Below are 113,338 nucleotides of genomic sequence, written 5' to 3' on the forward strand. Positions count from 1 at the left end.
TTGCTGAAATAAATCACTCATACGTACACATTCCTTTCGACAAACGTTTGTTCGATTAGTATAGCAGAAGGAGACATGAAGATGAAAATATCTACAAAAGGTCGTTATGGATTGACGATTATGATCGCATTGGCCCGGGAGACGGACAACAAACCGCTCAGCTTGAAAAAGATTGCGGCCCGGCATGACTTGCCGGAACATTACTTAGAGCAGTTGATCGGTCCACTCCGCAACGGTGGGCTCGTCAAGAGCGTCCGCGGGGCGTATGGCGGCTATCAGCTCGTCAAACCGGCGACGGACATCACGGCGGGCGAAATCATCCGCTTGCTCGAAGGGCCGCTCACGATCGTCGAGGACTCGGAAGCGGACGATGCCGTGAAACGGAAGCTATGGGATAAAATCAAAGCCGCGATCGAGAAAGTGCTCGAAGAGACGACACTCGCCGATCTCGCTGAAGAAGATTCCGATGGCTATATGTTCTATATTTAAAGGTGAGGTGAACGAACATGAACTACTTTGATCATGCCGCAACGACGCCGATGCGTCCGGAGGTACTCGAGGCGATGACGCCCTATATGCTCGAGCAATATGGCAACCCGTCGAGCATCCACGGCATCGGACGGACGGCCCGTGCCGCACTCGACGCTTCGCGCCGGACACTCGCCACGTGGATCGGGGCGACCCCGAACGAGATCGTCTTCACGTCGGGCGGGACCGAGTCGGACAACTATGCGTTGTTCGGCACGGCGTATGCGAATCAACATAAAGGCAAACATTTGATTACGACGAAAGTCGAGCACCACGCCGTCCTGCACGCGATGGAGCAACTCGAACGGGAAGGCTTCGACGTGACGTATCTCGATGTCGACGCGACGGGTGCGGTGACGCTTGATTCCGTTCGTGCCGCACTCCGGGACGACACGATTCTCGTATCGGTCATGTACGGCAACAACGAGGTCGGCACACTGCAACCGATTGCGGAAATCGGGGCGCTTCTCGCCGACCATCAGACCTATTTCCATACGGACGCGGTCCAAGCGCTCGGCACGGAAACGATTGACGTCAAGGCGCTCGGTGTCGATTTATTATCGGCCTCGGCCCATAAAATCAATGGCCCGAAAGGTATCGGTTTTCTTTTTATGAAAACAGGTGTAAAATTAGCGACGCGTTCTTTTGGAGGACAACAAGAACGGAAACGTCGAGCCGGCACGGAAAACGTTCCGGGTGCCGTCGGGTTCCAACAAGCAGCCGAACTGGCTAACATCGAACAAGCCGAGCGGGTGAACACGTACCGGCAAATGGCTGAGGCGCTCTTCGGGCGACTCGATGAACTCGGAGTCGAGTATGACGTGAACGGGGCGAATCGCTTGCCGCACATCGTCAACTTGTATCTCCCGGGCATCGAGCTCGAACCGTTCCTCATCATGATGGACATGCGCGGCTTCGCCATCTCGAGCGGCAGTGCCTGCACGGCCGGATCGATTGAACCGTCACACGTATTGACGGCGATGTTCGGGACGTCGGAGCGGACGAAACAGTCCGTCCGCATCAGCTTTGGACACGGTAACTCGGTCGAAGACGTGGAACGGCTCGCCGAACGACTCTCTGAGGTCGTCTCGACATTCACGAACGGAGTGAGATAACGAATGAACTTACGCACAAAAGCCCCTGCCGAGACGACGGTCGTCGTCGGGATGTCAGGCGGCGTCGATTCATCGGTGACGGCCCATCTGCTCAAAAAGCAAGGGTATAACGTCATCGGAATCTTTATGAAAAACTGGGATGATACGGACGAGAACGGTGTCTGTACGGCGACCGAAGACTATGAAGACGTCATCGCGGTCGCGAACCAAATCGGGATCCCGTATTACGCGGTCAACTTCGAGAAAGAATATTGGGACCGTGTGTTCGAATACTTCTTGGCCGAGTACCGTCTCGGACGGACGCCGAACCCGGACGTCATGTGTAACAAGGAAATCAAGTTCAAGGCGTTCCTTGACCACGCGCTTCGCCTCGGAGCCGACTTCGTCGCGACCGGGCACTACGCACGGGTCGAGTATGTCGACGGTGAGCATCGCCTCCTTCGTGGGAAAGATGACAACAAAGACCAAACGTACTTCTTGAACCAGTTGTCACAAGACCAACTCGCGCGGACGATGTTCCCGATCGGTCATATGGACAAGAAAGACGTCCGTGTCATCGCCGAAGAAGCGGGACTCGCGACAGCGAAGAAGAAAGACTCGACGGGCATCTGCTTCATCGGAGAGCGCAACTTCAAAGAGTTCCTCTCGGAGTACTTGCCGTCACAACCAGGCATCATGCAGACGCTTGATGGGGAGCAAAAAGGAAACCATGACGGGCTCATGTATTACACGCTCGGCCAACGCCACGGCCTCGGCATCGGCGGCGACGGGGACCCATGGTTCGTCGTCGGCAAGAACGTCGAAGAAAATATTTTGTACGTCGGCCAAGGGTTCCATCATGACGCGCTCTATTCGGACGCGTTGCTCGCCTCGAAGCTGTCATGGACAGGTGCCGTACCAACAGGTGAGTTCCGGGCGACAGCGAAATTCCGCTATCGTCAACAAGACGTACCGGTGACGATTGCGCCACTTGAGAACGGCGAAGTGCTCGTCAAATTTGATGAGCCGCAACGCGCCATCACGCCAGGCCAGGCGGTCGTCTTCTATGACGGCGACATCTGCCTCGGCGGTGCGACGATTGACGAAGCGTATCGAAACGGAAAACGACTCGACTATATCGGATGAGGTGATGAGGATGAACGCAAACGAATTAGGCATCCAAGCGATGCAACAAGGTGAGTTCGAACAGGCGGCGAAGCAGTTCAATGCCGCCATCGAGGCGAACCCGACGGACCCGACCGGATTCGTCAACATGGGCACGCTGTTGCAAGCGATCGGTGACCATGAACGGGCCGTCGTCTTTTACGATAAGGCGCTCGAGCTCGACAACGCGTTCGGCGCGGCGCACTATGCGAAGGGAGCGCTCGCCTATGAGCTCGAACAGCTCGACTTGGCCGAGGCCTCGCTTCGTCAGGCGCTCCTTGCCGGGATGGACGACGCCGACCTTCATTTCATGCTCGGCTTGACGTACAAGGCGATGGGCGATTTCGTCCGGGCGTTGCCACGTCTTCGCGAGGCGATGAAGCAGGCGCCGGAAGACGTCGAGATCTCGTTCCAGTACGGGCTCGCGCTCGCACAGAACGAACAGCTCGATATGGCCGTCGAAGCGCTCGAGCATACGCTCGACCTCGACGCGAGCCATACCGACGCCCGTTATAACTTGGCGATCGCCTATGCGTTCCTCGGTGAACAAGATAAGACATATGCTGAACTTGAGCGTGTGCTCGAGTTGCAACCGGACCATGCGCTCGCCTTTGACGCGAAAGCGAAGATGGATGAGCTGCTCGGCAACTGAATCAAAAAAGCGCTTCTCGCAAATTTTGCGAGAAGCGCTTTTCGTTAGTCCCAATAATGGAAGATGACGTTGCCGATTGTCTTTGGCTGCCAATAGTTGATTTCTCCACGTTCTGCCTTGTTCAGAAACGGCTGTAGCGTCACATCAAATCGTTCATTCAGCTCCGCCGCTGATGGGATTTGATAGGAATCCGGAAACATGTCGGTCAGTTCGGGTACATCGATGTACTCGTACTGAAACGGTTCAACTTTTGAGATGCCAATGATGGGATACACTCTGCTGAGCAGCACATAGATGCTGCGTCCACGGATGGTGATCGTCGCTTGGTCATAGTTCGGAGTGACCGAGTCCCCAAGGATGATGTTGCACGTGCCGCCTTTCCGACGAGCGTAATCGAAACAAACCGTTTGGAATGATTGATTATCGAACTCGGGGGCGGGGCAGTCGCCGTATGAAAAGCCAGTGATACATTCTGGTAAGATGAGCGTCATGAAACCACCTCCCCGATCATCCAAACCGCAAGATTATAAATCGTCAATAATAATGCGAAGGCGAGCGTGATATAGTTCCAACCGACGCGTCGGCCTGATTTAGCCCGGCGTATACCATCCGTTAAGATGAGCAAGGCTGCACCGAATGAAACGAACGATAGGGTGGCAAAAGAAGTTAGACGATCGAGCGTGGGGAATGTATCCACCATGAAAGACAGTCCATACGTGAGCAACCCTAAACCAATCACGATGAGAAGCGGAAAGAAACGCATAACACACAACCTTTTCCATTTTCTCTCATCTTATCATGTGCGTTGTCGAGCGTATATGTGAATCAAAGTTGCTTCGTCGTGATTTTCACGGGCTCGCCGCCGAACTTTTCGTACGCCTCGTCCATGTTTTTCGTATACAGCTCGATGACGTTCTTGCTCGGGTCTTTAAAGTAGGCCGAGCGCTCTTTGCCGTTGACCGTCTCATCCTCGTCCCACGTCCGGAGTTTTGTCGAGATATTTGAAGCCTCTAACACCTCGAGCGCTTGATTGAATGAGTCCATCGGCACATAGAACGCGCAATGGACGTGGGCGCCGCCCTCGTCGTAGAGCGTATCCCACTCGGTCACGTCCTCTTGTCGGTTTGATTCTTCTTCTGAAGTGAAATCACGTTTCAACCAAAGGCCGAGGCGGGTGTTCCCGCCGACATAGAGCCACGTCGCCCACGGTTCGTTCGCCTGTTCCTGCGCCTCGCTCGGCTCGGCATCGTCACCGACCCATTGCTCGACGACGGGCAGTCCAAGCTTGCCGTGCCAAAAGTCGACAGCTTCCGCCATATCGGTCACTTCTAACACGAGTTCACACAGGCCACTGATTGGAATACGTTTCTTCATACATAGTCCCTCCTTCATAGGTTCACTCGAACAGTTCCCGCTTTGATTCGACGAAAAACGTGCATAGCCGTCCGATTGTTCGGGAAATGGGATAACAATTGAGAGGGGAGAAGTGTATGCGTGTAATCAGTCTGGTCAGTGTCCTTGTCTTTTTTATCATCGAATGGTTCATGCTCGGGCGTCTGTTCGCGGCCGTCGACGAACGTCTCGCGACGGGCGAGTGGACGAACAATCTGTTGTTCCGTGTCGTCGTCGAGTCGGAACGGGCGACGACGGTCCTTTTACTTTTGTTCGCGACGTTCTTCGTGCTCGGCATAATCATGCATTGGATCCTGTCGGCCCATCGTTCTTGGTCCGCGACGCTCGGCACTGTCGGGGTGGCCTGGGTCGTACCGGCCGTACTCGCGCTCATCGCCTGGTTCATCCCGAATCCATACATCCAGCTTGTCATCATCGTGTTGCAGCTGTCGTTTATCCCGCTCATCCCGTTCGTCGGACAGACGGTGCGACTCGGTCATGTCGTGCTCAATTGGGGCGTCCATGTCGTTGCCGCAGTTCTCGTGCTGTTGATTCAGCGGCCGTCGCTCGAGCAACTGTTCCGCATCGAACGGACCGAGATGTTCGAGCGGCTCGAAGGTTACGTTAATTCGGGGGAGCTGGAACGGTTCGAACGGTTGCTCGAGAATGTGGACTTGGAACAGCTGGAACGGATTTTGAACCGAATCGACGTCGATCAACTGATTCGCATCCTCGAACGGGTCGACCTCGATCAACTTGAGCGCATCTTGAACCTGTTCAGTTAGGCGATTTGTCCTATCGTTTCAACTCGGGCTATAATGGGGGATGGAAAACTAGCTGGAGGTGGCTCGAATGATGGCAGCACCTTACGAGTTGACAGGAAAAGTCATCCGCGTCCTGTTTCAATCGGAAGAAGAAGCGCACACGATCGCGCTCGTACGTATAAAAGAAAAGAATTTTGAGACAGACGAGACCGAGATGGTCATCGCCGGTGTCGGCGTCGGCATTGAAAAAGGTGAGACATACAAAGCGCACGGGCGTCTCGTCGACCATCCCCGGTTCGGGAAACAGATGAAGGCCGAGTGGATTCGTCGTGTCGTCCCGATGAAGAAGCGCGCGGCCGTCCGCTTTTTGACGAACGGTTCGTTCCCCGGGATCGGCCAAAAGACGGCCCAGAAGATTGCTGACGCACTCGGAGACGACTGTATCGATCAAATCGTCAAGCATCCGAGCCTTTTGTCAAACGTCGACGGCTTGAAAGAGAAACAAGCCCGCGTCATCACCGAACGGTTGAACATCTTGTATGGGGTCGACCAGTTGCTATTGTTTTTGGCGCCGTTCGACGTGACACCGCGCCTCGCCTCAAAGATTCACAAAGAGTATGAAGGACGGGCGATGGAGACGATTGAAAAAAATCCATACGCCCTCATGTATGATGTCCCTGGTATCGGCTTCAAGACGGCCGATGCCATCGCCGCTCACTTCGGAATTCAAGGGATTCATCCGGAACGGATTGCTGCGGCCGTGTTATACGTGCTCGAGCTCGAGCAAGGAAACGGGCATCTGTTCGTCACGGCCGACCAACTCGCGAACGAGATGCCGCGCATCATCGGCGGCGACCCGGGTGAGGCACTCGTCTCGGCGCTCGAGACGCTCGCGAACGATGAGCGAGTCATCGTCGAAGACGGGGTCGTCTATCATCCGCGCGTGTACCGGGCCGAACAAAAAGCGGCCGAAGAACTCGCGCGCATCATGTCGACCTCGACGACAGAAGACGTCGATATGACGACGATTTTCGATGCGGTCGGACGCGTCGAAGAGATGTTCTCAATCGAATATGCGACGCAACAACGGGAAGCGATTGAGCTCGCCTTGAAGTCGCCGCTCATGGTGCTCACCGGTGGACCGGGGACCGGGAAGACGACCGTCGTCCGTGGCATCATTCACGCGCTCAGCGACGTGTTCGATTGGAAGCTCGAACCCGTACAGAATCAACCGTTCCCGTTCGTGCTCGCCGCACCGACCGGCCGGGCCGCGAAACGGCTCAGTGAGTCGACGGGGCTGCCGGCCTCGACGATTCACCGGTTGCTCAAGTTTGACGGCAGTTCATTCCAAGTCGATGACACGAATCCGCTCGTCGGAAAAGTGCTCATCGTCGATGAGGCGTCGATGATTGATATCTTCTTGTTCCGGAGTCTGCTCCGGGCCGTGCCGAACGGGATGAAGATTCTCTTCGTCGGGGACCGGGATCAATTGCCTTCGGTCGGACCGGGCCAAGTGCTCGCCGATTTGATGGCGACCGACGGCATCCCGGTCGTCCGCCTTGATGTCGTCCATCGGCAGGCGTCCGAGTCGAGCATCCTGCGCCTGGCGCACGCGCTCAACGCGAAACAGATGCCGGACGATTTGCTCGCGGCGCTGCCGGACCGCCGTTTCTATACGGCCAACCAAGAGACGGCACTTCAAGCCATCTGCCAAATGGCAGGGGCCGCGCTACGAAAAGGCTATTCACCGTTCGATATCCAAGTGCTCGCGCCGACGTACCGCGGGGTATGCGGCATCGACGGCTTGAACGAGGCACTTCAAAACGTGTTCAATCCGAAATCGGCGGCCCGGGAAGTGAAGCACGGCAACCGGACGTATCGAAACGGGGACAAAGTGCTCCAACTCGTCAATAACGCCGAGGAGAACGTCTACAACGGTGACATCGGCGAAATCACGAATATCTTTTACGCCAAAGAGAACGTCGACAAGGTCGATAAAATCTATATCCGTTTCGATCAAACCGAGGTCGAGTATAACCGGAGCGAATGGGACCAGTTCACCCACGCCTATGCCATCACCATCCATAAGTCGCAAGGGTCCGAGTTCCCGATCGTGCTCATGCCCGTCTTCTTCAACGGCGGCTTCCGCTCGTCGCGCAACTTGATTTATACGGCCGTCACGCGGGCGAAGAAGAGCCTGCTCTTGTTCGGGGACGTGCGTGCGCTCGAGGCGGCGACACGGGAAGAGGAACCGGTGCGGCGGACGAAACTCGTCGAGCGGCTAGGCGGCAAGTCTTGACGTCTCCTGATTGACGTGTGATAATGACCAATAGAAAACTGAAACGATTAAAGACGATGAAGGAAATGAGTACGTCGTAACCGCCTCACCAGAGACATCTTCCTAGGCTGAGAGAAGATGGGGGTCCGGTCGACCGAAGCTAGTCTGGAGTCCCCACTCACCCTGGGCGCCTCATCCGCGTTATCGGATGTTCGAGGCACGGCTTTGCCGTGCGAACGAGGGTGGTACCACGAAGCGATGCTTTCGTCCCTTTCCACAGGGATGAGCATCGCTTTTTTTCGTTTCGTTTAAACTGAAGGAGGAATTGTTGATGAAACCGCTCAAACCATTAACTGGCGCACAGATTCGCCAAATGTATTTAGATTTCTTCAAATCAAAAGGACACAGTGTCGAGCCGAGTGCCTCGCTCGTACCGGTTGAGGATCCGACGCTTCTTTGGATCAACTCAGGTGTCGCGACGCTTAAAAAATACTTCGATGGCCGCGTCATTCCTGCCAACCCCCGCATCGTCAATGCGCAGAAGTCGATTCGGACGAACGACATCGAGAACGTCGGGAAGACGGCTCGTCACCATACGTTCTTCGAGATGCTCGGGAACTTCTCGGTCGGCGACTACTTCCGTGAAGATGCGATCAAATGGGGCTGGGAGCTGCTCACGAGTGACGAGTGGTACGGACTCGATCCGGACCGTCTCTCCGTGACGATTCACCCGGAAGATGAAGAAGCGAAACAAATCTGGCTCGGATTAGGCGTTCCGGCTGACCGCATCATCCCGCTCGAGGAGAACTTCTGGGAAATCGGGGAAGGCCCGTCTGGCCCGAACACAGAAATCTTCTTCGACCGCGGACCGGCGTTCGGCGACGACCCGACTGACCCGGAACTGTACCCAGGCGGCGAGAACGAACGCTACTTGGAGATTTGGAACATCGTCTTCAGTCAGTTCAATCATGACGGGCACGGGAACTATACCGAGCTCCCACGGAAAAACATTGATACAGGGATGGGTCTCGAGCGGATGGCGAGCGTCATGCAAGACGTGCCGACGAACTTCGACACGGACCTGTTCATGCCGATTATCCGTGAGACAGAGAAAATCAGCGGCGAGACGTATCGCGCCGACAGCAGCAAAGACGTGGCGTTCAAAGTCATCGCCGACCATATCCGGACCGTGTCGTTCGCAATCGGGGATGGGGCGCTCCCATCGAATGAAGGCCGTGGCTACGTCCTTCGTCGTCTGCTCCGTCGTGCCGTCCGCTATGCGAAGATGCTAGGCATCGAGCGTCCGTTCATGTACGAGCTCGTCGACGTCGTCGGCGACATCATGGTCGACTTCTACCCGGAAGTCCGTGAGAAGAAAGACTTCATCAAGAAAGTCGTCAAAAATGAAGAAGAACGTTTCCACGAGACGCTTCATGACGGTCTTGCCATCTTGAACGAAGTCGCGAAAGCACAAAAAGCAGCCGGTTCGAACGTCATCAGTGGGGAAGACGCGTTCCGTCTATACGATACGTACGGTTTCCCACTCGAATTGACGATCGAATACGCGGAAGACCATAACCTCTCAGTCGACGAGGACGGCTTCAAACAAGCGATGAACGCACAGCGCGAACGTGCCCGGACAGCCCGCGCCGACGTCGAGTCGATGCAAATCCAGTCAGGCGTACTCGCAGACATCACGCTCGCGTCATCGTTCGTCGGTTACACGAACCTCGGCACAGAAGCTAAAATCATCAGCTTGATTCACGATGGTGAGCTCGTCGACGTCGTCGCTGCAGGGGAAGAAGCGCAAGTCATTCTCGACCAGACGCCATTCTATGCCGAGAGCGGCGGACAAATCGGTGACAAAGGTCAAATCGTCGGGTCGGACTTCGTCCTTCACGTCAAAGACGTCTCGAAAGCACCGAACGGCCAAAATTTGCATACGGTCACGGTTACATCGGGTGTCGCCAAGGCAGAGGTCGCGGTGACGGCCACGGTCGACTTCGACTCACGTCAAGCGATCATTAAAAACCATACGGCGACGCACTTGTTGCATCGCGCGTTGAAAGACACGCTCGGTGAGCACGTCAACCAAGCCGGTTCACTCGTGACACCAGACCGTCTCCGTTTCGACTTCTCGCACTTCGGTCAAGTGACGTCTGAAGAGCTTCAGGCAATCGAGCGTCAAGTGAACGAACGCATTTGGGCGTCAATCGGCGTCGATATCGAAGAGATGAACATTGCCGACGCGAAAGCGAAAGGTGCGATGGCACTCTTCGGGGAGAAGTACGGGGACGTCGTCCGCGTCGTCGCGGCTGGTGACTCGGTCGAGCTTTGCGGTGGTTGCCACGTCGGGAACACGGCTGAAATCGGACTCTTCAAAATCTTGTCGGAGTCAGGGATTGGAGCCGGTACACGTCGCATCGAGGCGGTCACAGGCGCTGGGGCTTACGAAGTGATGAACCAGCATATCGAAACGCTCGAGAATGCAGCGAAACTGCTCAAGACGAAACCGCTCGAAGTGCCAACACGTGTCCAAGCGCTTCAAGCTGAAATGAAAGAACTCGAACGCGCGAGCGAATCGCTCAAAGCGAAGCTTGCGAACATCGAAGCGTCGTCACTCACTGACGCCATCGAGACGTTCGGCGATGTCCAATTGATCGCCAAGCGCGTCGACGGACAAGACATGGACGCCCTTCGTGGCATGGTCGACGAATTGAAAGGCAAGCTCGGCTCAGCCGTCATCTTGCTCGGTTCGGCGAACGGCGACAAGGTTAACCTCGTCGCAGGGGTGACGAAAGACTTGAACGACCGTGGCTTCCATGCCGGGAAATTGATTAAAGAAGTGGCAACACGTTGCGGCGGTGGCGGTGGAGGCCGTCCTGACATGGCACAAGCCGGAGGCCGTGACGCGACAAAACTGGACGAAGCATTGAAGTTTGCTTCACATTACGTTCAATCACTGGCATAATAGAATGTGAAGTGCAAACGGAAAGAGGTGGATTCTTGTGAGCCAAATGGATCGCACGATGCAATTCAATTTTCCAGAAGATGATAATCGAGCCAACACTCGGGAAACGCTGATCACGGTGTATCAAGCACTCGAGGAGAAAGGCTACCAACCGATCAATCAAATCGTCGGATACTTGTTGTCAGGTGACCCTGCCTACATCCCGCGTCATAACGATGCGCGAAACTTAATTCGCAAAATCGAACGAGATGAACTGCTCGAAGAGCTGGTCAAATCGTATTTGAACGATCGTAGAGAGGATTAATATGAAGCGAGTCATGGGGCTCGATGTCGGTTCGAAGACGATTGGGGTCGCTGTGAGCGATCTCATGGGATGGACGGCGCAAGGTGTGGAGACGGTCTACTGGACCGAGCCGGATTTTGAAGAAGCTGTCCGTCTGCTTCAACCGATTATTGAGCAGTACGATGTGAAAGAAGTCGTCGTTGGTCTACCGAAGAACATGAACGCGACGATCGGACCTCGGGGCGAGGCGTCACAGGCGTTTGCCGCAGCCCTCACCGAGGCGACCGGTTTGCCGACGATTCTCGTCGACGAGCGTTTGACGACGATGCAAGCGGAGCGGATGCTGATTTCAGCAGACGTCAGCCGAAAAAAGAGAAAGGCCGTCATCGATAAGATGGCAGCCGTCATGATTTTACAAAACTACCTGGATCGCGCAGGCAAATAAGGAGGAATTACGTATGGCAGAACTTAGCCGTAACGAAGAAGAAATGTACCGTATTCCAGATGAAAATGGAGACGAGCATTTATTCGCAGAAATTTTCCGTATGACGAGTGACCGCACGAACAAGACGTTTGTCGTTCTTGAGCCGGTCGGTAACCCGGAAACGGAAGATGAAGACACAATCGAAGTATACGCGTTCGAAATCGAAGAACTTGAAGACGAAGAGTTCGTCTTGAAGATCGTCGAAGACGACGCTGACTTCGAGGAAGTCATGGAAGCGTTCGATATCGTCAATGACGAAGTAGGATTAGACTAATACGTGGGCGGGCGGCTAGGGGAAACCCTCGTCGCCCATCTTCATAACAGAAGAACAGGGGAGAAATGCGCATGAACCATCCATCGATGTTTGATGAGAAGCGTGCACGTAACCGGATCGTTCGGCGAATTACGGTCATCATCCTTGCTGTCTTTCTTCTAGTTATCGCCACAGGTGCCGCGGTGTCGTATGCGTTCGTGAAACGATCGCTCGAACCCGTCGACCCGTCTTCGACCGAATCGGTCGAGGTCGAGGTCCCGCTCGGTGCAGGTTCAGGGTACATTGGCGAACTACTCGAAGAGAATGGGCTCGTGAGGAATAGCACGATTTTCCGTTTTTATACACGATTTAAAAATGAATCATCGTTCCAAGCGGGGACGTATACATTGTCTCCGTCACAGTCGCTTGACGAGTTGATTGCTACGCTGAAGACCGGGAAAGTCATCGTCGTCCCGGACATCAAATTGGTGATTCCGGAAGGCTTTACGATTGACCAGGTCATCTCACGTCTCGCTAAAGAAGCGGAGATTCCGAAAGAAGAGATTTCGGCCCAGCTGAGCGACGAGGAGTATATCCGCTCGCTCGTCAATGAGCATGAGATGTTGACCGACGAAGTACTCGCCGATGGGATTTATCATCCACTCGAGGGGTACTTGTTCCCGGCCACGTATGAGTTCGACAAAGGTGTCACACTCACACAAATCATCGATGAGATGTTGAAGCCGACCGAACAGCTCTATGCCGAGTATCAAAGTGAAGTCGAAGCTTCAGGGCGCACGTTCCATGAGACGCTCGCGCTCGCCTCGGTCGTCGAGAAAGAGGCCGTGTCGACGGAAGACCGACAAGAGATTGCCGGCGTGTTTGAAAATCGTTTGGCCGATGGCATGAAATTGCAGTCTGACCCGACCGTCTGGTACGGCACCGGGGAGACGTCAATCTTCACGTCGTTTAACGACCTTCAAAACGATTCGCTCTACAACACGTACCGCTATGAAGGCATCCCGATTGGGCCGATCGCTTCGGTCAGTCGTGACGCGTTCGTCGCCACACTCAACCCGAACGATACGGATAACGTTTATTTCTACGCCCGACCACCACGTGAAGGATTCCCGAACGGGGAAGTCTTGTTCGAAGTGGAATATGAGGCGCACCAACAAAACGTCAACAAGTACCGTCCGGAGTGGGAAGCGTTCGAAGAAGCAAACAACAATTGACGGATATGCGACCGGAAGCCTAGGCTTCCGGTCGTTTGAATGAATAGAGAGTAAGAGGTGTACGACGTGGAACATTCATCCTATGAAGGTTACGTGGAAAACTTGGTCACGCCGCGGTCCCCGCTCTTGGCGGAGATGGAGGCGTTCGCGAAAGAACACCACGTGCCAATCATGGACTTGACCGGTTCAGAAGTGTTGCTGTCGCTTCTGGCGTTGCAGCGCCCGGCCCGCATCCTCGAGGTCGGGACAGCCATCGGCTATAGCGCGATTCGGATGGCCGAGCTGTTACCGGACGCTGAAATCGTCACAATCGAGCGGAATGCGCGACGTCACGAAGAGGCGCTCGGCTTTATCGGACGCTCGGACGTGTCGGACCGAATCACCGTCATCCATGGAGATGCGGTCGAATTGATTGGGACGATTGAAGGAGAATTCGATGCGGTCTTTATCGATGCGGCCAAAGGCCAGTATCAAAAATTCTTTGATGGGTATGGCGCTTTAGTACCAATTGGTGGTACGATTTACAGCGATAATTTATTTTTACGAGGGGACGTCCTGCTCGAAGACGTGTCAGTGCTTGACCGCCGTCGCCGCCGGCTCGTCCGTCTCGTAAAAGAGTTTACTGAGCAATTGATGGCACGGACCGATTATCATACTGCAATTTTGCCCCTTGGTGATGGCCTAGCAATCAGTCGTAAATTACGATGAGGAGGATTTAACTTTGATGCAACATAAACCCGTCATTATCGGCGTGGCCGGGGGCACCGGATCAGGCAAGACGACCGTGGCCCGCGCGCTCGTGGATGCGTTCAAAGGACAATCGGTCGTCATGATCGAGCAAGACGCGTATTATAAAGACCAGTCAGAGATGACGATGGAAGAACGGTATAAGACGAACTATGATCATCCGTTCGCATTCGATAACGATTTATTGATTGAACATATCAAACAGTTACAAGAACATAAGGCGGTTGAGAAGCCGGTATATGATTATGCCGCACACACACGTTCGGATCAGACGATTTTGATTGAACCGGTCGATGTCGTCATCGTCGAAGGTATTTTGGCGCTCGAGGACGACCGTCTCCGTGATTTGATGGATATTAAAGTATTCGTCGACACGGACGCGGACGTGCGGATTTTACGCCGGATGCAACGTGATTTGAATGAGCGGGGCCGGTCAATCGACTCGGTTGTCGCCCAGTATACGAACGTCGTCCGGCCGATGCATCTTCAATTTTGTGAGCCGACGAAACGCTACGCGGATATCATCGTCCCTGAAGGCGGAGAGAACTTTGTCGCCATCGATTTGCTCGTGACGAAGATTCGCTGGGTGCTGACAGAACGTAACCGCGCGTAAGGGAAATAAATCGTTTTCAATGTGAACTACTCACCACTTGCTTGTTTCGCAACTTGAAGTGGGAGTTTCTTGGGAAGACCGTGCTTTTACTAGCCGCGGTTATGGACCAAGCTCGTCGGGCAGTCCCTGCCCTGGGATGTTTCGGTCAGCGAGGCGCAACAGGTTGAGGCTCGCGTTGACGTCGCGGTCGTGGTGCGCGCCGCACGTGCCGCATGTCCACTCCCGGATGTCTAGTCCCTTCCTGCCGTCGTTCTCGCCACAGTTCGAACAGACTTGGGTCGAGGCGAACCATGGGTCGGCCTTGATCAGCGTCCGGCCGTAGAACCTGCATTTATATTCGAGTTGGCGGACGAACTCGCCCCACCCGGCGTCCCCGATCGATTTCGCCAGGCGGCGGTTTTGCATCATCTCCCTCGGTTTCAGCGTCTCGACCACGACGACTTGGTTCTCGTCGACGATGCGTCGCGACAGCTTGTGGAGGAAGTCGTTGCGCCGGTTCCTGACCTGCTCATGCTTCCTCGCGAGGAGGAGCCGGGCCTTCTCGCGGTTCTTGCTGCCCGGCTTCTTGTGGGAGAGCGCGCGTTGCGCCCGTTTCAGCCGCGCCTCGGCCTTTCGCAGGTTGCGCGGGTTCGCAATCTTCTCCGTGACGAGCGCGTCGTTCGTCGTGACGGCGAAGTGCCCGAGGCCGAGGTCGATCCCGACCTTGTGCTCGGCGGGGACCCACGGCTCGTCGTCCTGTTCGACGAGGAGCGACACGAAGAACGTGCCCGTCTTCGTCATCGACACGGTCGCCGATCGGATCTTCCCGTTGAAACTGCGGTGCTGTGTGAACCGGATGAACCCGATCTTCGGGAGCCGTACCCGGTCTCCCTCGATGCGGATTGTTCCGTGCTGGTTGTTCGTCGTGTAGGACGCGTGCGCCTTCCGTCTCGACTTGAACACCGGGAAGCCGGCCGTCCCGGCGAAGAACTTCGCGAACGCCGCATCGAGGTGCAGCTTCGCGTTCGCGAGCGCGAGGCTGTCCGCCTCGCACAGGAACGGGAACAGTGGCTTGTAGGAGGCGGGTGTCGGCGGTTTCCGTCTCGGCCCACCGCCCGCCTTCGCCTCCTCGTGGATGGTGATACGGTCCTCGAGCAGCTTGTTGTAGATGAACCGGGCGCAGCCGATCGTCCGGATCAGGAACTCGGCCTGTGCCGCCGTCGGGTGGAGCCGGTATTTGTAGCCCTTCAGCATGTCCGTCCCTCCTTTGGGCGGTGTCAGGATGAGTCTCGTCCCATTCCGATACCCGCGGTGGGGGCGAGAGAATCTGACAGAATCACGAACCTTCGTTCGTTATATCTGTCACAGGGATATCCAAAGGATTTGCAAGCAGGCGGTTCATCTTCCACCTACGCTGGGCCTTCCCTATTCGACGTTTAGAGGTGGGAGAATTCTCGCCAAATTTAGTTAAAAGAGCTTTGACACTCTCACCATTGAAACCGTGGGATTCTGAAGTGCTTGTGCGAACGCAGTTCATTTTTGTTTTGTTCAAGCCTTCAAATGAGAGTGTGCCATCACCTCTACCGAGATAGACTCTATAGGTCCCCAGGTTGGTGGACTGTGACCATCTACCACAGGTCGTTACAGGTGTGCCTACTTGATGTTTTAGCGTCTTTAGCATGACGACAAGCATCGTATCATCGGTCTGCTGCCGGACTCGATTTTCAAAGGTCGGTGGACAAAGGTGTTTTAGAGACTTGTATGTGTCTATGCGATAGATTTAACCGAATGTCGGATATGGAGAACGTCCGAACTCACGTTTATCCCATGTTTAAAAACGGGATGTGTCGGATATGGGCTTTCCCGTTCGTAAATTCTGTAATATACTAGGAGACAATGAAGGAGTGACAGAAATGGCTGAAAAACAACATTACATGACGTTAGACGGAAAAGCGAAAATCGAAAATGAATTGAACGAACTGAAGACGGTGCGCCGTAAAGAAGTCGTTGAGAATATTAAGATTGCCCGCGATTTCGGAGACTTGTCTGAGAACGCTGAATACGATGCAGCGAAAGAAGAGCAGGCAATGGTCGAAGGACGGATCGCTCAACTCGAAGAGATGCTTCGTAACGCAGTCATCATCCAAGACGATGTGGCTGATAACTCGATGGTCGCAATCGGAAAGACCGTGACGTTCTTCATTCAAGAAGATAACGAGAACGAGACGTACACAATCGTCGGTGGCGCTGAGGCTGACCCGTTCACAGGGAAAATCTCGAACGAATCACCGATTGCAAAAGCACTTCTCGGCCGTACGGTCGGAGATGTCGTCAACGTGCAAACGCCAGGCGGCGACATGGTCGTCGAAATCAAGGAAATCAAGTAACACAAATGAGCGACTTCCACATGGATGTCGCTCTCTTTCTGAGGAGGCACTTATAATGAAAATTGGAATCATTGGAGCAATGGAAGAAGAAGTGAACTTGCTCCGCAACGAATTGACAGAACGGACGGACACGGAAATCGCTAACTATCACTTCTACGAAGGGTACCTCGGCAACGTCGAAGTCGTCATTTTGAAGTCAGGGATCGGAAAAGTGAACGCGGCCATCGGCACGACGCTTCTTATTGATAAGTTCAAACCAGATGTCGTCATCAATACCGGTTCGGCGGGTGGCTTCAAAAAAGGAATGAAAGTCGGAGATGTCGTCGTCTCGACCGAAGTCCGTCATCACGATGTTGACGTGACCGCGTTCGGCTACGAGTATGGCCAAGTGCCAGGCATGCCGGCAGCGTACAAAGCTGATGCTCATCTGATGGATGTCTGTAAAGAAGTGATTGAGAGCCTCCATGATGTGAACGTGCATACGGGTCTCATCGTGACTGGTGACTCGTTCATCAACGACTCGAAACGTGTCGCCGACATCCTCGGGCATTTCGAAGGCGTCGCGGCCGTCGAGATGGAAGCCGCACCGATTGCGCAGACGTGCTATCAGTTCGGGATTCCGTTCGTCGTGACCCGTTCAATCTCGGACAGTGCCGACGAAGAAGCAAACTTGTCGTTCGACGAATTTTTAGAGACGGCATCAATCAACTCGGCAAAAATGGTCATGGCCGTCACGAAACGACTCGGTCAAAGTGAATAATCGAGAGGGATGCGTTGACATCCCTTTTTTATTCCCTTATATTAGTACCAGATACTAAGAATAGGGGTCATCAATATGAACATTGGAATCATTGGAATCGGTTCGTTCCTTCCGGAGCATCGGGTCACGAACATCGATTTGGAAAAACGAATGGATACGAGCGATGAATGGATTCGGACCCGCACCGGGATCGAGGCGCGACATTTGGCCGACGCTGATCTCTCGGTCGCCGATATGGCCACACATGCTGCCGAGCGGGCGCTCCAAAGCGCAGGCGTCTCAATTGAAGATATCGACGCGATTATTTGTGCGACGGCGACGGCGCCCTCGTTCCCGGCGACAGCGTGTCTCGTTCAGGCCAACCTCGGAGCCAAGCGAGCGGTCGCTTTCGACGTCAGTGCCGCCTGTAGCGGCTTCATCTTCGCAATGGATACGGCGAAGAGCATGATGCAGGCGAAAGGCTTGAAACGGACGCTCGTCATCGGGGCCGAGAAGATGGGGAACCTCATCGACTGGGACGATCGCTCGACGGCCGTCTTGTTCGGTGATGGGGCAGGTGCCGTCGTCCTCGGTGAAGACGACGTCGCCGCCATCGATTCCATCGTACTCGGCAGCGACGGGACCGGCGGAAAGTTCTTATATGAGAACGAAGAAGGTAAAATCGTCATGAACGGACGCGAAGTCTTCAAGTTCGCTGTTCGTAAAATGCCGGATATCGTGCTCGAGGCATTAGAAGGAGCCGGGAAATCGATTGATGACCTGGACGTCCTTGTGCCGCACCAAGCCAACCGTCGCATCATCGACGCTGCGATTGAACGGTTAGGGCTTCAAGAAGAAAAAGTTGTCGTCACGATTCAAGACCATGCGAACACGTCAGCCGCTTCGATTCCGCTCGCTTTGGCTGAAGCGGTCAAGCACGGGAAGATTTCAAACGGTCAGACGGTCGTCGTCGCCGGATTCGGCGCCGGGCTCACATGGGGAGCGAGTTGTCTAACATGGAATAACGCTAACATCACGGAGGAGATTAACGCATGAAACGAGTAGTCATCACAGGATTAGGAGTCGTATCCCCGCTCGGGAACGATGTTACGGTAATGTGGGAGCGACTGTTGAACGGGGACAATGCAGTCGATACGTTAACGAAGATTGATATTAGCCAATATCCGGCCAAAGTCGGGGCAGAAGTCAAGGAATGGAACATCGATCACTTGGTCGAGCCGAAAGAGGCGCGCAAGATGGATTCGTTCATCCAATACTCGATTTTAGCCGCTGACGCCGCGCATCGAGATAGCGGTCTAGATGTGAAAGCAATCGCGGACGAAGTCGGGATTTGGATCGGAAGTGGAATCGGTGGGGTCGAGACGATCGACAAACAAGCGAGCATCTTGCATGAGCGGGGACCACGCCGCATCAGCCCGTTCTTCATCCCGATGATGATTCCGAACATGGCGAGCGGTCAAGTCTCGATTTATCTCGGGGCGAAAGGGCCAAGCAACTGTTCGGTCACAGCTTGTGCCTCTGGGACGAACTCAATCGGGGAAGCGTTCAAAGTCATTCAACGCGGCGATGCGCTCGCCATGTTCGCGGGTGGGGCCGAGGCGCCAATCACACCGCTCTCGTTCTCAGGATTCTGTGCCAACAAGGCGCTATCGACGAATCCGGATCCGAACACGGCATGCCGACCGTTCGATGCGAACCGTGACGGCTTCATCATGGGTGAAGGTGCGGGCGTGCTCGTTCTCGAGGAATACGAGCATGCGAAAGCGCGCGGTGCCAAAATGTATGCGGAAGTTGTCGGTTACGGCATGAGCTCAGACGCCTATCACATCACGGCACCGTCACCTGAGGCAGAAGGTGGATCGAAAGCGATGAACGAGGCGCTTCGGGACGCGGGGATTCGTCCAGAAGACGTTCAATATATCAACGCTCACGGGACGAGCACACCGCTCAACGATATGTTGGAGACGAAAGCCATCCACAACGTCTTCGGGGAGCACGCGCACAACTTGGCAGTCAACTCATCGAAATCGATGATCGGGCACTTGCTCGGTGCCGCCGGCGGAGTCGAGGCCGTCATCACGGCGCTATCGATTCATGAGGGACGGATTCATCCGACCATCAACTGTGAGACACCGGCAGACGATTGCGATTTAGATTATGTCCGTGACGGAAATCGGGAACTTGATATCCAGTACGCACTCAGCAACTCACTTGGCTTCGGAGGCCATAACGCGACGCTCGCGTTCGCAAAAGTAAACGACTAATAGTAGAAAAAAGTGGCAAAAACGGGTAGGGTATAAGGGTTGAGCTAACAGAGAGGAGAATGCCAGATGAAACGATTTTTCATCGGTGCCGCCTTGTTGAGTTCAGTCCTTATCCTTTTTTTCGTTATATGGTACGGACAACGAGAGCAGGCACGAGAATTAGTACCACCTGAAGAACAAATCGTGACGATTCATGGGGAGATATTACCGGAGCAACCGAATACGCTGCTCGCCATCGACCCGAGCTCACAGACCGTGTTATCGCATATTTATGAAGGATTGTATCGCTTCGGTGCGGACGGGGAAATCGAAACGGGACTCGTCGAGACGATGACCCGATCGGAAGACGGCGCGACATACACGTTCAAGTTGAAAGAAAGTCGTACCGTGAACGGGAATACGGTCACGGCCGAGACGTTCGTCGATCATTTCCGGATGCTCGCTGATGACGACACGAACTCTCCGTTCAGTTTCCTTTTGGAAGACGTTCTGAACGGGAAAGCGATCAGTCTCGGGACGAAAGAACCAGAGACGCTCGGCGTGAAGGCGGTCGATGCGCGGACACTCGAGTTGACACTCGAACGTCCGATGGAAGGGTTCGAGCAGATTTTGGCGATGCCGGCCTTTCTGCCGCAGACGATGGTCGGCGAATGGCAAGAGCTTGATGCGAACGGACCGTTTCAAATCGAATCGTTGGATGCGGCCCAAATCACACTGACGAAAAACGTGGCGTATTATGATGCCGACCGTGTCACGCTTGAAAAGATTATGCTGTTGGCGGATGAAGGATTGGATTCAGAACCGGATGGCATCCATCCGATTCCGTACGGCACGGACGAAGCGACCATCGATTCGCTTGAAGGAAAGCTCGTCGACGTCCCGCGGAGCGGCGTCTTCTATTTGAAACCGAATGTGGATGAGTATCCGTTCGATGATGCCGATTTCCGGCGCTCGCTCGCGCTCGCTTTAAATCGGGAAACCTTGGACGATTCGCTCGCCCGGGCCGAAGTGACGACCGAACGATTGCTCGTCACCGATGAAGCGGAACTCAATCCTTCACTCGATGGGGAAGCGGCCGCGCTGTTCGAGGAAGTGCTCGAGCGGCTCGAGGAAGACGAGATTGAAATCGAGTTGCTCAGTTTTGTCGATGATGAAGCGCGACAAATCGCCCAGACGATTGAAACGGAACTTGAACAACTTCCGGGTCTGCAAGTGAACGTCGTCGAACTCCCTCTCGGGGACAAGGTTAGGAAAGAAGTCGCAGGCGAATATGCGTTGTCCCTTTCTGGATGGCAACCGGACTATCCGGCATTCAGTGCCTATTTGACCCAATACGAGACAGATAATTATTTGAATTCGAGCGGATTTGCCGACCGAACGTTTGATCGATTGATGAATCAGGCCCGTTCGACCGAAGAGCTTGAAGCCCGCAACGACGTGTATCGCGAGGCGGAAAAACGACTGTTGGAAGAAGCTGTCGTTATTCCAATCTACCAAGCTGGAAGATCTTACACGGTCGATTCCAAATATGCGGAAATCGGCTTTCCGGTCATCGGTCCTTCGTACGTCCTAACATTTTCTAAAGTTTATGAAAAATGAGCTAAAAGCTCGTCTCTGTAGGCGGGCTTTTAGCCTATAGTAAAAATTTTTTAGAAAAATCAAAATAAACACTTTGCAAAATTATCAGAATATTGTATTATTGCTTCAACGGGATTGTGGTAACAAATTTTGTAAAGTGAACTATCAGAATTTTCTACCATCGTTCATTTCGTTAAAACGAAAAAAATCAGGGGGTCATCGCAATGAATAAGAAAAAAGGTTTTGCTTTAGCAACGTCGGTAACACTTCTATCTAGCGCATTCCTAGCGGCATGTTCGACAGGTGAGGAAGAGGGAGCAACAACTGATAATAATGCATCAGAAAATACTGATGAAGCGCAAGTCCTCAACTTGCTCGATAGCTCAGACATCCCTTCACTTAACCCAACGCTTGCAACAGACGCAGTTTCATTCAACGTCTTGAACAACGTTAACGAAGGTCTCTATCGTATGGACGACGAAGATAACCCGACACCAGGGATCGCGGAGTCACACGAAGTTTCTGAAGACGGGAAAACGTACACGTTCAAAATCCGTGAAGGCGCAACTTGGTCTAACGGCGAGCCTGTAACGGCTAACGACTTCGAATACGCTTGGAAAGAAGTCCTTAACCCGGACAACGCATCACAATACGCTTACGTTATGTCAATCATCGAAGGTGCTGAAGCCTATAACACAGGTGAAGGTGAGCGGGACGCTGTCGGCGTCAAAGCTACTGATGAGCAGACACTTGAAGTTAAATTGACTGCACCAGCTAAGTACTTCCTCGGTCTCACAAGCTTCGGCGTATTCATGCCTAAACTTGAGTCGTTCGACAAAGAGCAAGGCGAGAACTTCGGTACATCTGCAGAGACAACTCTCTACAACGGACCGTTCAAACTCGAAAGCTGGGAGCGCGAGCAAGGCTGGAAAATGGTCAAAAACGACGACTACTGGGATGCTGAAGCCGTCAAACTTGACGAAATCAACGTTAAAGTCGTTAAAGAAGTTTCAACAGGTGTTAACTTGTACGAAAACGGCGACGTTGACCGCACTGGTTTGACTTCTGAACTCGTTGCTCAATACCAAGACCACGAAGACTTCTCGACTGTCCTTGAGCCAACACTCTTCTACCTCCAGTTCAACACTGCGGTTGAAGCACTCGACAACCAAAACATCCGTAACGCGATCGACGCGGCATACGATAAAGCAGCGATCTCTGAAACGCTCCTTGCGAACGGTTCAATCCCTGCCAACTTCCTCGTACCAAAAGACTTCGTAACTGGACCAGACGGCGCAGACTTCCGTGAAGCGAACGGCGACATCGGCGGCTACGATGTGGACAAAGCGAAAGAACTTTGGGAAAAAGGACTTGAAGAAATCGGTCAAGACTCTGTCGAAATCGAGCTCCTCAACTATGACTCAGAATCTGCGAAGCAAATCGGTGAGTTCATCAAAGGTGAACTTGAGAAGAACCTTCCAGGCATTACGCTTACAATCAAGCAACAACCGTTCAACAACAAACTTGACCTTGAGAACAAAGGTGAGTTCGAGTTGACATTCGCTGGATGGGGCCCTGACTACCAGGATCCAATGACATTCGTTGACCTCTTCGTCACTGACGGACCATACAACCGTGGTAAGTGGTCGAACGAAGAATTCGACAAACTCATCGAATCTGCGAAATCAAGCACAGATGCTGAACAGCGTTGGGCTGACCTTCAAGCTGCAGAGAAAATCGTTCTTGAAGAGAACGCGATCTCACCAGTTTACCAACGTGGATCGGCTCGCCTCACGAAGCCATACGTTAAAGGAATCGTTGAGCACGCGTTCGGCGCTGACTACTCGTACAAGTGGGCTTACATCGAAGGCAAAGAGCAATAAGAAACAACAAGCATACAAAAAAAGAGACGGGGACGCCTGTCTCTTTTTTTGTGCCTTCAATTTGAGCCACTTTGCACAAAAAAGCCGCCCTTTGATTATAAAAGGCGGCTTCATGTTATTTCTTCACTTTGGCCCGTTTCCGGGTGAGCCCCATCGCTTTCTCGATTTTGGCGAGGTTTTTGTTGGCGACGGCTTCTGCTTTCTCACGTCCCGCATCGAGGATGGCGTCGAGCTCAGCTGAGTCAACGAGTTCGTGATAGCGATTCTGAATCGGCTCGAGCATGGCGACGACCGCTTCGGCGACGTCTTGCTTGAACGTTCCATAATTCGAATCTTTGTAACGCTCGACGAGTTCATCAATTGGGGTATCAGTCGAAAGCGAGTAAATCTCAAGCAAGTTCGAGATGCCCGGTTTATTCTCGCGGTCGAAGCTGATGACACCGCTCGAGTCCGTGACCGCGCTCTTGATTTTCTTACGGATGACGTTCGGCTCATCGAGCATCGAGATGAATCCTTTCACATTCGCATCTGACTTCGACATCTTTTTGACGGGGTTCGTCAAACTCATGATGCGTGCGCCTTCTTTTTGAATGAGCGGCTCAGGAATCGTGAACGTCTCATAGTATCGCTTGTTGAAGCGTTCGGCTAAATCACGCGTCAATTCGACGTGTTGTTTTTGGTCATCGCCGACCGGGACGAGTTCCGTGCCGTACAAGAGAATGTCGGCCGCCATCAATGTTGGGTAGACGAACAGGCCAGCGCCGATGTTTTCACTGTTCTGTGATTTGTCTTTATACTGTGTCATCCGGCTCAGTTCACCCATGCCGGCGATACATGTCAACATCCATCCGAGTTGGGCGTGGGCCTTCACTTCCGATTGGACGAAAATCGTCGACTTCTCCGGGTCGAGTCCGCAAGCAAGATAGAGTGCCGCAAGCTTGCGCGTGTTATCCATTAACTCGACGCGGTCGAGTTGAACCGTGATGGAATGGAGATCGACGACACAGTAAAACGCTTCATGTTCTTCTTGTAACTCGACGAACTGTTTCATCGCGCCTAAGTAGTTACCAAGCGTCACGACGCCGGTCGGTTTAATGCCAGAAAAGATTTTTGCCATGATTGCACCTCCAGAGAATATAAAAAACCACGGTTCCCCGCCCGATAAATCGGGACGAATAACCGCGGTGCCACCCAAATTTGCATGAAACTCATGCCACTTGATCGCGTTAACGGGCGTGACCGTCTCGCCGTACTCTCTTTCAGGCGAGCCACTCCGAAGTCCATTCGCTCGACGCTTTCCATCTACTCGCAGCAACGTAGACTCTCTGGGGGAAAGGGGATTCGAGGTACTTGTCTTCTTCCTTGTGTTTCCTATTGTTCTAGCCATAGTGTAGCATATCGACCGCGAAATCGGAAGGTCAAACGAGCGTGATCACGTAGGAAAGAATGACGCTCGCGACACCGACGTACACCCAACGCCACGCCGATCGTCTTTGGTCGGCTCGTTCTTCCGGTGACGCTTCTTCGTCTTCCTCGTAGTCCGGATCGATTTCTTTCAGCTTGGCCCGGCGATTGCGTTTGAACCCGTACATGAATCCGTCGAATAACCCGGTGGCACCCATATGAGAAAACATACCGACGGCGAAGACGAGGATGCCGGCCACGAACAAGCCGCCGCTCAAATGGAACCAGAACGTCTCGTCTTGATAGTAGGAGACAGTGGACCAAATCGTATAGGCAATTGTGACAATTCCCCAAACGATTAATATACTTCTAAAATTTTTCAATGTGACAAACTCCTTTCAATGTGGATGCGCTTCTTCGAGTCATCCGCCCTTTGGCTCTATGATACCCGTTGTTCGGTATATATGGCGAGAAGTTCGTGTCAAAAATGACAGCGGTTTATTGGGGAGTTGACAGTTTGATTAAAAATTTTTTACAATAGCCCTAACGTTCTTGTGTCGGATACAAAATGAAATATTCAGAAAATTAAAGAAAAAGTAAGATGTTACGGTCCGACAAAACGCCATGCTTCACGATACAGAAAGGGGACATCGCAATGAAGAAAAAATCGATTTTGCTCATGATGACACTCATCTTGGCACTCGGTTCAGTGCTCGCCGCTTGCTCGACTGGCGGAGACTCTGACGGCGGTTCGTCTTCGAACGGAGAAAAGATTCTCCGCTTGACGGACACGTCTGACATTACAACAGCTGACCCGGCGCTCGCGACGGACGCTGTGGCGTTCAACTTGATCGCCAACACGATGGAAGGTCTCTATCGTCTTGACCAAGACGGAAATGCCGTTCCAGCTATCGCCGCAGGAGAACCAGAAGTGAGTGCAGACGAAACGGTCTACACGTTCACACTTCGTGACGCGGAATGGTCAAACGGCGAACCTGTCACAGCGAACGACTTCGTCTACGCTTGGCAACGCGCTGTGGATCCTGAAACAGGTTCACAATATGCGTACATCATGAACACGGTTAAAAATGCCGAAGCCATCAACACGGGAGAGCTTCCAAAAGAAGAGCTCGGTGTGAAGGCAATCGATGAGAAGACACTTGAAGTCACACTCGAGCGTCCAGACCCATCGTTCATCTCGCTCACATCGTTCGGTACGTTCACACCAATCAACGAAGCGTTCGCCACTGAAAAAGGTGCGGACTTCTCAACGTCACCAGAAAACCACATCTACAACGGCCCATTCACATGGTCGGAGTGGGATCGCGAGCAAGGATACGTGTTGGCGAAAAACGAATCATACTGGGATGCAGAGAATGTAGCTTTAGAGAAAGTCGACGTTCGTGTCGTCAAAGACACATCGACAGTCGTCAACTTGTATGAAGCAGGAGAAGTCGACTACGCCGGCCTCTCGTCTGAACAAGTTGCCGCGTTCCAAGAGAACGATGACTACAGCACAGGTCTTCGTTCAACAGTCGGGTACTTCAAGTTCAACCACGAAGATGAACTCTTTGCTGACGTCAACGCCCGTAAAGCAGTTGCTCGTGCGGTCGATCCAACCGGGATTATCGATCAACTCTTGAACAACGGCTCAATCGCAACGACTTCGTTTGTCCCTAAAGAATTCATCAAGTATGAAGACGGAACGGATTATGCAGAAGGCGTGACACACTTTGAGACGAACGCTGACGAAGCAGCATCACTTTGGGAAGAGGCGACTGGCGGCGAAGCTGTCACAATCGAACTTCTCTCATTCGATAGCGAAGTAGCGAAACAAATCTCAGAGTACATGAAAGGCCAACTCGAATCGAACTTGCCGAACGTGACCGTGAACATTTCACAACAACCGTTCAACAACAAGCTCGAACTCGAAGCGAACGGAGAGTATCAGATGTCATTCGCCCTTTGGGGACCTGACTATCAAGATCCGCTCACAAACCTTGGCATCTTCACATCTGACAACGGTCAGAACGACATCAACTACAAGTCGGCAGCATACGACAAATTGATTGATGAAGCATCAGCTGAAACAGCGATCGATGCGCGTTATGACAAGTTTAAAGAAGCAGAAACGCTCTTGATTGAACAAGACCAAGCCATCATGCCGCTTTACCAAGCGGGTGTCGCTTACTTGCTCCGTCCGAACGTCGAAAACTTCAACCGTCAACTATTCGGTGCTGACTACCAGTACAAATACGTCGATATCAACTAAATGAGAAGGGGGCATGCACCATGCATGTCCCCCCTTTTCTAAAAAAAAATTAGAAATCAGAGAAAAAACTATTCAAAAGTTTTGTTGGTAAAGTATAATGTAGTAACAGTGAAAATTCAGAATACTTTACAAACTAAGGATTCTTCGATTTTCATGTGCTGTGCTAAGAGCCTTGAGATGACGTTTGACCTATTCTTTCAGAAAATTCCTTTCATTTTGTGAATTCAAGAAAAGAGCAATATGTCATAGTGACGCTGTTGGTGCAAGCATAGACACATTAGAAAAACAGGGGGTATTTATTTATGGGACGTTATATTCTTCAGCGGCTGACTTACGGCCTCATCACGTTCTTCTTGATTGCGACGTTCACGTTTTTCCTGATGGACCTGCTTCCAGGTTCGCCGTACCAAAACCAGGAGAAACTGACGGAGACACAAATTCAACTCTTGAACGACCGTTACGGACTCAATGATCCGCTTCCAGTTCGTTATGCGACTTACTTAGGAAACCTTGTGCAAGGGGACCTCGGTGTATCGTTCCGTACGGCCAACCGGCCAGTGACGGAATTGATTATGGAACGAATCGGACCGTCAGCCCAATTAGGGATTCAAGCACTTGTGCTTGGGACGTTTGTTGGATTGTTGCTCGGAATCGTGGCAGCCATTCGTCATAACACGGCCATCGACTATGGTTCGATGTTCATCTCGGTAATCGGGATTTCTGTCCCATCGTTCGTCTTTGCAGCCCTTCTTCAGTACTATGTTGGGGTTAAATTGCAAATACTCCCTGTTGCGTTCTGGGATTCCCCGGCGCATACGATTTTACCGACGATTTCGCTCTCGCTCGGGGTTACGGCGTCCATCGCCCGTTTCGTCCGGACTGAGATGCTAGAAGTAACCGGACAAGATTATGTCACGCTCGCGAAAGCGAAAGGGTTGACCGGGAATGCCATCGTCTGGAAACACATGGTGCGTAATGCGATGATTCCTGCCATCACCATTCTCGGACCGATGACGGCTGGCCTGTTGACAGGTACGTTCGTTATCGAAAAAATCTTTGCGGTACCTGGGCTTGGTGAATTGTTCGTTACGTCCATCACGTTGAATGACTATTCGGTCATCATGGGCACGACACTGTTCTTCTCAGCTTTGTTCATTATTATCATTTTGCTTGTCGACTTGCTCTACGGAGTCGTTGACCCACGTATTCGTTTGGGGGGGGAATAACTGATGATTGAAAATAAAAAGAATTTCGAGCAGTTCGACCAAGACATGTTCCAACGTGTCGAGATGAACGAACAGCTCGCTGAACGAATTGGTGGTAAAAGTTTAAGCTTCTGGCAAGACGCTTGGATGCGGCTGAAAAAGAATAAAGCTGCTATAATTTCACTTACTGTTATTTTAATTGTGATTTTTCTTGCGTTGTTTGGTCCGATGCTGTCTGGACGCGACGCCTATACTCAAAACATCTCACAAGCAAAACTCCCGCCTAAAGTCACTGGACTCGAATGGGCAGGATTTGATGGCATGGCCAACCTCGGTGGCCGTGATATTGATTTCTACGAACAGAAAAATGTCGAAGAGAACTTCTGGTTCGGTACAGACTATCTCGGCCGTGATCTTTGGTCACGTGTTTGGGAAGGGACACGCATCTCGCTCTTCATCGGTTTTGTGGCTGCGTTGATTGATACGGTCATCGGTGTCGCCTACGGTGGAATCTCGGCTTACTTCGGCGGACGTGTTGATAACTTTATGCAACGGATTGTTGAGATTTTGACAGGTGTTCCGAACTTGATTTTGATTATCTTATTAATTTTAATTTTCGACCCTGGCGTATTTTCCATTATCCTCGCGATGACAATCACCGGCTGGATTGGGATGAGTCGACTTGTCCGCGGTCAAATTTTGAAATTGAAAAACCAAGAGTTTGTGTTGGCTGCCCGTACACTCGGTGCTTCAAGCAATCGATTAGTGTTTAAACACTTAATTCCGAATACGCTTGGCGCCATTATCATCACGCTCATGTTCACGATCCCGTCGGCTATCTTTTTCGAAGCGTTTCTCAGCTTTATAGGTCTAGGTTTGCAAGCACCTCAAGCATCGCTTGGAACGTTGATTAACGATGGATATAAAGAGCTACGGACGTTCCCGTACTTGCTCGTCATCCCGTCAGTCATCATCGTCTTGCTCATGGTAAGCTTCAACTTGCTCGCCGATGGCTTGCGTGATGCGTTCGACCCGAAAATGCGTAAATAATTATAGAAACAGGGGGACTCGTGCATGGAAACGATTTTATCTGTCCGAGACTTAGCGGTCTCGTTCCATACGTATGCTGGAACGGTACAAGCCGTTCGCAACGTATCGTTTGATTTGAAAAAAGGCGAGACGCTCGCCATCGTTGGGGAATCGGGTTCTGGTAAATCCGTCACATCGAAAGCGATTATGCGTCTCATTCCAAACCCGCCAGGTGAAATCACGAACGGAGAAATCTTGTTCGAAGGAAAAGACTTGGCGAAGTTGTCGGAAAAAGAAATGCTTAAAATTCGTGGGCGCGATATCGCGATGATCTTCCAAGATCCGATGACATCGCTCAACCCGACGATGACGATTTACAAACAGATTGCCGAAGGTTTGAAGCAACACCAAGGACTCACGGGTGAGGATGCGAAGAAGCGTACGCTTGAATTGCTCACACTCGTTGGGATTCCAAACCCAGAGGCACGTCTGAAGCAATATCCGCACCAATTGTCAGGTGGGATGCGTCAGCGGATCGTTATCGCGATCGCGCTCGCATGTAACCCGAAAGTATTAATCGCCGATGAGCCGACGACGGCACTCGACGTAACGATTCAAGCTCAGATTTTAGAGCTGTTGAAAGATATCCAGCAAAAGACGGGCACAGCGATCATCTTCATCACGCACGACCTCGGTGTCGTTGCGAACATGGCAGACCGCGTTGCCGTCATGTACGCTGGTAAAATCGTTGAGAAAGGGACGGTCGACGAAATCTTCTACGAGCCACGTCACCCATACGCATGGGGCTTGCTCGGATCGATGCCGCGTCCGACCGATGACCCGAACGAGGCGCTCCCGGCCATCCCGGGTACACCGCCAAACTTGCTCAACCCACCTAAAGGCGATGCCTTCGCACCACGTAACCCGTATGCGATGAAAATCGACTTTGAAAAAGAACCACCGATGTTCCAAATTAGCGACACACACTATGCGGCGAGCTGGTTATTGCACCCACAAGCCCCGCAAGTGAGCCCGCCGAAAGCGATCCGTGACCTTGCGCTCAAGTATCGTCCGGACAGCGCGTTCGCGAAATCGATTTTGAAAGGTGGTGCTGAATAATGGAACGCGAGAAATTACTCGAAGTAAAAGACCTGAAGCAGCACTTTAAAATTGGCCGAGGCCGCGTCGTCAAAGCTGTCGACGGCATCTCGTTCGATATTTATAAAGGTGAAGTGCTCGGACTCGTAGGTGAGTCTGGATGTGGGAAATCGACGACAGGTCGTACCATCATCGGACTTTACGATGCAACAGACGGGGACGTCATCTTCAAAGGTGAGAACGTCCACGGCAAGAAGAGCAGCGCCGATAAGTTGAAGTTTAACCGGGCGATGCAAATGATTTTCCAAGACCCATATGCATCCCTCAACCCGCGTATGACCGTCGCTGATATCATCGCCGAAGGCATCGATATCCACGGTCTTGCCAAGACGAAAGAAGACCGGATGAACCGCGTCTATGACCTTCTCGAGACAGTTGGTCTTACGAAAGAGCACGCGAGCCGTTACCCGCACGAATTCTCGGGCGGTCAGCGTCAGCGAATCGGGATTGCCCGCGCTCTCGCGGTCGAACCGGACTTCATCATCGCCGATGAGCCGATTTCAGCTCTCGACGTATCGATTCAAGCCCAGGTCGTCAACTTGATGAAAGAATTGCAACGCGACCGTGATCTCACGTACTTGTTCATCGCCCACGACTTGTCGATGGTCAAGTATATCTCGGACCGAATCGGAGTAATGTATCAAGGTCACCTCGTCGAGCTCGCTCCTGCAGCGCGTTTGTACGAGAACCCGCTCCACGCCTATACGAAGTCACTCCTCTCGGCGATCCCACTTCCGGATCCAGAGCATGAGCGGACACGTAAACGGATCGTGTATGAGTCGAAGTCACTCGGTGCCGTCGGACGTTCGGATGAGGATTCAAGCATCCCGCCACTCCGTGAAGTCGAGCCAGGCCATTACGTCTCATTGACAGACGAAGAGTACGAAGCGTACAAAGCACAACTCGTGTAATTCAAAAGTCCCGCATCCAACCGGATGCGGGACTTTTTTGGGCAAATAAAAACACCGTCTAGGATGACGGTGTCAGGCGTTTGAGATACGTGGCAAATTCGAAAGCCGGTCGACGACTGCATCGATCAAGCGGACGCGGGCCAGGGCGTCTTCGATGTCCATCGTCTCATAATGGTGAAGTCCGCCAGGTTGTTCGACGTACGTGTCCGCATCATGCACGAGTTGTTGGAGCGGCGTCCGTTGAATCCGGTTGGGCGGCAAGTAGGAGTCGGTGTGAAGTAAAATCATGACCGAGATTTCTTTCGCGCGGGCTGGATCTTCGCCAAGGCGAATCAACAGCTTGTGGGCGCGTTCGGCGCCTTTAATGGCATGGATATCGTTTTGACGATACAAATCATAATTCCATTTCCCTTCGGTGTACCATTCATAATGACCGATGTCATGGAGCAGGGCGGCTTTCGTCGCCAAATCCGTATCGAGGCCTCGTCGCGTCGCCAATTCGAGAGCGCGTTCACACACATCGACGGCGTGTTTCAAGCCAGAACGGGTCAAGTATTTTTGGGTGACCGGGTGCTGCATAATCGTCTCTAACGTAATTCTCATCATCGCTCTCCTCCTTGGTGATTTCAAAGGTTATTTCTATTAACTATACGGGAATCAAATAGGAAAAGCAAATCTGGAACGTGTGAAATGATGAAAAACTTGGAAATTGTTCAACCATTTTCATAAGAATGTGCTATAATTTAATTGTAGATTAGTGCAAGTTCAAGATTTTCAGATTCAGTAACGGTCGGTCCGGTCCTTTTAGCGTTGGGGGTGAGAGACCATGAAAGAACGTAACAAAGTATTGGAACAGAAAAAGAAACTTCTGAAAGAAGTCCTCAAGAAGAAATTGAAAGACTTGCAAGTGAAGCCAGGCAAAGAGACGGTATCACAACCGGTTTCTCGAATGCCGGCGTCCTAGAACGGTCGATCAAGGGTCGCATTCTCGAGAATGCGTCCTCTTTTCTTACCCGAGTGAGAAAAGTTATCATTGAAGTTTCAATTGATAAGAATTATTATAATTAAGTGAACGATTTTTTGGGTATACAAATAGAGTCACTTGAAAAAGATGAACGAACATTTGATCAGGGAGGAACGAAAATGGTCACACTTTACACGTCTCCGAGCTGCACATCGTGCCGAAAAGCACGGGCTTGGCTTGAAGAGCATGATATCCCATTTACGGAACGAAATATATTTTCAGAACCACTCTCACTTAATGAGATCAAACAAATCCTACGTATGACAGAGGACGGGACGGATGAAATCATCTCGACCCGGTCTAAAGTTTTCTCTAAAATCGACGTATCGGTCGATGCGCTCTCGCTTCAACAACTATACGATTTGATTCAAGAGTATCCTGGATTGCTTCGCCGTCCAATCTTGATTGATGAAAAACGTCTTCAAGTCGGGTATAACGAAGATGAGATTCGTCGATTCTTGCCGCGCAAGGTCCGGACGTTCCAACTTCAAGAAGCGCAACGACTCGTCAACGAGTGAGGAAGCATACTGTCTAAGCAGTGTGCTTTTTATTATTCCGTTTTTCCGATAAAATAATAGTAACAACCCCATCATCAATAGATTGACACGTTAAAAAAAGGGTACTATGATAACAAGACAATTTCCCCTCTCCTCCTTAATTGTTGAAGTAGGAGTGAGGTGAGAAGGGAGTGGACAATCGTGAAAATTGAGCGCATCAATGACAATACCGTCAAATTTTTCATTACGTATGTCGATATCGAAAAACGCGGTTTCGCTCGTGATGAAATCTGGTATAACCGAGAACGTGGTGAGCAGCTGTTCTGGCAGATGATGGACGAAGCGCACGAACGAGAAGATATCTCGTTTGATGGTCCACTATGGATACAAGTACAAGCTTTTGAAAAAGGACTCGAAGTGACCGTGACGATCGCGAAAAACGTGATTGGCGCCGAAGACGATTCTGAGCTCGGATCACTCCTACGCTCGGCAATTGATGAGGCACGCGATCAACAATCGGTGCTCGACCAGTTGAGTGAACTCGATGAAGAAACCGAGCAGGAGGCGTGGGCTCCGCTCGCTATGGAAACGGATGACTTTGAGGCGATCATCTCGCTCAGCAAACGGGCGGGAGAGACGTTAAGCAACGTCGACCTCAAACTGTTCCACTACGATCAGAAGTATTACTTGTGGATCGATTTCCCGGAAGAGATGGAACCAGAGGAAGAAGAGAACGTATTGAGTCTCTTGGCCGAGTATTTGACGTTCAGCACGCAGACGTTAGCGATGCTCGAAGAATACGGTAAGCTTATCCTCGATGGGGATGTCTTCGCTAAAGTCCGTCACTATTTCTAAACCCCAATCGCCTGTTCATATGGACAGGCGATTTTTTTCTAACTAATACATAAACGAGGTGTCGTGATGTTCAAGCGTTTGCAGTTGATGTTGGCCGATAGTGCCTGGTTTGTCCCGTTTTTATATGGGGTCGGGGGGATTGCCTTGACGTTCCTGACCCAATACTTCGGAAACTTCTTTCGGGAACTGTTGCCCGAAATCGTCTATTTAGATAAGGATTCGGCAGCAACCGTGCTGTCCTCGTCCTTTACGAGTCTGATGACGATGATGACGTTTAGTTTCTCAACGATTCTCGTCGTCTTGACGACGTACTCGTCACAGTTCTCACCACGAACAATCAATAACTTTTTGACGAACTCGGCATCGAAACATACGCTCGGCTTGTTCATCATGACGACGGTGTACGGGATCACGAACTTATTTTTAATTCGGACGTCGGATGAGGATGTCGTACTCGCCTCGGGCGTCAGCGTGTTGCTCGTCGTCAGTTCCATCTGGGCGTTCGTCAAGTTCATACAAACGATAAGCGTCTCAATTCAAGCCGAACGTCTCTTGTCAGCCCTGCATCGCGAGGCGTTGTCCGTCATCGAGACGCAACAGCAAGCGGTGGAGGACGGAAAGATGCACATCGTTCCCGAACGTTCGGTCCACACGTTCGAGGGCCAGGCCATCTATGCGCCGCGCACCGGCTATATCCAATTGTTCGCAAGCGAGAAACAAGAAAGCCATGATGTCGATTTCGAGTCGGTCGTGGCCGTCGGGGATTTCGTGGCGAAAGGAGACTTGCTCGGCTATTGGCTCGGAGAAGAAGCGCTCGATGTCGACGTGTTCCAAATTGGGGAGATTCGCTCCTCGATTCAAGACCCGGCCTTCGTCATCGAGAAATTGAGTGAAATCGCGTTGAAAGGCATCTCGCCCGGGATTAACGATCCGAATACTGCGATTCACGCCATTCATTACATCGGCGACATTTTGCGAGAACTGAGCCGATTACCTGAAGGGGATTTCTTATTTTCCAATGACAAGAGCAACTGGCACGCCAAACGTAAACCGATGGAGGCGACGTTGTTCGAGGCGCTCACCCCAATCAAGACGTATGCGAGCCATGACATCTTTGTGATGGCATCCGTGTTCGAGGCGATCCGAATCGCCCGACTGGAAGCACATGCCTCACACGAAGAGACGTTCGAGGGGTTCATCGACTATTTCGAGGAGTCGCTCGATTTTGAAGAGTTGCATCCGAGAGAACGCGCGTTTCTGACGAATCAGATGATGCGTGCCCGAAAAGTACAGACGTAAAAGGGAGGGGTCACTCGAGACCCCTCCCTTTTGGTACTTATGAGAGTGTATATCCACCGTCCACCGTGATGGCTTGACCGTTAATATAGCTTGACGCTTCGCTCAATAGGAATGTGACGACCGGTGCGACTTCCTCCGGTTTGGCGGCATGTCCCCGGAAATGATGGGTCATCGCCTCTTGGAATTCGGCCTCACCGCCATACAGTTTATGACTGAGTGGCGTATCGACCGGACCGAAACAGACCGCATTGAAACGTATTTTGCCTTTCATCCGATGGGCGAACGTCTTCGTCAAGGCGATGACGGCCGCTTTCGAGGCGGCGTATGGACCGAGCATCGGCGGAAATTTGACGTGGCCGACGATTGCAGCGTTATTGACGACGCTCCCTCCCGTCGCCAACAGCGGGATGGCGCGTTGGATAAGCCGGTTCACAGCCAACACGTTCAGTTCGAATACGTCGTCAAACGCGGTCGCTGGCAACCGCTCCGGTGTCCCGGGACGACCGAACGTCGCGGCGTTGTTGAATAATCCGTTGAGGACGACCTTGTCCTCGCTCAAGCGGTCCATCAATGCTTCAACTTGCTCGGATTCGGCTAAATCACATGTAAGGAAAGTGATGCGTGGTGAGGCGTCTTCGAGTGCGGCACCTCGTGTCTCGTCGCGGCCGATGCCGATGACGTCATGTCCGTCCTCAGCCAAACGAAGGGCGACGGCCCGTCCAATCCCGCTCGTCGCTCCTGTAACCAAAAATGTGCCCATATTTTGTTCGCTCCCCTCAAAAGATGGTGTTAAGTTGTATAATTATGATAATACAAGACAGAAACGAGGTCAGTTTATAATATGTTGCGACGCATACAAGTACTTTTATCCCTGATTTTGCTCGCAGGTCTCATTGCCGTATTATCGTATTACTGGAGCTCGCAAGTGATCGGGTTGTTCTCGGTGCTCGTCTTTTTGACGACGTTCAGCATCCTGCTCGTCATCCTGCTCGAGAATCGAAATCCGCAGCGGACGCTCATTTGGGCCATCGTCATGCTCGGCTTCCCGGTCGTCGGGCTGTTCGCATATTTTGTGTTCGGACAGAACTATCGCCGGAAGCGCATGTTCAAAGAGAAGGCCATGTTGGACGAAGAGACGTACCTCGCTTATCGACAGAAGGCGATGACGTTGTCGCCGTCGCTCATGTTCTCTCATGACGATTATGAGAAGTTGCTCCATTTGACGTCGTCTCTGAATCAATTACCCGTTTCGTCGAACACGTATACGCAAGTGCTGACGAATGGACAACAGAAGTTCTCGAAGTTGTTGCCCGCTTTGAAAGGGGCGACCCGCCACATCCATCTCGAATATTATATTTTCCGGGAAGATCGTATTTCTCGGGAAATTCAACGGATTTTGATTCAGAAGGCGAAGGCAGGGGTCGAGGTGCGCTTTCTATATGACGCGGTCGGCTCGATTCATACGAGCGGGACGTTCTTTGACGAGATGCGCCAAGCAGGTGTCCATGTCAAAGCGTTCTTCCCGGTCGTCCTGCCGCTCGTTTCGAGTAAGACGAACTATCGGAACCATCGGAAAATCGTCGTCATCGATGGAACAGAGGCGTTCACAGGCGGGTTGAATGTCGGAGATGAATATTTGGGCGAGCATTCGAAGTTCGGTTTTTGGCGTGACACGCATCTATACGTCAGAGGGGAAGGGGTGTCGGAACTCCAGCTCATCTTCTTGCAGGACTGGTACTACATGACGGGTGAGCGTCTATTCACGCCGTTCTATCTAGAGCCGCTCGAGACGGTGCGAAGTGCGAGTGGCGGCGTACAGATTGTGGCGAGCGGACCGGATGAGCCGTACGAGACGATGAAATCGATTTATTTCGCGCTGATCAATGCGGCCAAGAAGTCGGTATACATCTCGTCCCCGTACTTGATTCCAGACGAGGACATCATGAGCGCGCTCAAGACCGCTTCGTTATCAGGTATCGATGTCCGTATCGTGCTTCCGAGCTATCCGGACCATAAAATTGTCTTTTATGCGAGTCGCTCATATTTTGAGGAACTACTCAGCGCCGGGGTCAAGATTTACTTGTATGAGGAAGGGTTCATGCATTCGAAAGTCATCGTCGTCGACGATGGGTTGGCGACAATCGGAACGGCGAATATGGACTTCAGAAGTTTCCACCTCAATTTCGAGGTGAACGCGCTCTTGTATAACACGAACTCCGTCCATCAGCTCAAACAAGATTTGTATAAAGACTTTGAAGGGTCACACGAGTTGGAGATTCGGGCGTTCTCGGAACGATCCTACTTCATCAAACTCGTCGAATCATTGGCCCGAATGTTTTCACCACTATTATGAGGGGGAAGCGGGATGCGATTTGCCATCGGTCGAACTGGAGGGTATGTGGATGCCCTTACGCTCAGTCGGGGGCGGATTGAACCGTTTGCCCCTTTTTCGTGCCCAGAATGCGGGGAACGGGTCATCGTCAGGCAAGGTGTGAAACGGCGTCTCCATTTCGCCCACGTCAATCCTTGCGGATGCGGCGAGTCGACCGGACACCATGAAGACAAATGGGGAGTGCGGCAATGGCTTCAAGGGCAAGGGTATGAAGTCGAGCAAGAAGTCGTCATCGGCGCACGTCGTGCCGATTTGGTGGCAGTACGCGACGATACACGGCTCGTCGTCGAAATCCAGGCGTCCACGCTCTCAATCGAGTCTTACGTCGACCGGACGAAACATTATCGCGACAATGGACTTGACGTCGTCTGGCTGGCGAGCGGGCTGCAGCCCGGGGGTGTGACAACGTTCAAACCGTGGATGCGGGCCGAACTGGCCCGACGACATAGCCTGGTCGTCCCGACCGGACAGGCGTTATACCGCTTCGTCGGCTTTCCGGTCTCCATCCGAGCGGGCGTCGGGCAATGGCAGGTCGCGACCTCGTTCGATGTCTCGCCGTTCGCGGCATATTATGGCTTCGATGCCCATCGTTGGACCCAAGTCATTCGGCGGAGGCGGATGACGCCACCTTATCCGACGCCACAGTATCGCCGCCTCATCTTGAACCGACTGTATCCGCTCGGGATGTTGCCCTCGTTGTTACCGAGCTACTGTTATTTGCCGTTGCCGTCACTGTGGGGGGTCCATGTCCATCCGTTCATGTTCCAGACGGTGCTCTACTTGAATCGACGGGATTGCCCCGGAGACTCCGTCAATTGGAGCATCGAGAAGACGTGCCGCCAGTTCGACGTGACCCCGACAAGCGACTTTCTGCAAGCGTTTGAAGTACAATGGAGACAGCTGTTGAACGTATTCGACGTGACGGAGGCGGTGCGCGATTGGCACGTGCCTAAGACGTTAGACACGGCGTTGCTTCACGATTTTCGATACTTTCAAGGGTTTCAGCGATTCATGGCGAAATCGTATACAAACTAAGAAAAGGAAGTGGACATATGTCAGAAGTACTTACACGACAACAAGTACCCGTCGAGGAGACGTGGAACTTAGAGACGATTTATGCAGACGATCAAGCTTGGGAACAAGATTTTGAGGCGCTAAAAGCAAGCGTACCGGCCTTGGTCGAGTTCAAAGGGAAACTCGGAGAATCAGCGGCTTCTTTATTCGCAGGTCTGCAACTGCGCGACGACATTTCGCGTCAATTGCATAAACTGTATACATACGCCCATATGCGCTACGACGAGGATACGTCGAACAGCCATTATCAGGCACTGAACGACCGTGCCGGTTCGCTCGCTGCCCAAATCTCGGCTCAGCTCGCGTTCATGACGCCAGAGCTGCTCGCCATCGACGAAAGCCAAATCGAGGCGTTCATGAGTGAGCACGAGTCACTCAACGTCTATCGCCACGCGTTCGACGAGTTGGCACAAGAACGTCCGCACGTGTTGACGGAAGCGGAAGAGGCGATTCTCGCCCAAGCCGGTGACGTCCTCGGGCAGTCGAGCTCGACGTTCGGCATGCTCAACAACGCCGACTTGAAGTTCCCGAAAGTGAAGAACGAGAAAGGCGAAGACGTCGAATTGACGCATGGCCGCTATATCACGTTCCTCGAATCAAGTGACCGCAGCGTCCGCGAAGGCGCATTCAAGGCGATGTACGGGACGTACGAGCAATATTTGAACACGTTCGCCTCGACGTTGTCAGGTAGCGTGAAAAAAGACAACTTCTATGCGACGGTCCGCAAGTTCGAGAGCGCCCGCCAAGCGGCGCTTCATCATAATGCCATCCCAGAATCCGTATACGACGGGCTCGTGGAGGCGGTGAACGAACGTCTCGACTTGTTGCACCGTTATGTCGCGCTCCGGAAACGGGCACTTGGTGTGGACGAGTTGCATATGTACGACTTGTATACGCCGCTCGTCAAAGACGTGGACATGAAAATTCCTTATGACGAAGCGAAAGACTTGATGGTCGAGGGGCTCGCGCCGCTCGGAGACGAGTACGTCCAAATCGTCAAAGACGGACTTGCTTCACGTTGGGTCGACGTTCGTGAGACACGTGGCAAGCGTAGTGGCGCCTATTCATCAGGCGCGTACGACACGCAACCGTTCATCTTGATGAACTGGCAGGACAACGTCAACAACTTGTTCACGCTCGCCCATGAGTTCGGCCATTCGGTCCATAGCCATTATACGCGGGCGACGCAGCCGTATCCGTACGGGGACTACTCGATTTTCGTGGCCGAAGTGGCTTCGACGACGAACGAGGCGCTCTTGAACGATTATTTGTTGAAGACGCGCACGGACCGCCAGGAGCGGCTCTATCTGTTGAACAATCAGCTCGAAACGTTCCGGGGCACACTGTTCCGTCAGACGATGTTCGCCGAGTTCGAGCACATGATTCATAAAGCGGCCCAAGAAGGCGTCTCGCTCACACCTGAGTATTTGAATGAGACGTATCTCGAGCTCAACAAGCGATACTTCGGAGACGAACTCGTTATCGATGGTGAGATTGCGTTTGAATGGGCCCGTATCCCGCACTTCTATTACAATTACTACGTCTATCAGTACGCGACAGGGATCTCAGCATCGGCCGCGTTGTCGCAACAGATCATGGAAGAAGGCGAACCAGCTGTCCGTCGTTACATCGACAAGTTCTTGAAGGCCGGTTCGAGCGACTATCCGATTGAAGTATTGAAGGCGGCCGGCGTCGATATGACGACGAAAGCGCCGGTGCTCGCAGCACTCGATCAGTTCGAGGCCGTCCTCGACGAGATGGAGACGCTATTGTTCCAATGAGTGGATGCGTGAACATTATGTGACAATATGAACAAAGTGCTTGTCACGGCGCGCCTGTCTCGGTATATTATAAGTGTGAAATCAATCACAAACCCCTTTATTGACCGTAAACTTTCTCCCAACCTGTGATCTGTATAGATACTCGGGTCGTGATGTTTTCCGTCCCCGCGGAGAACATCGCAAAAAACCCACGGCTCCCCGGCCGTGGGTTTTGTTGTGTCATTTATTCGTCGCCCAAGCTTGTCCGCTGCAACCTGGGACAGGTCGGCACCGTTGCTGGAGTGACAGTTTTTTCAGTTCTCTCTCGATGACCGGCTTCTCGAGCTCCAAGATGAAGGCGAGCTCGGTGATGGTCGAGGCATCGTAGCGCCCCAATACTTTCTCGACGTTCCACTCGGACTCCCGGGTTGGGACGTAACCGAGCAGTTCGGCCATGACGGCCTGGTAGACGTCGTACGGGTACAATCCTTCGATTTTGAGTGCTTCGTCACGCGTGACGAACGTCAAAGCAGGAAGTGACTCAATTTCCCAATCTTTTAAGATCTCATGGTCAACAGCTAGAGCGCTGAGCAGTTGATTGGATTGGATATCGGCCGCCAACTCCTCGATGTCGAGCCCGTAATCGACGAACGAGCGGGCAATTTCCCACAAATCGCTGTCGCTAGAGCCATCCTTCAAAAAGATATCGTTTATATGCAGATGGCGTAAGAAGCGCATCGCATGACGTTTCCCTTGTAACTCCATAGCCTTAATCATCGTGAGAAGGCGAACCTCTTCTTGACATCCGCCAACACAACTAGGAACCGTCGAAACCATACGGAAACGAATCAAATGCCCGTATTCAAGTTCGAGCTTTTTAATGAGCGTCATCACATGAAGTCCATCTGGATCAGAAATGTCCATGAAATAGAATAACTCTAATGGTTTATAGGTTGCTTGGATAGGAGATTCTTCCAGTGAACAGGATGACTCATTACATTGTTCTAGTTCCATTGTGTCGCCTCCTCTCGTAAACAAAAATCAAATATATCGTATGCTCATTGTAGCAACGAAAAAAAAAGGTTGGCAACGTATCTGCTCAACCTTGATTTCGACGCACCTTTTCTTCCATGAATCGAACGATTTTATTTTTAGCGGGACGAAGGGGAATGCCATGCTCGCGAAGGAGCTGTTCGAAAGCGATTTTCCCTCTCGCCTCGTCGGTCACTTCAAATTCTATTTCGTAGTCGTGAATTTCCAAATAATGACTTTCATCAAGGACGATTAGGCCGTCCGGTGTCGCGATTTCGGCCCGTTTCGTCTCGAGACGGCCGAGGTGTTCGAGCGGTCCAGACAAGTTGAATGGAGCGAGCGCGGCCGTCATTTGATCATCGTGGATGATGCCGTATTTGAACAAGTTCTCGGCTTCCTCTTCGTTGATGGCGGCGTGCGTCTCGAGCAAGCCGACTTCATGCGGCTGCTTCAGTGTCAGCACTTGGCCGTTCTTTTTCTCACGGATGCGAAGGGCGGCACCATGGTTCTTCAGTTCGAACGTCGGCGTGTCAAAGTAGTCGTTGGCTTGCCATTTCACTTCGTCTGTCAAATCGTAGGCGGCGAGCAACATTTCGTACTCGTCTTTTGTCAACATCGATTTAAATTCAATTTCCACTTCTTGGGTCATAAATCATCGCTCCATTCTATGAACAATTGTTGGTTTATGATACCATACAATCGGATACATACGGAAAAAGCAGGGCTTTCCGATACGAACGAAAGTGGTGACAGCATATGCAATCCATGGATTGGGATCAATATTTAGTGCCGTATCAAATCGCGGTCGATGAACTGAAAGTGAAATTCAAGGCGATTCGAAAGCAATATAAATCTCAAAATGACCATTCTCCCATCGAGTTTGTCACCGGAAGAGTGAAGCCGGTCGGCAGCATCCTCGAGAAGGCGAAGCGAAAGCAAATTCCTTATGACAAATTGTCGACGGAGATGCAAGATATCGCCGGACTCCGCATCATGTGCCAATTCGTGGACGATATCGTCCACGTCCTCGAACTGCTCCATCATCGGACCGACTTTAAAATCGTCGAGGAACGCAACTATATCACGAACCAAAAGGAATCGGGCTATCGCTCGTACCATTTGATTCTCGAGTACCCGGTGCAAACGATTCATGGCGAGTTCCCGACACTCGTCGAGGTCCAAGTACGGACGCTCGCGATGAACTTCTGGGCAACAATCGAGCATTCGCTTAACTATAAATACGACGGGGATATGCCGCTCGAAGTTCAAGAGCGTCTGCGGCGAGCGGCCGAGGCGGCGTTCTTGCTGGATGCCGAGATGAGCCAGCTTCGCGTCGAGATTCAAGATGCACAGCAAGTGTTCCGGGATAAAGAAATGAACGTCCAGACGGACCAAGACTAGGGGGCCACGGCATGCAGTTTGCGATTGTAGCACGGGGAGACGCGCGGTCGGCTGACATCGCGCAAGAGTTGACGAATAAATTGACCGAAGCGGGGCATTCGGTTTCGAAAGAGCCACGCATCGTCGTCTCAGTCGGAGGCGACGGGACGATGCTGCAGGCGTTCCACGAGTATATCGACCGGCTCGATCAGACGTTGCTCGTCGGCATCCACACAGGCCATCTCGGATTTTACGCCGACTGGCAACCGGATGAACTCGATGAGTTGACGGAGATGATTACAAGCGAGTCGTTCGAACCGGTGTCATACCCGCTCGTCGAGGTACTCATCGATTACGAGGATGGGACGACCGATCGACAGCTCGCCATGAACGAATGTACGATTAAAAACTATAAGCGCACACTCGTCTGTGACTTGTCGATTCGCGATGATTACTTCGAGACGTTCCGGGGCGACGGGTTGTGCATCTCGACGCCGTCCGGGTCGACGGCCTATAACAAAGCGCTCGGCGGGGCCATCGTCCATCCGTCCATCGAGGCAATTCAAGTGACGGAGATGGCGTCGATTAACAACTTGGTGTACCGCACGATTGGGTCACCGCTCTTATTGCCGAAACATCATCAAGTGAAGATTGCTCCGCACACGAAAACCGAGTTTGAACTCGCGTTCGATCATCAAGAAGCGTTGTCGTGGTCGAACGTGCGCTCCATCCGCTGTGCGGTCGCGAAAGAAAAAGTGACGTTTGCCCGGTTCCGGCCGTTCCCATTTTGGCGACGGGTCCGCGAATCGTTCATTGAAGAAGGGAAGTAACCGATGTACGGATTTACATTGCGTCGCGTCGCGGAGACAACCGTCCCGTTGCGCGACTTTTTAATGACAGACTGTGGCATCTCACGAAAGATGTTGACCCAAATCAAACAAGGTGGCCTCATCCTCGTCGATGGCAAGCCTCGCACCGTCCGCTATGACATCCGAGCAGAGGAGGCAGTGACCGTCCACTTCCCGGTCGAACAGCCCGCAGAGACGATGGTCCGTTCCAAGCGGCCGCTCACGATCCTATTTGAGGATGACTATTTGCTCGCGATCGACAAACCGGCAGGCATTGCGACAATCCCGTCCCGGCTCCATCCGGATGATACACTCGCCAACGCCGTGCTCGGCTATTATGAACAGATTGGATTGCAGTCGGCGATTCACGTCATCAACCGGCTCGACCGTGACACAAGCGGGGTCGTCCTGTTCGCAAAATATGCATACGTGCATCATCGCTTTAGCGAGTTGCAACAGACTGGCGGCTTGTCGCGGACGTATCTCGCGTTAGTCGAAGGGCAGCTTGAACCACAGACGATCGATGCCCCAATCGGCCGCGCCCCCGATTCGATTATGGAGCGAATCGTGACAGCGGACGGACAGCATGCTGTCACACATATTCTCGAAGCGGAGGCGCATGGCGCATATACGGCACTATCGATTGCCCTTGAGACCGGTCGGACGCATCAAATCCGGGTCCATCTGCGCCATATCGGCCATCCGTTGCTCGGGGATACGATGTACGGTGGCAAGACTGTTCTCGACCGTCATGCGCTCCATAGCGCTTCGGCGGCGTTTAATCATCCATTGACCGGCGAGAAGCTGTTCATCCAAGCCCCTGACCCGGCTGATTTCCAATTCATCCTGTAACAACAATAGTCCCGCACTCGGATGAGTGCGGGACTATTGTTTAGTCGTCGTCGAACATATACGTTTTTGATTTAGAGGCGACGTTCATGACGAGCCCGATGGCGATCATGTTCATGATGATCCCGGTCCCACCATAACTGATGAACGGTAACGTCAGACCGGTGATCGGGAGGACGCCGATCGTCATCCCGATGTTTTGGAAAATTTGGAACGTGAACATGGCGATGACGGCCGTGACGATGTAGCTTCCGAACGGACTGCTCGCTTCGAGGGCGATATGAATCATTCGGTACAAGAACAAGAAGAAAACGATAATCACGATCGCTGCCCCGATAAAGCCATAATGCTCGGCGATGACGGCGAAGATGAAGTCGGTTTGCGACTCAGGAAGATAGACGAGCCCTTGTCCATAGCCGGCCCCGAACATTTGGCCAGATCCAATCGCTTGAAGCGATTTGATTAACTGGAACGCCAGGTCATCGGAATACTCATACGGGTAAATCCAAGCTTGGAATCGATTCAAGGCGTGGCCTGGCACGAAACTTTGTAACAACTCGAAATGCGAGAAGAACAAATACATGAAGCCACCGATCGTTAAGGCAGCGGCGCTGAACAATCCGAGCAACCACTTCCACCCGATACCAGACACGATGATAATCGCTCCGAGCATCGTAATCAACACGAGCCCTGTGCCTAAGTCTGGTTGCGTCACAATCAGCGCGAGAGGCGGAATGGCGAGAAGCACCAATTTCATTAATAGCCATGTGTCCTGTTGGGACGAACCGTAGCGTTTATTATGGTCATAGACGATCGTCGCCATGGAAATAAGTAAGAACAACTTCATGAATTCGGCTGGCTGGAAACTGAAGCCCGGTACGTTATACCAGCCGTACGCCCCGTTGATGTTCGGAACGAGAGTCGTATCGCGGAGCGGAATCAAACCGGCTAGTAGCAATAACCCGAAGCCATACAAATACCAGTGTATTTTTCGCAACTGTTCATATTCGATGGTCATGATGGCGAACATGGCGAAGAACCCAATGATGTAGCGGATTCCTTGGTCAAATGCGAAATTAATATGTTGCAATCGCGTCGGCAACATCGGTTGGGCCGTATAGATGGCACCTAAACTGATGATCATCAAGAAAAAGACGATTGTCAAAAGTGTTGTGTCTAAACTTTTAAAATAAGATTGAATGCGGTTCATGATGAAGTCGTCTCACCCTTTCTCTACGTATTTTATCTTACCGTAAGTTAAAAAAATCGCAATACGTTACGCGCTAGTTGACAAAACAGACACCATTCTGTAATCTGATAACAGATATTATCACCAGGTACTAAAAAAGGGGAGTTTACGATGTCAATCTATCCAACGTTAACGAATAAGACGTATGTCGTCATGGGAATCGCCAATAAACGCTCGATCGCTTGGGGAATCGCGAAGACGCTCGACGCAGCAGGCGCGAAGCTCGTGCTCACATATGCGGGCGAACGCTTCAAGTCAGGACTCGAGTCGCTTGCAGCCGACTTGAACGGAGAAGCCTTGCTGTTAGAGTGTGACGTCACGAACGACGAAGCCATCGACACGACGTTCCGGGCGATTCATGAACTAGCAGGCCCGATTCAAGGGATTGCGCACTCGATCGCATTCGCAGACAAAGAAGCACTCCGCGGTGAATTCTCAGAGATGACACGCGGCCAGTTCGCGCAAGCGCTCGATATTTCGGCATACAGCTTGACGGCTGTCGTCAAAGCGGCCAAACCGTACTTCGCAGAAGATGCATCGGTCATCACGCTCACATATCTCGGCGGCGAACGCGTCGTCCCGAACTATAACTTGATGGGTGTCGCCAAGGCGGCGCTCGACTCGAGCGTCAAATATTTGGCAAACGAGTACGGCCCACACGGCGTCCGCGTCAATGCGATCTCGGCTGGCCCGATTCGGACGTTGTCGGCTAAAGGAGTCGGCGACTTTAACAGCATCTTGTCTGAACTCGAGCAAAAAGCGCCATTGCGCCGCAACGTCTCGGTAGAAGAAGTGGCCTCGACCGGCCTGTTCCTCTTGTCGAGCATGGGCAGTGGCGTAACAGGTGAAGTCATCCACGTCGATAGCGGTTATCACATTTTATAAAGATGGGGAAGGGCGTAGCGATACGCTCTTTTTTTGTATTATCGTTGAAGAATTTCGGGTAAGGACTTGTGAAGGAGGTTGGATCATGGGTCCTTATCAGATTGATTTCACAGTCGTCCAATATGGAAATCGCCAAGTTCAACCAACAGAACGGGCGAATATCGAGCCGGTCACACGCATTCAACGTGTCCAACGAATCCGGCCCCGTCAAGAAGAATGGTTAGAAGCCGAACAACAAAACAGCCCCGGTCGTTTCGTCGACCGGAGCGTGTAATCTTATCCGCGGAACCGGAACGTCTCATAGACGTTCCATGTTTCGTTTTCGAGCTCATACATGACGGCCATGCGATTGATCGTCTCCTCGAAATGCACTTGTTCCATTCGCATCCGTTCGAGCACGTCGAACAGTTCGGCATCGGTCAAATCTTGACCGATGGTGATATGCGGCAGAAACTCGTATTTCGGAGGCTGCTTGAGCAGACCGTCGTGCAGTTTGTCGTGAAGCGCTGACAGTTCGCGCGTCGGCAATACTTTTAAGTAGAGGACGTTGTTCGTCGGTGCGAACGAGCGGACCCCGTCGATTTTCAATTGAACCGGTTTGGTCGAGTCTGCGACTTGCTGGAGATACTCGAGCACTTTCGGCAAATCGGCCTCGTCGATTTCAGTGCGTTCCTTGATCGTCACGTGAGGTGAGATCAACGCATACTTCGTGTCGTATCGCTTCCGATACGAGTTGGCGAAGTCTTGAACTTGTTTTGATGGAAATAAGACTACCCCAATCTTCATTCCAGTTCCCCCTTTATAAAGTGGTCTACTTTTTTATGATGACCGATTTAATGAATGAAGTCAAAGCGGGCTTAGTCTTTTTTTCGAGTTTTCAGTATAATAGACATTGAGTACTTCGAGAAGCTCTTCTCGAGATGAAAGGATGTGTAGCGGGAATGTTCCCGCATCTATGATGAAACATGTACCACACTCACGCGATGTACGCGACGCGGCACGGGCTCGCTTGATTGAACGGGGCGTATCGATCGAATCGATCGCCGAAATCGTCTATCAAATGCAAGCACCGTATTCGCCACACTTATCATTGAAAGACTGCATGGACTCGGTCGAGGCCGTGTTAGATAAACGCGAGCTCCAACACGCGATTCTCGTCGGGTCGGAACTCGACATGCTCGCCGAGCGCGGGCAATTGTCGGAGCCGCTCTTGTCAATCGTGGCGTCGGATGAAGGGTTGTTCGGTGTCGATGAGACGATTGCGATCGGGGCCGTCAACACATATGGTTCGATTGCCGTGACGACGTTCGGATACTTAGACAAAGCGAAAATCGGGATCATCAAACAGCTCGACACGAAAATGGACGACGGCCAAGTCCATACGTTCATGGATGACCTCGTCGGTGCCATCGCGGCGAACGCCTCAGGTCGGTTGGCGCACCGTCTGCGTGACATGACCGACTTCGGCGAAGACGAGATGCGGGAACGGAAAGGGTTGTATTGATGACTTCTCGCTTACAAGAGCTGGCGATCACCGGGACGATTGGATTCGTTCTCTTCTCGGTGGTCGTCGTTTTAGGTTGGGTCGTACCGGTCGACCGCTTCGTCACGGCTTCGCTTGAACCGCTCGCTGGACCATTGTTCGTTTATGTGACCGAGCTCGGCAGTGTGAAAGTGTTGATTGGTCTATCCATTATTGGCATGCTCTATTTCTTATGGCGAGGGAACCGCTTTGAGGCGTTCCGTTTGCCGATTGTCGTCATTGCCACGCTTCTCGTGACACAAGTGTTGAAGCTCGTGTTCGGGGTTGACCGACCGTCAATCGATGCCGCGCTCGACGCGACGACTTATAGCTTCCCGAGCGGTCACGCCTCTGGATCACTCGCCTTGTACGGTATGCTGGCGATCTTGATGTACCGCCGCAATGAAAACTTGATCGGGTTCGGCTTGCTTGTCGCGATGGTGTTGGCCGTCTCGTTCAGCCGGGTCATCTTGAACGTCCACTATTTCAGTGACGTCATCGGCGGGTGGCTCGTCGCGCTCGTCATCGTGGCAGGGTCAGAAGTAATAAGGAGGAAACGAAATTGATTTTAGTCTCACAAGTCGAAACATGGTTGTTCATGGACCAAACTCGAGCGGACGCCGCCGACGCCCCGACGATTTTGGTCGAAAAAGATGCGTCCGGGGCCAAGTCATTCACGGCGATGCGAACGTTGTTCCAACTCAAGAAGTGGACGGGACAACGACGCTTCGTGCCGCTCTTATCGTGCGATGAGACGGCGTATCGAGCCTATGAAGTGTTTCATGTCGACGCGGTTCCGCCGTTCGCCATCCTCGATTCGGGCCGAGTCTTATTAAAGGACAACGAAGTGGATGTGGCCTATGCGGTCGCCCTCGACGACGCTGCGCCAAAAACGTACGGTGAACGGATCGCGTTTGTAGTCGATTATGTGGAGCGGGCACTCGGTGAAACGGTCGTGCTCGCCATCGATGAGCCGGTCGCGTCGCATCCTCAGGTGCCGGAAGATGTGTTCGTACCGGAAAATGTGATGCAGACGAGTGAACGATTGTTCGCCTGGGCAAACCGACAACAAACGGAGAGGGATGAAGTGAAATGAACGAGTGGGAACCAAAAATTCAAGAACTTCTCTACGGGACGGTCGACGAACTCATCGTCCCGAAAGACGACTTTTTGACGGTCCGTTCGCTCTTGGTCGACAAGGGCTGGCTGTTTGAAGTCGTCGGTGAAGCGAAACACGGCGGCGTGACGATTTATCGGAAAAACGAACAAAGCGCGTCCTCATAAGAGGAACGCGCTTTGTTCGTTTAGGCGTTAGAAGCCAATTTGATTTTTTGTCGTTTTAACTTGTGTAATAACCAGGCATGTAACACTTCACAAGAATGGTGAGGAAGGGTCAGTTCGACAAGTGGGTGTGACTGACCGAATATAGTGAAGCGCGAATGGTCCTCGTCGAGCATTGAGACTTGAATATCGGTCGCTTCTTGAAGCGAAATCCGTTGCTCGCCGGCTACTGCATCTTTTAGTTTCAGCATTTTTCCATTCGTCGCAAACTTGGTGAACGAAGACATTCCCTGTACTTTCAGTTGTTCCATCTCGTGTATCTATTCATCCGCGTGATGAATAGATTTTCACCTCGCTTTCTCTATATTGCCTTCCATTCCTCCAGAAGGTTATTCCTAGTATACCCTCCTCGCGATAAAAGAAAAGAGTTAATTTAACGAAAAATTAAGACAATTTGTTATCAATTTATAAAAATAGTGTCTCAGGCGCTTGGTGATGGGATTTGAAACGTAATCCGTATGAGCGGGATAACAAAAAAGAACCTGATTGGCTCAGGTTCGATAAAGATTATTGCACGGGTGAACTCAAAATCGTTCAATCTCCCACGTACGACGGCGATACGTCAATTGTCCTTTCAACGCGATCGATTCTTTTTTCGCATCAAAGTCTTCTTCGAGCACCGACATGTCCTCGTAACGCCCGGCGACATAGAAGGCAATCGAGACTTGCCGATTGAACAGGCTCCGCTTCGTATGATCGAAATCGATAATCAACCCTTGCGGTGATAACGCCAAAATCTCATCGATGACCGGGAGCGGGATTGGGACGAAACTGATGTTGCGAATGTCGCGGTCGAGCTTGCTTTGCAGCACGCTCTGCAAGAAGTGCGAGATCGTCGACCAGTCTTTTATGTACAGGCTGCTATGACGATCATTCGATTCGTTGAAGAAGGCAATCTCGTTTTGAATCGAGTTCAGGAAAGGTCCTTTTAAGCCACGTTCCATATGACTGAGGAACAAGATTTCAGCGATCTCGTGATCCGATAACGATTCAAGCAGATGATAGTCAGGAAAGTCGATGGCGGTGAAACTCGTTTGGTTATTTAAATACTTGGTCGAGAACGTCGACAGTTCGTGCGCCTCGATATAGCGGAACCGGGTCCGGGACGACTGTCTCATCCCTTTCATGTCCGTCCGACAAATAATCATCGGGCGGGCGAGTGATAACGCCTCGGTGACATCGTTTAAAGTGACGCCATGCAGTGTAAAACGTTGCAGTTCTCGGTCTTGTTTAATATAGAACAACTGTTTTGACATAATTATCCCCTCAGTTCGAAGTCACTATAGTTTGATTTTAGCAAATCCCTTCGTGGCGCGCCATGTTTGAGCGGTTCTAGAGGATTGAGATGATGGTTTTTTTGGGAAAATGGTTATAATTGAGGAAAAGAAGCAGAAAGGCGGATTCCATATGTGGGGGTTGAAAAAAAGCTTTCCCGAGCTCGTGACGAGCCGGTTCATTTTGAGGGAACTCGAACCCCGTGACGCGAGGGCGCTCTATGTTATTCTTTCGACCGAGGAAGTGATGCGTTATTACGGGTCCGATCCTTTACTGGCCGTCTATGAGGCGAAGAACGTCATCGCTTATTTCAAAGATCAATTTCAGCAAGGAAAAGCGATTCGCTGGGCGATCTGTGACCGCGACACGAACGAACTGATTGGGACGATCGGCTTTCACAACTGGACCCCGCAGTATTTTCGGGCCGAAATTGGCTTCGAGGTCGCGCCGAGCCATTGGCGCCGGGGTGTCGCGTTCGAGGCGGCGTCTGCCGTCATTCGATACGGGTTTGACGAGTTCAAGTTTCATCGGATCTCGGCGCTCGTCGCTCCAGGGAACGAAGGGTCGAACCGGTTGGTGCAAAAGCTCGGCTTTACGGAGGAAGGATTGCTCCATGACTATGCCTATAGTCACGGACGTTTCATGGATTTGACGATGTATCGTCTCTTGAAAGACGAATGGAACGAAAGGGAGGAATGACGTTGAGACAAGTTGTGCTGTTACATGGATTGTGTGGATCACCTGATTATTTTGAGGAACTCATCCCATTGATGGACGCGGACGTATACGCGCTGACATTACCGGGACATGCCGGGACGGAGGCCGGACCAGAGACGATGGATCAGTTTGCGGATTGGGTACTTTCTGAGATGAAACTGCGCAATCTCAAGCGTCCAATCGTGCTCGGTCATTCGTTCGGGGGCTACATCACGACCAACCTCGTCCGCCGTCATCCGGACGCGCTATCCGGTTTCGGATTGATTCATTCGACGGCGGCGGCTGATCCAGAGACGGCCAAAGTGAAGCGGAATGAAGCCATCGAACGAGTGATGGAAGAAGGGGTACATCCGTTCATCGACACGATGATTCCGGGTGTGTTTGCCGCTGATTCCGACACCGCGTTGATTGAACGCGCCAAGCAAATCGGCTACGAGATGTCAAAAGAAGGAATCATTTCCGCGCAGATGGCCATTCGCGACCGTGCCGATGAAACGGAGACGGTCCGGTCGACGAACTTGCCCGGTCTCTTCCTCTATGGATCTAGTGATCCGAACATGGATGCGGAACGCGCTTTCCTAGGGGCGGACCGTCATACGAAACAGACGGTACCGGCTAGCCATATGGGGATGATGGAACAGCCAGAACGAGAAGCGCAACTCATCAATGATTGGCTCAAGGAGGTACAGGATGTCTAAATTCAAACTCGTTGCCGTATCAGGAAGTCTTCGTAAGGCGTCATACAACACGGCGCTGCTCCATTCCATCATCGAGCTTGGCCAAGATCGGTTCGACGTCGAGATTGCTTCGATTGAGATGCCGCTCTATAACGACGACTTGATCGACCCGGATGAACCCGAAGTCGTGCGCGACTTCAAACGAGCCGTGCGTGAGGCGGACGGTCTGCTCGTCGTCACCCCGGAATATAACCACAGCATCCCGGGTGTGTTGAAGAACGCAATCGATTGGCTGTCGCTCGAACCAGGCACGCCGCTCCGTGAGAAACCGGTCATGATTGCCGGGGCGTCTCCGGGTATGCTTGGGACGGCGCGATGTCAAATTCATCTCCGTCAAGTATTTGCCACAAATCGTGCTAACGTTTTACCAGGAAATGAAATCTTTATCACGCATTGTAAAGAAAAGATTGATGATACTGGATTACATGATGAAAAGTCTCGGCAACAAATCGACCGAGTGTTATCCGAGTATTATAACTGGATTGATTTTTGGAAGCGTCACGCAAAAAATTAACTTGAAGTCGCCCTGATTGTTTGATAGAAATGAATTGTGAAAACAAACACAAAGGGAGCGACGACAAACATGCAAACGTATATTGAACTGTATAATGGCGGCGAGTTGGAGGACCGGGCAATCATCAATGACGGGATGACGTTCGGCCGGGTGACGATTGTGGAATTGTTCTATCAAACGAGCCATATCTTCGGATACGTCAAAGTCAATGGGGAGAAGCGCTTCTTCCTTGAGCCTGTGTCAGCAGATGATACGTTCATCGTCGAAGGAGAAGAGTATTCGCTCCAACAGTTCATCGCCCTATTTTGATTGTTCACGACGCAAGCGACTCGCTTGCGTTTTTTTGTCGTTTTCGTCACGATTGAGAGTGAGGTGATGAGAATGAAATTAGTAGCAATCGAACCAACTCCAAGTCCAAATAACTTGAAGATTATCGTCGAACCGGCGTTCACGGGCCGTGGTGTCACGTATGACAAGGCGAGCCGTGATATGCCGCCGATCATTGAAGACATCGTCGGCTTACGCGGGGTCAAGTCGGTCTACGCTGTCTCCGACTTCCTCGCCGTCGAACGCCATCCGAAACATGACTGGCACGACGTCATGAACGAGATTCGCCGCGCGTTCGGGGAAGACGTGCCGGAAGTCGAGGCAAGCCAAATGGCGGCGGACTACGAACCGGTGCACGTCTCGGTCCAGTTCGTCCTCGATGTGCCGATGCAATTGAAACTCGTCAAAGGCGATTCGGAAAAACGGGTCGGTCTGTCAAAACGGTTCGTCGACGCCGCACTTGACGTGCAGGCCCAAGTGAAAAACGTCATCCAAGACCGACGCTGGGTCGAACAAGCCCCGCGTTACGGCGAGCTCGAGGATGTGAGTGTCGTCGCGCAAGAAGAGCTCGAGGCGGCGTATCCTGAAGAACGGGTCGCTCGCATCGTCGCCCGGGCGTTTGGCCGGGAAGCCGACTATGAAGCCAATGCGAACCAATTGCAATCAGACGATTGGAAAGCACGTTTGGCGTTCTTGGACGAGCTCGAGATTACCCCGGACAACATGGTGTACTTCCGCCGCGCCCTCGAGGACAAGGTGATGGCCATCCGTCGACAAGCGGTCGTCATGATTGGCATGTTCGAAGAGAATCGGGAAGAGTATGTCACGTATATCGAACAGGCGCTCGTCGACTCGTCACCGATTGTACGGCGTACGGCCGGCGACACGGTGTCCGATTGGGCGTTGCCGCAGTCGCAACCGTCGATGATTGAGGCGCTCAAGGATAAGAGCAAGCTCGTCCGGTGGCGGGCCGCTCGATTCTTGTTCGACTGCGGAGATGAACAGGCCGTACCCGCCCTCAAAATCGCCGAAGACGATCGTGAGTTCGAGGTGTCGTTGCAGGCACGCCTTGCCAAAGAACGGATCACGAGCGGGGAAACGGCACTCGGGACAGTGTGGCAACAAATTTCAAACCGAACGAAGTAACAAATCATTCGACAATCATGAATTTAATTTATTTACAGTTACAGGAAGAGAGACGAATCGGATTGCGATTCGTCTCTCTTTTTGCACGAATAATTTGATAATTCATCCAAATGACTAACAATCGATACCAGCAATTCGACAGTTGGGTAAACGGGTCTTTTGGCCTGTCGAACGATGGGACGTTATTCTCAATATAATCGTTGATACACTATACATATCTTATAACCGAAAAGGAGCCACACTCATGATGCTTTTTGCAGAAACACCAGAACTCGTAGCCTATAAGGAAGTCGTCGATGGTATGATCACGGTCATCTTTGAGTCGATTCACAGCGAGACGTTCTCGATCTCTGCACAAGTTCGGTCCGATATCGACGTCGCTGACGCGTTGTTCATGACAGGATGGCAGCAATACGTGGAAAACGTCCAAGTTTCATAATAAAGGTGAATAATATCCGTAAACCCATTACAAACGTCTGCACGAACGTTTACACTAGTGCTATAGACGTTTTTTTATTTTTCGGAGGAGAGTGGGATACGTGAAGAAAACTTGGTTATTGGCAATCGTTACGGCGATGATGTTGGTCGTCGCGGCTTGCAGCAAAGAAGAAGCGAACCCGAGCGATGTGGACGGTAACGCGTCGACACCGCCTGCCTTATTGACACTCGAGACGGACGTGAGCTACGATGCCGAGTCCAAACAGTTGTCGGCGACGGTATCGATGACGAATCCGAACGAGGAGCCCGTCAACGTGACGTTCAATTCGTCGCAACGCTTTCAGATGACGGTGATGAACGGGGATACGACCATCTTCGACTATGGCAGTGAATATATGTTCACAGAATCGATTATCGAAGAGACGTGGGCACCAGGTGAGAAGAAAGTGTTCGATGAAGTATTCCCACTCACGCTCGAAGCGGGTGAGTACACGGTGGACTTCGTCGGTCTGGCCCAAGTCGAAGGTGCACCTGAGATGGCGGTCACCGATCAACAGTCGCTGACCGTTGAAGCTTCCGAGGTGCCGACTGAAGAAACACCGGAAGAGCCGGCCGAAGAAACGACGGAAGAAACGACAGAAGAACCCGTTGAAGAGCCGAGCGACCAACCCGCGCAAACGGAAGGTTCGTTCCGCGATGTGGCCATCAAATTGAACGGTAACGCGATTGATGTTTCTGGATACACGGACGTCGAAGAGTTCGAATGGAGCGTGTCGGACGGTCATAATCTATATGCCCAAGGTGCGGCCGAAGTGACAAGTGGCAGCTTCACATTTGGTGTCTTAATGGATGAAGAACCACCGGCAGGAAAAGCATTATTCTTGGAGATGACACCGATCGGCGGCGACGTCGCATCGTTCCGCATTCAATAACCGGACGACGGAAACTTAGGTTTCCGTCGTTTTGTTTCGGGAATGAAACAAGTTGACGGCATTCATAGATTGTCAGACAATTAGGCAAACCGATATCAGATAGGGAGGAAGTTGAGAATGCAGCAACATATTATTGAGACGACACACGTCAAACCATCCATCAACCCAGCCGAAGAGATTCGTCGCCGAATCGATTTTTTAAAGGCTTATGTCAAACGAGCAGGCGCGAAAGGGCTCGTCCTCGGCATCTCGGGAGGACAGGACTCAACGCTCGCCGGCAAGCTCTGCCAGCTGGCGATGGAAGAATTGCGTGAGGAAACAAGTGCGGACTTTACATTCTACGCCGTCCGTCTGCCATATGGCGAGCAACATGACGAGGCCGACGCCAAACGTGCCCTCGACTTCATTCAACCGGACAAAACGTTCACGGTCAACGTGAAACCGGCCGTCGATGCCTCAGCCAACTCGTTCCATGAAGCGACGGGACTCGAACTTGGCGACTTCCATAAAGGGAACACGAAAGCGCGTGAGCGGATGAAAGTGCAATACGACATCGCAGCCACGTACGGTGCCCTCGTCGTCGGTACGGACCATGCGGCCGAATACGTCACTGGTTTTTACACGAAGCACGGGGACGGGGCGGCCGACTTGACGCCGCTCACAGGATTGAACAAGCGCCAAGGGAAAGCGTTGCTCCATGAACTTGAAGCGCATGAGAGCTTGATTTATAAAGTGCCGACGGCTGATTTGGAAGATGACAAACCGGGACTCCCGGACGAGGTCGCTCTCGGGATGACGTATGATCAACTCGATGATTATCTCGAAGGGAAATCAGTCGATCCAGCCATCGCTGAACGGATTGAGACAATCTTCAAACGGTCGCGCCATAAACACCATATGCCGGCCTCGCTCTATGACGAGTGGTGGCAGTGATCTTAAGAACCAGCCCCCGGCTGGTTCTTTTTTATATGGTAACTTTCGAACCGTCCCGTTAGGCGCCCATGCTTTCAGCAGGCAATCCCGTAGCCTCCTCGCGCCGAATCCGGCACTGCGGGGTCTTCGTCGGATTGCTTTCCTGCATGAGTCAGGGCGCCACGGGCCGGATCGAAGGGACTTCCCTATGCTACAAATCAATCGATGCCAAAAGCCGGCAACCGAACTCCTAGGGGAGAGCGATGCAAGGACGACCCCGTAAAGCGCGATTCGCGCTGCGGAGGCATCCGCATCGCCCCAGAAACGAAGGATGCCGGCCAAAGCAATCGTAAATCAAACAAAAAAAACGGTCGGTAGACCGGTTCTTTTGTGTATCACAGATTAGCGCTTCGAGCGTGTCGGCACGAATTGGATGAGCAAGATAAGTGTGAACGCGATCAAGCTGAGCAGCGGGATCGTGATGAATCCGAAGTAGTTCACCCAACGAATCAAACAGTCATTACTGCAGAACGCGTCGCCGTTCGGGATGCGTTCGAGAATGACGTGATAGAGGGCGATTGCCCAACCCGCCCCGGCCATGAGACCGACGAACAATTTGTTCACAGCACGGTTCGAGAGAAGCACCGTCAAGTAATAGATGGCGAGCGGATACATAAATATGCGTTGGAACCAGCATAACTTGCATGGCACGTACAGCATGATTTCCGAGAAATAAAGACTGCCGAGCGTCGCGATGGTGGCGACAATAAAGGCAAAATGATGACGTTGCATCTGATTTCCTCCTGACGATTCAAAACTAATCGACAAACATGATATGATACAGTGAAGCAATAACGTATCCAGTATACAATCTTTGAAACGATAGAGAAATAGGTGACGTCATGCAAGTATCAGAAGTGGAAGTGTTAATCGTCCTCGCCGAAGAGTTGAATATGCGGAAAGCGGCGGAGCGCTTGTTCGTCTCCCAGCCCGCACTCAGTCAGCGCCTCGTCACAATCGAGCATCAGTGGGGCAAGAAAATTTTTGTCCGTTCGACACGGGGCCTCGCGCTCACGCCGGACGGTGAAAAAATCATCGACTTCGCGAAGAAGATGTATAGCGAGGAGCAGGAGCTGCGTGGGGAGTTGACAGCGCAACAAGGTGAGGTGTACGGTACATTAAAAATCGCTGTCGCATCCATCATGGGTCAGTATTGGCTACCGCGCGTCTTGAAGCGATTCGTCGAGCGGTATCCATCGGTTCGAGTCAAACTCGTCACGGGCTGGTCAAGCGAGATGATGCGCTATATGCTAGAGGAAAATTTCCATATCGGCATCATTCGCGGGAATCCGGATTGGCGCGGTGAGAAGATGAAATTGTTCTCAGATTCGCTTCATCTGGTCGACTTGCGGATGACCGATTTGAAACAATTAAAGAATAACGAGCGTTCGTTCATTCAATTCAAGAGCGACTCGACGTATTATCAAGAAATTTTGGAGTGGTGGCAAGAGCGCTTCTCGAGCCCGCCGCTCACGACGCTCGTCGTCGACCAAATCGAGACGTGCAAACAGATGGCGTTACACGGAATCGGATTCGCGATTTTACCTGAGTCGACGATTCGCGACGTCGAGGCAATCAATAAGATTCCGCTCACGTCGTCGGATGGGATTCCGCTCGTCCGGGATACGTGGATGTTATCGACCGAGTCGATGCTCGAGTTGGCGCAAGTGAAGGCGTTTTGGGAGATTGTTGATGAAGTGACGAAGGAGAGTGTGGAATGAGTTGGGCAATTGAGGCAAGACGGCAATTACATTTGATTCCAGAACGAGGTTATGAAGAGTTCAAGACACAGGCGACGCTTGAGGAACTGATTCGATCCTTGAACTCGCCGCGCGTGCACATCTCGCATTGGCGTACCGGTTTGTTCGTCCGCATCGACGGGCTTGCCGGTGAAAAGACGATCGGTTACCGGGCCGACATGGACGGCTTACCGATCACCGAAGAGACGGGCCTCGAGTTTGCCTCGGTCCATGAAGGGATGATGCACGCCTGTGGCCATGACGTTCATATGGCAATCGCTCTCGGGTTGATTAAGCGAGCCGTCGAAGAGCCGCTCGACCATCACCTCGTCATCTTCTTCCAACCAGCCGAAGAAGGTCCGGGCGGAGCTGAGCCGATGGCCATGTCGGAATTGTTCTATCATTTCCGTCCCGATGCGATGTTCGGACTTCACGTCGCACCAGAATATCCTGTCGGCACAATCGCGTCGCGTCCAGGTGTATTATTCGCGAGTGCGCGCGAGTTGCATCTGACGATTCATGGGAAAGGCGGGCATGGTGCCTTCCCACACGCCGGAATTGATGCCGTCATCGTCCAGGCCGCGTTGATTATGCAGCTGCAAACAATCGTCTCGCGGAACATCGACCCGATGGGCAGCGCGGTCATCTCGATCGGGAAAGTGATGGCTGGGACGAAAGAGAACATCATCGCGGACACGGCGAAGCTCGACGGTACGATTCGGGCCTTGTCGGACAAGGAGATGGTCGTGCTCGAACGACGCATCCGTCAAATCATCGCCGGGGTGGAGATGACGTATAACGTCCACATCGACCTCGAGTTCGGCAACCGGTACCACGAGGTCGTCAACGACGAACGTTATTTGTTCCAATTCGAAGAAGCGGTCGAGGAAGTCGGATACTCATACAAGACGTGCGTACCGGCCATGACCGGTGAAGATTTCGGATACATGCTGAAACAAGTTCCAGGCTTTATGGTCTGGCTCGGCGTGAACGATATGGGGTCGGGACTTCACCAATCGACGCTCAACCCGGATGAGCGGGCCATCGATGTCGCCATCGAGCTGTTCGATCATTTCTTTAGAACGGCCATCATTAAGTGAAGCAAGCGGACACGACGGTGTCCGCTTTTTTGTATGAAATGTGTAGAATTGTGCGTGAACCGTTAAAGATTTGGGAAAAAAGTAAGAGTTGTAAAGCGTCGATATTGTTAAGCATGCTCAAATGTGAACATTTTGCGAACTCAAGCATTGAAACATTACAGCGCTATATAAAATCATTATGATAAGGGTATCCAAGGGAAATCATCTGTGATGTTGCGCGATAGACATTGGTTTAAAGCGCTAGAGAGAGATAGGAGGTAATCAATAGATGTTTCAAGATCCTGTCCTGATGAGCCGGGCGTTAACGGCACTCACGTTGGGTTTCCACGTGATATTTGCCACAATCGGCGTCGGGGTTCCATTACTCATTTTATTGGCAGAGTTTCTAGGTATTAAAAAGAAAGATCCGAAATACACCTTGATGGCCCGTCGGTGGTCACGGGGATATGTCGTCACAGTAGCGGTCGGTGTCGTGACAGGTACGGCAATCGGGCTCCAGCTGTCTTTACTTTGGCCGAACCTCATGCGGGTCGCCGGTCAAACGATCGCACTTCCACTGTTCATGGAAACGTTCGCCTTCTTCTTTGAAGCGATCTTCCTCGGGATTTATTTGTACACGTGGGATCGATTTAAAAACCCGTGGCACCATATGCTAGTCGGGATTCCAGTCGCGGTCGGTGCCTTGTTCTCAGGGTTCTTCATTACGACCGTCAACAGCTTCATGAACCAGCCGGTCGGATTTGATATTGTCGACGGTCGACTCGCCAACGTGAGTCCAATCGAGGCGATGTTCAGCCCGGCGATGCCGACCAAAATGGCGCACGTCTTGACGTCGGCCATTCTGACATCGGCGTTCATTTTAGCTGCTATCGCCGCTGTCCAGTTGCTCCGTCAGCGACGGAACCAACTCGACAAGTTATCAATCGAGTATCATAAAAAAGGTCTTCGCTTGACGATGACCGTCGCGCTCATCTTCGCGATTGCGACTGCACTCGTCGGAGACTTCTCAGGTAAATACTTGGCGAAGTACCAGCCGGAAAAATTGGCGGCTGCGGAGTGGCATTTTGAAACCTCCTCGGAGGCCGAGCTGATTCTAGGCGGATGGCTCGAGGAAGACGGAGAGGGCGGTTACGAAGTACGTGGCGCCTTGAAGATTCCGTACGCCTTGTCAATCCTAGCGGGCGGTGTGCCGAACTACGAGGTGACCGGTCTTGATGAATTTGCGAAAGAAGATCAACCTCCACTATTCATCCACTACCTGTTTGATGCGATGGTCGGGATTGGGATGTTGCTGGCATTGATTTCGTTCTTGTTCGTGCTCGGACGGTATATCAAGCGACTGCCTCAATTCAGTAAACCGATGCTCATCGCCATCGCCGCAGGCGGTCCGCTCGCGATGATGGCCATCGAGTTCGGTTGGTTCTTCGCAGAGTTCGGTCGCCAGCCTTGGGCGCTCTATGATTTGATGCGCACGAGTGAAGCGGCGACGACATCGGCAAACGTAGGATGGATGCTTATCGCCTTTGCGATCCTGTATGCAGTTCTTGGCGTGGTCACGGTACTCGTCTTGACTCGTCTGTTCAAAGACAACCCAGTAGGGAAAGAACTAAAACAATCGGAGCTTCGCGGTGAAGCGATGTTCGCGGATGAAGTGTGATCGGAGGGTATGACATGCAGATTCAAGAATTAGGGATTGCCGTACTATGGACGTTTTTGTACGGCTACCTCATCGTCGCATCGATTGATTTCGGTGCCGGCTTCTTCGCTTTCTATAGTAAGTACACGAAGCGGGACCAAAAGATCAACCGTCTGATTGCACGGTATTTATCGCCGACGTGGGAAGTGACGAACGTGTTCTTCGTCTTCTTCTTCGTCGGGATCGTCGGGTTTTTCCCAGATACGGCTTACTATTACGGGACGGCGCTTCTCGTACCGGCCTCGGTCGTGTTGATTCTGTTGGCGATTCGCGGTAGTTTCTACGCGTTTGCCAACTATGGATCAAAAGAGAGCACGTTCTATATGTTCTTATATGGGGCGACTGGGCTGTTAATCCCGGCCTCGATGTCTACCGTTCTTACCGTCAGCCAAGGTGGATTTATCAATGAGACCGAGTCGGGCGTCTTTTTTGACGGCATGAAGTTGTTCACCAACTTCTACTCTTGGACCGTCGTCACCTTGGCAATCGTGTCGGTGCTCTATATCAGTGCCATGTTCCTCTTGTTCTATGCCGATAAGGCGCGTGACGCTCAGGCGGTCCCACTCGTTCGAAAATGGGCCTTGTTCTGGAGCGTTCCGACGATTGTCGCGTCGGGCCTCGTCTTCTTCGGGTTGAAGTCGCAGGCAGCTTGGCATTATGAGAGCATCTTAGCGGGCAACTGGTGGTGGTTCGCTGCAAGTTTCATCTTCTTCGCTGTAGCCGTTGCACTCGTCTACATGAAGCGAAACTACGGCATCGCGTTCTTGATGGTCATGGGTCAGTTCTTTATGGCCTGGTTCGGATACGGATATACGCACTTGCCGTACATTCTTTATCCGTACATCGACATCAACGGAAGCGTCGTCAACGAGTCGATGGCCATCGCCCTCGTCGTCGTCTTCATCCTCGGATTGCTCTTGCTCGTACCGGCGCTGTATCTCTTGCTACGCCTGTTCTTGTTCGACAATGACTATGTACGCGGAAAGCGTTCGAGTGGTAAAGCGTAAAGACCGGATATTCCGGTCTTTTTTTATATAGTTTTTTTGAGGGGAATCGGTTACACTGTACGAAGAATCGGGAACAGAAACAGCGTAGGAAAGGGATGTATGAAATTATGACAGGTGAATTTGCAGTCATCGGATTAGGACGGTTTGGCGGCTCGATCGTTCGGGAACTATCGGCGAACGGTTATGACGTGTTGGCGATTGATGCGGATGAAGAACGCGTCAACGAGTTTATGGGATTGGCGACACATGCGGTCATCGCGGACACGACCGACGAGAACGTATTGAAAAGTCTCGGCATTCGCAACTTTGAACACGTGATCGTGGCCATCGGTGAAAACATTCAAGCCTCGATTTTGACGACACTCATTTTAAAAGAGCTCGGTGTTCAAATCATCACGGTCAAGGCGACGAATGATTATCACGAGAAAGTGCTGCGCCGCATCGGGGCCGATAACATCGTCCACCCAGAGCGCGACATGGGCATCCGGATTGCGAACGGATTGATGAGCCAAAGCATCCTTGACTACCTCGAGCTCTCGAACGAGCACTCGATCGTTGAAATCAAGGCGTCGGACAAACTGTCGAACAAGTCGCTCATCGATTTGGACCTTCGCGCCAAATACGGCGTCAACATCGTCGCGGTCCGCCGCAATGATGACGTCATCATCTCACCGCAAGCCGACGAGATGATTTTGCCAGAGGACATCTTGATCATCATCGGGAAAGATACGGACTTGGATCGACTCGAACGCACACTTCGGTCCAGATAAAAAAACGAGAGGCGCGCGCCTCTCGTTTTTCATTAAATGAGCTTCATTGATTTTAAGCCGTACTCGATTCCATCTTCGAGAATCGATTTCGTCACGAAGTCGGCGACTTCTTTCGCTTCGACCCGGGCATTGCCCATTGCGATGCCCGTTCCAACGTATTGAAGCATCGCCAAATCGTTCAAGGCGTCGCCGAACGCGTACGTGTTCTCGAGCCGATAGCCGTTCGTCTCGATGAAGTGACGGATACCGTCGGCTTTACTGGCGCCACGATTGATGACGTCCATGGCGTGCGGATGCCAGCGGATGAAATCAAACTCGCCGTACGCATCCAAATAGTGATGTTCTTCTTCAGGCGCGCAATATAGGAGCGTCTGATAGACGGCCTGTTCGATATGGAAATTCGGATCATATGTCGGAATCGGCATATCAAGTTCTCCGAGTGACTGTTCGACGACATGGTCGTTCGCTTTCGTGGCACCGCCACGGTGTTGTCCGAGATAGACGAGCGTATGGTCGTTTGAGCCGGCATGTTCGGTCAAGCGACGGAGCGCGTCGGTCGGCAACGTGTTCCGATAGACGACCTCGCCTTGGTGGACGACGATTTGTCCGTTGTAGCAGACAAAGCTGTCGATGCCGAGCTGTTCTGGGATATCAGACAGCATCGCCGGGCCACGCCCTGTCGCGATGAACGTCTCGACGCCGTTGTGGCGTAGCTGCTGAATGGCCGCGATCGTCGAAGGGGGAATGTACGACCCTTCATGGAGCAACGTGCCATCGATGTCAAAAAAGACTACTTTCTTATCTTCCATTTTTCTTCACCATGCTTTCTCTGTCTTGATTAAGTCAGTTGTATACTAAAAAGCATAACACGAAATCGAGAAACCTCCCTCAATCTTACGTCAATAGTGAAATATTGTCACAATATGAGCTATAATGAAGAAAGAATCTTACGGAACGTAATTATATTGCGAGAATCACTTATGTTTCACATAGATGAACATCAACTACTTGTAGTAAGGAGAGATTAAATGAAGTTTGTAAAGAACCACCAAACAGCTGTGTTCGCACTAGGCGGACTCGGAGAAATCGGGAAGAACACGTACGTTGTTCAATTCCAAGATGAAATCATCGTCATCGATGCGGGCGTCATGTTCCCGGAGGATGACTTGCTTGGAATCGACTACGTGATCCCTGATTACTCATACTTGATTAAAAACAAAGACAAAGTCAAAGGGGTGTTCATCACCCACGGTCACGAAGACCATATCGGCGGCATCCCGTTTCTCTTGAAACAAGTGAAGCTTCCGATTTACGCGACGAAACTCGCGCTCGGCTTGATTAAAGTGAAACTCGAAGAGCACGGGTTGCTCCGGGAAGCGGAACTGCATGAGATTGATGAGGACGCCATCGTCAAGTTCAGAAAGACGAGCATCTCATTCTTCCGCACGACTCACTCGATTCCGAACTCGCTCGGTGTCGTCGTGAAGACGCCACAAGGGAATATCGTCCATACCGGTGACTTTAAGTTCGACTTCACACCGGTCGGCGAACCGGCTGACATTGCCAAGATGGCAGACATCGGGAAAGAAGGCGTGCTTTGCCTCTTGTCCGATTCGACGAACGCAGAAGTCGAAGGCTTCACGATGAGTGAAAAAGTTGTCGGCGGCACGATCAGTGAGACGTTCCGGAAAGCCGAAGGGCGCGTCATCTTCGCGACGTTCGCCTCGAACATCTACCGCTTGCAACAAGTCGTCGATGCGTGTGCCGAAACAGGCCGTCATTTGGCCATCTTCGGCCGCTCGATGGACAAGGTCATGACGATCGGGCAAGAACTCGGCTTCATCAACGTCCCGAAAGGCATGATCGTCGAAGCGAATCAGTTACGGAACTACGAGCCGCATGAAGTGGCGATTCTTTGTACCGGTTCGCAAGGTGAGCCGATGGCTGCGCTCAGCCGCATCGCCAACGGAACACACCGTCAAGTATCGATCATTCCTGGCGACACGGTCATCTTCTCGTCATCTCCGATTCCGGGTAACGCCATTTCGGTCGGGAAAACGATCGACCAATTGTATAAAGCCGGCGCGGACGTCGTTTACGGAAAATTGACGAACATCCACACGTCGGGTCACGGGTCGCAACAAGAGCAATTGCTCATGATCCGCTTGCTCAACCCGAAATTCTTTATGCCGATTCACGGGGAGTATCGCATGTTGGTGAAACACGCCGAACTCGCCGAATCGGTCGGCATCCCGAAAGAGAACAGCTTCATCATGGATAACGGTGAAGTGCTCGCCGTCGACGCCGACTCGGCCGCCATCACCGGGAAAATCTCGGCCAACGCCGTGTACGTCGACGGAAACGGCATCGGGGACATCGGCAATATCGTCTTGCGCGATCGCCGCATCCTTTCAGAGGACGGACTCGTCGTCGTCGTCATCAGCATCGACGGCAAGACACGTAAACTCGTCTCAGGTCCGGATATCATTTCACGCGGCTTCGTCTATATGCGCGAATCGGGCAGCTTGATTCGTGACGGCGAGCGCTTGCTCAAGAAGACGGTCGAGCAAGGGTTGTCGAACAAACAGATGAAGTGGTCGGAGTTGAAACAACTCGTCTCGGATACACTCACGCCATACTTGGCACAAAAAACACGAAGACACCCAATGGTTCTTCCGATCATCATGGAAGTATGAACGAGCGGGCTGTAGGGGACTACAGCCCGTTTTTTAGAGGACAAAGATAAAGGAGATGGTGTCTGATGGAACGCAAGAAACGGAAGAAAGGTTGGTTGAAATGGGGCCTGGCCGCATTCGCCTTACTCTTCCTCATCACGATGGTATACCATCAAGTCAAACCGTTGCCGGACGGCGTGTCGCGTGCGTCGGAACCGGTCGCGATTTCGGATGACCAAATCGATTTTTTATTTGATTTGACGTATCAAGGGGAAGACACGGAAGTGAACGAGCAAGAGATTTTTCAAGACGTCGAGCGGTCAATCCGCGAGGCGCGGGAATATATCGTCATGGACTTTTTCTTATTCAACCCATATTCGAATGAAGACCGGCAATATCCGGACATCACGGCCAAACTGTCATCGGCTTTGCTCGAACAGATGGAAGCCTATCCGGACATGAACGTCGTCTTAATCACGGATGAAATCAATACGACCTATAACGGACACGCGTCCGATCATCTCGACGTCTTGAAGGAAGCGGGCGCGGAAATCGTCTACACGAACCTCGATGCGCTCCGCGACCCGAACATCTTATACTCGACGCTGTATCGGATCGGGTTCCAATGGTTCGGGGACAGCCAGAACGGCTGGTTGCCGAACCCGATGGCCAAATCGGCACCGGACATCACGATCCGGTCGTATTTACGGCTGTTGAACGTGAAAGCGAACCACCGCAAAGTGATGGTGACCGAGAATGACGGCTTCGTCTTATCGGCCAACCCGCATGATGCGAGCGGGTATCATTCAAACGTCGGGGTGCGGCTCGATGGCCCGATTTTAGCGGACATCCTCGAAGGGGAGGAAGCGATCGCGACGTTCTCGAAAGGGGATGCCGAACGTTTCCCGAGCGAGGAGAAACTCGCGAATCTGCGCGACGAGCCGTCGGAAGGCCCGATGCAAATCCGCTACGTCACGGAATCCAAGATTCAGGACGCCGTCATCAAGGCGATGGAAGAAGCGGAATCAGGTGAGACGATTTGGATCGGCATGTTCTACTTGGCCGACCGAAACATCATTCAAGCCATTCATGAGGCCGCCGAGCGCGGCGTCTTCGTCAAACTGATTCTTGACCCGAATACGAACGCGTTCGGGCGCGACAAGTCAGGATTGCCGAACTTGCCGGTCGCCGCGGAATTGAACACGGTGAACCCGGAGCAAATCGAGATTCGGTGGTACGAAGTCGGCGAAGAGCAGTACCACCCGAAGATGCTGTACGTGGAAGGGGACCGTCGAGTCGTCGTCATCGGGTCGGGCAACTATACGACCCGCAACATGAACGATTACAACTTGGAGGCGGATGTCGAAGTCGTCACGACCGAGGAGACAGCGTTCATCCGCGAGGTCGACGGGTACTTCAAGCGTCTCTGGAACAACGAGCAAGGAACGTATACGCTCGCCTATGATGAGATTCAGACCGATTTGCCAATCGGAAAGTATGTGATTTATTGGATCCAGAAACTCACTTGGACGATGACCTACTGACACAAGCCCGCCTTCCTGTGAAGGTGGGCTTTGTTGTGGACGGGCTACCATCGACATGACGACGAACAAAACCCGCCCTCATAATATGTGAAGGCGGGTTTTCATCATTTCGTTTCGACTGGATTGAATTCGTTCGTGAACTCGTAAAGGAACCGGCCCGTGTCGCGGAGGACGTCTGTCTTCCGGTGGAGCGAGAAGTGATCGTATGGGACGGTTTCCGTCTCGATGTTGTTCGTATATTCTTCGAGCAAGAGCGAACTCGCTGGCTCAATCAAGTTGAACTCGCCACCGCGTCCCGAGAAGGAGAACACTTGGACGGAGCGTGGCCACGTCTCAAGTTTTTCTTGGAACGCCTGCAACCCGTCAGAACTCGGGGACAAATCCCGGATGGCAGGACTGCCGGTATTGATCCCGAAATTACTGGCGGACAGACCGAAGTTGGCAAGTCGTGTTCCGGCGAACGGACTATCATACGTCACGAACTTATCGACGATGTATTCGTCTTGATTCAAGATATAGTTCGCTGCCGCCACACCGCCCATGCTGTGACCGATCAAATACATCCGGTCGAACGAACGGTTTCGTTCCTGTTTATAGCGTTCGATCGCCGCATTCAACCACTTCGTCTGGTTGTTGAGCGATGCCTCGGCATCCTCATATTCAATCCGGACAATCGGTCGGTTCGAGCTGTAGTCATTGATGACGCAATCGGCCGCGCCTTTCACCGTCACGGTACAGAGCGCACCATCTTTCGCCAGCCCACGCTGTTCCATATACTGCGAGAAGCGGAGGAATGTGCGGTCGGTCCCGAGCAAGCCGTGAACGGCGAACGTCGGGATGAACTCGTCCGTCTGCGCCGCCTGGCGAATCGCCTCAGATTTCCGTTCCGTCGTCAACTCGTCTCGAATCGTCACGATCATCAACGCGAGGGTCAAGACGAGGATGAAGCCGCCGAAGATGCGAGAACGAATCGACGTCTTGTCCGGATCGCCGACGTTTTGACGATATTTCCGCCAAACAAAGAAAGCGACCAGGCCAAGGACGACGATGATGACGCCTGTGATAATCCACGCCTTGACGTTCGGCACGTGGGCGACGAGCGTCATATTATTTTGACGGCCACCGTAAACTTGCCACTCGACATGTTTCATCGACCGTACATCGAGTCCAGTACCGTCTTCGACGAACACCCCGGTCGGCACGGTCAGATTGAACCGGATATCGGCTTGACGAACGTAACGTTCGGCCAGTTGTTTCGGGGAGCCGCTTAAATTCAGACCTGGCAAATCGACGCGGTCGAGCCGCAGGTCGAGGTTCGTGTTCATGACGTATGAGTCAAACCAAATCCCATCTTCTTTGTCGACATCAAACTTCATATCAGGTGGGACGAGGATACCGGCCGGGCCGGTCTTCCACTCCTCTTTAATGTTTTGGAGGTCATCGACGTTGTCGAACGTCTTCTTGAGCACCATGCCTTCATAGTCGTCTTGACTCGAGTAGTCACGTGTCGCATACCCGTTCTCATTCGCCTGTTGTTTCCATGTATCCCAATCGAGCCGCAAATTGAGCAGCTTCATGACCGGATGGTCGCGGAAAGCATACGTCGTCTCTAACGTGACCGATTGGTCGTAGTGGACGGTCGCATCATATTCGATTCGGACACATCCCCCGATTAAAAGAAACAGAAATGGGAATACTAACAACAGTGCCTTTTTCTTCAAGCTCGTCACCTCAAATCGGCTCACCGTAGGTCTCTAACGGGTTAGTCGTGTTGATGCGGTCGTAGAAGAGCACCCCATCTAAATGGTCGAGCTCATGTTGACAGACGATGGCGCGCATACCGCGGAGCCGCAATTTAATCGGGGCGCCGTCACGGTCGAACCCTTCGATTGTGATGCGACGATAGCGGGGGACGTTGCCTTTGACGACACGGTCGACAGAGAGACAGCCTTCACCGCCATTCAAATACGTCTGTTCGACCGAGTGACTCGTAATCTTCGGATTGAAGATGGATAGTTTGAACGTCTCTTCTTCTTCATGGAGCAAGACCGTGAAGAAACGGCGATTGACGCCGAGTTGTGGTGCGGCGATGCCGACACCGCCCCGAAGTTCATACTTCGCGCTCATCTCTGGATCTTGGCTGTTGACGAGGAACGTCTCCATCTCGTCGAGTAGCGCGAGGTCTTCTGCCGTCGGTGGGACCGGCACTTCGATTGAGCGGGCGCGGAGCCGCTCGTCTCCTTCACGAATCACATCTTTCATCGTTAACATGCAAAACTTCCTTTCCCATTGCGATATGACCAATTATATCATATTTATTAGTCATTTCGCTTAGATGGTACAGAAGGTGAAATGAAAATGATACAGAGGCGAAATAAGGGAAAAGATGTGTTGATGTAAGCGTTTTTATAGAGTGAGCATATTTTTTGCGTTATTATAACAACCCGTTTTATACTGACTAGGAAACGGCAGGATAAGTGTAACTTTCCTGAATCACGTTAATACAGATTGCTTTTTTGGACAGATACACTTAAGATTTGAGGTAGTGTTTGATCACAAAAAAGACAATTGTCTCATAGTTGAAAGGATGAGGTGAAACGAATGAACAACGTTCAGGTACTTCAAAACGTGGAAGAAAACTTCCAAACGTTCCGTATTCTCGACGAGAAGGGCGAGGTCGTCAACCAAGACGCAATGCCAGATGTAACGGACGAGCAACTTCAGGAGCTTATGCGCCGCATGGTCTATACACGAATCTGGGACCAACGTGCCATCTCGCTCAACCGTCAAGGACGCCTAGGTTTCTACGCGCCAGTGGCTGGTCAAGAAGCAACGATGATCGGGACGCAATATGCGCTCGACAAACAAGACTGGATTCTTCCAGGCTACCGTGATATCCCGCAACTCGTATTCCACGGACTTCCGCTTTATCAAGCGTTCTTGTTCTCACGTGGTCACGTCGCAGGTAACCGAATTCCTGAAGACGTTAACGTCTTGATGCCGCAAATCATCATCGGGGCACAAATCATTCAAACTGCGGGTGTGGCAATGGGCCTCAAACGCAACGGCAACACAAACGTCGCCATTACTTACACGGGTGACGGTGGTTCATCACAAGGTGACTTCTACGAAGGATTGAACTTCGCGGGTGCATTCAAATCACCAGCCATCTTCGTCGTTCAAAACAACCGCTTTGCCATCTCGACACCTGTTGAGAAGCAAACTGCAGCTAAAACGATCGCGCAAAAAGCTGTCGCAGCGGGAATCAACGGAATCCAAGTTGACGGAATGGACGTTCTTGCTGTCCTCGCCGCAACACAACAAGCGCGTAAAGACGCACTTGACGGAACTCCGACGCTCATCGAAGCACTCACATACCGTTACGGACCACATACGCTCGCAGGGGATGACCCAACGCGTTACCGTACAAAAGAACTCGATACAGAGTACCAAGAGAAAGATCCACTCGTTCGTTTCCGCCTCTTCCTCGAAGGCAAGAAGCTTTGGAGCGAAGACATGGAGAATGAAGTCATCGAACAAGCGAAAGCAGACGTGAAAGAAGCGATCAGCCTCGCTGACAAAGAACCAAAACAAAAAGTTTCGGACTTCATCAACAACATGTTCGAAACACTTCCTTCAAACTTGAAAGAGCAGCTTGAAGAATATACAGCAAAGGAGTCGAAGTAAGTTATGGCTCAAATGACAATGATCCAAGCGATTACTGATGCGATGCGCGTTGAAATGAAGCGCGACGAGAAAGTACTTCTTTTCGGAGAAGACGTTGGTAAAAACGGTGGGGTTTTCCGTGCAACGGAAGGTCTCCAAGACGAGCTCGGCGAAGACCGTGTCTTCGACACGCCGCTTGCTGAGTCTGGTATCGGTGGTCTTGCCATCGGTCTCGGTCTTACAGGCTTCCGTCCGATCATGGAAGTTCAATTCTTCGGATTCGTATTCGAAGTGTTCGACTCGATCGCAGCTCAAATGGCGCGTATGCGTTACCGTTCAGGCGGCGCTTACAGCCAGCCAATCACAATCCGTTCACCATTCGGTGGCGGTGTTAAAACACCAGAACTTCACGCGGATAGCCTTGAAGGCTTGATGGCTCAGACACCTGGTCTTAAAGTCGTCATCCCGTCAACGCCATACGATGCAAAAGGTCTTTTGATCTCAGCAATCCGTGACAACGACCCAGTCGTATTCCTAGAGCACATGAAACTTTACCGTTCATTCCGTGGCGAAGTTCCAGAAGGCGAATACACGATCGAGCTTGGAAAAGCAGACGTGAAACGCGAAGGAACTGACGTTTCGATCATCACTTACGGTGCAATGGTCCACACGTCACTCAAAGCGGCAGAAGAGCTCGAAAAAGAAAACATCAACGTCGAAGTCATCGACCTCATGACAGTGAGCCCACTTGATATCGATACAATCGTCGAGTCTGTTAAAAAGACTGGCCGTGCGATCGTCGTTCAAGAAGCACAACGTCAAGCAGGGATTGCGGCTAACGTCGTAACTGAAATTCAAGAACGCGCAATTCTTCACCTCGAGGCACCAGTGCTTCGTGTAACTGCACCAGACACAGTCTTCGCTTTCGCACAAGGTGAAGACGCATGGTTACCTGACCATAAAGATGTCGTTGCAAAAGTTAAGGAAGTTATCAACTTCTGATCGTGTTCATTTAACGATGAGGGAGAATTGTCTCCCTCATTGTGTTTACATGATTAATTGATGGGAGGAAAAACCAGTGGCAGTATTTGAATTTAAATTACCAGACATCGGTGAAGGAATTCACGAAGGTGAAATCGTCAAGTGGTTCGTAAAAGCAGGGGATACAGTAAAAGAAGATGACATTCTTCTTGAAGTACAAAACGACAAAGCCGTCGTTGAGATTCCAGCTCCAGTTGATGGAACAGTTAAAGAAGTCAAAGTCTCTGAAGGTACAGTTGCGGTCGTCGGCGACGTCCTCATCACGTTCGATATCGAAGGTGACGCACCAGCCGGTGAAGAAGAAGCAGCTCCTGAACAGCCTAAAGCTGAAGAGAAGACTGAAGATGTGAAAGAAGACGTGAAAGAAGACGGCCCGCGTGAAGTTCAACTTCACAAATCGGAGCGCGTCATCGCAATGCCTTCAATCCGCAAATACGCTCGTGAAAAAGGCGTCGACATCCGTGAAGTCCAAGGTTCTGGCGACAACGGCCGCGTCTTGAAAGAAGACATCGATGCATTCGCAAACGGTGAAGCACCAACAGCAGAAGCTACAACAGAGAAAACAGAATCTGTAGCTCCAGCAGCGGCTGCGAAAACGGAAATCAAACCTTACGAGTCAGCAACGCCTGAACTCGAAACGCGTGAGAAAATCCGTGGTATCCGTAAAGCGATCTCGAAAGCAATGGTTAACTCGAAGCACACAGCTCCACACGTTACACTCATGGACGAAGTCGACGTCACGAAACTCGTCGCACTCCGTAAAGAGTTCAAACAAGTGGCTGCTGACCAAGGCGTGAAACTCACGTACTTGCCGTTCGTCGTTAAAGCATTGACTGCTGCAGCGAAAGCTTACCCAGCGATCAACGCGTCAATCGACGATGTGAACGAAGAAATCGTCTACAAAAACTACTACAACATCGGTATCGCTGCTGATACGGACAACGGTCTCGTTGTTCCTGTCGTCAAAGAAGCGGACCGTAAATCAATCTATGCACTCGCTACAAACATCAATGAGCTTGCCGGTAAAGCACGTGAAGGCAAACTTGCTGGGGACGACATGAAAGGCGGATCGATCACAATCACGAACATCGGTTCAGCTGGTGGACAATGGTTCACACCTGTCATCAACCACCCAGAAGTTGCAATTCTCGGTATCGGCCGCATCGCTGAAAAAGCTGTCGTCAAAGACGGTGAAATCGTAGCGGCTCCAGTCCTCGCGCTTTCATTCAGCTTTGACCACCGCCTCATCGACGGTGCAACAGCTCAAAACGCACTCAACATGGTGAAACGCTTGCTTCAAGATCCAGCACTTCTAATGATGGAGGGATAAGAACATGGTAGTAGGAGAATTCGCACAAGAAACTGATTTGCTTGTCATCGGCGCCGGTCCTGGTGGATACGTCGCAGCCATCCGTGGCGCACAACTCGGCCTTAAAGTCACAATCGTCGAAAAAGGAAACTTTGGTGGCGTCTGCTTGAACGTCGGTTGTATCCCATCGAAAGCATTGATCACTGCTGGTCACAACTTCCAGCACGCTAAAGGTCACTCTTCAATGGGGATCACGTCTGATAACGTGTCAGTCGACTTCACAAAAGTCCAAGACTGGAAACAGTCGGTCGTCAACAAATTGACTGGCGGCGTCAAAGGCCTTTTGAAAGGTAACAAGATTGAAATCGTTCAAGGTGAAGCTTTCTTCGCATCTGAAGACACAGTACGTGTCATCACAGAAGATAGCTCGACTCCTTACAAGTTCAAAAAAGCGATCATCGCGACTGGTTCAACACCTATCGAGATTCCATCGTTCAAATGGTCAAAACGCGTCCTTTCTTCAACTGGCGCATTGGCTCTTCCTGAAGTACCGAAGAAACTCGTCGTCATCGGCGGCGGATACATCGGTATGGAGCTCGGCACAGCGTACGCGAACTTCGATACAGAAGTCGTCGTCGTTGAAGGCGCAAGCGACATCTTGTCTGGCTTCGAGCCACAAATGACGCAAATCGTCAAAAAGAAACTCAAACAAAAAGGCAACGTCACGATTCACACGAACGCTCTTGCAAAAGGCGTCGAGGAAACAGAAGACGGCGTAACAGTTAAGTTTGAAGTGAACGGCGAAGAGCAGTCTGTTGAAGCGGACTACGTCCTCGTCACAGTCGGCCGTCGTCCAAACACTGGCGACATCGGTCTCGAAAACGCGGAAGTTAAAATCAGCGACCGCGGCATCATCGAAATCGACGACCAGTGCAAAACGTCGAACGAAAACATCTACGCAATCGGCGACATCGTACCAGGACCACCGCTCGCGCACAAAGCTTCTTACGAAGCGAAAGTCGCAGCGGAGGCAGCTGCCGGTAAGCCAGCTTACCTCGACTACTCAGCAATCCCAGCGGTCGTCTTCACTGACCCTGAACTTGCAACAGTCGGTTACACAGAGCCACTCGCAAAAGAAGAAGGACTTGAGATCACTGTATCGAAATTCCCATTCGCAGCGAACGGCCGCGCCCTCGCTCTTGACGAGCCAGACGGCTTTATGAAGCTCATCACGCGTAAAGAGGACGGTCTCTTGATCGGTGCTCAAATCGCGGGAACTGGCGCTTCAGACATGATTGCCGAGCTTGGTCTCGCCATCGAAGCAGGCATGACTGCAGAAGATATCGCGCTTACAATCCATGCTCACCCATCACTCGGTGAGATGGCAATGGAAGCGGCAGAAATCGCAATGGGTATGCCAATCCACGTCGTTAAATAAGTCAAAAGCTCTCTCGCTTACTCGCGAGAGAGCTTTTTTTTTACGTAATGGACGGTCCGTTCGACTTCTCGGAAGCCGATGCGTTCATGGAACCGTTGGCTGCCGTCGTTCTCGACTTCCGTATCGGAGGCGAGCTCGTCGCATCCTTTCGACCGGGCGTAGGCGGAGGCGGCTTCGACGAGCCGTGTCGCCACGTCTTGCTGCCGCGCGGTTTCGACGACATAAATCCTTTCTAAAAAGGCGGTCGGGGAAGAGGTCGTTCCGGGGACGTAGTCATGACGGAAGCTGAGCTGGCAAAAGCCGACCGCTTCATCCGTTTCCGCGATAAAATAGTGCATCTTGCCGGAACGAATCCCGAGCCGCACCTCAGGGATCAGTTCGGCTTCAGACGCGTCTGGCCATAATTGCCGCATGAGTCGCACCAGTTCGTCGCAATCTTGTTCGTTCGCTTTTCGAATCTTCATAAGTCGTCCTCCTTATGTTTCGTACGTTCAGTATAAAGGAAAATAAGGAATGAAGTGAGAAAGGAGGGAACGATGATGGCGTTCGATGAAGAATTGTTATATACCGTCTCTGAGACGAGCCGTGTCCGCTTCACGGGAATCGAGACCGAGACGTCACGTTATGATTTCGGCTTTGTGTATACGCATCAATTCATGGGAAAAGTGCTCGTCGTCTGTATGCAGACCGGGCAGTCTGCCCTTCTTGACATCCATGCGCTCGAAGAACCGAGACAACTGTATCCGATGCTCGGGATCGCGTTGCGTGATACAGATCACGTCGCCGAGTTTTTACGACTCTGTCTGGACGAAAGTGGGCAAGAACAAGAACAATCGCCAAATTCTACCCTTGAAAAAATGTAAGCGTTTTCTTATAATGGTACGTAGGGGAAGCAATTCGATCATCATAAGCTACCTTTTCTTTTGATGACACAAAGCGAGCCGGTCCATATGGACCGGCTCGCTTTCGTCTTAACGGATGGCTTTTGTCTGTTGGATGACTTTAATCATTTGAAGCGATTCATCTTCAAGTCCTTGGACGGGAAGACCGGCCTCGATGTTCGCCATGATATAGTCGAGCGTCGAAGTCGTGATGAGTTCTCCCGGGATGATGATCGGGATTCCTGGTGGATACACCATGATGAACTCGGCCGAGATGCGTCCGACGGCGTTCTCGAGCGGAATCGTCTCCGTCTCCTCGTAGAACGCGTCACGCGGGCTGAGTGCAAGCGGTGGAATCTCAGGGAGCATGATCGATAGTGAATCGTTTCCTGACTGATCGTAAACCGATACGACGTCACGCATGCCGTCAATCAACGCTTGAATCGTCGATTCGTCGTCGGCGCTCGTCACGATGAACAGTACGTTCAACAAATCTGACATCTCGACTTCGATGCGATGCGTCTCACGCAAATACTTCTCGACTTCAAAGCCGGTGATCCCGAGCTCACGGACAGAGACGAGGATTTTCGTCTCGTCGAGCGCGTGCGTCGACTCTGAATGGAGTTCGGCGTGACCGTATACCGATAAGTGCGGCATATTGTCGATGGCCGTACGAGCCGTACGTGCGAGCGTGAGGGCACGTTCGTTCATCGCTTCTCCTTTAGTCGCCAATTGACGACGGGCCGCGTCGAGCGACGCGAGGAGGAGGTAAGAGGTCGACGTCGTCGTAATCATCGACAACATTGCTTGAATCCGTTCCGGGGAGACGAGACCGCGACGGACGTTCAAAATCGAACTTCCCGTCATCGAGCCGCCGAGCTTGTGTACGCTCGTGGCCGCGACGTCCGCTCCGGCTTGCATCGCCGAGAGCGGGAGCTCGTCGTGGAACGGCAAGTGGACACCGTGTGCCTCATCAACGAGGACCGGTACGTCTTGCGCATGGGCGACGGCGACGATGCGCTCTAAGTCACCGGCGATGCCGAAGTAGGTCGGGTTGATGACGAGGACTGCTTTCGTGTCCGGGTGCATCTCGAGGGCGCGTTCGACGGCGCTTGCTGTGATCCCGTGGGCAATCCCGTACGTCTCATCATATTCCGGATGGATGAAGACCGGGTGGGCCCCGGTCAAGATGAGGGCGGACATGACGGATTTATGCACGTTCCGGGGAACGATGATTTTCTCGTTCGGACCGACGACGCCCATGATCATCGCCATGATGGCACTCGACGTCCCTTGGACCGAGAAGAACGTCTCGTCGGCACGGAACGCCTCGGCAGCGAGGCGCTCGGCCTCGGCAATCGACGCTTTCGGATGATGGAGATCATCGAGCGGGGCGATGTTGATCAAATCGATCTTCAAGGCGTTTTCGCCGATGAAGTCACGGAATTGAGGGTCCATCCCTTTTCCGCCTTTATGGCCAGGGATATGGAACGCGATCGGGTTCGTATCCACATGCGTGAGCAACGTGTCAAAGAGCGGTGTCTCGAGCTGTGTAGCACCTTTAAGTTTCAATAGTAAGTCCTCCTTGATAACAGTGTGTATATGGGTTGTCGGTTTGGTTTCAAGCTTTGGGCAATCTGAACATTTCGATTCAAAAACAATGCAACAAAAAAACTATAGTGATTTCTATCCCAACTTGCAATAGTTTTTTTTGTTGATACAATGGTTGTCGAGGTGAAGAATATGCAAATCAACTATCCGATTAATCCGGACTGGACGACAGATGAACTGATTGAAGTCGTCGAGTTCTATAACCAAGTCGCCTTGGCCAATGAAGGCGGTGTCGACCGGGAGTCGTTTTTGGACGCGTATCGGTCGTTCAAACAAATCGTGACGTCGAAGTCAGAAGAGAAACAGCTGAGTGCCGTTCACGATGAGCAGACCGGATACTCTACCTATCGTACGGTCCAAGCGGCCCTAAAATCAAATGCAAAGATTATAAAGTTGTAACTGCTGGAAAGCATGGGAGGACGTAACCGTTTTCTCATGCTTTTTTTGTTATTTCTCTAATAAATAGGGTACATATCATTAACAGTTCAATCAGGTTTAGGCTTAGTTGAAATGGGAATATACTCACTAAGATAAAAAATTCAAAATAGTCAGACAATTATCTTTCTTTTTTGAATCTCATCTGATATACTCAATTCAACTTACTAAACCGTAACTTGTAGCCCAACTAAAGGAGTGTGGCATCTCATGAAACAAGTGATCGAGGCATTCAAAAGAAAAGACGCAGAAAAACGGATTCCGGTGCTGCGCTTAGAGATTGATTATGAATTGGCAACGCTCTTCGATGCAATGGCGTCACAAGATGATGCCACTGTCCAGGCTAGCAAGCATCGGTTAGAGAAATATCGCCAAGAACTATTGCGTCTCGAAGCCTGACCCACAACCACCCATTCAACCAGTATTCCATGCGGATACTGGTTTTTGTTTGGTACAATACATAATAGAGGTGATAAACATGTTGGAATGGTTCGCGATTGACTTGATTAAACAGGCAGGGGAATATATCCGCTTACAGATTGACGAGAGCTATCGAATCGAACGCAAGACGGGGAAAGGTGATTTGGTCACGGAAATCGATCGGGCCGTCGAACAGTTGATTGTCGACCGGATTCGTGAGTCGTATCCCGAGCATCATATTATCGGGGAAGAGGGTATCTCGACGGAACCGGATGATTTGTCGGGCACGATCTGGTTCGTCGACCCGATTGACGGCACATTGAACTTCATCCATCAAAAGCGGATGTTCGCCATCTCGATTGCCATCATGGTCGATGGGGTCGTCGAGTACGGCTTCGTTTACGATGTGATGGCGGATGAGCTGTTCGTCGCACGCCGTGGCGTCGGGACGACGCTGAACGGCCGGAAACTCCCGACCATCAAAGAGCACCACGTCCGGGATGCTTTCCTCAGTATGAACGCGACATGGGTGACGCCGAATCAGCAAATTGCACCGGAAGTGCTCGCGCCGATTGTGCGCGATTCCGTCGGCACGCGGGCGCATGGGGCCGCCTCGCTCGAACTCGCCTGGCTCGCAGCGGGACGAGTCGACGGGTATATCACGATGCGCAATATGCCGTGGGACTATGCTGCCGGTAAACTGCTCGTCGAAGAAGTCGGGGGACGGGTCGTCTCGATTTATGGGGAGCCGGTCCGTTATGACGGGAAGACGTCCGTTCTCGCGGGGAGCGAGACGTTCGTCAAGGACGTGGTGAAGCATTACGTCATCGCCAAGGGCGCGACCCCTGAAGTGAAGCCGGACTTGCAAATTGGAATCAACGGGTCTTACGACCGCGTCCGTGACTTGCTCGTCCTGGCCAACCCGAATGAAACGATGGTCCGCGATCAATACAAAGCCGGGACGACATATGAGGCCACGCTCGGCGGGGAACGTGTCGGGGCGTACATGCTCGTCAAACGCAGCGAGACGTTAATCGAGCTCGTCAATATCGCCGTCAAACCGGAACGGCAGAACCAGACGATCGGGCAACGCCTGCTCCAAGACGCGATTCGTCGGGCCGAGAGCAGCGGGGCGAAGCAAATGCTCGTCTGTACGGGCAACTCGAGCATCGTCCAGTTGCGCTTCTATCAACAAGCCGGTTTCCGCTTTGAATCAGTCGAGCGGGATTACTTCCCGGACCACGGTTATCCGCCAATCGAAGAGGACGGGCTCGCCTTGCGTGACCGCATCTGTCTGAAGCGCGACCTATAAGCGTGGGCGCAAAAAGGACAAAATCATAAAGAAGGCCCGGGCGTTTTGCCCGGGCCTTGTGTTATGGACGTCGGTTCGAGAGGACCCGGCGGCGCAAGTTGATTCCAAAAAATGTGGCGATGCCGCTCAAGGCGAGACTGCCGATGATGATGGCGGCACTTCCTTCAGCGACACCGATGCCGATACCGACGAAGCCGGCGACGACCGCGGTCGCGATTAAAACGAACATGAGTTGCATGGAGATTCCCCCTTCTTTCGCTAGTCTTCTTCATTGTAGTCAAAAATGATGCGTTTGAAAACGTTAACAGTTGATAACACTCGACAAAGGTGGTGGGACGTGTGCTATACTCTTAAAGTTGAATAAAAGATGAAACTTTTTTAAATAAGAGAGGACTAACTACATGAATGTAAGAACTAACCTTCGGAACGTAGCCATCATCGCCCACGTTGACCACGGTAAAACAACGCTCGTCGATGAATTATTGAAACAGTCTGGTACATTCCGGACAAACGAAATGGTCGCAGAACGCGCCATGGACTCGAACGACATCGAACGTGAACGCGGAATCACGATTCTCGCGAAAAACACGGCAATCGATTATAAAGATACACGCATCAACATTGTTGATACACCAGGTCACGCCGATTTCGGTGGTGAAGTAGAGCGTATCATGCGTATGGTTGACGGCGTTATCCTCGTTGTCGATGCACGTGAAGGCTGCATGCCGCAAACGCGTTTCGTATTGAAAAAAGCACTCGACCAAGGTCTCCGTCCAATCGTTGTCGTTAACAAAATCGACAAGCCGATGGTACGCCCACTCGACGTCGTCGACGAAGTTGTCGACTTGTTGATCGACCTTGGAGCAGATGAAGATCAACTTGAATTCCCTGTCGTCTATACGTCTGCTGTCAGCGGTTCAAGTTCGTTCGATCCTGATCCAGAGAAGCAAGAAGATACAATCACGTACGTGCTCGACACGATTCTTGAGAACACACCGGCACCAATCGATAACTCGGATGAGCCGCTTCAGTTCCAAGTCACGATGCTCGACTACGACAACTACCTCGGCCGAATTGGTGTCGGTCGCGTCTTCCGTGGGAAAATCAAAGTCGGCGAATCAGTGTCACTTTGCAAAACAGACGGATCAATCAAACAATTGCGCGTCACTAAATTGTTCGGTTACTTTGGCCTCAAACGTGTTGAAATCGAAGAAGCCAAAGCTGGTGACTTGATTGCCATCGCTGGGATGGAAGACATCAACGTCGGTGAGACGGTCACGCCAGTCGGTAAAGAAGAGCCACTTCCGCTTCTCCGCATCGATGAGCCGACGCTTCAAATGCGTTTCATGACAAACAACTCACCGTTCGCAGGACGCGAAGGCGATTTCGTGACGGCACGTAAAATCGAAGAGCGTTTGATGAAACAACTCGAGACGGACGTTTCACTCCGTGTCGAGAACACTGATTCACCTGACCAATGGGTCGTTTCAGGCCGCGGTGAGCTTCACCTCGGGATCTTGATCGAGAACATGCGTCGTGAAGGCTACGAACTTCAAGTTTCGAAACCACAAGTTATCATTCGTGAAGACGAAGATGGTACGAAAATTGAGCCGTTCGAACGCGTCATCGTTGACGTGCCAGAAGAGTACACAGGTTCAGTCATGGAATCAATCGGTCTCCGTAAAGGTGAACTTGCCAACATGAACACGAACGACAACGGTCAAACACGTATGGAATTCATCGTTCCTTCACGTGGTCTCATCGGCTATCGTAACGAGTTCTTGTCAGCGACACGCGGATACGGAATCTTGAACCACACGTTCGAAGAGTACCGCCCGTTCATCGCTGCTGACATCGGCGGACGCCGCAGTGGTGTCATGGTTTGTATCGAACCTGGTAAGTCGACGGCTTACTCGATCGGTGCCCTTGAAGACCGTGGAACGATCTTCATCGAGCCAGGTGTAGAAGTATACGAGGGAATGATTATCGGTGAATGTAACCGTGACGTCGACCTCGCAATCAACGCCGTCAAAGGGAAACAGTTGACGAACATGCGTGCTTCAGCAAAAGACTCGACACAAGTCTTGAAACGTCCACGCGTCTTCTCACTCGAAGAATCGCTCACGTTCTTGAACGATGATGAGTACTGTGAAATCACGCCGGAGTCAATCCGTCTCCGTAAAAAAGTCTTGAATAAGAACGAACGCGAGAAAGCTGACAAGCGTCGTAAACTTGGTAAAGAATAAGTCTTAAAAAAGGGAGCGCCTAGGCGTTCCCTTTTGTTTTGGATAGTGTAGAATGGTTGTGTAGGAAATAAAGGGGGATTATCAGCTTGAAAGCTTCTCAAACGATGGACATCACACAAATTGATGTGCCGTGGATTGCCTCGCTACTTGGTGTCGGCAGTGACGCGAACGACTTCTCGGTCGGGTTCAACGCGTTAATCATCACGGTCATCTTATTAACAATCCTTGTGTTTAAATTAGGTTTTGCGAAACAATTGACGTGGTGGAAATCACTCGTCGTCTATATGCTGCTCGCACTCGGGGCAGGCACGATGGCGCTCGTCTTCTTCACATGGCCGATTCCAGAAGTTCTCCTTGTCATGGCTGTCGTCTTGGCAATCTACCGGGGCCGCCTTTGGTGGAACCGTCGACAAGGCATCGAATCACATTAAAAAATGGACGCTTCGCCCTCGGGCGAAACGTCCATTTTTGCTTACCATCTCCGTTTTTGGCGGAACGATGGATATAGGTGGAATTGGCCGGTCGCGGCACGCTCCGCTGTTCGCGCGGTGATGCGTTCTTGACACGTCTGGCACATATACGTTTTAGCAGGTTTATTACGAAGTCGTTTCGCTTCGAACGACCACGAATCAATCGTATCGATTTTGTCACAAAGAGAGCACTTTACGCGCATGGTCTCACCTTCCTCTTCGTTGATTATAGCATGATTTCAGGAGAGAAAAGCAGGGAAAGAGGTTTGTAAGGGCGAATCCATTTCGTATACCCGTTCGGGAGGAGGGGAGTCTATGGCGAGTAAAGCTGCGTTCGAACTTTCGAGGGCGCAACAAGACGTATTGAACGAGATGCCGTTGACGTTCTTAGTCACGTTTGATGAGCCGAAACGGTGGCCGATCACCCATGCGATCAGCTGGGTGCAAGCGCCGAACGAGAGGACGATTCGCTTGGCGTTGACGAAGAATTCGCATGTGATCACGTTGCTCTCGTATGAGAAGACAGCGAGTCTCATCTTTCTTGAAGGGGGACTTGCCTACAGTATCGCCCTGTCACACGTACACGAATTCGAGCCGAGCGTGAAGCCGGCGTTACACCTTCGCTTTTTTGAAGGGAAAGTCGAAGAGGTCCGTAACATTTCCTTTTACGGGGCGACTTATGGACAACCGGACATCGTCAAGACGTACGATGTCGAAGCAGCAGAAAAGTTGGACCGTGAAGTCAAGGAGAGTTTGAATTCTTGATCACCAACAATTTTCGAGGGGCGGCAAAGTCTATGAAAAAAACGTATGTGCTCGATACGAACGTACTCTTACACGACCCACTATCCTTGTTCCAATTCGATGAGCACGATGTCGTCATTCCCGCCATCGTTTTAGAAGAGCTTGACGGTAAAAAACGTAATATGGATGAAGTCGGCCGCAACGCCCGAGAAACGGCGCGCGTGCTCGATCAATTGCGGACGACCGGTAAACTGCACGACGGGGTCCCGCTCGAGAACGGCGGACGATTGTTCGTCGAGATCGGTCACGAGCATACTGTCGATTTCCCGTTCGACGTCATGACGAACGACAATCGTATCCTGACCGTGGCACTTGGACTGATGAAACAATACGAGCACGACCGGACCCGTAAAGTCGTGGTCGTCTCGAAAGATATACTCGTCCGTGTCAAAGCGGACGCCATCGGCATTGAAGCCGAGGATTACTTGACCGACCATATCGTCGATACGACGAATTTATACGCCGGCTATCGTGAAATCGAAGTCGATCAAGCCATCATCGATGAATTTTATAAAGTCCGACAGCTTCCGCTAGAAGCCGTTTCAAAAAATCAGCTATATCCGAACTCATTCGTCGTCTTAAAGAGTAACGTCTCGAAAGCGAGCGCACTCGCGGTCGTCGATGGGTTGCAACCGATCCTCCGTCCGCTCTCGCTAGACGTCGAACACGTGTGGGGCATCCATCCTCGTAACGTCCAGCAACGGATGGCGCTCGACTTGTTGTTGCGGGACGATATTCCGTTCGTGACATTGCTCGGGAAGGCCGGTACCGGGAAGACGTTGCTCGCGCTCGCGGCAGGCCTGTCGCTCGTCGAAGACGAACGTCGCTTCAACAAGCTCGTCGTGGCCCGACCGGTCGTCCCGATGGGGAACGATATCGGTTATTTGCCCGGTGAGATGGAAGAGAAGCTCCGGCCATGGATGCAGCCGATTTATGATAACTTGGAGTTCTTGTTCAACGCCAACTCGAAAGACGAACTCGGGAACATCTTGGCCGGCATCAAATCGATTCAGCTCGAGGCGCTCACGTATATCCGTGGCCGCAGCATGCCGGATCAGTTCATTATCATCGACGAGGCCCAAAACTTGACGAAACATGAGATTAAGACGATTCTGACCCGAGTCGGCGAGAACTCGAAAATCGTCCTCGTCGGGGACCCGTATCAAATCGACCATCCGTATTTGGACGAGTATTCGAACGGTCTCACGTACGCCGTCGAACGCTTCAAAGGTCAAAACGTATTCGGACACGTCCAACTCATCAAAGGGGAGCGCTCGTCGCTCGCCCGGTTGGCCGCCGATTTACTATAACGAAATAAACGCCGAGCGGCCGCTCGGCGTTTATTTCGTATTTGGATGGAGTGCCACTTGCACGTTCGATTTTTCCAGGAAGGCGTTCATCAGCATAATCAGACCGGTCACGATAAACAGTGCCGAGAATCCGAAGTGGGCGACGACTTGCGAACCGAACAACGGTCCGAGCAAGTTGCCCATGAACTGGGCCGATTGGTTATAAGAGAAGATGCGGCCGGTCGCCCGGCTCGGCGTATGTTGGCGGAGTAACGACTGTACCGACGGCATGAGTGCCGCCGTGGCGAAGCCGAGGCCGAATCGCATGATGACGAGTTGTGTCGTCGACGTCACGAATGCCTGTGGAATCAAGAAGGCGCTATAGACGATGAGCGCCCAGAACAGGATGCGTTCGGCCCCGTAGCGGTCGGAGAGCCGACCGAGACGTTGTGCGGAAATGAGGGCGGCCACACCAGGAGCTGACGCGACGATCCCTGCGATAAAGGCGAGCGACGTCGTATACGGGTTCAATTCCCGGACATACAGCGTCAACAGCGGGCCAATCGATTGGGCCGAGAACGTGATTAAGAACGTCGTCAGAAACAGACTAAATATGAGTTGCGGGTTACGGAGCGAGGCGATCATCGATCGCGTCGAATCAAGCCGCTCGCGCGCCACCGGCACAAAGTCCTCTTTGACGAACACGAGTGTGATGAGGAACGTGATGAATAAGGCACTGCCGGTCAAGAGAAAAACGGGTCGAAGCCCAATCAAGTCTGCGAGGAGTCCTCCAATCAAGGGACCGAGGAGTCCGCCGGTGATGCCACCGGTCGACAGTGTGCCGAGCGCCCAGCCACTTTTCTCTTTAGGCGTTTGTGAAGCGACGAGGGTGATCCCCGCCGAGATAAATCCGGATACGGCACCCATTAAGAGCCGTAAACCGACGAGCTGATACACGTCTTGGACGAAACTGATGAGCGTCATGACGACGGCCATACCGAGACTAGCGCGGATGAGCATCAATTTGCGGCCTTTTTGGTCGGCGAGCCGTCCCCACAGCGGGGAGACGATGGCAGCCACGAGGAAAGTGGCGCCGAATGCGACCGCGGACCACGTAACGACTTGGTCGGAATCGGTGACCCCGAGTTCTTCGATGAACAAGGGGAGGAACGGTAGGACTAGACTCATCGAGGCCGCCGTCAAAAAGCTACCGATCCAGACGATGATTAAGTTTTTCTTCCATAAAGGGTACGTAAGCGTCACGACCTTTCGAGATTGAAGTTTTTCGATACCTTATATGTTACACTTTATGAAGTAAAAAGTCTAAAAAAAGAGAAGGCGCTGTGCCTTCTCTATCATGCCTCTGTTCGCACGGCGATGTGATGGACACCGCGCCATACTTGTTGATTGTGCAAGACGTACACCGGACCGTCCGCGAGTACTTTTCCGTCTCGAGAGAACTGTAAGTAAACGCTTCTGGCCTCGTCGATTGGCAACGTGAGCACCGTCTCCCCATAAAAACTGACGTGCGTCGCCGTGGCGATCGGTTCGGCATTTTGAAGGAATGGCGCGAACGGCATCGCGAACGAGTCGCGCAGCGCCGCATCCTTATCAGCCCGAGACATCGGTTTGTTATGGTCGACGCGTGACCCTTGCGTCAAGCCGTCATCCCATGCCTTCCCCATCTTGGCATAGTATGCGTCGTTGTCACTTTCTACCGCGCGGTCGAGATCCTCGACGTTTCGCTTGCGGTCATCAAAAATCCATACGGTCGGGTCGATCGTCAGCGCGTGACGAACCGCTCCGTCTAGTGGAAAAATCATGGATACGCCCCCTTTATTCACAATACACTGTACATTATACAGCTCTTTCTCAGAAAAAGGGAAACTGCGAGAAACTCGCCGCGAATCCAGACTGTTCATTGAATTATGATGAAATATAATGTACAGTTGAGTTATGACAAACAGTCTGTCATTGTACGGAGGAGGGGTCGTAGTGGCGACAAATTTGGCTGCAGTCCAACGGGAGCAAGCGCTTCAACTATTAGAGGCAGACGCAGAAAAAATCCGTTGTTTGATTGAAGTGCAGTTAGAAAACCTAAAAATGCCGAAGTGCCCGCTTTATGAAGAGGTGCTTGATACACATATGTTCGGTCTATCACGCCAAATTGATTTTGCGGTCCGTCTTGGACTCATTTCAGACATTGAAGGTAAAGGACTGCTCGATTCATTGGAACAAAAGCTGTCCGCCCTCGCGGAAGCTTCAGATTTATGAACCTTATACTCAAACTGTGCAAGCGGCGCTGTTTGAGTATTTTTTTATAATGGGTCAGTGATTGTTGTACATAAGGAAGTGAAAACATGAAAACTCGGTTTCGGTATTTTGATTTCTCGTTGTTCATTGCAGTGCTCATGCTCGTCGGAATCAGTTCGATCATGATTTATAGTGCGAGCGTGTGGAATCGCGGCGATTACGCGAACAGCGGCTTGTACTATCGCCAACTCGTCTACGCAGGGATCGGGATTGTCGTCTACTTCATTGCGACGATGTTCCGCTATGAGAACTTTAGAAAACCTAATATTTTGTATGGCCTCTATTTCGTATCGGTCGTACTGTTGTTCATCACGTGGGCGATGCCACCGCTCAACGGTGCGCGGGCCTGGCTCATCATCGGCAGCTTTACGATTCAACCGGTCGAGATCGCCAAATTCGTGTTGATTCTACTGCTCGCCAACTATTATCACCAGTTGTGGAATGGGGAGCTGAAAGGGTTGCCTGGTCGACTAGGGCGAGCCGCTATCACTAAAAAAGGAATCCGGGCTCAGTTTGGTGCCTTCTTCATGATACCGGTCATCTACTTCTTTTTCCCATACGCCATCGCCATCAACGGACAGCCGGATATGGGGGGCTTGTTCGTCCTCGGGGCCATCATGTTCCTCATGTGGCTTGCCGTCGGGGCACCGCTTCGGATCATCGTGCCTGCTGTGCTCGCCGGGTTTGGACTTGTCTATCTGATGTTCACGACAATCTTCTCGGAGAACCAGCGCAGCCGGATCGAAGTCGTCTTCAATCCGTTCATGGACCCTGAAGGCTACGGGCACCAATTGCTCATGTCGATCATCTCGATCGTCCATGGGGGCTTGACCGGCGTCGGTCTCGGGAACAGTTATCAGAAGTATGGGTACTTGCCGGAACCGGAGACGGACTATATCATGTCCATCATCGCTGAAGAGCTCGGCTTTATCGGGGTCGTCGTCGTCCTCGCCTTGCTGTTCTTCATCGCTTTCCGGGCCGTCAATATCGCCAACCATAGCGATAGTCATTTCGCGATGTTCGTCTCGTTCGGCATCGCCGCTCAAATCATGGTCCAGACCGGAATCAATATCGGTGCCATGTCCGGTTGGTTCCCGGGTACAGGTGTCACGCTCCCGCTCGTCAGTTACGGCGGGACGTCACTCATCATGACGATGGGGATTCTCGGTGTGCTCAGTAGCATCTCGATGCGAAATCGGCACCGGGAAGCGACGAAACGGGCAGAAATTCGGGAGAAATCCGCAGAAAACGTTCAAAGTTCATCATTGCATGTTGTAAGGTAAAAAGGATTGAACTACTTAAATGGGGGGATTTATGTTGAAATCAATTAGCAAATTACTCGTAGCCAACCGTGGTGAAATCGCCATTCGCGTGTTCCGTGCCGCCACTGAATTAGGGATGCGCACGGTCGCCGTCTATTCTCAAGAAGACAGCGGCTCGTTACACCGCTTTAAAGCGGATGAAGCTTATTTGATTGGTCTCGATAAAAAACCGATTGACGCCTATCTCGATATCGAGGACGTGATCCGCATCGCGAAACAGTCGGGGGCTGACGCGATTCATCCAGGTTACGGATTCTTGTCTGAGAATATTGAACTCGCACGTCGTTGCCGTGAAGAAGGCATCATTTTCGTCGGTCCGAACGAAGCGCACCTTCATGCGTTCGGAGATAAAGTTCGGGCCCGTCAAAGTGCGATCGCAGCCGGACTCCCGGTCATTCCAGGTTCGAACGGACCGCTCACGTCTTACGAGGACGCTTTAGACTTTGCGAACGAGCACGGCTTCCCGCTCATGGTCAAAGCCGCGATGGGCGGAGGCGGTCGCGGGATGCGCGTCATCCGTACGGAAGCCGAGATGAAAGATTTGATTGAACGTGCCAAGTCAGAAGCGAAGCAAGCGTTTGGTTCAGACGAAGTGTACATAGAAAAACTAGTGGAACGCCCGAAACACATCGAGGTCCAAATCCTCGGGGATGACCACGGGAACATCATTCACTTGTTCGAACGTGACTGTTCGGTTCAGCGTCGTCACCAAAAAGTCGTCGAAGTCGCACCTTGTGTGACGTTATCGGATGCGTCGCGTCAAGCAATCTGTGACGCAGCCGTGAAACTGATGCGCCATGTCGGCTACATCAATGCCGGTACGGTCGAATTCCTCGTCACGGAAGACGAGTCGTTCTACTTCATCGAAGTCAACCCGCGCATTCAAGTCGAGCATACGATCACCGAGATGGTGACCGGATTCGATATCGTCCAGACGCAACTCATGATCGCACAAGGTGAGTCGCTCCACGGCGACGTCATCCACATGCCGAAACAAGAAGATATCAAATTGCTCGGTTACGCGATCCAATCGCGTGTCACGTCGGAAGACCCGGCCAACAACTTCATGCCGGATACCGGTAAAATCATGGCCTACCGTTCTCCGGGCGGCTTCGGCGTCCGACTTGACGGTGGGAACGCCTACGTCGGTGCCGAGATTTCACCATATTACGATTCGCTCCTCGTGAAGCTGTCGACACATGGCATGACGTTCGAACAGGCCGCTTCGAAGATGGTCCGTAACTTGAACGAGTTCCGGATTCGTGGCATCAAGACGAACATCCCGTTCTTAATCAACGTGATGAAGCATCAGAACTTCATCAGCGGCGACTATAACACGTCGTTCATCGATGAGACGCCGGAACTGTTCGTCTTCCCGAAACGGAAAGACCGCGGGACGAAATTGCTCAACTATATCGGCGATGTCACGGTGAACGGATTCCCGGGCGTCGGTTTGAAAGACAAGCCGATCAGCCGCTCGGTCCGGATTCCGCAAGACCTGCCGGCTGAAGCCAAACCGGGCACGAAACAGATTTTGACGGAACTTGGTCCGGATGGCCTCGCCGACTGGATTAAGCGCCAGCCCGAACTGTTATTGACGGATACGACGATGCGCGACGCGCACCAGTCTCTGCTCGCGACACGGATGCGGACGCAAGACATCATCAATATCGCCGAACCGACGAGCAAGCTCATGCCGGAGCTGTTCTCAGTCGAGGCATGGGGCGGGGCCACGTTCGACGTCGCCTATCGCTTCCTCTCAGAAGACCCTTGGGTACGCCTCATGCGTCTCCGTGAGAAGATGCCGAACGTGTTGATTCAAATGTTGCTCCGCGGTGCCAACGCCGTCGGGTATAAGAACTATGCCGACAACGTCATCGAGAAATTCGTCCACGAAGCGGCCTATGCCGGCGTCGACGTGTTCCGGATCTTTGACAGTTTGAACAACCTCGAGTCGATTCAACTCGCGATTGACGCGACGTTACCGACCGGCAAAGTCGCCGAGGCAGCGGTTTGTTATACGGGTGACTTGTATGACGGTAGCCGTCCGAAATACCACTTGCCGTATTACGTCGACTTGGCGAAGAAACTTGAAGCGAGCGGGGCTCACATCCTTGCCATCAAGGACATGGCCGGCCTGCTCAAACCGGAATCGGCGTACGCGCTCGTCTCGGCATTGAAAGATGCCGTCGACTTGCCGATCCACTTGCATACGCACGACGCGTCGGGCAACGGAATCTTCACTTACGCCCGGGCGACAGATGCGGGCGTCGATATCGTCGACGTGGCTGCGAGCTCGATGTCGGGGATGACGTCACAGCCTTCAGGCGGCAGCTTGATTTATGCGCTTGACCATCACGCGCGTCAACCGAAAATCGATGCGAAGCATTACGAGGTCATCAGCGATTACTGGCAAGACGTGCGTCATAACTACGAGCCGTTCGAGAGCGACATGCGCGCTTCGAACCCGTCGGTATATGAGCACGAGATGCCGGGCGGACAGTACTCGAACTTGCAGCAACAAGCGAAAGCGGTCGGATTGGGTGACCGTTGGAGCGAAGTGAAGTCGATGTATGCCCGTGTCAACATGTTGTTCGGGGATATCGTCAAAGTGACACCGTCGTCGAAAGTCGTCGGCGACATGGCGCTATTCATGGTCCAGCATAACTTGAGCGAACAAGATGTGATTGACCGCGGTCACCAACTCGACTTCCCGGATTCGGTCGTCGAGATGATGCGCGGCGAACTCGGGACGCCTCCAGGAGGGTTCCCGACCGATGTCCAGCAAGCGATTCTTAAAGGTGAGAAGCCGCTTGACGTACGTCCAGGTAAGTTGATTGAGCCGTATGATTTTGAAGCGGCCCAGTCGAAGCTGTTCGAGAAACTCGATCGTCCGGTAACAGATTTCGAATTGCTCTCGAACGCATTGTATCCGAAAGTGTTTGAAGACTATGTCACGCATTCGACGACGTACGGGGATGTATCGGTGCTTGACACGTTGACGTTCTTCTACGGATTGAACGTCGGTGAGACGATTCAAGTTGAAATCGAGACCGGGAAGACACTCATCATCAAACTCGTTCAAATCAGTGCGGCGAACGAGGACGGCATCCGTCTCGTCTCGTACGAGATGAACGGCGTCCCGCGTGAAATCGAGATTAAAGACGTGAACGTGAAGTCGGCGACGACGAGCCGTCCGAAAGTAGACCGGGCGAACCCGAAACAAGTCGGCGCTTCGATGCCAGGTTCAGTGTTGAAAGTGCTCGTCGAACCGGGTAGCCGTGTCCACCGCGGGGAACAGCTCCTCGTCACGGAAGCGATGAAGATGGAGACGACGGTCCAAGCCGCGCAAGACGGAGAAGTCAAAGCGGTCCATATTAAAGAAGGCGACACAATCCAAAGTGACGACTTATTGATTGAGTTTGTATAATGAAAAGAAGCATAGCCGCGCTATGCTTCTTTTTTAGATAGGAGTGGGAGAGATGAGACGAGTATGCTGGTTTCGATCGGATTTTCGATTGACAGATAATCATATGTTACACCGGGCCTTGAAAGACGCTGATTCCGACGATGAGATGGAGTTCGTTTTTTGGCTCAACCCTAACTATTGCGAGCCGTTCGAGACGCGCCACGATTACTTTTTCGCGACGATGCGTCAATTCATGGACGAGTTGGAAGAACGCGGGCTCGGACTTCGGGTCATCGTGGCCGATACGGCCGAACAGTTCGTCGAAGCGCTCGGTGAGCTCGATGTGCTCTACTTCAACGCCGAGTATGTCGAACCGTTCAAACAGCGGGACGACGCCGTCATCCAGGCGCTCGGGGAAGCGGTCAAAGTCATCCGCCTGCTCGACCGCCATTTGTTCGCCCCGAATGCGTTCACGAAAAAAGACGGCGATCCGTATAAGGTATACACGCCATTTAAAAAAGCAGCCTATGCCGAGGCGCCGCCCGCGCCGTATGAGGTCGACGTGAATGCATTGAAGCGTCACGTGACGACAGGGCATGAAGTCCCGGTCGAATTGAAGCGTCAGTTCGATCGCTGTGAGCGTTCGTGGAAAGCGCTCGGCGAAGCGGCAGCCAAACGTCGTTTGAGCGACTTCGTCGCGAATCGGATCGATGCGTACGATGAAGACCGCGACATCCCGGCCATCGCCGGCACGAGCCGTCTGTCTCCGTATCTCCGGACCGGGGTGCTCTCCATCCGAACCGTGACGGAAGCGGTGTTGAAGGCGCCGAAATCGAGCGGACGCGACACATATTACGATGAGTTGTTATGGCGCGAATTTTACTATATGATCATGGTCCAATTCCCGGGACTGAAAGACCGTCCGTTCAACGACAAGTATAAGCATCTCGATTGGGAGAACGATGACGAGAACTTCCAGGCGTGGTGTGACGGAAAGACGGGCTACCCGATCGTCGACGCGGCGATGCGGCAATTGAATGAGACGGGCTGGATGCATAACCGGCTTCGCATGATTGTCGCCTCGTTCTTGTCGAAGCATCTGATGATCGACTGGCGGAAAGGGGAACGCTATTTCGAACAGAAGCTGATCGACTATGAAGCAGCCTCGAATATCGGGGGTTGGCAATGGGCGGCTTCGGTCGGGACGGATGCGGTGCCGTACTTCCGTATCTTCAATCCGACGACGCAGTCCGAGAAGTTCGATGGGGACGGGACGTTCATCCGGAAGTATGTGCCCGAACTCGTGAATCTCGACAAAAAAGCGATTCATTTCCCTGACTTGACCGAGCGGGATGGATACGTCGACCCAATCGTCGACCATAAGGAAGCGCGTGCCCGGGCACTCGAGCGGTTCAAGGACGCGCAGTAAATAGGCATCAAAAAAAGGAGCGATGCCGTCGCTCCTTTTTGTGTACGTTATTAAGATTAAATGGATTGTTGTCGTGCGGCCTCGGTCGTCTGTTTCTGACTCCGATACGCATGATATGCCAAGTACGAGATAATCCCGAAATAGCAGGTAATCAAGAAGGCGTGGAGAAGCGGGACGTACGTGGCGTGTCCCCCAAGGACGATCCACGCACCCGTGCCGACTTGAAGCAGGATGAAGAACAGCGAGGCCCACATGCCGGTCTCGACGAGTCGGTTCGTCTCCCGACGTGCCAAGTAGAGGACGTATAACGTATAGAAGACGAGCAGTCCGGCCATGATGCGGTGCCCCATTTGGACGTATGACTCGAACGTCCACACGTTCTGGTCGCAAATCGGCCAGCCGACACAGGCGTACGTCGCGCCGAGGTGACGGACGTAAGCGCCCGTATAGACGACGACCATCGTATAAATCGTCAAGCCGTAAAGGTGAACCTTCAATCGTTCGGAGACGGCCCGATGCACGCGTTCCCCTTCGAACAAGAGAATCGTCAAGATGAGCAGCGATGCGAACGAGACGAGCGAGATACCGAAGTGGAGCGCGAGAATCGCGTCCGACTGTTGCCAGATGACGGCCCCGGCACCGATAATCGATTGGATGAGCATGAAAATGAACGCGAGGAACGCGAACACTTTGACATCATACCGGTTCTTGACGACCGCAAACGTCCAAATCGTCAAGGCGATGATGAGCAGTCCCTCGATGCCAGAGACGACACGGTGACTGTACTCGATCATCGTTTCGACGCTCGGATTGGTCGGGATCAGTTTCCCGTGGCAGAGCGGCCAATCCGTTCCGCACCCGTCGCCGGAGTCCGTCTTTGTCACGGTTCCACCCATGATCAGGACGAGCATCATCCCGAGCGTGACGAGCGCTGAAAATAGTGCGAGTTTTTTATGCATTCGTTTCCACCTGCTTTTGAGAAAAATCACTAGAATTGTGCCTTGTAAGTTTATATTTTTTTCGCCATACTTATTATACGGCTTTACGTCGTAAAAACGAAACGGAAAAGCTTGCAATCGCTATCAAAATCGTTATTCTAGTATTAACATGGCGTTTTTACTGTGACAATTATCACACGTTTGTCACAAAAAACTAGCTATTTTACAAGCATAAACGACGTATTCTTTTTGAAAATATGGTATCTTTGTTATGAGTTAGGTGAACTTTGTTCATATTGTGTTTTTTCTGTGAAAAGAATACGTGGATTTCGTGATTAGTAGGGGGGTCAGTATGACAAAAGTCAACCCAGGAACAATGGCAGAAGTAGAATATACAGAATCCGCCTCGTTCCGCGACTATGTTGCTCTGGCAAAAATGGGAATCGTTCGCGCCAACTTGTTGTTGGTATTCGCCGGTTTCTTTGTAGCAGCAACATATCAGAGTGATACGCCAGTCTTTTATTTATTTGAGGTTTGGCCGCAGCTCTTATTAACGATGTTAGGAAGCGCACTCGTCATCTCCGGGAGTTGTTACCTAAACAACTTCGTGGACCGTGATATCGATTACTTGATGGGACGTACAGACAATCGGCCGAGTGTCACCGGTAAAATTTCGGGAGAACGGATTTTGCTCCTTGGATTAACGCAGCTTGCGATCGGGACATTGCTCTTATTGATCGTCTCGTATGTGGCAGCAGTCTTCGGTTTAATCGGGGCATTTTTTTATGTCGTCATTTATACGATGTGGCTTAAACGGACGCACACGTTGAACACGGTCGTCGGTAGCATCTCCGGAGCGGTACCGCCGCTCATCGGTTGGGCAGCCATCGATCCCGCGCTTCATATCGACGCGTGGCTCATGTTCCTCGTCATGTTCTTGTGGCAACCGCCACACTTCCTCGCGCTCGCCATGCGGCGTACCGAGGAGTATCGAGCGGCCGGCATTCCGATGCTACCGGTCGTCAACGGCTTTGCGATTACAAAGCGTCAAATCATCTGGTGGATTGCGACGCTGATTCCAGCATCGCTCTTGTTCATGCATTACGGGTTAGTCTACGTAATCATTGCAGCCGGTCTTGGGGGCTACTGGTTATATCTCGGGTTGAAAGGTTTTAAAGCCGAGGATGAAATCAAGTGGGCAAACAAAATGTTCTTTTATTCATTAATTTATTTAGTCGTGTGGATTGTCGCGCTGATTTTGACGGCAGCACTAGCGTAATCACACTCACTATATAGAAACCATTACACATCATTTTGGGAGAAAGTGGGGATTGTTGTGAAATCATTTAAAAAGCTTCTGTTTGGCATCGTCCCGATGATGATGTTCGCACTGCTATTATCAGGGTGCGGCGTTGAGGGATTGTCTGCATTGAAGCCGATGGGAGAAGGCGCTGAAATTCAGCTCCGGATCATTATCATCAGTTTGGTACTTATGCTCTTCGTACTCGTCATCGTATCGATCATTTACGTTTACGTGCTCATGAAGTTCCGTCGTAAAGACGATTCGATTCCGAAGCAAGTCGAAGGAAGCAGCACGCTCGAGATGATTTGGACAGTCGTACCAATCATCTTGCTCATCATTCTCGCTGTACCGACAATCACGACGACTGTCGAACTCGCGAAAGCGAAAGAAGCGAAAAAAGAAGAAGAAATCAATGTTACGGCTAACTTGTACTGGTGGGAGTTTGAATATCCGAACGCAGGCGTCGTCACGGGACAAGAACTTGTCATCCCGGTCGGCAAACGTGTCGGCATCAACTTGACATCGAAAGACGTCATCCACTCGTTCTGGGTACCGGCTTTATCTGGTAAAACGGATACGAACCCAGGCCTTGATAACGAAATGTGGTTGCATGCAAATGAACCAGGTACGTTCTTTGGGAAATGTGCCGAGCTTTGCGGACCGTCACACGCGCTCATGGACTTCAAAGTCATCGCACTCGAGCAAGAAGATTACGACCAATGGCTCGAAGACATGAAAGCACAGCAAGACGCGAACACAGAAAACCTTGTTGCAGATAACCAAAACTTGACGACAGGTGAGGCCGTGTACGTCGAGAGCTGCTTGAGCTGTCACGGGGGCGGGAAAGTTGCGCCTAGCTTGACAAACTTTGGTGATCGCGAATGGTTGATCGGTTACCTCGAAAACAACGAGGACGACTTGAAAAAATGGATTCGTGATCCACAAGAATTGAAAGAAGGCGCGCTCATGCCTGGCTTCAGTGAAGGCCAAATCAGTGATGAAGAGTTAGATGCACTCGTTGACTTCTTGTACGATCAGAAGATTGACTAACGGGAAAAGGGGGATTTCACGTGGCACAGACCACTGCATTGCAGCAACCGCGTAAATACAATGGCATCATGGATTGGGTTACGACGGTTGACCACAAAAAAATCGGTATTTTGTATTTGTTCTCAGGAATCTTCTTCCTCCTTCTCGGTGGAATTGAAGCATTACTTATTCGGTGGCAACTCGTTCGTCCGATGAACGACTTCGTCAGCGGCGAAACGTTCAACCAATTGATTACGATGCACGGGACGACGATGATCTTCCTAGCGGCCATGCCGATGTTATTCGGATTCATGAACGCCGTCGTACCACTTCAAATCGGGGCACGCGATGTCGCGTTCCCGTTCATTAACTCACTCGGATTCTGGTTGTTCTTCTTCGGTGGTGTCATGTTGAACCTTAGCTGGTTCTTCGGCGCTGCACCGAACGCAGGCTGGACGGCGTACGCGCCGCTCTCGACACAACCGGAAGCATCAGGGGTCGACTTCTACGCCCTTGGTCTTCAAATTTCAGGTTTCGGTTCACTCATGGCCGGGATTAACTTCCTCGTCACGATTTTGAACATGCGTGCTCCAGGTATGAAACTCATGCGGATGCCGCTCTTCACGTGGACGACGTTCGTCGCTTCGGCGTTGATCGTCTTCGCGTTCCCACCGCTCACAGTCGGCTTGTTCATGTTAATGTTCGAGCGCTTGTTCGGGGCCGTTTACTTCGACCCGGCAATGGGTGGTAACGTCATCATCTGGGAACACCTCTTCTGGATCTTCGGACACCCGGAAGTATATATCTTGATTTTACCGGCGTTCGGTATTTTCTCGGAAATCATTCCGACATTCGCTCGTAAACGCCTATTCGGTTACACAACGATGGTCTTCGCAACGATGCTCATCGGTTTCCTCGGATTCATGGTTTGGGTCCACCACATGTTCACGGTCGGTCTTGGACCGGTCGCCAACTCGATCTTCGCTGTCGCAACAATGGCCATTGCCGTGCCGACAGGGGTCAAGATCTTCAACTGGTTGTTCACACTATGGGGCGGACAAATCAAGTTCAACGTCGCGATGCTCTACTCGGTCGCATTTATTCCATCATTCCTCGTCGGGGGGATGACAGGGGTCATGCTTTCGGTCGCACCGGCCGACTATCAATACCATGATAGTTACTTCGTTGTCGCTCACTTCCACTACGTTATCGTAGGTGGGGTTGTATACGGTCTATTTGCAGGACTTTACTACTGGTTCCCGCTCATGTTCGGCAAAGCGCTCTCTGAGAAGCTTGGCTACTGGCAGTTCTGGTTGTTCTTCATCGGGTTCCACTTGACGTTCTTCCCGCAACATTTCCTCGGATTGTTCGGGATGCCACGCCGCGTCTTCACATATCTTCCGAACCAAGGGTTTGAGACGATGAACTTGCTGTCGACAATCGGTGCCTTCTTCATGGGTGTGTCGACGATTGTCTTGCTCGTCGCTGTTGTGAAAGCATTCTTGTCAAAACAACGCGTCAAGCCTGACCATTGGGAAGATGGTCGTACATTGGAGTGGACGCTTCCTGTACCGACACCAGAGTACAACTTTGCACAAACACCGCTCGTCAAAGGTCTCGATACGTTCTGGCTCGAGAAGATGGCGGGCAACAAACGGGTATCTGTCGCTGAACCAGTAGCAGACATCCACATGCCGAACAACTCGATTATCCCGTTCTTCATGTCACTCGGCTTGTTCATCGCCGGACTCGGAGCGATTTTCCAAATGGATAACGCAGTTGTCGGTTGGTCACTCATCGTGATCGGATTGCTCATCACATTCGTGTCGATGTTCCTCCGTTCATGGATTGACGACCATGGCTTCTACATTCCAAAATCGAAGATCGAAGCGGATTTGAAAGCGATTCGTGAGAAAGGAGACCAATAAATGGCACATGCAGTCGAAAAACACCCGGTGACCGGAATTCCGGCCAATCCAGAGAAAGCCACGCTGGAAGGGAAAAATAAATATGTAGCCTTCTGGTTCTTCCTCGGTGGAGAGACCGTTCTCTTCGCCTCGCTCTTCGGAACGTATGTCGGTCTACTCAACTCTGGTGCGCCAGAGGAACTTCGTTCATACAATATCTTTGAGATGGGGCTCGTCTTCTTAATGACGATGCTCCTCCTCACAAGTTCGCTCACAAGTGTTCTCGCCATGATGAACATGAAAGCGAACAATCCAGGCCGCATGAAGTTTTGGTTGGTGATCACGCTTCTCCTCGGGGCAGGTTTCCTTGGAGCTGAGATTTACGAGTTCATCCACTACTACCATATCGGTCACACGTTCACGTCGAGCGCGTTCGGATCTGCGTTCTACACGCTCGTCGGTTTCCACGGCGCGCACGTCACGTTCGGTCTTCTTTGGATTACGACGTTGTTAATTCGTAACTGGAACCGTCCGATCGATGTGTACAACGCACCGAAGTTTTACGTGTCGAGCCTATATTGGCACTTTATCGACGTCGTCTGGGTTTTCATCTTCTCAATCGTCTACCTCTTAGGGATGGTGAGCTAACATGGAAAAACAACCAATCAACGAATCACACAAACAGTTAGAGCTCGAAGTAAAAGCCGAGTCACGCCGCGAGTATCAACTCCAGTTGATCAGCTTCGCGATGATGATCTTGCTCACATTCGTCGCGTTCGGCGCCGTATACGCTGAACTCATGCCGGTGTGGGCAGCAGGTGGTTTCTTAATCATCCTCGCCATCATCCAAGTGTTCTTGCAGCTGTATATCTTCATGCATATGAACAACCGTGGCAACACGTGGATCGTCGGAATGATGTGGCTTGGCATCTTTGTCGCCATCATTACAGTCGCTGCACTTCGCTTGCTCATTTGGTAAATGTGACAAAGGATTGAACATCTGTGGAAACACAGATGATTCAGTCCTTTTTGCTTTACTTCAAAAATAAAGGAATAGTAATCTTGAAGTGAACGGTTTCATCGGTTTGGGAGAGAAAGAAAAGGGGTGAAGGGATGCTCTGGAATACATCAGAGCTACTCAAACAGTTCGATTGGATGACACTTTGGAGTCCATGGTTCGGATTGTTGATGGTAGGGTTGTACGTCCTCTATGCGGTCGTCACAGAGAAAATGGCGAAGCGAGGGTACGAGTCGACCACGTTACTACAAAAGTTCAGCATGTTATCCGCCATTGTATTGTATTATATCGGTTTCGGAAGTCCGGTCGATGTCCTTGCACACATCATCTTCTCGGTGCACATGTTGCAGATGGTGCTCGTCTATGTGCTCGCACCGGCGCTCGTCGTGTACGGGATGCCATATTGGGTGTTCGAGAAATTATTTGGCTATAAGGTGATTGGGCCGACGCTCAGATTTATGTCAAAACCTTTGATCGCCCTCGTTTTGTTCAATGCATTGTTCACCTTGTATCACATGCCATTCATCTTTGACTACGTCTTGACGAACTATGAAGTGCATCGTATCTTCCACGGCGCTCTCATCGTCTTCAGTTTGACGATGTGGTATCCGGTCATCGCACCGTTCCTCTCAGAAGAAGAGGAAGGGATGTCGGATTTGCGACGGATGGTGTACATCATCGCGAACGGCGTGCTGTTGACACCGGCCTGTGCACTCATCATCTTCAGCCAAGGAATTCTTTATGACGCCTATACGGACGCCGAGACGTTCGCGACGGTGCTCGGCTACTGTATGCCGAACGGCGATGTGTCGGGTCTCGATTTGAATGCGCTCATGGGAGCAACGAACAGCGCTCTTGAAGACCAACGCTTCGGCGGGGTATTGATGAAGCTCGGTCAAGAAGTCGTATACGGTTTCTTCTTCGGCTGGACGTTCTTCGGTTGGGTGCGCCGGACGAAATCGCTTGCGCTTGACGAAGGCATGTCGTTCACACCGCAAGAACCAAAAGAGAAAAAATGAACTAAATCAAAGGGGAAACTACGATGAACTATCTTGCCTTGATCAGTGTGACATTCATTGTCATCAGTGCTATTTTAGTCGCAATCGGATGGACGATCATTGCGCGCGATCGTCGCAACGTCGACAAACATAAGAAAGTCATGACGGCCGCCGCGATCGCCGCGACGACATTCTTCATTCTCTACGTCTCACGGACGATTTTCGTCGGCAATACCGCCTTCGGGGGACCGGATTCAGTGAAGCCTTACTATTTGGCGTTCATGATTTTCCATATCCTGCTCGCGACGACAGGTGGGGTCCTCGGATTGATCACGCTTTACCTCGGCTATAAAAATAAAGTCGAGAAACACCGTAAAATCGGACCGAAAGCCTCAGTCGTCTGGTTTTTCACAGCGATTACAGGCGTGACGGTATACGTCCTCCTTTATGTCGCCTATGACCCGGGTGAGACGACAAACGTCTTCCGTGCCATTATCGGTGGGTGAATCGAGAGAGGGGGATGAGGATGAAACGGAACAGCTATATGACGGTCGGCTTGACGGTCGCCATTCTGGTGGCGATCGGTGTGGCCTCGTACTTCTTATTCTTTAAAGAAGAGGACCTGCCCGTCATCCAAGAGCCGACCCCGTTCACGTTGACGAATGCGCTCGACGGTCAGTCGTACAATTCGGACAATGGCAAAGTCAAAATCGTCACGTTCTTCTATACGAACTGTCCGGACATCTGCCCGCTCACGTTGCGTGACTTCATGAAGCTCGAGCAAGAGTTGAAAGCGAACGACTTGTACGGGACGGACGTCGAGCTCGTCGCCATCACTGTCGACCCTGAAGTCGATACGGTGCCGGTCCTAGAGAATTACGGGGAGGCGTTCCAAGCCGAACCAACGGGCTGGAAGATGTTGACCGGTGACCAGGCCGATATCGACCGCATCACGCGTCAGCTTCAATTCTATTATTCGAAAGCGAACAGCGGACTCGTCACGCATGCGACGACGATGTATATCATCGACCGTCAGCACGACGTCCGTGCGGTCGCCCAAATGGCCACGGCAGGAGAAAAACCCGTCGATATCGAAACCATTATGGAGGACGTGTTAGTACTCGCGGCAGAAAAGGAGTGAAGAAGATGAATGATACGATGGCTGTCATCGGAAATGATTATTCCTATGGAGATGTGACGATCGCTGAGCGGGCGATTGAGGATTTGATTGCTTGCAGTGCAATCGAATTCGGATTGCGTGAAGTGAAGGTCGTGTCCGTCTCGAAAGAGCGATACGATTATCAAATCGTTGCACCCGTCTCACTCGTTGAGGCTGAACGCTTATATCGGTACGTGCGCGACCAGTTCGACTTGTTGCTCGGACAAGTCGATGTGACGCTCAACGTCATCGCGACATGACAAAAGGGAGGCCCTCGGCGGGTCCTCCCTTTTTTGTCTGTTGATGATGATTGTTGTCTATATTTTCCAGTGGTGAACTCTGGTATGATGAAGGCAGTAGTCACGATACGCGACTCATCGAGGGGGAAATCAGATGCAACAGCAAGCATTGGTCGTCATCGACATTCAGAATGACATCACGAAAAATTACAAAGCGGTCATCGACAACATCAACACATCGATCGATTGGGCGGTCGACAAGGGGATTCCCGTCGTCTATATCCGACATGAGAACTTATCTGCGGGGACAAGAACGTTCAAAACCGGGACGCGCGGGGCGGAATTAGCGCCAGATTTGAAGATCGTGTCCGATCACGTATTCACCAAATACAAGGGCAACGCCTTGACGAGCGAGGCGTTCGCGGCGTTCATTGAACAGCATGGCATCGACACGTTCTATATCACCGGTGCCGATGCGACCGCCTGTGTGAAGTCGACGTGTTACAATCTGCGGAAATCCGACTATACGGTCAGCGTCCTGTCGGATTGCATCACGAGCTATGACTTGAAGAAAATCGACGACATGATCGCGTATTACGAGGGTAAGGGCTGCACCATCATCCAATCAGAGGACTTGTCGGCGTAATCTGCTCTGCCGATGCTTACCTCGGTTCGTTATATGTGTCCATAAGAAAAACCCCTTCGCTTATGCAAGGGGTTTTACTTCGAGTGTCTCAGCGAGTGCGGCTAGACGACGCTCGCAATCACGGACGATTTCTTCTGGGAACTCTTCGTCGTACTCGACGCCGTGCGGGTAATAATGTTTTCCGAGAATCGGTGTCAACATTTTGACGACCGCATGACGGTCCTCGATTTGGCCTTCGATTGCATATACCGGTAAGCGAAGGTAGAACGTCTCGCCTGTCGATTGTTTCTCGTACTTCATGTCATACGTTGCACGCTCATAGTCCCAAGCGCCTTCACGGATGAAATGATGATGATCCATGATCGTCTCGAGCAAACCGAAGCGGATCTCTTTTCCCTCGATGTGGAACTGCTCAAATTTCATCATAATCCCCCTTTTCCCTAATAAACCTCATATGTCATCATATCATATTCGAAAACGTTCTTGGAATAACGTGTGTTCAAATTGTGAAAAAAAGATGAACGCCTCAAGCGCGGGGATCGAGGTATTGGGCGATCTTGTCCGAAAGCCTCACTCCGAGCGGCATGAGTCCCTCTGAGCCGAAGAAAACGTTGAACTCTAAAATGTAAAATTCACCGTCGGCGACGATGACGTCGAAGGCCGCGTGATTGATGTGGAGCGTCTTGGCGATGTCGAGCACTTCCGCGACGACGTCTTCCGGGATATCGTCATATGAGAACTGGGCGCCTTGGGCGACGTTGTTCAAGAACGCCTCGCTGACACGCCAATACGAACCGACGACTTCTTCACCGATGACGATGATCCGCAGGTCGCGGTCGTTCGGGATGTATTGCTGGACGTAGAACGTCTCATGCTTGTCGACGTACTCGAGCCAATCCTGTTCATGCTTGATGAGCCAGACGCCTTGTCCCATCGACGACTTGGCCGTCTTGGCGACGAACGGATACTCGAACTCTTCCAAAACACGCTCGATCGTATATGGGTTTTTCCCGTAGATGAGCGTCTTCGGGATTCGGTGCGGGAACGTTGCCTTGAAGGCGCGCGTCATCTCGATCTTATCGTGTCCGAGATGATACGTGGCCGGGGACGGGAAAATCGGTTTGTTGAGTCCATAGATGATTGAGTTGACCATCCAATATTCAGGGAACAAGACGAGGTCGGCTGCTCTTACTTTATCGAGCTGGTCGTAATAATATTCAGGTTTCGCATAGTCGGTTTTAATGCCGGCCGAGCGAATCATATTGAATGAGACTTTTTTCATAGCGAGGTGCAGGTGCGCACCTGTTCACTTCCTTTCTGGTTGGACGCTTGACAGTCACGTTCAATTATAAAGCCGATTGCTTACAGAGGGAATCAAATGTGTTAAAATCATGGCAGAAAGGGTGAAAGCCATGATTATTACTGAACAGACGATCGCCCTGCTCGATCAAACGGAATCGTTAGCCGATTTGATTGAAGCGAGCGAGTCGTTCCAAACATATATCGCCACGAAACAAGCGCGAGCCCAATCAGAGGAAGCGCGCCTCGTGGAACGTGAGTTCTTGCGGATGAAAGAAGATTACGAGTACGTACAGCGGTTCGGGAAACATCACCCGGACCACGATCGCATTAAAAAAGAGATGCATCTCGTCAAACGGCGTCTCGATGTCCAGCCAGAAGTGGCCGCATTTAAAAAAGCGGAACGCAGTTTAGATAAACTGCTCGGGGAAGTGAGTGAGCTGTTGGCCTTCTCGGTTTCTCCAAAAATCAAAGTCCCGACCGGAAACCCGTTCTTCGACGAAGGCGGATGTTCAGGCGGAGGAAGTTGTGGAGGCGGAAGCTGTGGATGTGCCATCTGAGACGTTTGAGTTGAATGGTCGAATCGGGTTCGTCGTCTACGTCCAATCGTTGAAACAAGTGAAGGCGTTGCGTCGCTATGCGAACCTGTATTACGTGTCAAAGCGGGAGAAGTACGCCTTCTTGTATACCGACCTTGATGGACATGAGGCGATTCTCGAACAAGTGAGCGCGTTGCCGTTCGTCGAAGCGGTCGTCCGCAGTGAGCGGCCGTTCGTCGCGGAGACGTATGAATCGAAGCAGAAATAACACAGAGATGAAGGCGGCACCGCCTTCATCTTTTGTGGTGAAGGAGAACGGATATGCGAGTGATTTCAGGAGAACGAAAAGGGACCCGACTCAAGACGGTCCCGGGGTCGGCCACACGACCAACGACAGATAAAGTAAAAGAATCGTTATTCAACATCATCGGTCCTTATTTCGCCGGGGGCGATGCGCTTGACCTATACGCCGGGAGCGGCGGTCTAGGAATCGAGGCGTTGTCACGGGGGTGTGACCATGCCGTGTTCGTCGACAAGCAACGGAAGGCGGTCCAGACGGTCACAGACAATTTGCAGACGACACGTTACGAGTCGAAAGCGACGGTGCTCCAACAAGACGCCCGCTCGGTTCTCGACCAACTCGTCCTCAAAGGTCAGCCGTTCAAACTGATTTTCATGGACCCTCCGTATCATGCGGAGGAACATGTGCCGTTTTTACAGATCATTGAAACGAACCGGCTGTTGACGGACAACGGCGTCGTCGTCTGCGAGCATGGCAGCGACGTGACGTTGCCGGACCGAGTCGGCCAGTTGGAAAAAATCAAGGTGCAACGCTACTCGGACGTGATTACGATCAGCTTTTACGAGTATGCAGCGACCGAGGAGTGAGAACATGTCAAAACGTATCGCGATTTGCCCGGGGAGCTTTGACCCGATTACGAACGGCCATTTAGATATCATCGAGCGGGCGGCGGCCATCTTCGACGAAGTCATCGTCGCCGTGCTTGAAAACTCGAGTAAGGCACCTCTCTTTAACGTGGAAGAGCGTCTGTCGCTCATTCGTGAGGTGACGACACATTTACCGAACGTCACCGCCGACGCGTTTGGGGGTTTGCTCGTCGAATATGCTGCCAAGCGTGAGGCAGCGACCATCGTCCGTGGCCTGCGTGCCGTCTCGGACTTCGAGTATGAGCTTCAAATCGCATCGATCAATAAAAAGTTGAATGAGAACGTGGAGACGTTGTTCATGATGACGAACAGCCAGTACTCGTTCCTCAGCTCCTCGATCGTGAAAGAAGTTGCCAAATACGGGGCGTCCGTCGCCGAGCTCGTCCCGGAGCAAGTCGAACTCGCGTTGCGGCAAAAATATGAAGTGAGTCACGGACAATGAAGTCGCTCAAAATCGGTTTCGGTCTGCTCGTGGCCGTCCTGATTTTCTTGTTCGTGCCACTCCCGTATTACATCACGTATCCGGGCGAGGCGACGACGATCGAAGAGTTCATGACGGTCGAGGGCGGGGACAAAGAACCGGGCGAACTGAAGATGGTGACCATCTCGCAACGCCGGGCGACACCGCTCTGGCTCGTCGGCAGCTGGTTCACCCCGTTCACGGAGGCGAGTCCGGCCAGCCGCTATCTGTATGACGGGGAAAGCGAGGCGGACTACGAACGCAGACAAGAGTTGTTGATGTCGTCGTCGCAACAAGCGGCGATTCAATACGCCTATGAGTTGGCGGACGCCGATGTGACGGTGACGTTTGACGGCATGTACGTCTCGGCCCCAATCACGGGGTCGCTCGCCGCGAACGTCTTGAAGCCGGGTGACATCATCACGGCGCTCGATGGGCAATCGTTCGCGTCGCGCCTTGACTTTATCGAACGCGTCGCCTCATTTGAAGCCGGCGATGAAGTCTCTGTCACGCTTGAACGTGACGGTCGCGAACGTGAGGTCGATACGCTGATTCAACCGATTGACCGGAGCGGGGACCGGGTCGGGCTTGGGATTTATGAGCCGCTGCCCGTCCAGGACGTGCGCACGGACCCGGACGTCTCGTTCGAACTGACGACCGTCGGCGGACCGTCGGCCGGCCTCATGTTCACGCTCGAGATTTTTGATCAGTTGACGCCGGGCGATTTGACGGGCGGTGCCGTCATTGCCGGAACGGGAACGGTCGATGAGTTAGGGAACGTCGGGCCGATTGGCGGGGCATGGCAAAAAATCGTAGCTGCGGACGAGGCTGGGGCATCCGTGTTCTTCGTGCCGGCCGGGTCGAACTACGACGAGGCGATGGAGTCGCTCGACCGACTCGAGAGCGACATTGAAGTCGTTCCCGTCAAGACGGTCGAGGAAGCCATCGATTATTTAGAGTCGATGAATTGAGGAGTTTGCATATGTTCGACGAGTGACCGATTTCCGAGCGGAAGGCGATACGCCTCGGTCACTCGAGCCTCGAACGCAAGATCGGGATGGTACTTGCTGAGGAGCGGTACGTCTTTTTTTATGTCCTTTAACACAGTGCGCCCGATTGTGTTGAACGCGAGCGGTCGGATATACGGTACGTCGTCGAACCGTTCCGGCAACTCGTCCTGTCGCCAATGGATGAGGATGGCGACGAGCGCGCGTTGGATGGACGTCCGGGTATAACGTCTCGTCAATAAGCGGGCGAGCGCCTGTTCGAATGTCGGCTCGAGCCCGGCTTGAATCAAGCGGGGCGACAGCGAGCTGTCGATACCGACGAGTTGCTCAAGTACGTCTTTCGGGGTCGTCCGCAGCTTATATTGAAGGACGGGCCAATAAAGTGACCAATGCGCCATCGGATTGTCCTGAAACAGCGTTCTCGTGGCGTCAGGGACGGCCCGGACCATACCTGACTCTAAGTAGTGGGCGCGCACGCCCGTGGCCGACATGACGTCTGAGACGCTCGGGTCATGGTATCCGGCCCCGAGACGGCGAATCGTGTGCAGTTCGATGGACGTCGCCGCTTTCGCGTAGTGATAGGCGAGAATGTTGTTCGGGAGCGTCAAATCAAAGTCGGGATAGAGTGACCCGAACGCCTCGCTCGACGCCTTGGCGGAAGAACGTCCATTGTCCAACGCTTCTTTGAACGCCGTCTGATAGGCTGGAGTCGCTTCGATGTTGGCCGCCGCCGCCTGGGTAACGGCGCTGATGTCGCCGCTCTCGCTACCGAAGGACAGCGTTTGACAACGTACGCGCTCGGCGATGGCGACCGCGGCGCTCGCGAACCGGTCGGCCCGTTGCACGCCGAAACGCGTCGGGAGTTCGATGACGAGGTCGATCGCGCCCGTTTGGACGGCGGCGCGGGCCCGGCTCCATTTGTCGAAAGCTGCCGGCTCGCCGCGCTGGGTGAACTGGGCACTCATGACGGCGATGACAGCGTCAGCGTCGGTTTCGATCCGGGCTCGTTCCGCCTGATGGAGGTGCCCGTTATGGAACGGATTGTACTCGGCAATGATGGCCGTTTTTCGCATAAAATTACTCCTTTGCATTGTCGATTGGATTGGTGTAAGATGGATAAGTACGCTTTGGCAAAGCGCCGTCGTCAACTGATTTTAGTGTAAAGAAAAAACATTGACAAAACAAGTTGGCCTATCTATAATTCATATTGTTGCAATTGAGGTGATTCGGATGAAGTGGTCTATTGCACAGCTACTTAAGCTACGAAACCAGGGTGACAGTTTTACCATCGATGAGATGGTCGAACTACCAGAGCTTACTCAGCTCCATCCGGATATCCGTTCGATTCGTCCGGTGCATGTGCACGGGAATGCGTCGTTCACATCTAATCAAGTTACATTCAATCTGAAGATTCAAGGTGACCTGACGTTGCCAGATGCGCGTACGTTGGATGATGTCATTTATGAATTCGATATTGAATCGCTCGAGCCTTTCTTTTTGGAGAATGGGCGTTATACGGAGCAATTCGATGATGTCAATTTGCCAGAAGGAAATACGATTGATCTGCGACCGATCGTAAAAGAGCTCATCATGTTAGACGTCCCAATGCAAATCTTTGGGAACGAAACAGACAAAACTCAGGTTGAAGGGGAAGGCTGGTCCGTCATTGACGAGCAGCCGGACGACCAACCAAAAATTGACCCGCGCCTCGCGGGGCTCGCTGACTTGTTCTCTAAAAAAGAGGACGAGAACGGCTAACTTTTCAAGGAGGTGGACAACGATGGCAGTACCATTCCGTAGAACGTCGAAAACTCGCAAACGTCTTCGTCGTACTCACTTCAAACTCAACGTACCTGGTATGAACGAGTGCCCGAACTGTGGCGAAATGAAGCTTTCTCACCGTGTATGCAAATCTTGCGGACACTACAACGGTAAAGAAGTAACAAGCAAATAATGCGAAAAGAAGCGGTCTCCTCGGAGGCCGCTTCTTTTTTTATTTTTGGGTCGTGGAAACAGATTGTGGTAAACTTTTCAGTGCAGACTAGACGTGGAGGGATGGCCAATGAAGCCGATTAAACGAATTGGGATTATCGGGAACGGCGCCGTCGGCATGTTGATGGCTTCGCTGTTCGAACCGGACTATACGGTGACGCTCTATGGCCGTGTCGACGAGGCATCGACTGTGACGATCGAACGTACCGGCGTCACGCAGGGAACGGTTCAGGTTCGCCTCTGTCCGGTGACGAAAATCATTGAGACGGAGCAGGACGTGTTCTTTGTGACGACGAAAGCGCATCAGGTCGAGGCGGCGACGGAACGATTGTCCGGCGACGTGCCCGTATTCATCTGTTCGAACGGAATCGCGCATCTCGACTATGCACGTACGAAAGGATTCCACCTCGGTGTGGTCGAACATGGTGTGAGCCGCGACGGCGATCGGCTCCAGCATACCGGGCTCGGGCGCATCCGCATCGGCAGCCTCGGCTCGCTCGAAGAGATGTCGTTCAACGCATCTCCACTCGATGTCGTCTGGGAGACGGATATCGAACAAGTCGTCACCGAGAAACTATTCGCCAACGCAATCATCAATCCGATTACGGCGCTCTGCCGTGTCGAGAACGGTGCGGTCGCCATACCGCCTTGCCGCGATATCGCGACGGCGCTTTACGAAGAACTGACGATGTTGTTCGACCGTCACGTCCCGTATACATATATCGACACGATTATCGACAAGACGGCACACAATCGTTCTTCGATGCTACGTGACATCGAGGCGGGGCGCCAGACCGAGGTCGATGCCATCTTGACGCCGCTCTTGAAACGGGCCGATGAACGAGGCGTCACATTGACCGTCATTCCGGTCATGCAAAAATTAATTTTAGGAGCGAGCGTATCGTGCTAGTGTATATCGTTTCATTTCCACTCGTCATTTGGTTTATGGTGTATATGATACTTAGAAAAATTATGCCGAAATCGGTTAATACGTTCAAACTCGCCTGTGATGCCGGCGTCATCCTTTGGTTTTATGCCTGTGCGGTGCTGCTCGAAGCGATCGTCGGGGTCGATTTGATTTGGCTGTTGCTTGCGGTCTGTGCCGCCATCTTTCCGGCCAACGCGATTTGGCAACGGATTCGCCATGAGGATGTCGTCTATTCGAAGATGTTCGTGCACGGATGGCGCCTATTGTTTTTGGTGCTCGTCCCGACCCACATCGTCTTGTTTACGATCGGCATCGCACGAGAGATGATGTATTAATCGTTTGAAAGGAAGTCGTTATACGTGAGGATAGAGTCGCTAGATGCCATGTACGCCCCGTCGTCCCCGATGATACAAGTGGAGACGGGCTATTCGAAATGGCTGGACTATACAGGGATGGATGAGCTCGAGGTGAGGGCGGACGAATTGACGAACCGTCCCTTCACGCATTTGCCCGCGCTCGTCGACATTTTGCGAGACCAACAAACCGTCCACGGTCCGATTTCTCCGGCGCTCGAATCAAAACTCGAAGCGTTGGCCGCCGGTGAGGCGTTCACGATGGTGACCGGGCAACAAGTCGGGGTGTTCGGCGGTCCGTTGTTCGCGGTGTATAAACTGTTGACCGTGCTGAAGAAGGCCAAGCAGGCGGAAGCGAAATTGAATAAACCGGTCATCCCCATCTTTTGGATGGCGACGGAAGATCACGACTACGCGGAAATCAACCACGTCTTCGTCAGCCAACCGCTGTCGCGTCAACTGCGCAAAGAGGCGCTCTCGACCGTCCCGCTTGCCGGAAAGGCGTCGGTCGGGGAATTGGAGTTCGACCGCCTAAAAATCGAACTCGTGCAAATGTTGCAGCACCTCTTGTTATCCGAGACGGAGACGCGCTACACGACGACGCTCTATCATGAGCTCGTCGATGTGATTCAAGCGAGCCATTCGTTCGCGCAATTCTTCGGTCAGATGATGCGCCGGTTTGTCGGCACCGACTTCATCTTGTTCGACCCGCATCAACCGGACGTTCGGGCTCTCGAGCGCGATGCGTTCAAACGGTTGATTACGGAACACGACCGCTTGCATGCGGCGCTGCACGATGCGTTCGAGGACGGGATGCCGACCGTCGAGCTGAACCGGGAAGCGGCCCATCTGTTCTATCACGACGGGACGCGCGAACTGTTGACGAAGCAGGACGGGCTCTTCACGACGAAACGGGGACACCGCTTCACCGAGGCCGAGCTGATTCAGCAAGTGGAGGCGCACCCAGAGCGGTTCTCGAACAACGTCGTGTCCCGTCCGCTCATGCAGGACCACTTGTTCCCGACGCTCGCCTATATCGCCGGTCCCGGTGAAATCGCCTATTGGCTTCAACTGCGGCCTTTGTTCCACGTCCTCGATTGGAAGATGCCGCTGTTGATTCCACGGCTCGGGGCCGTGCTCGTCTCGGCGAACGATGAGAAGAAGCTCGCCCAAGAAGGCGTGACGCTCGTCGACTATTTGGCGGACCCGTTACCGGACCACACGTTCGACGACGAAACGTTCGACCAAAACCTGTATGCGTACCGGACGCTCACGGAAGCGATCGGGCGCGAGGCAGGCAAGCAGGGGCACCGGTTTGATGCCAAGGCGCGCCATGTGCTCGAACGACTCGCCGATGAGATGCGTGCCGAAGCGAAGCGCGACCAGTACCGCTTGAACAGTCGCCGGATTCATCTATCGACACGACTCTTGCCGATGGACGCCCCGCAAGAACGGATATGGTCGATGGTCCCGTTGTTGAACCGTCACGGCCTCGATTTGTTCGAGCGCTTGCGCCGGTCTTATGAACAAGTGGATTTCGAGCGATGTTTGGTCAAATTGTAAGCGAAATGAGTGCGATGGAGATGGTTCCCAGAAATTTGTGGGAACCATTTTTTGTTTGTTACCTTTTTGTTTCCTCTTTTCGCTAAAAAGCTATGCGGCGCTTGACATTTTTATGATAAAGTAAACGTAATAAAATAGTTGAAAAATGTAGGTTGAGAGGATTTTTGTATGTTTGAGCATGAAACGGTATTAAAAATGGAGTCCATTGAGGGATTAAATATTAAGCCAGACGGGATTTATGTCGATTGTACGTTAGGAGGAGCCGGTCACAGCGAAGAGATCGTCAAGCGTTTGACGACAGGCCATCTGTACGCCTTCGACCAAGACGACGTCGCGCTCAAGCACGCGAGTGAGCGGCTGGCTCCATATGAGGACCGGGTTACGTTCATTAAAAGCAACTTCGTCCATTTGAAAGACGAACTGTTGGCGCGGGGAATCACTCAGGTCGATGGGGTATTGTTCGACCTTGGCGTGTCGTCGCCGCAGCTCGATGAGGCCGAACGTGGCTTTAGCTACAATTACGACGCACCGCTCGATATGCGTATGGACCGTTCCCGCGAGCTGTCCGCGTATCACGTCGTCAACGAATGGCCGTTCGGAGATCTTGCCCGCATCTTCTTTACATACGGGGAAGAAAAATTCTCCAAACAGATTGCGCGCAAGATTGAGCAGGCCCGTGCCGTCAAACCGATTGAGACGACGTTCGAACTCGTCGAATTGATTAAAGACGCGATTCCGGCGCCGGCCCGACGAAAAGGCGGTCATCCTGCGAAGCGGACGTTCCAAGCCATTCGCATCGCCGTCAACGATGAGTTGAACGTGTTCGACCGTGCCGTCCAAGACGCGATCGACATGCTCGCCATCAATGGACGCATTTGCGTCATCACGTTCCACTCGTTAGAAGATCGAATTTGTAAGCAAGTATTTAAAGAGAAAAGCCAGCATCCGCCGTTACCACCCGGATTGCCGGTCATCCCGAAAGAGTTTGAACCCGAACTGAAATTGATCACGCGCAAGCCGATTACAGCCGGGGACGACGAGCTCGAAGGCAACCGCCGGGCCCGTTCTGCCAAACTCCGGGTCGCAGAAAAACAAAAATAGACTGTACGTAGGAGGGATACCTGATGCCAGAAGCTGCTCGCAAGGCTCTGCAGCCTCAAGTTACGCCGAATCGAAATCCGATTCCGCAAGAACGACCAATACCAGCTCCAAAACGACGTACGTTGACCTTGTTCGAATCCATCCTGTACCCGACCATGATTGGTTCAGTTGTCCTGTTCGGTGGCATCACGGTATCGAAACATAATGAAGCGTACAACATCATGCGCGATACGGCTCTGATCACACAAGAGACGAACACGATCGCTAAAGAGAACGAAGAATTGAAGTATGAGATCGCCCAACTAAGCTCACCTGAGAGAATCTATGCGATTGCTGAAAAGCTCGGAATGCAATTCAATGAGAACAACGTCAAGGTGATTGACTGATGAATTCTCTACAACAGAGTAAAAAAAGAGTGGCGTGGGTGGCGATTGTTTGCTTCACACCACTCTTTTTATTTTTTGTCGGTTGGTTCTTCTATTTGTCCGTCTTCCAGACGTACAAAGGAGAGAACATGCTCGCGTTCGCCGAGGAAGAGCGTTGGAAAGCGGTCAGTACGCTAAAAGCGGAGCGGGGCGAGATTTATGACCGGTTCGGACAACCGATCGCCATCAATATCCCTTCGTACCGAATCGTGGCCGTGTTGAAACTCGGCGGCGAGCGGGTCGAGGAAAAGACGCTCATGCCCGAGGAGTTCGCCGAGGCTGCGAAGCAGCTCGCGACCGTCATACCGATGGCCGAGGCCGACATTTTAAAGCGGCTCGAGCAGAACAAAGATCGCGGTCAAATCGAGTTCGGTGTTCCAGGGCGCGATTTGACGGTCGATCAAAAAGAAGAGATTGAAGCGTTCGAGATTCCAGGGGTCACGTTCGTGGAAGAACCGAAGCGCTACTATCCGAACAAAGTGTTCGCTTCAAGCGTCGTCGGCTACGCCCAGAAAATCGACCAGAACGGACGGATCGAACTCGTCGGTGAGCTCGGCATCGAAAAATCACTCAACGACGTCTTAAGTGAGTCGTACGGGTTGTATCGGTTCGAGAAAGACTTGGCTGGACGCCAAATCGTCTCGAGCGACGAGCAATTGAAGATCGACCCAGAAGACGGGGCCGACGTGCAACTCACGCTCGACCACCGGATTCAACAGCTGCTCGATACGAAAATGGAAGAGCTGTATCAAGAATACAAGCCGAAGAATGCGACGGCGATTATCATGGACCCGAAGACCGGCGAAATCATCGCCTTGTCGGACCGCCCTTCGTTCGACCCGAACACACGCGAAATCAGCTCGTATAGCAACTTCTCGGTCTCATCCCGCTTCGAGCCGGGATCGACGATGAAAATCTTCACGTTGGCCGCCGCCATCAACGAAGGCGTTTATAATCCGAATGAACTGTATAAATCGGGATCGTACAAGTATGGCAAGACCGTATTCAATGATTACAACATTACCGGATGGGGTACGATTCCTATGGTAGAAGGCGTCTGGCACTCGTCGAACGTCGCGTTCTCGATTCTCGCGAACGAGCGTCTCGGCTTGAGCCGCTACGAGGATTATTTCAACGCCTTCAAGTTCGATCAACGCACGGGCGTCGATTTACCGGGTGAGGTCAACAGCCAATTCGATTTCGAGAG

At 52.1% G+C, this 113,338-nt stretch carries 123 protein-coding genes and 1 other annotated feature (2 of these 124 only partly in view); of the genes, 94 read left to right on the top strand and 29 right to left on the bottom strand.

The window, feature by feature from the left end:
• Positions 1–21, bottom strand: the 5' portion of a protein-coding gene (locus KNP71_RS00595; protein ID WP_214829820.1) for a replication-associated recombination protein A. 1,287 nt of this gene lie to the left of the window's left edge; 21 of the gene's 1,308 nt are visible here — the first part of the coding sequence; the start codon lies at positions 19–21; the stop codon falls past the left edge of the window.
• Between the two features lie 60 nt (positions 22–81).
• Between KNP71_RS00595 and cymR the strand changes: the two genes are divergently transcribed.
• The 4 genes from cymR to KNP71_RS00615 are packed head-to-tail and all read left to right on the top strand — an operon-like array spanning position 82 to position 3,438.
• A complete protein-coding gene (cymR, locus tag KNP71_RS00600) occupies positions 82–489 on the top strand; it encodes a cysteine metabolism transcriptional regulator CymR (RefSeq protein ID WP_021066920.1) in 408 nt (135 codons plus the stop codon).
• 17 nt (positions 490–506) lie between these two features.
• Positions 507–1,643 (top strand): cysteine desulfurase family protein, encoded by a 1,137-nt coding sequence (locus tag KNP71_RS00605; RefSeq protein ID WP_214829821.1) that lies wholly within the window; start codon positions 507–509, stop codon positions 1,641–1,643.
• A 3-nt stretch (positions 1,644–1,646) separates the two neighbouring features.
• Complete coding sequence (gene mnmA / locus KNP71_RS00610; RefSeq protein ID WP_214829823.1) at positions 1,647–2,768, top strand: tRNA 2-thiouridine(34) synthase MnmA; 1,122 nt, start codon at positions 1,647–1,649, stop codon at positions 2,766–2,768.
• 10 nt (positions 2,769–2,778) lie between these two features.
• Complete coding sequence (locus KNP71_RS00615) at positions 2,779–3,438, top strand: tetratricopeptide repeat protein (RefSeq protein ID WP_214829825.1); 660 nt, start codon at positions 2,779–2,781, stop codon at positions 3,436–3,438.
• A 44-nt stretch (positions 3,439–3,482) separates the two neighbouring features.
• Here KNP71_RS00615 and KNP71_RS00620 read toward each other — a convergent pair whose 3' ends face one another.
• The 3 genes from KNP71_RS00620 to KNP71_RS00630 all read right to left on the bottom strand — a co-directional run bounded on the left by KNP71_RS00620 (position 3,483) and on the right by KNP71_RS00630 (position 4,812).
• Positions 3,483–3,929, bottom strand: coding sequence for a hypothetical protein (locus KNP71_RS00620; RefSeq protein ID WP_214829827.1), 447 nt, complete (start codon positions 3,927–3,929; stop codon positions 3,483–3,485).
• Positions 3,926–4,201, bottom strand: a complete 276-nt coding sequence (locus KNP71_RS00625; protein WP_214829829.1) for a hypothetical protein — start codon at positions 4,199–4,201, stop codon at positions 3,926–3,928. Before KNP71_RS00625 ends, KNP71_RS00620 begins: the two co-directional genes overlap by 4 nt.
• 62 nt (positions 4,202–4,263) lie before the next feature.
• Positions 4,264–4,812 carry a VOC family protein gene (locus KNP71_RS00630; RefSeq protein WP_251132724.1) on the bottom strand — a complete coding sequence of 183 codons (549 nt, stop codon included), beginning with the start codon at positions 4,810–4,812 and terminating at the stop codon, positions 4,264–4,266.
• Positions 4,813–4,928: 116 nt separating this feature from the next.
• On the opposite strand from KNP71_RS00630, the gene KNP71_RS00635 reads away from it, so the two are divergent.
• The 9 genes from KNP71_RS00635 (at position 4,929) to udk (ending at position 14,458) form a co-directional block, all read left to right on the top strand.
• Positions 4,929–5,615 carry a magnesium and cobalt transport protein CorA gene (locus tag KNP71_RS00635; protein WP_214829834.1) on the top strand — a complete coding sequence of 229 codons (687 nt, stop codon included), beginning with the start codon at positions 4,929–4,931 and terminating at the stop codon, positions 5,613–5,615.
• A 70-nt stretch (positions 5,616–5,685) separates the two neighbouring features.
• A complete protein-coding gene (gene recD2, locus KNP71_RS00640; RefSeq protein WP_251132725.1) occupies positions 5,686–7,893 on the top strand; it encodes an SF1B family DNA helicase RecD2 in 2,208 nt (735 codons plus the stop codon).
• A gap of 310 nt (positions 7,894–8,203) precedes the next feature.
• Positions 8,204–10,843, top strand: coding sequence for an alanine--tRNA ligase (gene alaS, locus KNP71_RS00645; RefSeq protein WP_214829839.1), 2,640 nt, complete (start codon positions 8,204–8,206; stop codon positions 10,841–10,843).
• A 37-nt stretch (positions 10,844–10,880) separates the two neighbouring features.
• Positions 10,881–11,147 (top strand): IreB family regulatory phosphoprotein, encoded by a 267-nt coding sequence (locus KNP71_RS00650; RefSeq protein ID WP_029595797.1) that lies wholly within the window; start codon positions 10,881–10,883, stop codon positions 11,145–11,147.
• A gap of 1 nt (position 11,148) precedes the next feature.
• Positions 11,149–11,571, top strand: coding sequence for a Holliday junction resolvase RuvX (ruvX, locus tag KNP71_RS00655; protein WP_214752772.1), 423 nt, complete (start codon positions 11,149–11,151; stop codon positions 11,569–11,571).
• 13 nt (positions 11,572–11,584) lie between these two features.
• A complete protein-coding gene (locus KNP71_RS00660) occupies positions 11,585–11,884 on the top strand; it encodes a DUF1292 domain-containing protein (protein WP_021066932.1) in 300 nt (99 codons plus the stop codon).
• Between the two features lie 71 nt (positions 11,885–11,955).
• Positions 11,956–13,098 carry an endolytic transglycosylase MltG gene (gene mltG / locus KNP71_RS00665; protein WP_214798950.1) on the top strand — a complete coding sequence of 381 codons (1,143 nt, stop codon included), beginning with the start codon at positions 11,956–11,958 and terminating at the stop codon, positions 13,096–13,098.
• Between the two features lie 66 nt (positions 13,099–13,164).
• Positions 13,165–13,806, top strand: coding sequence for an O-methyltransferase (locus KNP71_RS00670; protein ID WP_214719531.1), 642 nt, complete (start codon positions 13,165–13,167; stop codon positions 13,804–13,806).
• A 16-nt stretch (positions 13,807–13,822) separates the two neighbouring features.
• The gene (gene udk, locus KNP71_RS00675) at positions 13,823–14,458 is read left to right on the top strand and encodes a uridine kinase (RefSeq protein ID WP_214719530.1); all 636 of its coding nucleotides are present in this window, start codon (positions 13,823–13,825) and stop codon (positions 14,456–14,458) included.
• Positions 14,459–14,557: 99 nt separating this feature from the next.
• Here udk and KNP71_RS00680 read toward each other — a convergent pair whose 3' ends face one another.
• Complete coding sequence (locus KNP71_RS00680; RefSeq protein WP_214798947.1) at positions 14,558–15,691, bottom strand: RNA-guided endonuclease TnpB family protein; 1,134 nt, start codon at positions 15,689–15,691, stop codon at positions 14,558–14,560.
• A gap of 659 nt (positions 15,692–16,350) precedes the next feature.
• Here KNP71_RS00680 and greA point away from each other — a divergent pair.
• The 6 genes from greA (at position 16,351) to KNP71_RS00710 (ending at position 23,309) form a co-directional block, all read left to right on the top strand.
• Positions 16,351–16,824 carry a transcription elongation factor GreA gene (gene greA, locus KNP71_RS00685; protein WP_138859707.1) on the top strand — a complete coding sequence of 158 codons (474 nt, stop codon included), beginning with the start codon at positions 16,351–16,353 and terminating at the stop codon, positions 16,822–16,824.
• A gap of 55 nt (positions 16,825–16,879) precedes the next feature.
• Positions 16,880–17,584 (top strand): 5'-methylthioadenosine/S-adenosylhomocysteine nucleosidase, encoded by a 705-nt coding sequence (gene mtnN, locus KNP71_RS00690; protein WP_214752776.1) that lies wholly within the window; start codon positions 16,880–16,882, stop codon positions 17,582–17,584.
• Between the two features lie 75 nt (positions 17,585–17,659).
• Complete coding sequence (locus KNP71_RS00695) at positions 17,660–18,619, top strand: beta-ketoacyl-ACP synthase III (RefSeq protein WP_214752778.1); 960 nt, start codon at positions 17,660–17,662, stop codon at positions 18,617–18,619.
• On the top strand, positions 18,616–19,848 hold the full coding sequence (gene fabF / locus KNP71_RS00700; RefSeq protein ID WP_214829842.1) for a beta-ketoacyl-ACP synthase II: 1,233 nt from the start codon (positions 18,616–18,618) through the stop codon (positions 19,846–19,848). The genes KNP71_RS00695 and fabF overlap by 4 nt, the downstream gene beginning before the upstream one ends.
• Positions 19,849–19,914: 66 nt before the next feature.
• Positions 19,915–21,447, top strand: coding sequence for a peptide ABC transporter substrate-binding protein (locus KNP71_RS00705; RefSeq protein WP_214798942.1), 1,533 nt, complete (start codon positions 19,915–19,917; stop codon positions 21,445–21,447).
• A gap of 203 nt (positions 21,448–21,650) precedes the next feature.
• Complete coding sequence (locus tag KNP71_RS00710; RefSeq protein WP_214798939.1) at positions 21,651–23,309, top strand: peptide ABC transporter substrate-binding protein; 1,659 nt, start codon at positions 21,651–21,653, stop codon at positions 23,307–23,309.
• A 115-nt stretch (positions 23,310–23,424) separates the two neighbouring features.
• Here the strand turns inward: KNP71_RS00710 and trpS are convergent, their stop codons facing one another.
• Positions 23,425–24,426 (bottom strand): tryptophan--tRNA ligase, encoded by a 1,002-nt coding sequence (gene trpS, locus KNP71_RS00715; RefSeq protein WP_214827122.1) that lies wholly within the window; start codon positions 24,424–24,426, stop codon positions 23,425–23,427.
• A gap of 47 nt (positions 24,427–24,473) precedes the next feature.
• Positions 24,474–24,681: a binding site (T-box leader), on the bottom strand.
• A 46-nt stretch (positions 24,682–24,727) separates the two neighbouring features.
• Positions 24,728–25,096 (bottom strand): DUF3899 domain-containing protein, encoded by a 369-nt coding sequence (locus KNP71_RS00720; protein ID WP_214798932.1) that lies wholly within the window; start codon positions 25,094–25,096, stop codon positions 24,728–24,730.
• 272 nt (positions 25,097–25,368) lie between these two features.
• On the opposite strand from KNP71_RS00720, the gene KNP71_RS00725 reads away from it, so the two are divergent.
• The 5 genes from KNP71_RS00725 to KNP71_RS00745 all read left to right on the top strand — a co-directional run bounded on the left by KNP71_RS00725 (position 25,369) and on the right by KNP71_RS00745 (position 31,288).
• Positions 25,369–26,985 (top strand): peptide ABC transporter substrate-binding protein, encoded by a 1,617-nt coding sequence (locus tag KNP71_RS00725; protein ID WP_214798929.1) that lies wholly within the window; start codon positions 25,369–25,371, stop codon positions 26,983–26,985.
• Between the two features lie 302 nt (positions 26,986–27,287).
• Entirely contained in the window at positions 27,288–28,211 is a 924-nt protein-coding gene (gene opp3b / locus KNP71_RS00730) for an oligopeptide ABC transporter permease (protein ID WP_214827114.1), read from the top strand.
• Positions 28,212–28,214: 3 nt separating this feature from the next.
• Complete coding sequence (opp3C, locus tag KNP71_RS00735; protein ID WP_285801267.1) at positions 28,215–29,240, top strand: oligopeptide ABC transporter permease; 1,026 nt, start codon at positions 28,215–28,217, stop codon at positions 29,238–29,240.
• A gap of 24 nt (positions 29,241–29,264) precedes the next feature.
• Positions 29,265–30,338, top strand: coding sequence for an ABC transporter ATP-binding protein (locus tag KNP71_RS00740; protein WP_114165401.1), 1,074 nt, complete (start codon positions 29,265–29,267; stop codon positions 30,336–30,338).
• Positions 30,338–31,288 (top strand): ABC transporter ATP-binding protein, encoded by a 951-nt coding sequence (locus tag KNP71_RS00745; RefSeq protein WP_214798923.1) that lies wholly within the window; start codon positions 30,338–30,340, stop codon positions 31,286–31,288. The genes KNP71_RS00740 and KNP71_RS00745 overlap by 1 nt, the downstream gene beginning before the upstream one ends.
• Before the next feature lie 72 nt (positions 31,289–31,360).
• On the opposite strand, the gene KNP71_RS00750 is transcribed toward KNP71_RS00745, so the two are convergent.
• Positions 31,361–31,894 carry an HD domain-containing protein gene (locus KNP71_RS00750; RefSeq protein WP_021066949.1) on the bottom strand — a complete coding sequence of 178 codons (534 nt, stop codon included), beginning with the start codon at positions 31,892–31,894 and terminating at the stop codon, positions 31,361–31,363.
• A 220-nt stretch (positions 31,895–32,114) separates the two neighbouring features.
• Between KNP71_RS00750 and KNP71_RS00755 the strand changes: the two genes are divergently transcribed.
• From KNP71_RS00755 to KNP71_RS00770, 4 genes are all read left to right on the top strand, one after another.
• On the top strand, positions 32,115–32,252 hold the full coding sequence (locus KNP71_RS00755) for a hypothetical protein (protein WP_198922699.1): 138 nt from the start codon (positions 32,115–32,117) through the stop codon (positions 32,250–32,252).
• 179 nt (positions 32,253–32,431) lie between these two features.
• Positions 32,432–32,830, top strand: a complete 399-nt coding sequence (spxA, locus tag KNP71_RS00760; RefSeq protein ID WP_015881217.1) for a transcriptional regulator SpxA — start codon at positions 32,432–32,434, stop codon at positions 32,828–32,830.
• A gap of 180 nt (positions 32,831–33,010) precedes the next feature.
• On the top strand, positions 33,011–33,664 hold the full coding sequence (mecA, locus tag KNP71_RS00765) for an adaptor protein MecA (protein WP_021066951.1): 654 nt from the start codon (positions 33,011–33,013) through the stop codon (positions 33,662–33,664).
• Between the two features lie 66 nt (positions 33,665–33,730).
• Complete coding sequence (locus tag KNP71_RS00770) at positions 33,731–34,963, top strand: DUF2254 domain-containing protein (RefSeq protein ID WP_131471114.1); 1,233 nt, start codon at positions 33,731–33,733, stop codon at positions 34,961–34,963.
• Between the two features lie 37 nt (positions 34,964–35,000).
• On the opposite strand, the gene KNP71_RS00775 is transcribed toward KNP71_RS00770, so the two are convergent.
• Positions 35,001–35,723 (bottom strand): SDR family NAD(P)-dependent oxidoreductase, encoded by a 723-nt coding sequence (locus KNP71_RS00775; protein ID WP_214713878.1) that lies wholly within the window; start codon positions 35,721–35,723, stop codon positions 35,001–35,003.
• An 81-nt stretch (positions 35,724–35,804) separates the two neighbouring features.
• Between KNP71_RS00775 and cls the strand changes: the two genes are divergently transcribed.
• From cls to pepF, 3 genes are read left to right on the top strand one after another with little or no spacing between them, the layout of a single operon-like run.
• Positions 35,805–37,316 carry a cardiolipin synthase gene (gene cls, locus KNP71_RS00780; protein WP_029595781.1) on the top strand — a complete coding sequence of 504 codons (1,512 nt, stop codon included), beginning with the start codon at positions 35,805–35,807 and terminating at the stop codon, positions 37,314–37,316.
• Between the two features lie 12 nt (positions 37,317–37,328).
• Entirely contained in the window at positions 37,329–38,390 is a 1,062-nt protein-coding gene (locus tag KNP71_RS00785) for a competence protein CoiA (protein ID WP_214713876.1), read from the top strand.
• 17 nt (positions 38,391–38,407) lie between these two features.
• Positions 38,408–40,210: an oligoendopeptidase F gene (pepF, locus tag KNP71_RS00790; RefSeq protein ID WP_214803142.1), complete on the top strand. Its 1,803-nt coding sequence runs from the start codon at positions 38,408–38,410 to the stop codon at positions 40,208–40,210.
• Between the two features lie 219 nt (positions 40,211–40,429).
• Here pepF and KNP71_RS00795 read toward each other — a convergent pair whose 3' ends face one another.
• Positions 40,430–40,966, bottom strand: coding sequence for a DsbA family protein (locus KNP71_RS00795; protein ID WP_236355671.1), 537 nt, complete (start codon positions 40,964–40,966; stop codon positions 40,430–40,432).
• Positions 40,967–41,288: 322 nt separating this feature from the next.
• The gene (locus KNP71_RS00800) at positions 41,289–41,870 is read right to left on the bottom strand and encodes a CYTH domain-containing protein (protein ID WP_207391684.1); all 582 of its coding nucleotides are present in this window, start codon (positions 41,868–41,870) and stop codon (positions 41,289–41,291) included.
• 107 nt (positions 41,871–41,977) lie between these two features.
• Here KNP71_RS00800 and yjbM point away from each other — a divergent pair, with 107 nt between their 5' ends.
• Genes yjbM through KNP71_RS00815 form a run of 3 tightly spaced genes read left to right on the top strand, consistent with a single transcriptional unit; the run spans position 41,978 to position 44,301 of the window.
• Positions 41,978–42,622 (top strand): GTP diphosphokinase, encoded by a 645-nt coding sequence (yjbM, locus tag KNP71_RS00805; protein ID WP_021066959.1) that lies wholly within the window; start codon positions 41,978–41,980, stop codon positions 42,620–42,622.
• 11 nt (positions 42,623–42,633) lie between these two features.
• Positions 42,634–43,431, top strand: a complete 798-nt coding sequence (locus tag KNP71_RS00810; protein ID WP_021066960.1) for an NAD kinase — start codon at positions 42,634–42,636, stop codon at positions 43,429–43,431.
• 3 nt (positions 43,432–43,434) lie between these two features.
• Positions 43,435–44,301: an RluA family pseudouridine synthase gene (locus tag KNP71_RS00815; protein WP_131471120.1), complete on the top strand. Its 867-nt coding sequence runs from the start codon at positions 43,435–43,437 to the stop codon at positions 44,299–44,301.
• A 40-nt stretch (positions 44,302–44,341) separates the two neighbouring features.
• Here KNP71_RS00815 and KNP71_RS00820 read toward each other — a convergent pair whose 3' ends face one another.
• A complete protein-coding gene (locus KNP71_RS00820; RefSeq protein WP_021066962.1) occupies positions 44,342–45,508 on the bottom strand; it encodes an FtsW/RodA/SpoVE family cell cycle protein in 1,167 nt (388 codons plus the stop codon).
• 150 nt (positions 45,509–45,658) lie between these two features.
• Here KNP71_RS00820 and fabI point away from each other — a divergent pair, with 150 nt between their 5' ends.
• Entirely contained in the window at positions 45,659–46,432 is a 774-nt protein-coding gene (fabI, locus tag KNP71_RS00825) for an enoyl-ACP reductase FabI (RefSeq protein WP_029595774.1), read from the top strand.
• Between the two features lie 85 nt (positions 46,433–46,517).
• Positions 46,518–46,706 carry a hypothetical protein gene (locus KNP71_RS00830; RefSeq protein WP_021066964.1) on the top strand — a complete coding sequence of 63 codons (189 nt, stop codon included), beginning with the start codon at positions 46,518–46,520 and terminating at the stop codon, positions 46,704–46,706.
• Positions 46,707–46,708: 2 nt separating this feature from the next.
• Here the strand turns inward: KNP71_RS00830 and KNP71_RS00835 are convergent, their stop codons facing one another.
• Positions 46,709–47,218, bottom strand: a complete 510-nt coding sequence (locus KNP71_RS00835) for a YjcG family protein (protein WP_021066965.1) — start codon at positions 47,216–47,218, stop codon at positions 46,709–46,711.
• Positions 47,219–47,390: 172 nt separating this feature from the next.
• Here KNP71_RS00835 and KNP71_RS00840 point away from each other — a divergent pair, with 172 nt between their 5' ends.
• Genes KNP71_RS00840 through KNP71_RS00855 form a run of 4 tightly spaced genes read left to right on the top strand, consistent with a single transcriptional unit; the run spans position 47,391 to position 49,238 of the window.
• Positions 47,391–47,936 carry a phosphatidylglycerophosphatase A family protein gene (locus KNP71_RS00840; RefSeq protein WP_029595773.1) on the top strand — a complete coding sequence of 182 codons (546 nt, stop codon included), beginning with the start codon at positions 47,391–47,393 and terminating at the stop codon, positions 47,934–47,936.
• Complete coding sequence (locus KNP71_RS00845; RefSeq protein ID WP_029595772.1) at positions 47,936–48,520, top strand: phosphatase PAP2 family protein; 585 nt, start codon at positions 47,936–47,938, stop codon at positions 48,518–48,520. The genes KNP71_RS00840 and KNP71_RS00845 overlap by 1 nt, the downstream gene beginning before the upstream one ends.
• Positions 48,517–49,050, top strand: a complete 534-nt coding sequence (locus KNP71_RS00850) for a hypothetical protein (RefSeq protein WP_029595771.1) — start codon at positions 48,517–48,519, stop codon at positions 49,048–49,050. The genes KNP71_RS00845 and KNP71_RS00850 overlap by 4 nt, the downstream gene beginning before the upstream one ends.
• Positions 49,047–49,238 carry a hypothetical protein gene (locus KNP71_RS00855; RefSeq protein WP_029595770.1) on the top strand — a complete coding sequence of 64 codons (192 nt, stop codon included), beginning with the start codon at positions 49,047–49,049 and terminating at the stop codon, positions 49,236–49,238. The genes KNP71_RS00850 and KNP71_RS00855 overlap by 4 nt, the downstream gene beginning before the upstream one ends.
• 20 nt (positions 49,239–49,258) lie before the next feature.
• On the opposite strand, the gene KNP71_RS00860 is transcribed toward KNP71_RS00855, so the two are convergent.
• Positions 49,259–49,546, bottom strand: a complete 288-nt coding sequence (locus KNP71_RS00860) for an FHA domain-containing protein (protein WP_029595769.1) — start codon at positions 49,544–49,546, stop codon at positions 49,259–49,261.
• Between the two features lie 273 nt (positions 49,547–49,819).
• The gene (locus tag KNP71_RS00865; protein ID WP_021066974.1) at positions 49,820–50,551 is read right to left on the bottom strand and encodes a hypothetical protein; all 732 of its coding nucleotides are present in this window, start codon (positions 50,549–50,551) and stop codon (positions 49,820–49,822) included.
• 151 nt (positions 50,552–50,702) lie between these two features.
• Here KNP71_RS00865 and KNP71_RS00870 point away from each other — a divergent pair, with 151 nt between their 5' ends.
• The 8 genes from KNP71_RS00870 (at position 50,703) to nadE (ending at position 56,314) form a co-directional block, all read left to right on the top strand.
• On the top strand, positions 50,703–51,269 hold the full coding sequence (locus tag KNP71_RS00870) for a GNAT family N-acetyltransferase (RefSeq protein WP_021066975.1): 567 nt from the start codon (positions 50,703–50,705) through the stop codon (positions 51,267–51,269).
• Between the two features lie 2 nt (positions 51,270–51,271).
• Positions 51,272–51,985 (top strand): alpha/beta fold hydrolase, encoded by a 714-nt coding sequence (locus KNP71_RS00875; RefSeq protein ID WP_214713866.1) that lies wholly within the window; start codon positions 51,272–51,274, stop codon positions 51,983–51,985.
• Complete coding sequence (locus tag KNP71_RS00880; protein ID WP_021066977.1) at positions 51,978–52,538, top strand: NADPH-dependent FMN reductase; 561 nt, start codon at positions 51,978–51,980, stop codon at positions 52,536–52,538. The genes KNP71_RS00875 and KNP71_RS00880 overlap by 8 nt, the downstream gene beginning before the upstream one ends.
• 69 nt (positions 52,539–52,607) lie before the next feature.
• Positions 52,608–52,847 carry a hypothetical protein gene (locus KNP71_RS00885; RefSeq protein ID WP_214714096.1) on the top strand — a complete coding sequence of 80 codons (240 nt, stop codon included), beginning with the start codon at positions 52,608–52,610 and terminating at the stop codon, positions 52,845–52,847.
• A gap of 72 nt (positions 52,848–52,919) precedes the next feature.
• Positions 52,920–54,011 carry a virulence factor gene (locus KNP71_RS00890; protein WP_029595766.1) on the top strand — a complete coding sequence of 364 codons (1,092 nt, stop codon included), beginning with the start codon at positions 52,920–52,922 and terminating at the stop codon, positions 54,009–54,011.
• A gap of 244 nt (positions 54,012–54,255) precedes the next feature.
• On the top strand, positions 54,256–54,450 hold the full coding sequence (locus tag KNP71_RS00895) for a hypothetical protein (protein WP_021066980.1): 195 nt from the start codon (positions 54,256–54,258) through the stop codon (positions 54,448–54,450).
• A gap of 100 nt (positions 54,451–54,550) precedes the next feature.
• Positions 54,551–55,381, top strand: a complete 831-nt coding sequence (locus KNP71_RS00900; RefSeq protein ID WP_353048035.1) for a BsuPI-related putative proteinase inhibitor — start codon at positions 54,551–54,553, stop codon at positions 55,379–55,381.
• Between the two features lie 117 nt (positions 55,382–55,498).
• The gene (gene nadE, locus KNP71_RS00905) at positions 55,499–56,314 is read left to right on the top strand and encodes an ammonia-dependent NAD(+) synthetase (RefSeq protein WP_214829845.1); all 816 of its coding nucleotides are present in this window, start codon (positions 55,499–55,501) and stop codon (positions 56,312–56,314) included.
• Positions 56,315–56,695: 381 nt separating this feature from the next.
• On the opposite strand, the gene KNP71_RS00910 is transcribed toward nadE, so the two are convergent.
• Entirely contained in the window at positions 56,696–57,085 is a 390-nt protein-coding gene (locus KNP71_RS00910; protein WP_021066983.1) for a disulfide bond formation protein B, read from the bottom strand.
• A gap of 110 nt (positions 57,086–57,195) precedes the next feature.
• On the opposite strand from KNP71_RS00910, the gene KNP71_RS00915 reads away from it, so the two are divergent.
• The 5 genes from KNP71_RS00915 to KNP71_RS00935 all read left to right on the top strand — a co-directional run bounded on the left by KNP71_RS00915 (position 57,196) and on the right by KNP71_RS00935 (position 62,665).
• The gene (locus KNP71_RS00915) at positions 57,196–58,074 is read left to right on the top strand and encodes a transcriptional regulator CcpC (RefSeq protein ID WP_021066984.1); all 879 of its coding nucleotides are present in this window, start codon (positions 57,196–57,198) and stop codon (positions 58,072–58,074) included.
• Positions 58,071–59,192 (top strand): N-acetyldiaminopimelate deacetylase, encoded by a 1,122-nt coding sequence (locus tag KNP71_RS00920; RefSeq protein ID WP_131471124.1) that lies wholly within the window; start codon positions 58,071–58,073, stop codon positions 59,190–59,192. The genes KNP71_RS00915 and KNP71_RS00920 overlap by 4 nt, the downstream gene beginning before the upstream one ends.
• A gap of 268 nt (positions 59,193–59,460) precedes the next feature.
• Entirely contained in the window at positions 59,461–60,849 is a 1,389-nt protein-coding gene (locus tag KNP71_RS00925; protein ID WP_131471125.1) for a cytochrome ubiquinol oxidase subunit I, read from the top strand.
• A gap of 14 nt (positions 60,850–60,863) precedes the next feature.
• Positions 60,864–61,895 (top strand): cytochrome d ubiquinol oxidase subunit II, encoded by a 1,032-nt coding sequence (locus KNP71_RS00930; RefSeq protein ID WP_021066987.1) that lies wholly within the window; start codon positions 60,864–60,866, stop codon positions 61,893–61,895.
• Positions 61,896–62,002: 107 nt separating this feature from the next.
• Complete coding sequence (locus KNP71_RS00935; protein WP_029595762.1) at positions 62,003–62,665, top strand: potassium channel family protein; 663 nt, start codon at positions 62,003–62,005, stop codon at positions 62,663–62,665.
• Positions 62,666–62,697: 32 nt separating this feature from the next.
• On the opposite strand, the gene KNP71_RS00940 is transcribed toward KNP71_RS00935, so the two are convergent.
• On the bottom strand, positions 62,698–63,474 hold the full coding sequence (locus tag KNP71_RS00940; RefSeq protein ID WP_029595761.1) for a Cof-type HAD-IIB family hydrolase: 777 nt from the start codon (positions 63,472–63,474) through the stop codon (positions 62,698–62,700).
• Positions 63,475–63,693: 219 nt separating this feature from the next.
• Between KNP71_RS00940 and rnjA the strand changes: the two genes are divergently transcribed.
• Both rnjA and KNP71_RS00950 read left to right on the top strand, forming a co-directional pair.
• Positions 63,694–65,361 carry a ribonuclease J1 gene (gene rnjA / locus KNP71_RS00945; RefSeq protein WP_021066990.1) on the top strand — a complete coding sequence of 556 codons (1,668 nt, stop codon included), beginning with the start codon at positions 63,694–63,696 and terminating at the stop codon, positions 65,359–65,361.
• A gap of 65 nt (positions 65,362–65,426) precedes the next feature.
• On the top strand, positions 65,427–66,884 hold the full coding sequence (locus tag KNP71_RS00950) for a phospholipase D family protein (RefSeq protein ID WP_021066991.1): 1,458 nt from the start codon (positions 65,427–65,429) through the stop codon (positions 66,882–66,884).
• Between the two features lie 104 nt (positions 66,885–66,988).
• On the opposite strand, the gene KNP71_RS00955 is transcribed toward KNP71_RS00950, so the two are convergent.
• A complete protein-coding gene (locus tag KNP71_RS00955; protein WP_029595760.1) occupies positions 66,989–68,614 on the bottom strand; it encodes an alpha/beta hydrolase in 1,626 nt (541 codons plus the stop codon).
• A gap of 1 nt (position 68,615) precedes the next feature.
• Positions 68,616–69,155 carry a peptide deformylase gene (def, locus tag KNP71_RS00960; RefSeq protein WP_021066993.1) on the bottom strand — a complete coding sequence of 180 codons (540 nt, stop codon included), beginning with the start codon at positions 69,153–69,155 and terminating at the stop codon, positions 68,616–68,618.
• A gap of 330 nt (positions 69,156–69,485) precedes the next feature.
• Between def and pdhA the strand changes: the two genes are divergently transcribed.
• From pdhA to lpdA, 4 genes are all read left to right on the top strand, one after another.
• Entirely contained in the window at positions 69,486–70,571 is a 1,086-nt protein-coding gene (gene pdhA, locus KNP71_RS00965; protein ID WP_021066994.1) for a pyruvate dehydrogenase (acetyl-transferring) E1 component subunit alpha, read from the top strand.
• Positions 70,572–70,574: 3 nt separating this feature from the next.
• Positions 70,575–71,552: an alpha-ketoacid dehydrogenase subunit beta gene (locus KNP71_RS00970; protein ID WP_021066995.1), complete on the top strand. Its 978-nt coding sequence runs from the start codon at positions 70,575–70,577 to the stop codon at positions 71,550–71,552.
• 76 nt (positions 71,553–71,628) lie between these two features.
• Entirely contained in the window at positions 71,629–72,921 is a 1,293-nt protein-coding gene (locus tag KNP71_RS00975) for a dihydrolipoamide acetyltransferase family protein (RefSeq protein WP_021066996.1), read from the top strand.
• Between the two features lie 4 nt (positions 72,922–72,925).
• A complete protein-coding gene (gene lpdA / locus KNP71_RS00980) occupies positions 72,926–74,338 on the top strand; it encodes a dihydrolipoyl dehydrogenase (protein ID WP_021066997.1) in 1,413 nt (470 codons plus the stop codon).
• A gap of 17 nt (positions 74,339–74,355) precedes the next feature.
• Here the strand turns inward: lpdA and aac(6') are convergent, their stop codons facing one another.
• Entirely contained in the window at positions 74,356–74,802 is a 447-nt protein-coding gene (aac(6'), locus tag KNP71_RS00985) for an aminoglycoside 6'-N-acetyltransferase (RefSeq protein ID WP_214829848.1), read from the bottom strand.
• A 75-nt stretch (positions 74,803–74,877) separates the two neighbouring features.
• On the opposite strand from aac(6'), the gene KNP71_RS00990 reads away from it, so the two are divergent.
• The gene (locus KNP71_RS00990) at positions 74,878–75,201 is read left to right on the top strand and encodes a DUF3055 domain-containing protein (RefSeq protein WP_021066999.1); all 324 of its coding nucleotides are present in this window, start codon (positions 74,878–74,880) and stop codon (positions 75,199–75,201) included.
• A 108-nt stretch (positions 75,202–75,309) separates the two neighbouring features.
• On the opposite strand, the gene KNP71_RS00995 is transcribed toward KNP71_RS00990, so the two are convergent.
• Entirely contained in the window at positions 75,310–76,791 is a 1,482-nt protein-coding gene (locus tag KNP71_RS00995) for an aminotransferase class I/II-fold pyridoxal phosphate-dependent enzyme (protein WP_131471128.1), read from the bottom strand.
• A gap of 171 nt (positions 76,792–76,962) precedes the next feature.
• Here KNP71_RS00995 and KNP71_RS01000 point away from each other — a divergent pair, with 171 nt between their 5' ends.
• The 3 genes from KNP71_RS01000 to KNP71_RS01010 all read left to right on the top strand — a co-directional run bounded on the left by KNP71_RS01000 (position 76,963) and on the right by KNP71_RS01010 (position 78,997).
• Complete coding sequence (locus KNP71_RS01000) at positions 76,963–77,229, top strand: UPF0223 family protein (protein ID WP_021067001.1); 267 nt, start codon at positions 76,963–76,965, stop codon at positions 77,227–77,229.
• Between the two features lie 246 nt (positions 77,230–77,475).
• Positions 77,476–77,664 (top strand): hypothetical protein, encoded by a 189-nt coding sequence (locus KNP71_RS01005; protein ID WP_015881266.1) that lies wholly within the window; start codon positions 77,476–77,478, stop codon positions 77,662–77,664.
• A 79-nt stretch (positions 77,665–77,743) separates the two neighbouring features.
• The gene (locus tag KNP71_RS01010; RefSeq protein ID WP_214829851.1) at positions 77,744–78,997 is read left to right on the top strand and encodes an inositol monophosphatase family protein; all 1,254 of its coding nucleotides are present in this window, start codon (positions 77,744–77,746) and stop codon (positions 78,995–78,997) included.
• 61 nt (positions 78,998–79,058) lie between these two features.
• Here the strand turns inward: KNP71_RS01010 and KNP71_RS01015 are convergent, their stop codons facing one another.
• Positions 79,059–79,235, bottom strand: coding sequence for a hypothetical protein (locus KNP71_RS01015; protein ID WP_021067003.1), 177 nt, complete (start codon positions 79,233–79,235; stop codon positions 79,059–79,061).
• A gap of 163 nt (positions 79,236–79,398) precedes the next feature.
• Between KNP71_RS01015 and typA the strand changes: the two genes are divergently transcribed.
• Both typA and KNP71_RS01025 read left to right on the top strand, forming a co-directional pair.
• Positions 79,399–81,243 carry a translational GTPase TypA gene (gene typA, locus KNP71_RS01020; protein WP_021067004.1) on the top strand — a complete coding sequence of 615 codons (1,845 nt, stop codon included), beginning with the start codon at positions 79,399–79,401 and terminating at the stop codon, positions 81,241–81,243.
• 86 nt (positions 81,244–81,329) lie between these two features.
• Positions 81,330–81,674 carry a YlaH-like family protein gene (locus KNP71_RS01025; RefSeq protein WP_235045181.1) on the top strand — a complete coding sequence of 115 codons (345 nt, stop codon included), beginning with the start codon at positions 81,330–81,332 and terminating at the stop codon, positions 81,672–81,674.
• Positions 81,675–81,715: 41 nt separating this feature from the next.
• On the opposite strand, the gene KNP71_RS01030 is transcribed toward KNP71_RS01025, so the two are convergent.
• The gene (locus KNP71_RS01030) at positions 81,716–81,916 is read right to left on the bottom strand and encodes a YlaI family protein (RefSeq protein WP_021067006.1); all 201 of its coding nucleotides are present in this window, start codon (positions 81,914–81,916) and stop codon (positions 81,716–81,718) included.
• 112 nt (positions 81,917–82,028) lie between these two features.
• On the opposite strand from KNP71_RS01030, the gene KNP71_RS01035 reads away from it, so the two are divergent.
• Positions 82,029–82,478, top strand: coding sequence for a PNPOx family protein (locus KNP71_RS01035; RefSeq protein WP_021067007.1), 450 nt, complete (start codon positions 82,029–82,031; stop codon positions 82,476–82,478).
• Positions 82,479–82,510: 32 nt separating this feature from the next.
• The gene (locus KNP71_RS01040) at positions 82,511–83,827 is read left to right on the top strand and encodes a PhoH family protein (RefSeq protein WP_021067008.1); all 1,317 of its coding nucleotides are present in this window, start codon (positions 82,511–82,513) and stop codon (positions 83,825–83,827) included.
• Between the two features lie 30 nt (positions 83,828–83,857).
• Here the strand turns inward: KNP71_RS01040 and KNP71_RS01045 are convergent, their stop codons facing one another.
• Both KNP71_RS01045 and KNP71_RS01050 read right to left on the bottom strand, forming a co-directional pair.
• Positions 83,858–85,069 (bottom strand): multidrug efflux MFS transporter, encoded by a 1,212-nt coding sequence (locus KNP71_RS01045; RefSeq protein WP_051627736.1) that lies wholly within the window; start codon positions 85,067–85,069, stop codon positions 83,858–83,860.
• 92 nt (positions 85,070–85,161) lie between these two features.
• Entirely contained in the window at positions 85,162–85,629 is a 468-nt protein-coding gene (locus tag KNP71_RS01050) for a hypothetical protein (RefSeq protein WP_021067010.1), read from the bottom strand.
• 172 nt (positions 85,630–85,801) lie between these two features.
• On the opposite strand from KNP71_RS01050, the gene KNP71_RS01055 reads away from it, so the two are divergent.
• The 4 genes from KNP71_RS01055 to KNP71_RS01070 all read left to right on the top strand — a co-directional run bounded on the left by KNP71_RS01055 (position 85,802) and on the right by KNP71_RS01070 (position 92,279).
• Positions 85,802–86,080, top strand: a complete 279-nt coding sequence (locus KNP71_RS01055) for an Fpa/YlaN family protein (RefSeq protein ID WP_021067011.1) — start codon at positions 85,802–85,804, stop codon at positions 86,078–86,080.
• An 86-nt stretch (positions 86,081–86,166) separates the two neighbouring features.
• Positions 86,167–87,402 carry an FtsW/RodA/SpoVE family cell cycle protein gene (locus KNP71_RS01060; protein WP_029595754.1) on the top strand — a complete coding sequence of 412 codons (1,236 nt, stop codon included), beginning with the start codon at positions 86,167–86,169 and terminating at the stop codon, positions 87,400–87,402.
• 31 nt (positions 87,403–87,433) lie between these two features.
• Entirely contained in the window at positions 87,434–90,871 is a 3,438-nt protein-coding gene (locus KNP71_RS01065; RefSeq protein ID WP_131471133.1) for a pyruvate carboxylase, read from the top strand.
• A gap of 52 nt (positions 90,872–90,923) precedes the next feature.
• Entirely contained in the window at positions 90,924–92,279 is a 1,356-nt protein-coding gene (locus KNP71_RS01070) for a cryptochrome/photolyase family protein (RefSeq protein WP_214798904.1), read from the top strand.
• A gap of 56 nt (positions 92,280–92,335) precedes the next feature.
• Here the strand turns inward: KNP71_RS01070 and KNP71_RS01075 are convergent, their stop codons facing one another.
• Positions 92,336–93,238 carry a COX15/CtaA family protein gene (locus tag KNP71_RS01075; protein ID WP_058763310.1) on the bottom strand — a complete coding sequence of 301 codons (903 nt, stop codon included), beginning with the start codon at positions 93,236–93,238 and terminating at the stop codon, positions 92,336–92,338.
• Positions 93,239–93,569: 331 nt separating this feature from the next.
• Here KNP71_RS01075 and cyoE point away from each other — a divergent pair, with 331 nt between their 5' ends.
• The 10 genes from cyoE to KNP71_RS01125 all read left to right on the top strand — a co-directional run bounded on the left by cyoE (position 93,570) and on the right by KNP71_RS01125 (position 101,516).
• Positions 93,570–94,496: a heme o synthase gene (gene cyoE, locus KNP71_RS01080; RefSeq protein ID WP_214755769.1), complete on the top strand. Its 927-nt coding sequence runs from the start codon at positions 93,570–93,572 to the stop codon at positions 94,494–94,496.
• A 57-nt stretch (positions 94,497–94,553) separates the two neighbouring features.
• Positions 94,554–95,570, top strand: coding sequence for a cytochrome c oxidase subunit II (gene coxB / locus KNP71_RS01085; RefSeq protein WP_260570837.1), 1,017 nt, complete (start codon positions 94,554–94,556; stop codon positions 95,568–95,570).
• A gap of 68 nt (positions 95,571–95,638) precedes the next feature.
• A complete protein-coding gene (gene ctaD, locus KNP71_RS01090) occupies positions 95,639–97,477 on the top strand; it encodes a cytochrome c oxidase subunit I (RefSeq protein WP_214755943.1) in 1,839 nt (612 codons plus the stop codon).
• On the top strand, positions 97,478–98,104 hold the full coding sequence (locus KNP71_RS01095; protein ID WP_021067019.1) for a cytochrome (ubi)quinol oxidase subunit III: 627 nt from the start codon (positions 97,478–97,480) through the stop codon (positions 98,102–98,104).
• Between the two features lies 1 nt (position 98,105).
• A complete protein-coding gene (locus KNP71_RS01100) occupies positions 98,106–98,435 on the top strand; it encodes a cytochrome C oxidase subunit IV family protein (RefSeq protein ID WP_021067020.1) in 330 nt (109 codons plus the stop codon).
• A 134-nt stretch (positions 98,436–98,569) separates the two neighbouring features.
• Positions 98,570–99,493: a cytochrome c oxidase assembly protein gene (locus KNP71_RS01105; protein ID WP_214829854.1), complete on the top strand. Its 924-nt coding sequence runs from the start codon at positions 98,570–98,572 to the stop codon at positions 99,491–99,493.
• Between the two features lie 23 nt (positions 99,494–99,516).
• Positions 99,517–99,978, top strand: coding sequence for a DUF420 domain-containing protein (locus KNP71_RS01110; RefSeq protein WP_034777049.1), 462 nt, complete (start codon positions 99,517–99,519; stop codon positions 99,976–99,978).
• A gap of 20 nt (positions 99,979–99,998) precedes the next feature.
• Positions 99,999–100,613, top strand: a complete 615-nt coding sequence (locus tag KNP71_RS01115) for an SCO family protein (protein WP_021067023.1) — start codon at positions 99,999–100,001, stop codon at positions 100,611–100,613.
• Positions 100,614–100,618: 5 nt separating this feature from the next.
• Positions 100,619–100,891, top strand: a complete 273-nt coding sequence (locus KNP71_RS01120; protein ID WP_021067024.1) for a hypothetical protein — start codon at positions 100,619–100,621, stop codon at positions 100,889–100,891.
• 133 nt (positions 100,892–101,024) lie between these two features.
• Positions 101,025–101,516: a cysteine hydrolase family protein gene (locus tag KNP71_RS01125; RefSeq protein WP_021067025.1), complete on the top strand. Its 492-nt coding sequence runs from the start codon at positions 101,025–101,027 to the stop codon at positions 101,514–101,516.
• Positions 101,517–101,576: 60 nt separating this feature from the next.
• On the opposite strand, the gene KNP71_RS01130 is transcribed toward KNP71_RS01125, so the two are convergent.
• A complete protein-coding gene (locus KNP71_RS01130; RefSeq protein ID WP_021067026.1) occupies positions 101,577–101,939 on the bottom strand; it encodes a YugN family protein in 363 nt (120 codons plus the stop codon).
• Positions 101,940–102,042: 103 nt separating this feature from the next.
• On the bottom strand, positions 102,043–102,798 hold the full coding sequence (locus tag KNP71_RS01135) for an ATP-grasp domain-containing protein (protein WP_021067027.1): 756 nt from the start codon (positions 102,796–102,798) through the stop codon (positions 102,043–102,045).
• A 130-nt stretch (positions 102,799–102,928) separates the two neighbouring features.
• Here KNP71_RS01135 and KNP71_RS01140 point away from each other — a divergent pair, with 130 nt between their 5' ends.
• The 5 genes from KNP71_RS01140 to KNP71_RS01160 are packed head-to-tail and all read left to right on the top strand — an operon-like array spanning position 102,929 to position 105,733.
• Complete coding sequence (locus KNP71_RS01140; protein WP_034777059.1) at positions 102,929–103,375, top strand: YlbF/YmcA family competence regulator; 447 nt, start codon at positions 102,929–102,931, stop codon at positions 103,373–103,375.
• The gene (locus tag KNP71_RS01145) at positions 103,359–103,622 is read left to right on the top strand and encodes a DUF2129 domain-containing protein (RefSeq protein ID WP_021067029.1); all 264 of its coding nucleotides are present in this window, start codon (positions 103,359–103,361) and stop codon (positions 103,620–103,622) included. The genes KNP71_RS01140 and KNP71_RS01145 overlap by 17 nt, the downstream gene beginning before the upstream one ends.
• Before the next feature lie 53 nt (positions 103,623–103,675).
• Entirely contained in the window at positions 103,676–104,242 is a 567-nt protein-coding gene (rsmD, locus tag KNP71_RS01150; protein WP_131471136.1) for a 16S rRNA (guanine(966)-N(2))-methyltransferase RsmD, read from the top strand.
• A 4-nt stretch (positions 104,243–104,246) separates the two neighbouring features.
• Positions 104,247–104,744, top strand: coding sequence for a pantetheine-phosphate adenylyltransferase (coaD, locus tag KNP71_RS01155; RefSeq protein ID WP_029595744.1), 498 nt, complete (start codon positions 104,247–104,249; stop codon positions 104,742–104,744).
• Entirely contained in the window at positions 104,741–105,733 is a 993-nt protein-coding gene (locus KNP71_RS01160; RefSeq protein ID WP_214713844.1) for a SepM family pheromone-processing serine protease, read from the top strand. The genes coaD and KNP71_RS01160 overlap by 4 nt, the downstream gene beginning before the upstream one ends.
• On the opposite strand, the gene KNP71_RS01165 is transcribed toward KNP71_RS01160, so the two are convergent.
• A complete protein-coding gene (locus KNP71_RS01165; RefSeq protein WP_214829858.1) occupies positions 105,712–106,842 on the bottom strand; it encodes a tRNA(Met) cytidine acetate ligase in 1,131 nt (376 codons plus the stop codon). The genes KNP71_RS01160 and KNP71_RS01165 overlap by 22 nt on opposite strands.
• 157 nt (positions 106,843–106,999) lie before the next feature.
• On the opposite strand from KNP71_RS01165, the gene KNP71_RS01170 reads away from it, so the two are divergent.
• The 8 genes from KNP71_RS01170 to KNP71_RS01205 form a co-directional block, all read left to right on the top strand.
• Positions 107,000–107,527 carry a YceD family protein gene (locus KNP71_RS01170; RefSeq protein WP_029595742.1) on the top strand — a complete coding sequence of 176 codons (528 nt, stop codon included), beginning with the start codon at positions 107,000–107,002 and terminating at the stop codon, positions 107,525–107,527.
• Between the two features lie 22 nt (positions 107,528–107,549).
• Positions 107,550–107,723: a 50S ribosomal protein L32 gene (rpmF, locus tag KNP71_RS01175; RefSeq protein WP_015881300.1), complete on the top strand. Its 174-nt coding sequence runs from the start codon at positions 107,550–107,552 to the stop codon at positions 107,721–107,723.
• A 108-nt stretch (positions 107,724–107,831) separates the two neighbouring features.
• On the top strand, positions 107,832–108,671 hold the full coding sequence (locus KNP71_RS01180) for a 2-dehydropantoate 2-reductase (protein ID WP_029595741.1): 840 nt from the start codon (positions 107,832–107,834) through the stop codon (positions 108,669–108,671).
• Positions 108,665–109,024: a DUF3397 domain-containing protein gene (locus KNP71_RS01185; protein WP_214713842.1), complete on the top strand. Its 360-nt coding sequence runs from the start codon at positions 108,665–108,667 to the stop codon at positions 109,022–109,024. Before KNP71_RS01180 ends, KNP71_RS01185 begins: the two co-directional genes overlap by 7 nt.
• A 24-nt stretch (positions 109,025–109,048) precedes the next feature.
• Entirely contained in the window at positions 109,049–110,605 is a 1,557-nt protein-coding gene (gene bshC / locus KNP71_RS01190; RefSeq protein ID WP_353048033.1) for a bacillithiol biosynthesis cysteine-adding enzyme BshC, read from the top strand.
• 168 nt (positions 110,606–110,773) lie between these two features.
• Complete coding sequence (rsmH, locus tag KNP71_RS01195; RefSeq protein WP_021067038.1) at positions 110,774–111,706, top strand: 16S rRNA (cytosine(1402)-N(4))-methyltransferase RsmH; 933 nt, start codon at positions 110,774–110,776, stop codon at positions 111,704–111,706.
• 23 nt (positions 111,707–111,729) lie between these two features.
• Positions 111,730–112,092, top strand: coding sequence for a cell division protein FtsL (gene ftsL, locus KNP71_RS01200; protein ID WP_021067039.1), 363 nt, complete (start codon positions 111,730–111,732; stop codon positions 112,090–112,092).
• A gap of 38 nt (positions 112,093–112,130) precedes the next feature.
• Positions 112,131–113,338, top strand: the 5' portion of a protein-coding gene (locus KNP71_RS01205) for a penicillin-binding protein (protein ID WP_353049131.1). Its footprint extends 901 nt past the window's final position; only the first 1,208 of its 2,109 coding nucleotides appear in the window; it begins with the start codon at positions 112,131–112,133; the stop codon falls past the right edge of the window.

Origin of the sequence: Exiguobacterium sp. s56 (assembly GCF_018618255.1) — a bacterium.
GTDB lineage: Bacteria > Bacillota > Bacilli > Exiguobacteriales > Exiguobacteriaceae > Exiguobacterium > Exiguobacterium chiriqhucha.

Excerpts from the sequence above, each read along its gene's own strand:
- KNP71_RS01135 (WP_021067027.1), bottom strand. The coding sequence starts at position 102,798 with ATGAAAAAAGTCTCATTCAATATGATTCGCTCGGCCGGCATTAAAACC.
- KNP71_RS00635 (WP_214829834.1), top strand. The coding sequence starts at position 4,929 with ATGCGTGTAATCAGTCTGGTCAGTGTCCTTGTCTTTTTTATCATCGAA.
- KNP71_RS01105 (WP_214829854.1), top strand. The coding sequence starts at position 98,570 with ATGCTCTGGAATACATCAGAGCTACTCAAACAGTTCGATTGGATGACA.
- KNP71_RS00855 (WP_029595770.1), top strand. The coding sequence starts at position 49,047 with ATGAACGAGTGGGAACCAAAAATTCAAGAACTTCTCTACGGGACGGTC.
- KNP71_RS00615 (WP_214829825.1), top strand. The coding sequence starts at position 2,779 with ATGAACGCAAACGAATTAGGCATCCAAGCGATGCAACAAGGTGAGTTC.
- KNP71_RS00755 (WP_198922699.1), top strand. The coding sequence starts at position 32,115 with ATGAAAGAACGTAACAAAGTATTGGAACAGAAAAAGAAACTTCTGAAA.
- rnjA (WP_021066990.1), top strand. The coding sequence starts at position 63,694 with ATGAAGTTTGTAAAGAACCACCAAACAGCTGTGTTCGCACTAGGCGGA.
- KNP71_RS00895 (WP_021066980.1), top strand. The coding sequence starts at position 54,256 with ATGATGCTTTTTGCAGAAACACCAGAACTCGTAGCCTATAAGGAAGTC.
- KNP71_RS00885 (WP_214714096.1), top strand. The coding sequence starts at position 52,608 with ATGCAAACGTATATTGAACTGTATAATGGCGGCGAGTTGGAGGACCGG.
- trpS (WP_214827122.1), bottom strand. The coding sequence starts at position 24,426 with ATGGCAAAAATCTTTTCTGGCATTAAACCGACCGGCGTCGTGACGCTT.
- KNP71_RS00870 (WP_021066975.1), top strand. The coding sequence starts at position 50,703 with ATGTGGGGGTTGAAAAAAAGCTTTCCCGAGCTCGTGACGAGCCGGTTC.
- KNP71_RS01035 (WP_021067007.1), top strand. The coding sequence starts at position 82,029 with ATGGCGAGTAAAGCTGCGTTCGAACTTTCGAGGGCGCAACAAGACGTA.
- KNP71_RS00815 (WP_131471120.1), top strand. The coding sequence starts at position 43,435 with ATGTACGGATTTACATTGCGTCGCGTCGCGGAGACAACCGTCCCGTTG.
- coaD (WP_029595744.1), top strand. The coding sequence starts at position 104,247 with ATGTCAAAACGTATCGCGATTTGCCCGGGGAGCTTTGACCCGATTACG.
- rsmD (WP_131471136.1), top strand. The coding sequence starts at position 103,676 with ATGCGAGTGATTTCAGGAGAACGAAAAGGGACCCGACTCAAGACGGTC.
- KNP71_RS00865 (WP_021066974.1), bottom strand. The coding sequence starts at position 50,551 with ATGTCAAAACAGTTGTTCTATATTAAACAAGACCGAGAACTGCAACGT.
- mtnN (WP_214752776.1), top strand. The coding sequence starts at position 16,880 with ATGAAAATTGGAATCATTGGAGCAATGGAAGAAGAAGTGAACTTGCTC.
- KNP71_RS01015 (WP_021067003.1), bottom strand. The coding sequence starts at position 79,235 with ATGCAACTCATGTTCGTTTTAATCGCGACCGCGGTCGTCGCCGGCTTC.
- KNP71_RS01050 (WP_021067010.1), bottom strand. The coding sequence starts at position 85,629 with ATGATTTTTCCACTAGACGGAGCGGTTCGTCACGCGCTGACGATCGAC.
- KNP71_RS01125 (WP_021067025.1), top strand. The coding sequence starts at position 101,025 with ATGCAACAGCAAGCATTGGTCGTCATCGACATTCAGAATGACATCACG.
- KNP71_RS00880 (WP_021066977.1), top strand. The coding sequence starts at position 51,978 with ATGTCTAAATTCAAACTCGTTGCCGTATCAGGAAGTCTTCGTAAGGCG.
- fabF (WP_214829842.1), top strand. The coding sequence starts at position 18,616 with ATGAAACGAGTAGTCATCACAGGATTAGGAGTCGTATCCCCGCTCGGG.
- KNP71_RS00940 (WP_029595761.1), bottom strand. The coding sequence starts at position 63,474 with ATGGAAGATAAGAAAGTAGTCTTTTTTGACATCGATGGCACGTTGCTC.
- rsmH (WP_021067038.1), top strand. The coding sequence starts at position 110,774 with ATGTTTGAGCATGAAACGGTATTAAAAATGGAGTCCATTGAGGGATTA.
- KNP71_RS00840 (WP_029595773.1), top strand. The coding sequence starts at position 47,391 with ATGAAACATGTACCACACTCACGCGATGTACGCGACGCGGCACGGGCT.
- recD2 (WP_251132725.1), top strand. The coding sequence starts at position 5,686 with ATGGCAGCACCTTACGAGTTGACAGGAAAAGTCATCCGCGTCCTGTTT.
- KNP71_RS01130 (WP_021067026.1), bottom strand. The coding sequence starts at position 101,939 with ATGAAATTTGAGCAGTTCCACATCGAGGGAAAAGAGATCCGCTTCGGT.
- KNP71_RS00915 (WP_021066984.1), top strand. The coding sequence starts at position 57,196 with ATGCAAGTATCAGAAGTGGAAGTGTTAATCGTCCTCGCCGAAGAGTTG.
- opp3C (WP_285801267.1), top strand. The coding sequence starts at position 28,215 with ATGATTGAAAATAAAAAGAATTTCGAGCAGTTCGACCAAGACATGTTC.
- KNP71_RS01160 (WP_214713844.1), top strand. The coding sequence starts at position 104,741 with ATGAAGTCGCTCAAAATCGGTTTCGGTCTGCTCGTGGCCGTCCTGATT.
- KNP71_RS00740 (WP_114165401.1), top strand. The coding sequence starts at position 29,265 with ATGGAAACGATTTTATCTGTCCGAGACTTAGCGGTCTCGTTCCATACG.
- KNP71_RS00835 (WP_021066965.1), bottom strand. The coding sequence starts at position 47,218 with ATGAAGATTGGGGTAGTCTTATTTCCATCAAAACAAGTTCAAGACTTC.
- KNP71_RS01075 (WP_058763310.1), bottom strand. The coding sequence starts at position 93,238 with ATGCATAAAAAACTCGCACTATTTTCAGCGCTCGTCACGCTCGGGATG.
- mnmA (WP_214829823.1), top strand. The coding sequence starts at position 1,647 with ATGAACTTACGCACAAAAGCCCCTGCCGAGACGACGGTCGTCGTCGGG.
- KNP71_RS00605 (WP_214829821.1), top strand. The coding sequence starts at position 507 with ATGAACTACTTTGATCATGCCGCAACGACGCCGATGCGTCCGGAGGTA.
- KNP71_RS00935 (WP_029595762.1), top strand. The coding sequence starts at position 62,003 with ATGACAGGTGAATTTGCAGTCATCGGATTAGGACGGTTTGGCGGCTCG.
- KNP71_RS01065 (WP_131471133.1), top strand. The coding sequence starts at position 87,434 with ATGTTGAAATCAATTAGCAAATTACTCGTAGCCAACCGTGGTGAAATC.
- KNP71_RS00810 (WP_021066960.1), top strand. The coding sequence starts at position 42,634 with ATGCAGTTTGCGATTGTAGCACGGGGAGACGCGCGGTCGGCTGACATC.
- KNP71_RS01180 (WP_029595741.1), top strand. The coding sequence starts at position 107,832 with ATGAAGCCGATTAAACGAATTGGGATTATCGGGAACGGCGCCGTCGGC.
- KNP71_RS00770 (WP_131471114.1), top strand. The coding sequence starts at position 33,731 with ATGTTCAAGCGTTTGCAGTTGATGTTGGCCGATAGTGCCTGGTTTGTC.
- lpdA (WP_021066997.1), top strand. The coding sequence starts at position 72,926 with ATGGTAGTAGGAGAATTCGCACAAGAAACTGATTTGCTTGTCATCGGC.
- KNP71_RS00910 (WP_021066983.1), bottom strand. The coding sequence starts at position 57,085 with ATGCAACGTCATCATTTTGCCTTTATTGTCGCCACCATCGCGACGCTC.
- KNP71_RS00710 (WP_214798939.1), top strand. The coding sequence starts at position 21,651 with ATGAATAAGAAAAAAGGTTTTGCTTTAGCAACGTCGGTAACACTTCTA.
- KNP71_RS00890 (WP_029595766.1), top strand. The coding sequence starts at position 52,920 with ATGAAATTAGTAGCAATCGAACCAACTCCAAGTCCAAATAACTTGAAG.
- KNP71_RS01110 (WP_034777049.1), top strand. The coding sequence starts at position 99,517 with ATGAACTATCTTGCCTTGATCAGTGTGACATTCATTGTCATCAGTGCT.
- cymR (WP_021066920.1), top strand. The coding sequence starts at position 82 with ATGAAAATATCTACAAAAGGTCGTTATGGATTGACGATTATGATCGCA.
- KNP71_RS00625 (WP_214829829.1), bottom strand. The coding sequence starts at position 4,201 with ATGCGTTTCTTTCCGCTTCTCATCGTGATTGGTTTAGGGTTGCTCACG.
- KNP71_RS01100 (WP_021067020.1), top strand. The coding sequence starts at position 98,106 with ATGGAAAAACAACCAATCAACGAATCACACAAACAGTTAGAGCTCGAA.
- KNP71_RS01115 (WP_021067023.1), top strand. The coding sequence starts at position 99,999 with ATGAAACGGAACAGCTATATGACGGTCGGCTTGACGGTCGCCATTCTG.
- pdhA (WP_021066994.1), top strand. The coding sequence starts at position 69,486 with ATGAACAACGTTCAGGTACTTCAAAACGTGGAAGAAAACTTCCAAACG.
- cyoE (WP_214755769.1), top strand. The coding sequence starts at position 93,570 with ATGACAAAAGTCAACCCAGGAACAATGGCAGAAGTAGAATATACAGAA.
- KNP71_RS00745 (WP_214798923.1), top strand. The coding sequence starts at position 30,338 with ATGGAACGCGAGAAATTACTCGAAGTAAAAGACCTGAAGCAGCACTTT.
- KNP71_RS00800 (WP_207391684.1), bottom strand. The coding sequence starts at position 41,870 with ATGACCCAAGAAGTGGAAATTGAATTTAAATCGATGTTGACAAAAGAC.
- KNP71_RS00950 (WP_021066991.1), top strand. The coding sequence starts at position 65,427 with ATGGAACGCAAGAAACGGAAGAAAGGTTGGTTGAAATGGGGCCTGGCC.
- KNP71_RS00845 (WP_029595772.1), top strand. The coding sequence starts at position 47,936 with ATGACTTCTCGCTTACAAGAGCTGGCGATCACCGGGACGATTGGATTC.
- rpmF (WP_015881300.1), top strand. The coding sequence starts at position 107,550 with ATGGCAGTACCATTCCGTAGAACGTCGAAAACTCGCAAACGTCTTCGT.
- nadE (WP_214829845.1), top strand. The coding sequence starts at position 55,499 with ATGCAGCAACATATTATTGAGACGACACACGTCAAACCATCCATCAAC.
- KNP71_RS01005 (WP_015881266.1), top strand. The coding sequence starts at position 77,476 with ATGAAACAAGTGATCGAGGCATTCAAAAGAAAAGACGCAGAAAAACGG.
- KNP71_RS00860 (WP_029595769.1), bottom strand. The coding sequence starts at position 49,546 with ATGGAACAACTGAAAGTACAGGGAATGTCTTCGTTCACCAAGTTTGCG.
- KNP71_RS00695 (WP_214752778.1), top strand. The coding sequence starts at position 17,660 with ATGAACATTGGAATCATTGGAATCGGTTCGTTCCTTCCGGAGCATCGG.
- KNP71_RS00830 (WP_021066964.1), top strand. The coding sequence starts at position 46,518 with ATGGGTCCTTATCAGATTGATTTCACAGTCGTCCAATATGGAAATCGC.
- def (WP_021066993.1), bottom strand. The coding sequence starts at position 69,155 with ATGTTAACGATGAAAGATGTGATTCGTGAAGGAGACGAGCGGCTCCGC.
- KNP71_RS01070 (WP_214798904.1), top strand. The coding sequence starts at position 90,924 with ATGAGACGAGTATGCTGGTTTCGATCGGATTTTCGATTGACAGATAAT.
- KNP71_RS00775 (WP_214713878.1), bottom strand. The coding sequence starts at position 35,723 with ATGGGCACATTTTTGGTTACAGGAGCGACGAGCGGGATTGGACGGGCC.
- fabI (WP_029595774.1), top strand. The coding sequence starts at position 45,659 with ATGTCAATCTATCCAACGTTAACGAATAAGACGTATGTCGTCATGGGA.
- ftsL (WP_021067039.1), top strand. The coding sequence starts at position 111,730 with ATGCCAGAAGCTGCTCGCAAGGCTCTGCAGCCTCAAGTTACGCCGAAT.
- mltG (WP_214798950.1), top strand. The coding sequence starts at position 11,956 with ATGAACCATCCATCGATGTTTGATGAGAAGCGTGCACGTAACCGGATC.
- spxA (WP_015881217.1), top strand. The coding sequence starts at position 32,432 with ATGGTCACACTTTACACGTCTCCGAGCTGCACATCGTGCCGAAAAGCA.
- KNP71_RS00920 (WP_131471124.1), top strand. The coding sequence starts at position 58,071 with ATGAGTTGGGCAATTGAGGCAAGACGGCAATTACATTTGATTCCAGAA.
- KNP71_RS00660 (WP_021066932.1), top strand. The coding sequence starts at position 11,585 with ATGGCAGAACTTAGCCGTAACGAAGAAGAAATGTACCGTATTCCAGAT.
- KNP71_RS00925 (WP_131471125.1), top strand. The coding sequence starts at position 59,461 with ATGTTTCAAGATCCTGTCCTGATGAGCCGGGCGTTAACGGCACTCACG.
- ruvX (WP_214752772.1), top strand. The coding sequence starts at position 11,149 with ATGAAGCGAGTCATGGGGCTCGATGTCGGTTCGAAGACGATTGGGGTC.
- udk (WP_214719530.1), top strand. The coding sequence starts at position 13,823 with ATGCAACATAAACCCGTCATTATCGGCGTGGCCGGGGGCACCGGATCA.
- KNP71_RS00990 (WP_021066999.1), top strand. The coding sequence starts at position 74,878 with ATGGCGTTCGATGAAGAATTGTTATATACCGTCTCTGAGACGAGCCGT.
- KNP71_RS01060 (WP_029595754.1), top strand. The coding sequence starts at position 86,167 with ATGAAAACTCGGTTTCGGTATTTTGATTTCTCGTTGTTCATTGCAGTG.
- KNP71_RS00820 (WP_021066962.1), bottom strand. The coding sequence starts at position 45,508 with ATGAACCGCATTCAATCTTATTTTAAAAGTTTAGACACAACACTTTTG.
- KNP71_RS01140 (WP_034777059.1), top strand. The coding sequence starts at position 102,929 with ATGATTATTACTGAACAGACGATCGCCCTGCTCGATCAAACGGAATCG.
- KNP71_RS01120 (WP_021067024.1), top strand. The coding sequence starts at position 100,619 with ATGAATGATACGATGGCTGTCATCGGAAATGATTATTCCTATGGAGAT.
- KNP71_RS00630 (WP_251132724.1), bottom strand. The coding sequence starts at position 4,812 with ATGAAGAAACGTATTCCAATCAGTGGCCTGTGTGAACTCGTGTTAGAA.
- cls (WP_029595781.1), top strand. The coding sequence starts at position 35,805 with ATGTTGCGACGCATACAAGTACTTTTATCCCTGATTTTGCTCGCAGGT.
- KNP71_RS00620 (WP_214829827.1), bottom strand. The coding sequence starts at position 3,929 with ATGACGCTCATCTTACCAGAATGTATCACTGGCTTTTCATACGGCGAC.
- KNP71_RS00750 (WP_021066949.1), bottom strand. The coding sequence starts at position 31,894 with ATGATGAGAATTACGTTAGAGACGATTATGCAGCACCCGGTCACCCAA.
- KNP71_RS00970 (WP_021066995.1), top strand. The coding sequence starts at position 70,575 with ATGGCTCAAATGACAATGATCCAAGCGATTACTGATGCGATGCGCGTT.
- yjbM (WP_021066959.1), top strand. The coding sequence starts at position 41,978 with ATGCAATCCATGGATTGGGATCAATATTTAGTGCCGTATCAAATCGCG.
- KNP71_RS00705 (WP_214798942.1), top strand. The coding sequence starts at position 19,915 with ATGAAACGATTTTTCATCGGTGCCGCCTTGTTGAGTTCAGTCCTTATC.
- KNP71_RS01095 (WP_021067019.1), top strand. The coding sequence starts at position 97,478 with ATGGCACATGCAGTCGAAAAACACCCGGTGACCGGAATTCCGGCCAAT.
- opp3b (WP_214827114.1), top strand. The coding sequence starts at position 27,288 with ATGGGACGTTATATTCTTCAGCGGCTGACTTACGGCCTCATCACGTTC.
- KNP71_RS01170 (WP_029595742.1), top strand. The coding sequence starts at position 107,000 with ATGAAGTGGTCTATTGCACAGCTACTTAAGCTACGAAACCAGGGTGAC.
- typA (WP_021067004.1), top strand. The coding sequence starts at position 79,399 with ATGAATGTAAGAACTAACCTTCGGAACGTAGCCATCATCGCCCACGTT.
- KNP71_RS01165 (WP_214829858.1), bottom strand. The coding sequence starts at position 106,842 with ATGCGAAAAACGGCCATCATTGCCGAGTACAATCCGTTCCATAACGGG.
- greA (WP_138859707.1), top strand. The coding sequence starts at position 16,351 with ATGGCTGAAAAACAACATTACATGACGTTAGACGGAAAAGCGAAAATC.
- KNP71_RS00930 (WP_021066987.1), top strand. The coding sequence starts at position 60,864 with ATGCAGATTCAAGAATTAGGGATTGCCGTACTATGGACGTTTTTGTAC.
- KNP71_RS00795 (WP_236355671.1), bottom strand. The coding sequence starts at position 40,966 with ATGATTAAGGCTATGGAGTTACAAGGGAAACGTCATGCGATGCGCTTC.
- KNP71_RS00680 (WP_214798947.1), bottom strand. The coding sequence starts at position 15,691 with ATGCTGAAGGGCTACAAATACCGGCTCCACCCGACGGCGGCACAGGCC.
- KNP71_RS01010 (WP_214829851.1), top strand. The coding sequence starts at position 77,744 with ATGTTGGAATGGTTCGCGATTGACTTGATTAAACAGGCAGGGGAATAT.
- KNP71_RS00725 (WP_214798929.1), top strand. The coding sequence starts at position 25,369 with ATGAAGAAAAAATCGATTTTGCTCATGATGACACTCATCTTGGCACTC.
- KNP71_RS01040 (WP_021067008.1), top strand. The coding sequence starts at position 82,511 with ATGAAAAAAACGTATGTGCTCGATACGAACGTACTCTTACACGACCCA.
- KNP71_RS01030 (WP_021067006.1), bottom strand. The coding sequence starts at position 81,916 with ATGCGCGTAAAGTGCTCTCTTTGTGACAAAATCGATACGATTGATTCG.
- ctaD (WP_214755943.1), top strand. The coding sequence starts at position 95,639 with ATGGATTGGGTTACGACGGTTGACCACAAAAAAATCGGTATTTTGTAT.
- KNP71_RS01000 (WP_021067001.1), top strand. The coding sequence starts at position 76,963 with ATGCAAATCAACTATCCGATTAATCCGGACTGGACGACAGATGAACTG.
- alaS (WP_214829839.1), top strand. The coding sequence starts at position 8,204 with ATGAAACCGCTCAAACCATTAACTGGCGCACAGATTCGCCAAATGTAT.
- pepF (WP_214803142.1), top strand. The coding sequence starts at position 38,408 with ATGTCAGAAGTACTTACACGACAACAAGTACCCGTCGAGGAGACGTGG.
- KNP71_RS00785 (WP_214713876.1), top strand. The coding sequence starts at position 37,329 with ATGCGATTTGCCATCGGTCGAACTGGAGGGTATGTGGATGCCCTTACG.